The following is a 114,437-nucleotide window of genomic DNA, read 5'->3' as shown; positions in this document are numbered from 1 at the left end:
CACATCGTTATCCGTTCCTGCTTGTCGATCGGGTCCTCGAACTCGAACCGCACAAGCGCATCAAGGCGCTGAAGAACGTGTCCATCAACGAGCCGTACTTCACGGGTCACTTCCCGAAACGCCCTGTGATGCCGGGCGTGCTGGTCCTCGAAGCGCTGGCGCAGGCAGCGGCGTTGCTAACCTTCTCGGAAGAGTCGCACGATCCGGCCAGCACGCAGTATCTTTTCGTCGGTATCGACGATGCGCGCTTCAAGCGGGTGGTCGAGCCGGGTGACCAACTCATCCTGACGGTCTCGTTCCAGCGCCACATGCGTGGCATCTGGAAGTTCACGGCGCGCGCCGAAGTGGAGGACGCGGTTGCAGCACAAGCCACTCTTATGTGCACGGTCAGACATCCGGATTGACCTCGCCTGATTCATGCGTACTACGATAGTGAAATACTGATTCTGGTCTATGCCCGGGACTAACTCCGTCGCATCAGTTGTGACCACCATCATCGCCAATCCTGGCGGCCCGCCACCATCTAGATCTGGAAGAAAAGTCATGGAAAGTTCGACGAGGCAACAAATTCCCGCAACGCTGATCCCCGGCGACGGAATCGGGCCGGAAGTGGTTGACGCCACGGTTCACATTCTTGACGCCTTAGGGGCACCATTCGTTTGGGACGTGCAGCATGCCGGGGTCGCCGGGGTCACCCAGAGTGGCGACCCGCTACCGGTCGCGACACTCGATAGTGTTCGGAGGAACAGGCTTGCCCTCAAAGGCCCATTGACGACCCCGATCGGCGAGGGGTTCCGTTCTTCCAACGTTCGGCTTCGGGAAGAATTTCAGCTTTTTGCCAACGTCAGGCCCGTACGTACCATCGTGCCCGGTCGCTACGACAAGATCGACCTCGTGCTCGTACGCGAGAACCTGGGCGGGTTCTATGTTGCACACGAGTACTATGTGCCTGTCGGCAACGACCCGAAAGCGGTTGCGGTCGCGACAGGCGTTAACACACGCGATGCCTGCACGCGAATCACCAGATTCGCTTTTGAATACGCCTTGAAGCATGGACGAAGGAAGATCACCGTTGTCCATAAAGCCAACATCCTGAAGGCACTCACCGGTTTGTTCCTGGAGGCCGCGAGAGACGTGGCTCGGGAGTACGCAGGCCGTGTGGAAATGAATGACATGATCGTCGACGCGTGTGCCATGCAACTGGTGATGAACCCGTGGCAGTTCGATATGCTGCTGTGTACCAATCTGTTCGGGGATATTCTCTCGGACCAGTTAGCAGGTCTTGTCGGCGGACTTGGCATGGCTCCCGGTGCGAACTACGGCAATGACGCTGCGATATTTGAAGCCGTGCATGGATCGGCGCCGGACATTGCCGGTAAGGGCGTAGCCAATCCCATCTCCTTGCTCCTTGCGTCAGGCTTGATGCTTGACCATGTCGGCAAAGGTGATCTCGCCCAACGATTGCGAGCTGCAATCACTGAAACACTGAACACGGACCAGATCCGCACGCGCGACCTGAAAGGGACTGCGTCAACGAACGAGTTCGCCGATGCAGTGGTTCGTCGGATCGAGAGCGCCTAGTCTAGGGGAGACGTTGAATCGTCATTTTCCGCAAGACCGGAGGCTCACGCGGTCACCTGCGCTTCGGCTCGCACATATGTCGATGTGCCATCCTGGCGCGGGCGTCCGCGCTGCAGCCATGGCTCGATGAGGTGTGCATTTGGCGATCGTACATTCGACGGCGAGACGGGAATAGCCGCTGCCGCGCCGGTATTCGCCCGTCAATATCATTCTCGTTACTGACGGACGCACCGGCATTTGGCTGCGCGGCTAACGACGCAAAGCAGGGTCAACTCTGGCATAACGCGGAAAACATCTCGTCGACGAAAATGGGCAGGGTCGCGACGGATCGGTCTTCGCGTAGCGCGCGGTGGTCTGCGTGGACGCGTGAGGAACGGCGATCTAACCGGATAGCCCGCAGCACCCTTGACGACCGGGCCGAACTTCACGATCTTGTCGTTCGCATCTTTCCAGAGCACGAATGCCTCGCAGTACAACCAAGAGCAGCGACGTCGAGCGCGGTCAGGAGTCCGGCAGCGCGTCACGGCTCTGCGATTGCCGGCCAGTGCAGCTTCGCCTTCGGTGACAGCCAGTCCGGCATCTGGACGTCGGGCGACGGATGTGCCTCCATTTCGGGAATAGGGCGCTTTCCAGGATTGCCACGCACCAGTTTAAGCGCGGTTGGAACGGGCTTTCTGCCACGCATGTTGTCCTCCCTAAGTCCGGCACCATCCCATCAAAACGCGAATTTCGCGGCGATAAAAATTGTGCCCTGCGCGCGGTCGCCGGGGCAAACCAGCAGGGATTCCAGGCCCCTCCGGCGCGAAATTCGGCCCGGCGCGGCCCTGAATCGACCCGTGGCAAGGCGCCCGCGGGCCTGACGTCCCGTTGAATAATCCGCGCATGACGGGCCGTCCTAGGCCGTTTTGCACTGATGTCCCAACTAACCCGCGCGCCGGTTGCCGAAACCATCATCAACCCGCGCGGTGTTGCTGTCATGGCACGTCTTAGCCATCGCGACCCAATTACTTTGATTCCAGAAGAGCGCCATGTCGCCGCGATGCGCGATGCGATGATCAACGACAGCGGACGGCCGGATGCGCCCGCGCATCCGGCATTCGTCGCACTCGCATATCCGTATATGTCGGCGACGCGGTCCGACGCCCGGAATTAAGCATTTGGATGAGGTTGGGCAATGGCGCCCGGTCCCTCTCGAACAGAAATCGTTTTTAACGGGGGGTTTAAACAACGCTGCGGGCTCGGTGCGGGGTGGCTGGTCTTGGGTAGCGGCCCAGCGTCCGAGGCGGCCTAAGGGGCTTTCGGGTGTGACCGCATTTTGGAGGGGATGCATCGGTTTTGCCGACGCCACCACGCCACTTTCGCGACTAGGCGCTCTCCCGCTTCTTGGGACGAGAAGCTATTGCTTCGATACGATCCTGCAGGGTTGGCTTCGAAGGAAGTACCTGCGGAAAGAGCAAATACAAATAGCGGGTTTGCCCCAACGCCTTCAATGCTCGCAGGAACGTCTCCAGCGACGCATTGCCATGGGCCTCAAACCGCTTGTATGTCCGTAGCGGAATGCCGGCCTGTCTTGCAAATTCCGCTTGGGAGATCTTTCGCGCAAGTCTTTCGCGTCGAATTCGGGACGCGATGTAGTCGCACAACTCGTGCTCATCGAGGTACGGCAAGCCGCAGGATGCAGAACCGACGGTCGCGTCTTCGCAAATTGCGAACCTGTGCAAGAATGGGTTATCAGATCACGCCTTTTTCTCATGAGCTCCACCTCCAAACTAACGCCGACTGCCGCGAAGAGAATTCAGGCGGCCCAACTGCTGGCCGGCGGTGGTAGCCCCGAGTGGATAGCGTCAAGCAGGAAGTCCGGTTTACCGACAAACATCTTGACCGGACGAAATCATTGTCGCCCCCTAGCCCGACGAGCCACGATCGCTCCGCGTGTCGGTCCAACCCACAACATGATCCTCCGGCGTGAGGCCTGATGCCAGAACGCGGGATGCGAATATCGATCTCGTTCGTTCTGCGGGTCTTACTGCGACAAAACCTCACGTTGTCCTTTTCAAGGATACGCGTGCCTGACAGCAAGCCCGCGTCGTCCAGCGTTCCGGTACCGTCGCAACGCGTCGGAAGGGCCTCGGCGTTGATTACAAGAGGCGGCGCAGTGGTACCTGCGCCGGGGGGGCGGCTCAGGTGGTCGCAATGCCCACTGCGCCTCCATCCGGGAGGTCGGCGGGCAACTTTTCAACCCTCGCGGGGACGCGCCCCCGCCTGGGGCAACGCTTCTCGCGAATTTTCAAGGAGAAGCTATGGAAGGAGCGCAGCTGATTCGATCAGCTGGTATGCGCATTCGCGATGTTGTGCGGAATGCGCATCGGTGGCATGATGGCGGGGATGATTCCGATCGGAGAAGCCCCATGGTCGCCACGTACGCCAGCGTCCCGAAGAAAGCCACCAATGTCTCCCTGGCAGAAGGTCTTTTGACCGAAGCCAAGGAGCTTGGAATCAACATTTCGCAAGCCGCCGAAGCCGGCCTGGCTAAGGCCGTATCCGAGGCACGGGCTGCTCGTTGGCAGGAGGAGAACGCGGAAGCAATCGCGTACTACAACGACTACATCGAAAAGAACGGGCTGCCCCTCGAAGCCTACAGGATGTTTTGATGGAACGATTCACTGTCTATCCACATCCGGATAATCGTGGATACCTGCTGAACATTCAGGCCGACTCGATGGGACACCTCGGTTCCAAAGTGGTGATCCCGTTGCTACAAGCGTCCGAATATCGGCTTCCCGCGTCCAGGCTCAATCCACAGTTCGAAATCTTGGGGAAGCAGTACGTATTGCTAACACAGTCGATGGGCGCCATGCCCGTCAAACTGCTCAACCAAGCCGTCTGCAATCTTTCAGATCGAGCTCACGAAATAGTTGCTGCAATCGACGTTCTGTTCAACGGCGTCTAATGCCCGTAACCCACGCCCGCCGTGTGCACCCTATGGGGCACCGGCGGGTTTGTCTTTTGGTTCGCAGGTCCGCAGGTTTGCTGTCGAGCTCCGCGGATTTGACGGGGCAGGTCAGATGGTTCCGGATTGTGAATTTTCCTAGAACCTCAATGAATTCGGGGCTAGCAGCGATTCCGCTTGCTACCTGAAAACATCATCGGAATACAATCTCCAACCGTGACATGCAATAGCCTAGACTAAATCTGACAGTGGTTGGTTTTTGGTGCTGCTGCGCGCCACGGAAGCGACAAGCTGGAGAGCGTCGCGCTGACAGTAGGTCTATGCGTCGAGTCGGTCAAACGATATAAGGCCGTTCTCGACACGAGAGGCGTTGCGGCTCTCGACAAAATGAGCGTGGGTGGGGGAAAGTCCGCTTTGGACGAGGAGGCACGTGCGTGGATCGTCGACGCCGTTCGTGGGTCTCCGCGCCGTCATGGCTTCGAGGTTGATCGGTGGTCAAATCCGGTACTGCAGGCAGTTATCGAACGCCAGTTCGGCCAGCGGTTTTCCATCGTCTATGTCAGACAGCTGACAATCAATCTAGGCGTGCACGACCGGATGCGATCGTGCAAAACGCCCATCCGGCGGGCTCCGGGCATACTCGATGATCAGGCGCTTTCATGGATCGCTGCGGCACTTCGACACTCGCCCAGACTGCACGATTTCGACTCCGATCTCTGGACCAACCAACGTCACGGAACGATCATCGAGAGGAAGCTCGGCGTACGCTACTCGCGCAGTCACGTCTGGAAGATCGCAACGGACCTGGGGCTGTCGCACCTCCTGAGCAAGGCCCGCAAATGACGGCATCGCAAGGTTCAGGTGTCCCACCAGCCGGAGGCGTGGGCGAAGAAGCCCGCGCCGAACTGCTCTGCTATCTCGTCGTTGCCGAGCTGGTCGCTCGGGCGCGCACCGGCGAATGGCTGCGCACGGACCATCTGGTGGAATCAGGACGCATCTGGTGCAAGGCAAACGGAGCGCACCTTGATTGGCAGGAACGCATCCCGCTCGGACAGATGGCGCCCGGGCTCGCACCACAGGTCATGGAGACGTTTGGCCTCGTGATGGAGCGATCGCTGGTGCCGCTCTTTATCGACGGCTGGATGCTCGACTACGCGTCGCCGGTGGTTTGCGGCATCCACGAGGTATGCGCGGCCCGGCTGAGCCGCAGATACGCCGTTTTGCCTGTTCAAAACCCTTCGTAACTCTTTGATTTTATTGGGACGCTATAGGACGTTTTTGCACCTGAAAACAGGTGCAAAAAACTGGGCTATGTCATTGAATACGTGTGGATTTTTTGATTCGCCGGGGATGTACCATTTCGACACGCATCGCCAGCTCGTCATGTTGCGCGGTCAGCCGGTGCCGCTATCGGGCACGCAATACCGGTTGGCGTCGCTGTTCTTTTCCAATATTGGCCGCGTAATGTCGCGCGACCATATCTTCGCGATGGTGTGGGGCCGTGAGTTCCGCGAGTTCACCCGCACGATCGACAGCCACGTGTCGCGTCTGCGCCTGCTGCTCGAGATCGAGCCGCAAAACGACTTCCGGCTGCAACCCGTTTACAAGAGCGGCTATCGGCTGCTGCATCTGCGGCAAGGTGAAGCGGCCGCGGAAAAGCAGGCGGCCTGACAAACCGGCACATCATCGGCCGCGCCGCGGCCGGAAGCGGCTACGGATCAATTTGCCGCAACTCAAACCTGCGGCAGCGTCGGCCGGTTTTCAATCGCCCGGCGGATCAACGCTTCGACTGCCTTGCGTTCGTCTCCGGCCAACGGCAGACGCGGCGGCCGCACCGGCTCCGTACCGAGCCCGACGATCGTCTCGGCAAGCTTGATGTTCTGCACCAGCTTCGACGAGACGTCGAGCGCGAGCAGCGGCGCGAACCAGCGATAGATCGCGCGCGCTTCTTCAAGACGGCCCGCCTTCAGCAACTTGTAAATCACCACCGTCTCGCGCGGAAACGCGCACACGAGACCGGCCACCCAGCCATGCGCACCCATCAATATCGCTTCCATCGCGAGGTTGTCGACCCCGCACAGAATCGCGAAGCGGTCGCCGACCACGTTGATCAGATCGGTCACGCGCCGCACGTCACCGCATGATTCCTTGATTGCGACGATCTTCTTTTCGTCGGCGATTTCCGCGAACATGTCGGGCGTCATGTCGACGCCATAGGCCAGCGGATTGTTATAGATCATCAGCGGCAGCGCGCTCGCATCGGCGACGCTGCGAAAATGGTGCAGCGTTTCGCGCCGGTCGGACAGATAGCGCAGCCCGGGCAGCACCATGAATCCGGCCGCGCCATGCCGGCTGCCGGCTTCGGCCTGGCGGCATGCGTCGAGCGTGCTGTTCTCGGCGATCGTCAGCAAAACGGGCACACGGCCGCGCGAGGCCTCGACGGCGATGTCGAGCACTTGCAGCTTCTCGTCCAGCGAGAGCGTCGATGCTTCGCCGAGTGATCCGCACACGATGATGCCGTCCACACCCGCGTCGATCTGCGCCTCGATATTCTTGCCGGTCCATTCGCGGTCTATGCTGAAATCCGCGTGAAACTTGGTGGTAACTGCGGGCAATACGCCTTCCCAGATATGCGCCACGACTGCTCTCCTGAGTGTGTTGAGTCGAAGCGCAGTGTAAGCAGGTAAAATGCTGCCGTCTTGCGCGATTCACGCGTGGCGGATGACGATTTCAGCATAGTGGCTGTGCTTGTATGCCCGGCAAGGCCAAGCGGATCAGCTATTTCAGCATAGGACGCAAAATACGTCGAAAGCATGTTGACTGGGCCTCACATGCGTTCTTGACCTCGCTCGATAGAGGTTGTGCAGACGCGGCGCCCACCTGATTTCAATAGCCGACGCGTGCGCGGATGGACAGATAGGCTATGCTGAAATCGTCACAATCCACGATTATGCGCACCAAGACTCCGGCGCCCGGCATTCCTACCATGTGCATCATGAAAACCCTAGACATCATCGACTCGCACACCGGCGGTGAACCGACCCGCCTGGTGGTGTCGGGTGGCCCGGCACTCGGCGGCGGCACGCTGGCGCAGCGTCTCGACGTGTTTCGCACGCAATTCGACGACTGGCGCGCTGGCATCGTCACCGAACCACGCGGCTCGGACGTGGTGGTCGGCGCGCTGCTGTGCGAGCCGGACGACCCCGCGTGCGCGGCCGGCGTGATCTTTTTCAACAACGTGGGCTATCTTGGCATGTGCGGGCACGGCACGATCGGTCTCGTTGTCTCGCTCGCGCACATGGGGCGGATCGGGCCGGGGCTTCATCGGATCGAGACGCCGGTCGGCGTCGTCGAAGCGACGCTCAACGAGGACGGCAGTGTGGCCGTGCGCAACGTGCCGGCTTATCGCTACCGGCAAGGCGTGCAGGTGGACGTGCCGGGCTACGGCATGTTGACTGGCGACATCGGCTGGGGCGGCAACTGGTTCTTTCTCGTCGCCGACCATGGGCACTCGCTGGAGGCGGCGCGTATCGCCGAGCTGAGCGCGTTCAGCACCGCTATCCGCGATGCGCTGATCGCGCAGCGCATCACCGGTGCGGACGGCGCCTTGATCGACCACATCGAACTCTTCGGACCCGGCTCGCGAGACGGCATCGACAGCCGCAGCTTCGTTCTCTGTCCCGGCAACGCGTATGACCGCTCGCCGTGCGGTACCGGCACGAGCGCGAAGATCGCCTGCCTTGCCGCCGACGGCAAGCTTGCCGAAGGCGCGGTGTGGCGGCAGGAGAGCATCATCGGCAGCGTATTCGAGGCGAGCTATCGTCACGCCGGCGATGGCGTCTCGGTGATTCCGACCATCACCGGCCACGCGCACATCATGGCCGAAGGGCGTTTGTGTTTCGACGAGCGCGACCCGTTCGCATGGGGCATCCGCACGGCATGACAGCGGATGCGTTGATCGTCGGGGCCGGTATTGTCGGCGCGGCTTGCGCGGCGGAGCTGGCCGCGCTTGGCATGCGGGTCGAGGTAATCGACGCGCAGGGCATCGGCGGCGGCGCGACGGCGGCGGGCATGGGCCACATCGTCGTGATGAACGACTCGCCCGCGGAGTTCGCGCTGAGCCGCTATTCGCGCGACTTGTGGCTGGCGCTCGCGCCGCAACTGCGCACGCGCGATGCGTTCGCGCGCTGCGGTACTTTATGGATTGCCGCCGACGATGAGGAATGGCAAGCCGCCCGAATCATGCATGCAGCCTTCGAAGCGCAGGGCGTCTCCGCTCAACTGCTCGACGCGGCTGCGTTGCGGGCGTGCGAGCCGGTGCTGGCGGCATCGATGGCGGGCGGGTTGCGGATCGAGCACGACAGCATCGTGTATGCGCCCACGGTTGCCGAGTGGCTGCTGACGCAATCTTCAGGAGTCGAGAATATCCGTGTGCGGCTCGGAACGCAGGTCGCCGAGATCAGCGCGCGTGGCGTGACGCTGGCCAACGGAGAGCGCATCAGCGCCGCGCATGTGATCGCGGCCAATGGTCTGGGTGCTCAGCAACTGCTACCGTCGCTGCCGTTGCAACCGAAGAAAGGTCATTTGCTGATCACCGACCGTTATCCCGGACTCATTCGCCATCAACTGCTCGAACTGGGCTACATCAAGAGCGCGCATCACGCGGCCGGCACCTCGGTGGCATTCAATGCGCAGCCGCGGCCTACAGGCCAGTTGCTGATCGGCTCGTCGCGCCAGTTCGATACAACCGATCCCGCCGTCGACATGCCGGTGCTCGCCCAGATGCTGCAGCGCGCGGCGCACTATCTGCCGGTCCTGCCGACGCTCAATGGGATCCGCGCGTGGACCGGCTTTCGTGCGGCGTCGCCGGATGGTCTGCCGTTGATCGGTCCGGCGGGTGATTTTGTACCCGGCGTGTGGCTTGCGGTCGGACACGAGGGACTGGGCGTGACGACTTCGCTGGGCACTGCAAAGTTGCTTGCCGCGCTGATCACCGGGAACACCGCGCCGATTCCCACCGAGCCGTACTTGCCGGTCCGTTTTGCGCAGAAGGTGGTCCATGACTGACGCCGATGCAACACGCCTTCACTTGACGATCGACGGTAGAAGCGTCGAGGTCGACGCGGGCACGATCGTGGCCGCGGCGCTTGTCATGGCGGGCGCGGGCGGCACGCGGACGTCGGTCAGCGGCGAGCCGCGCGCCGCGCTGTGCGGGATGGGCGTGTGCCAGGAATGCCGTGTCACGATCGACGGCCGGGCGCATGCGTTGGCATGCCAGACGCTTTGCCGCGATGGGCAGGTGGTTTGCACTGCCGCGGCTGCGGCCAATGCTGTCAACGCGACTAGCGCGACCAACGCGACCAACGCGACCAACGCGACTAGCGCGGCCACCGCGACCAGCGGGACCAACGCCCCCACCACCACGGACAAACGATGAAGCAGCACTTCAATATCGTCGTGGTAGGCGCCGGTCCAGCCGGGTTGAACGCCGCGCAGGCAGCGGCACGCGAGGGCGCCTCAGTCGCGGTGCTCGACGACAATCCGCGCGCCGGCGGTCAAATCTGGCGGCAAGGTCCCGGCCATCCGCCGCAAGTGCCGCTACAAGGCCTGCTCGGCGCCTTGAAGACGCAAACCAATGTCACCCTTTTGCCGTCGGCCCGCGTGATCGCGCCTTTGCGTCCGCGAGGTTTGCTGCTCGAGTCGGCTGAGCATGGTGGTGTGTCGATCAGCTACGATCGATTGATTCTCGCGACCGGCGCGCGCGAGCGGCTACTGCCATTCGCCGGCTGGACCTTGCCCGGTGTGACCGGTGCAGGCGCACTGCAGGCACTCATCAAAGGCGGCATGCCGGTACGCGGCGAACGGATCGTGATTGCAGGCAGCGGTCCCTTGCTGATCGCGGCGCTTGCCACCGCACGTGCAGCGGGGGCGCGGGTGCTGGCGGTCGTGGAGCAGGCATCGGCGCTCCAGGTCGCCCGATTCGGAGTCTCATTGTTTAGCGAGCCGGCGAAGTTGCGGCAAGCCGTTGCTATGACGCGCGGCTTCGCGGGCGTGCGTTACTGGACCGGCAGCATCGTCCGACAAGCGCATGGCGATGGCCGTGTCGAGCGCGTGACGATCCGGCGCGGCCAGCAGGAGTCGGCGCTCGACTGCGACCGCATCGCCTGCGGCTATGGACTCGTGCCGAACATCACGCTTGCGCAAGCGCTCGGCTGTGCGATCAACGAAGCGGGCGAGATCGTCGTCGACGGTGAACAGCGGACTTCGGTTGACGGCGTGCTGGCGGCAGGCGAATGCACGGGCGTAGGCGGCGCGGAACTGGCGAGTGTCGAAGGCGAGATTGCAGGGCTAGCCGCGAGCGGCGGCTCAGCAAGCGGCGTCTCGGCAAACGCCACCACGCTGCAAGCGCAACGAGCCCGATGGCGGTGTTTCGCGAGGCGCGTCGAAATGGCCTTCGCCTTGCAGGCCGCCGCGCGCACGCCACCCGACGACGCCACGCTGCTCTGCCGTTGCGAAGACGTCAGCCTCGGCGAGGTGCGCGCCTATCCGGATTGGCGCGAGGCCAAGCTGCATACCCGCTGCGGGATGGGCGCATGCCAGGGCCGGATCTGCGGCGCCGCGGCTTCGCTGTATCTCGGCTGGCAAGCTGCAGCGCCGCGACCGCCGTTCAGTCCGGCGCAAATCGGCACGTTGATGGCAATCGGCGAGGAGCAGTCGCCCGCTGAATGACCCCGCCATCCATTCGTCCCCTGGATATTTTCAGTAGCGCGTGGCCCTATAATCGACAGCAAGTGCAAACCCGTGTAGTTGCGCGGGTGAACGCACCCAACGTACAACCGCACCGACCACGGAACCCGCACGATGAACACGCTGGCTCATCCGCTCGAACCGGACGACGCAACGCTGTCCGGCATGCTGTCGCATTTCACGCTGCTCGAGCCCGTGTTCGATGCGATGCCGGACGTCGTGTTTTTCGTCAAGGACGCGCATGCCCGCTATGCGCTGGTCAATCGCACGCTGGCTTCGCGCTGTGGCTTCAAGGAAAAGTCCGCGCTGCTCGGCAAGACCGCCGAGGACGTCTTCCCGCACCGTTTCGGTCGTATCTACACCGCCCAGGACAAAGCGATCATCAACGTCGGCAGCCAGATGATCGATCAGTTGGAGTTGCATCTGTATCCCGGCCGTCAGCCGGGTTGGTGCCTGACCTGCAAGCAGCCGTTGCGCGATGCGGCGGGTAAGGTAGTCGGCCTCGCCGGCATCTCCCGCGACCTGAAAGCGGACGAAAGCAGTCATCCCGCGTACAGCCGGCTGGCTGAAGTGGTGCAGTCCATTCAGGAAAACTATGTGCAGCCGCTGAATCTGAAGCAGCTTGCTGCAATGGCGGATATGTCGGTGGCGCAACTGGAGCGCTACTTTCACAAAGTGTTTCATTTGACGCCGCGCCAGGTGCTGCTGAAAACGCGGCTGGACGCCGCCACCGCATTGCTGGTTTCACACGACAAGGTCACCGACGTCGCCGCACTCTGCGGCTACACCGATCACAGCGCCTTTACGCGTCAATTCAAGGCGACCGTCGGCGTCACGCCGACCGAGTACCGGATGCTGCTGCACGGAACCTCGCGAAGCTGAGCCGCCGCACACATGGTTCGTCGCAAGCATCATTACTACGTCTACGTCGTCGCGTTGGACGACACCGTCTGGAACGAGGCACGCTTTCGCCGCGCGAATCCGGATTACCGGTTCGACAAGCCGTGCGTGTACGTGGGAATGACGGGATTGGACCCGGATCTGAGATTCGACCGGCACAAGGCCGGCATTCAGGCAAATCGCTATGTGCGCGATTACGGCCTGCGCCTCATGCCCGAATTGTATGAAGTTTACAATCCGATGCCTTACCGCGGCGCACAGGATATGGAAGTGGAATTGGCGATTGGACTACGCGAGGCGGGGTACGGCGTATGGCAGGCGTAAGTAAAATGTAAAGCGCGCCTTATTTCACGCCAAGTCCGCGCAACACTGCATTGCCTTCGGGCGTCAGACGGATATGCGAGTCGCCTGCGTCGCCGGAGACCGTTTCGATCAGGCCGGCTTCGTGAAGCTGCGGAATCTCGGGTTTCGCGGACGCGTCGATCGGCGCGTGCAGCAACAGCAGCAGCGTTGCCAGTTCGTGGTGGCTCAGCAAGCGACGCAGAATCGTGGGCCGCTTCGCCGGTGCGGGCGTGTCGTTCGTGTTGTGATCGGGCTGGTTCATGAAGCGCACCTTGTGCGGGATAGTGTCGGACGGATCATGCGGATGAAGTCTTAAACGATTCTTAAGACACCATTGTGATGTAACACCGTGACACTATGATTGCGCCGGCACAAGTTACCGACCGTTACACCTGGCCGATTGTTACCCGTGCTTACCTTACGGCGCGCAGGTTTTGCTCGCCGATTCAATCCACAGATTGTTCACGTGGCGTTTGCCCGCGTAGAAGCGATAAGTCGTCGCGCCGTTGTCGCTGCGCACCTTGACGATATTCGAATCGCCGAAATCGAGCATCTGGCCCTGAGGGATCTCGGTCGATTTGAACGCGGCGTTGTGACTGGTCGCCACTTGCGTCAGGCAGGCGACTACGTCGTTGACCGAGCGCTGCGTGGTGGTGTCCGTAACGGGCTCGCCGGCATCCGGATTCTTCTGGAAGTACGCGCAAGCGCTGAGAAGCAGGGGAACTGACAGGACTACGGCAAACTTCTTCATATCGCTCCTGGCGTTTCATTCGGCTGAGGGTACGCGGCACACCAGCACTGGGTAGAGTGCGCGCGGCGCGGGGCGCGGATCAACCGCCATTATATCGGTGCGGCGCGCCCGCTTGAGCCGATGCAGCATGGGCCGTGCCCGATCTGTCTGAATTAGCCGGCCGCAAACTGCAAACCATCGCCCACCGGCATTACCGGCCGCAAACTCCTACTTGCGGCGCTGAGCCTGCGCCGCGAGCCGCACGGCCGCATTGGCCGCGCCATAACCGTCGTAGCCGCCGCGCCGTTCGACAATCTCCAGGAAAAAGCGCTGATCCAGTTGTTCGGTGTAAGCGTGGAAGAACTCGCCTCCGCGTTCGTCGCGGTCGTACAGGATGTTGTGCGCGCGCAGCGCCTCGAGCGTCTCGTCCGGCAGCGCATAGCGGGCGGCGAGGTCGTCGTAGTAATTGCGCGGAATGCGCAACACCGGCAGACCGTCGGCGACGAATTCGGGAACCGCGCTGAAAATATCGCCGGTGCTGAACGCGACGTGATTCAGGCCGGAGCCGTGATAGGTGTGCAAGGCCTCGGCTACTGCCGTGTGGTGATCCACCGAGGCGTTCAGTACGATTCGCACCGAACCGTCATGACTGCGCAGCGCACGGCTGCGCACCAGCCCGTACGGGTCGGGCACCAGCACGCCAGGCTCGGCCTGAAAGCCGAGCGCGGTCCGCAGAAACAGAACCCACGTATCCAGCGAAGGCGCCGGCACAGACAGGCAGACATGGTCGATGCGCGTGAGTGGCCCCACTTCGGTCGGACCGTTGACGTCGGTGAGCACGAAATCGGCTTCGAACAGAGTGGGCTGGTCGGGTGTCTCGTCGACGAAATAGTTCAGGCTCCCGTCGGGCGCCTGCACGGCCGGCAGGACGCGTTCGTTCGGGCCGATCTGACCCGAGAACGGGGCGTAGCCGAACCCAGCGGCGCGCTCGAACGCCTGATTGGCGTCATCCACGCGAAACGCCGACGCGCACAGCGATAAACCATGCTGCTGGAAGAAAGCATTGGCGAATGAATCCGGTTCGGCATTCAGCACGATCGACGCCGCGCCGTGCTGAAACAGCGTCACATCTTTCGAACGATGCTGGCCGGCCTGACGGAAGCGCAGCTTGCCGAGCCAGTCGACGAGATGCGCGCGGGTAGTGTGGTCGACCGCGAACTCGAGAAACTGATAGCCGACGTGCGCGGGCGCAGCGGGCGATCGATAGAGTTCGCCGACCGGCTGCCGGGTGGATTCAAGCAGTGCCCGCGTCTGTTCCTCGAGGAACAGCAATGAGCGATGGCCGTCCGCCGCGGTGATGGCGGTCGGCGCGGCGCGAAAACCGTCGTTGAAAATTTCGAGCGAAAGCGGTCCTGTGTAGCCGGTTTTCACGACCTGCGCGGTGAAGCCTGCCAGATCGAAATCGCCCTGACCCGGGAAGCAGCGGTAGTGGCGACTCCATTCGAGCACGTCCATGGCGAGCTTCGGCGCATCGGCAATCTGCACGAAGGCGATGCGATCGCCCGGAATATCGGCGATCGCGTCCACCGTATCGTTCAGCGACAGCGTATGAAAGCTGTCGAGCACAAGCCCCAGATTCGGATGATTGACCGCGTTGACGAGTTTCCACGCGTGGCGGTAGGTCTTGACGTGCTTGCCCCACGCGAGCGCCTCATAGCCGGCAATCACGCCGGCCGCTTCGGCCGCGCGGGCCAGCGCACCGAGCTGGTCGGTCATCAGCGAATCGTCGCCGATGGTGTCGGGCGAGACGTTGCTGCACACCAGAATCCGGTCCGTACCCAGTTCGTGCATCACGTCGAACTTCCGCTTCGCCCGATCCAGATTGCGTTCGAGGCGCTCCGGGCTTACGCCGTCGAAATCGCGGAACGGCTGGAACAGCATGATCTTCAGCCCGAGATCCTCGGCGATACGCCGCACGTCGGCGGGTGAGCCGTCGAAATACAGCAGGTCGTTCTCGAAGATTTCGACGCCTTCGAAGCCCGCCGCCTGGATTGCGGTCAGCTTTTCGACGAGGGTCCCGCTGATCGACACGGTGGCAATCGAACGTTGCATGAACGGCTCCTGCAAAAACAATGAAACGGCTATTGGGGCAGCGCCAAGCGGCCACTGTACGGCGTCCGCATGCCTTGCGGTTCGCTATGCTGCAATGCGAAAAATGGTCTAGCTAGTTACCGTCAACCAGCAGGGCGCAGGCCAGAAGTGCCCATATTAGCGGAATTTCCCGACAGTCTATACAAACTAACTAGATGGTACAAATTCGTATAAACCCCGAATGACGATTACGGGCAATGCGCGCACACTGCGCTTACGTTGTAGAGCCGCGGCGCGTGCTGTGGCCCGCTTTATGCCTTACTTTTGCAGGAGTAGTCGTCATGAGTTTTGCCTCAGTGCTGGTCCTCAACGGACCGAATCTCAACCTGCTCGGCACGCGTGAGCCGGCCATCTATGGTTCGGAAACGCTCGACGACGTCGCGCAGCTCTGCCGCGACGCGGGCGAGCGGCTGGATCTGTCGGTCGATTTCTGCCAATCGAATGCGGAACACCAACTCATCGACTGGCTGCATGCGGCGCGCAGCAAGGTTGATGGCATCGTGATCAATCCGGCGGCTTACACGCATACCTCGGTGGCGATTGCCGACGCGCTCTCTGCGATCGAAAAGCCCGTCATCGAGGTGCATATTTCGAACGTGCATCGCCGCGAAGCGTTCCGGCATCACTCGTACGTGTCGGCGGTGGCCGAGGCGATCATCGTTGGTTGCGGCACGCAGGGCTATGTGCTCGCTCTGGAGCGGATGGCGGTCATCCTTAAGAATAGGGCGGCCAAATGAACGCACAAGCGAACACACAGGCAAACGCTCAGGCGAGCCCGCAATCGTTTCTCGTCGGTCTGATCGGTTCGGGCATCGGCGGATCGCTTAGCCCCGCGATGCATGAGGAAGAGGGCAGCAAACTGGGTCTGCACTATGTGTATCGGCGCATCGATCTGGAGGCGCTGAAGCTGGACATCACGGCGCTCGCCGATTTGCTCGCCGCCGCCGAACGCATGGGCTACAACGGACTGAACATTACCTATCCCTGCAAGCAGGCCGTCATTCCTCTGCTTGACGAACTCTCCGACGACGCGCGCGCACTCGGCGCGGTCAATACGGTTCTATTCAAGAACGGCAAACGTATCGGCCACAACACTGATTGGTCCGGTTTCGCGCGTGCGTTTCAACGCGGCTTGCCGGACGTATCGCTCGCGCGCGTCGTGCAACTGGGCGCGGGCGGCGCGGGCGCAGCGGTCGCGCATGCCGCGTTGACCATGGGTGCGCAAACGCTCACGCTATTCGACGTGGACGCCGAGCGCGCCGCATCGCTCGCTGCGGAATTGCAGAAGCGTTTCCCCGCCTCTACCGTCAGCGCCGGCAGCTCGCTCGCAGAATCGCTCGCCGCCGCTAACGGCCTGATTCACGCGACGCCCACCGGCATGGCGAAATTGCCGGGCTTGCCATTGCCGGTCGAATTGCTGCACCGCGATTTGTGGGTGGCGGACATCGTCTATTTCCCGATCCGCACCGCGCTGCTGCAGGCCGCCGAAGAACTCGGCTGCCGCACGCTGAGCGGCGGCGGGATGGCGGTATATCAGGCGGTCGACGCGATGCGCATCTTCACGGGTCTGGAACCTGACGCCGAGCGCGTGTACACGCATTTCCAGTCCTTGTTGCAACGCCAGGCCAGTAGTACATAAGCCATACATATCCGGTACGTAACCCGACCGAGGAGACAGAGACGCCATGCCACAACCCATTCATTCCACGCCCGCCGAGGTAACCCGCCAAACGGCTGCCACGGTAAGCACCGCGCGCCGCTCGAAAGCCCGCTATCAGATTCTCTCGCTGCTAGCGGTCGGCACAATGATCAACTATCTGGACCGCACGGTGCTCGGTATCGCGGCACCGCAGCTGACCAAGGAACTCGGCATCAACGCCGCGCTCATGGGCTTGCTGTTCTCCGTGTTCTCGTGGAGCTACGTGGCTTCGCAGATTCCGGGCGGCCTGTTTCTCGACCGTTTCGGCAGCAAGCTCACGTATTTCCTGTCGATGACGTTCTGGTCGCTGTGCACCCTCGCGCAAGGGCTCGTGCATGGTATCGGCGCGTTGTTCGTGTTCCGGCTCGGTCTCGGCGTCTCGGAAGCGCCATGCTTTCCGACCAATAGCCGCGTGGTGGCCACATGGTTTCCGCAGAGCGAACGCGCGATGGCGACCGGCACCTACACGGTCGGCGAATATATCGGCCTCGCGTTTTTCAGCCCGTTTCTGTTCATGTTGATGGGCGCGTTCGGCTGGCGTTCGCTGTTCTACGTGGTGGGCGGCGTGGGTCTCGTGTTCGGTGTGATCTGGTGGTTGTTCTATCGCGAGCCGCACGATCATCCGTCCGTCAATCAGGCAGAGCTCGACTATATCGAAGCAGGCGGCGGTCTGACGCACAGCAAGAAGGACGCCGATGTTTCCGGCGCACCGGCTGCATCGGAGAAGAGCGGCTTCGAATGGCGCACCATCGGACGCCTGCTCAAGCATCGTCAATTGGCCGGCATCTGCCTTGGCCAGTTCGCCGGTAACTCGACGCTCGTGTTCTTCCTCACCTGGTTCCCGACGTATCTCGCCACCGAACGCCATATGGCATGGCTGAAGATCGGCTTCTTCGCGATCATGCCGTTCATTGCCGCGTCGATCGGCGTGATGTTCGGCGGCATCTTCTCCGATTGGCTGCTGCGCCGCGGCAAGTCGCCGAACGTGGCGCGCAAGCTGCCGATCATCGCCGGTTTGCTGCTCGCGTCGACGATCATTCTCGCCAACTATGTCGAGAGCAACGTGGCGGTGATCGCGATTCTGTCGGTGGCGTTTTTCGCGCAGGGGATGGCGGCGCTGGGCTGGACGCTGGTGTCGGACATTGCGCCGGATGGCCTGCTTGGCGTGACCGGCGGCATCTTCAACTTTGCCGCCAATCTGGCCGGCATCGTCACGCCGCTGGTGGTGGGTTTCATCGTCGCGGCAACCGGCTCGTTTGTCGGGGCGCTGGTGTTCATCGGCGCGATCGCATTGATCGGCGCGCTGTCGTACATCTTTATTGTCGGCGATATTAAGCGGATCGTGCTGGTGGACTGAGCGGTACGTATCGTTCGAATGGCTTTCATTGAGCAAAAAAAGCGGGACCTGGCTAGCGCCAGGTCCCGCTTTTTCGTTTCAGGCTTGCCTCAGTCTTCCTTGCGCACGAAGCGCAGCACGGCGTCGACAATCATCGCGCGATGACGCGCGCGCAGGCGCGGGTGCGACGGATCGCGGCCGAACGCCGTACCGAAGGTATGGCGATTGCCGACGCGGTGAAAGCACAGCGAGCTGATCATCAGGTGCAGGTCGATCGCATCGACGTCGTTGCGAAACAGTCCAGCCGCGATGCCGCGCGAGAGCAGATCTTCGATGGTATGAATGACGGTGACGTTGCGGCCTTTGAAGCTCTTCACCTGCTCGACGTACTTCGCACCATGAATGTTCTCGATCGTCACGAGGCGGACAAAATCGCGCTGGCGGTCGTGATAGTCAAATGTAAACTCGACCAGCGCGCGCATGCCCTCGATCGGATCGAGTTCGCTGACGTGCAGATCCTGTTCGAGCGCGCGAATGTCGCCGTACACTTTTTCCAGCACGGCCTGGTACAACCCTTCCTTGCTGCCGAAGTAGTAGTACAGCATGCGCTTCGTGGTGTTCGTACGCTCCGCGATCGCGTCGACGCGTGCGCCGGTCAATCCCATCGCGGAGAACTCCTGCGTCGCGACGTCGAGAATGTTGCGCTTCGTCTGTTCGGGATCGTACTTGCGTCGGGTGTCGGACGCGATGCCGTTGGTATCAGGCTCGGCGGCCTTGCTTCCCTTTTTCATTGTGTATTCGAGCGGCGATGACGGCGCATTCTAGCATGCTGAAACCAGCCTCCGGAGCGGGTCTCGGGCATAAGCGGCGGCGTATTGAGCCGGGTGTCGGGTCGCGTACTGAATAGCGTCACGGCGTCGGCCGGGTCGAGGCGCGCCGGGCGGCGAGTGCGTCGCGCGTCTGCATGGCGGTGTAGGTGAGTTGCGCGGCCGCGAGACCGAGCGCGCCGTAGGTGCGGGTCAGGCCGAAAGCCGCGAACGCGTCGGGCACCGGCCGTTCGCCGGAGATGGCCGCCGCCAGCAATTCGCCCGAGACGGTGGTGGGCGCCATGCCGTGGCCGCCGAAACCGACCGCGTACCAGACGCCGTCCGTGCTGCGGCCGATTTGCGGCATCTTGTGCCGCGCGTAGCTCATCAGGCCGCCCCAGGCGTGCTCGATACGCACGTCGTGCAACTGCGGATAGACCTTCAACAGATCACGCCGCAAGAGCCGCGCGATGACGTCGGGAGCGCGGTCGCGTACCGAGATGCGGCCACCCCACAGGATGCGTGTGTCGGGCAGCGGACGGTAATAGTCGAAGGCGAAGCGGGTGTCGTAGACGGCGGCGCGGGTGTCCATCGCGTCTTTCAGGCGGGCGCCGAGCGGTTCGGTGGCCATCACGTAGGTAGCGATTGGCAGCACCGCGCGTTCGACCTGCGCATAGACGTTGCGCGCATAGCCGCCACCGGCCATCACCACGTGGCGTGCTTCGAGCGCGCCCTGCGGCGTATGCACCACGAAGCCGGCGCCGTCGCGCCGGGCGCCGCTGCGCTGCAAGCGCACAACGGGCGATTTCTCGTGAATCTGCACGCCCGCGTTGGCCGCGGCGCCCGCGACACCGAGCACATATTTCAGCGGATGGAAGTGGAACGCATTGCGCTCGAACAGGCCGCCGTGATAACGGCTCGTTTTCAATTGTGAAGCGAGCTCCGCGGGCGCCACGGGTTCCCACTCGACACCGAACGAATCGCGCATCAGACGCCGCTGCGTGTCGAGCCTTGCAGGTTCGTCGAACCAGTTGGCGAGGATCACGCCGGCATCGGTCACGTCGCAATCGATGCGGTAGCGCTGGATACGTTGCCTCATCAGATCGACGGCGTCGGTTGTCAGTGCATAGAGTTCGCGGGCACGGGCCGGCCCGAGGGTTTTGAGCAGATCCGCGCAATCGAGGCTGTAGCCGCCGAACACGAAGCCGCCGTTGCGGCCGGAGGCGCCGAAACCCACCTGCTCGGCTTCGAGCACGGCGACGTCGGTGATGCCCCGCTCGGCGAGTCCCAATGCCGTGGACAAGCCCGCGAGGCCGCCGCCCATGATGCAGACGTTGACGCTCCGTCGGCCGGTTAGCGGCGCGTAAGCGGATGAGTGCCCGGCAGCGCGGGTGATGGTGGCTTCGTAAAAGCTTTGCATAGGGCTAAGAGTAGATCAGGACAGCGGCAGCAGCTTGCCGCTGAACACCACCGGACCCGTCGGTGCATTGTGGTCGGGCGAGCCGCCCGGCGCTTCTATGGAGACCGCCAGCGCCGCGTAGCTCTCCGGCTTCTGCTGACCGGCCGTAACCTTGCCGTTGGCGCTGTCCGGCAGCATGCCGAGCGACACCGGATGGCCATTGGCCGGAATGCCCCACAACTCCATCGCCCGGCCGGCCGGCAGGTCGACTTTGCCGAGCGGATGCAGCGTCATGGTGGAGCGGGCTTCATCCCACGCGACCAGCATAACCGGATGCGCGTCCTTGTCGTTCAGCACCGCGACATGCGAGACGGCCGCTTCCGGCTGTTGCGCGACGGTCGGCGCCGTGGATGGCGTCACGCCGGACGGCAACAGCGAGCGCATGGCAACCACCGCGGCGATTACGGCGAACCCTGTTACGCCGATCGCCCAGCCGCGCCAGAACGCGAGGTTCTCGAAGATGCTGCCGGACGGACGAGCGGGTTTTTCGACCACGGTGCGCGGTCGTGCCGCCTCACGCGCAGCCTCACGAGCCGACGCCAGACCGAGCCGCCGCTCGATGGCATCCCAGACGGCGGCCGGCGGCATACGCGGCTCCGCGAGTTCGGCCAACGGCGAGATCCGCCGCTGCCATTCTTCGATGGCCTGACGAATCACCGCATCGTGATCCGCGTAGCGTTGGAAGCGTCGCCGGGCGCCGCCACGCAGCGTGCCGAGCGCGTACTCGGCGGCCAGCATATCGACCAGTTGAGGATAGCGATGGAGATTCATCACTCACCTCCCAGGCAGGTCTTCAGCTTGGCAAGGCCGCGCCGGATCCAGGATTTGATGGTGCCGAGCGGCACCGTCAGCGCTTCAGCGATCTCGCTATGGCTCTGATCACGCAGGTAGGCGAGAGCAACCGCCTGACGCTGCGCCGGTTCCAACTGCTGCATACAGCCGGCCAGCAGACGTGCCTGAAGGCTGACCGCGGTCAGTGCTTCGGGATCCGGATCGCCGGTTGCCACAAGATCGTCCAACGCATCGCTCCATTCGGTTTCCTGCTTGTTGACCCGCCGCAGGTGATCGAGTGCACGGTTCCGGACGATTGCCGACATCCACGTCATGGGGGCGGAAAGGGCCCGCCGATAATCGCCCGCAAAGCGCCAGATGTTGACGAAGCTGTCCTGCAATACTTCTTCGGCCCACTCGTGCCTGCTCAATATACGGAGCGCGAGACCGAACAGTTTCGGAGCGGCGAGATCATATAGCTCGCGTAGTGCCGAAGCATCCTCTTTGGCAATGCGTTCGAGCAACTCGGCGAGGGTTTCCGGCGTCAGTTCTCGAGGGTCGGCGGTCATGGAAAGTGGTGTGGTGAGCTTGCGGGCCTATGTTACTCAATTTCCTTCCGACCTTATATGTGGTTTTTTCCCCGTGTGCTGCATCCGCCGGGCGTATGGCCGCGTATGTGGATGCAGGACCCGGGGATTGCGTCCGAGGGTTGCGCTTGGGCGCTTATTGTTTTGCTTTGGACAGCTTTGGATCGACCTTAGACACCCCAGCGCAATACCAGCGGATCGAGCCGCCGTGCGACTTTCAGCAAGCCTGCGCGTGTGGCCGGATGCATCGGCGGCAGCGGATGGCGCACTGCGTCCGATCGAATCACACCGCCTTCTTTCATCAAGGCCTTGCACGATGCGAGGCCACCCTGGCGGTTTTCATAGTTGATGAGCGGCAGCCATTCCTGATAGTGGGCGGCGGCCGCTTCGGTGTCGCCCGCTGCATAGGCGTCGACGATCAGGCGGATGCCGTCCGCGTAGCCGCCGCCGGTCATCGAACCGGTTGCGCCCGCATCGAGATCGGCCATCAGCGTGATCGCTTCTTCGCCGTCCCATGGACCTACCACGGCGTCGCCGCCCAGTTCGATCAACTCGCGCAGCTTGTTCGCAGCCTGTGGCACTTCGATCTTGAAGTACGACACGTTCTGCAGTTCACGCGCCATGCGGGCAAGAAACGGCGCGGATAACGCCGTACCGCTGACCGGCGCGTCCTGGATCATGATCGGAATCCCGATTGCATCGGACACCGTGCGATAGAACTCATAGATGCCGCGCTCGCCGATGCGGATCGTCGCGCCGTGATACGGCGGCATGATCATCACCATCGCGGCGCCCGCAGCCTGCGCACTGCGGCTGCGTTCAGCGCACTGGTACGAGCTGAAATGCGTGGTCGTGACGATCACCGGCACGCGGCCGGCGACGTGTTCGAGCACCACGTGCATCAGCGTGTTGCGCTCGTCGTCGGACAGCGCGAACTGTTCGGAGAAGTTCGCCAGAATGCACAGGCCGTTGGAGCCTGCGTCGATCATGAAATCGATGCAGCGTTTCTGGCCTTCCAGGTCGAGACCGCCGGCCTCGTCGAAGATGGTCGGCGCGACGGGGAACACGCCGCGCATGGGAGCAGGGTTGTGGGTGTGGGTCATGGTGATGTGCGTTGTGCCGAGGTGAGGTGACGACGTGATGAGGCGTGGGTCTTTGAATGTCTCCGTCGCTGACTATACGGCGAGGTGCGTGGCGGGTATATTGAATTGTTTCCATCTTGTGATCGCTTTTGCGACTCACCCCGCGACTGCCCGGCAATTCATGAAAGACACCTTGAACGTCCTGCTGTCGAGACTGCGCATGAAGCAGTTGCAATTGCTGATCGCGCTCGACGACCATAAGTCGCTGCACAAAGCCGCCGGCGCGATGTCGATGACGCAATCGGCTGCCAGCAAGGCGTTGCAGGAGCTGGAGTCGATGCTTGAGGCGCCGCTTTTCGAGCGCTCGAAGAGCGGCATGATTCCGAACCAGCTCGGCCACTGCGTGATCCGCTACGCACGGCTCGTGGCGACGGACCTTACCGCGCTCTGCCAGGACGTCGCCGAGATACGCTCGGGGCGCGGCGGGCGGCTCGCGATTGGCGCGATCATGGGTGCGATTCCCGAGTGCGTCGTGCCGGCGCTGAACGATCTGCATGCCGGGCAGCCGGGGCTGTCGATCGAAGTGATGGAAGACACCAGCGCGCGCATGCTCCTGCAACTCGACGAAGGCCGGCTCGATCTGGTGATCGGCCGTGCGGCGGTTGCCGCCGATCCGTCGAAATATCACTACCGTCCGCTCGGGGACGAGCCGTTATCCGTCGTGGTGGGTTATGGCCATCCGCCGTTGCCGAGGAAAGAAGTGAAACTGCGTGACCTGGCCGGCCACCGCTGGGTGATGTATCCGTCGCATATGCCTTTGCATGCGTTGCTCGAACGGGAGATGGATCTGGCGGGGCTTGAGATGCCAGACAACCCGATCTCGACTGCCTCCACTTTCGTGACAGTCGCATTACTGCAAAGCAGTGTCGATCTGGTTTCGTTGTTACCGACCGCGATCGCGGAGTTGTTCGTGCGGCAGAAAATGTTGCGCTTCGTGCCGGTCAAACTGAAGTCGCCTTCACAAACCTTCGGTATTGTGACGCGCAAAGGCGGCGTGCTGTCGCCGCCGGCTGAGCAATTCATCGAGTTACTGCGTGGACGGACGGGCCAGATGGAAGGGCAAGCGGCGTCGGCACAAAAAAAGTCTGAATCGGCTTTCTTTTGACGCGCGAAAGACCTTCAATATCTCATGGCGGTTAGTGCTTTGCCATGCCCGGCGAGAAGGTGTTGCGGCGGCGACACTGTGGGGTAAATCCGAACCGATTGCATACTCGCGTTCCGCGCTACACTTGATTGAAGGTGCGCCAGAATCAAGAGAATGGTGCACGCTCGGGGAGAGCAGCCATGAATCGGCCACTGATTCGGTTACCGCTTCGCGCGACAGGCATGGCGCCTGTCAGGAAGTGGCTCAAATGGGGGCTGGCAGCGGCATTCCTGCTCGCGCTGGCTTTGGCGGCCCGCTTTGTCCAGATCGAGATCGAAACGTCTCGACTGCAGGCACGCTATCTCTCCGAACTCACGCGCGACGTGGGTTTTTCCGTCGAGAACGGTCAAAGTCATTCCATCCGGTTCCCTCAAGCAGACAAGGGCCCTTACGACAGCCGCCTCGGCTACGCGTTGCTGCCGTCGTTCCAGCAGCGCTTGCTCGAACGCGGGTTTGAAATCAGCGCACAGTCGCGCGATTCCGAGCGAATGCTGTCGCTGTTCGATAGCGGTCTATTTATTCCCTACGCCGAAAAAGATCAGGCGGGGCTGCAACTCTTCGACGGTACTGGCACGCCGCTCTTTGGTGCACAGTATCCGGGCCGCATTTATGACAGCTTCGATTCGATCCCGCCGCTGATCGTCAATTCGCTGCTGTTTATCGAAGACCGCTATCTGCTCGATCCGGATCAGCCGAACCGTAATCCGGCGATCGACTGGGGACGCTTTAGCCACGCGCTCGTCGACCAGGGCGCGCGCGTGTTCAACCGGCATCAGTCGACGCCTGGCGGCAGCACGCTCGCTACGCAGATCGAGAAGTTCCGCCACTCGACGGGTGGGCGCACGGCAACGCCGCCGGAGAAATTGCGGCAAATCGCTTCCGCCTCGGTACGAGCCTATCTGAATGGTCCGCAGACCATGCCCGCGCGCCAGCAGATCGTCGTCCATTATCTCAACTCGGTGCCGCTTGCCGCGCAACCGGGTATTGGTGAGATCAATGGCATCGGCGACGGTCTGGCCGCCTGGTACGGGCGCGATTTCAACGACGTCAACCGCATTCTCAAAGCGCCGTCGACAGAAGAGAATCTCGCGGAGCAGGGCGTGGCGTTTCGCCAGGTGCTCTCGCTAATGATCGCGCAGCGTGCGCCGTCGTATTTCCTGCACCACGGCTATGCCGAACTTGACCGTCTGACGGATAGTTATCTGCGCTTGCTGGCGACCGGTGGTGTCATTTCGATCCCGCTGCGCGATGCCGCGCTGTCCGCGCAAGTGGATCTGCGCCGCGCAGCGGAAAAAACGCAGAACGCCGATTCGTTCGTGTCACGCAAGGCCGTGACGTCGATGCGTTCGCACCTGTTGACGGCGCTCGGCATTCCGAGTTTCTATGAACTCGACCGGCTGGATCTTCAGGCAACGGGCACGCTCAACAACGCCGTGCAGCAGGCCGTGAGTGAACGTCTTGCCGCTGCCGCGACGCGCGACGGTGCAAAGGCCGCGGGGCTCGTCGGCTATGAAATGCTGCGCGCCTCCGACGACCCGTCGAGAATCGCCTATAGCTTCACGCTGTTCGAACGGCGTGACGGCGCGAACCTGGTGCGGGTGCAAACCGATAGCGTGAACCAGCCATTCGACATCAATTCCGGCGCGCGACTGAATCTCGGTTCGACCGCGAAAATGCGTACCTTGGTGACGTATTTGCAGATCGTCTCCGATCTGCATGCGCGTTATGCTCCGCTGAGCACAACGGAGCTGAAAGCGGTGAAGCACGATCCGAACGATCAGCTCACACGCTGGGCGCTGGACTATCTGACGCATACCTCGGACCGTTCGCTGCAAGCCATGCTCGACGCGGCCGTGGAACGCAAATACTCGGCAAGTCCGGGCGAAACGTTTTACACGGGCGGCGGCGCGCAGACCTTCAACAACTTCGAATCCGACGACAACAGCCGCATTCTCACCGTGCACCGCGCATTCCAGCATTCGGTCAATCTGGTGTTCGTGCGGCTGATGCGCGATATCGTCCACTACGAGATGGTGCAGACCACCGGGCCGTCGTCGCAATGGCTGGGTGATCCGGCGATTCGCAAGATGTATCTCACGCGTTTCGCCGATCAGGAAAGCCGCGTGTATATGAACCGTTTCTACACGAAGTACCACGGCAAGGCGCCTGAGCAGCAATTGGCCTTGCTGCTGCTCGGCGTGCGCAAATCGCCGCCTAAAGTGGCGACGGTGTTGCGCAGCGTCGCGCCGGACGAATCGAATGGGTGGTTCAACGCGAAGATGCGTGCGGCGCTGAAGAACACGCCGGCTGCCTCCATCCTGGACGATGAGGATCTCGCGAACCTGTATGACAAATATGGGATCGACCGCTTCAATCTGAACGATCGTGGCTACATTTCGAGCGTGCATCCGCTGGAACTGTGGACCCTCAACTATCTGCGCGCTCATCCCGAGGCAACGCTCGACCAGATACAGAACGCGAGCCGCGACGTGCGCCTGTCGACTTATTCGTGGCTCTTCAAGACCCGCTATCACGCCACCCAGGATCGCCGCATCAAGCGGATGGTCGAACTGCGCGCCTACGATGCGATCGGTAAATCGTGGCAGGCGCTCGGCTACCCGTTCGCGACGCTCACGCCGTCGTTTGCGGCAGCGATCGGTGCGTCCGGCGACCGGCCGGCTGCGCTCGCGCAACTGATAGGCGTGATTGCCAACAACGGCAACAAGGTGCCGACCGAAAGCCTCACGCAACTCGACTTCGCTAAAAACACGCCGTACGAAACGCATTTCCAGCGCGCGGCGGTTGCACCGCAGCAGCAGTTGTCGCCGGAGATCGCCGGGGTGGTCAGGGGACTGTTGCGTGATGTCGTATTGGGCGGTACGGCCAAGCGTCTCGCGCAGGGCATGACGTTCCCCGATGGTCAGACGCTCGAAATTTACGGCAAGACCGGCACCGGCGATCAGCGCTTCAATGTGTGGGCCAAAGGCGCGCGCCTGATCGAGTCGCGCAAGGTGAACCGCAGCGCAACCTTCGTGTTTGTGATGGGAGACCGCTTCTACGGCACGCTGACCGCGTACGTGCATGAGCCGTATGCGGCCCATTACGAGTTCACGAGTGCGCTCTCGGTGCAGTTGCTGAAGTCGTTGGCGCCGGTGCTGCAGCCGTTGCTGCAAAATCCGCCTGCTAAAACGGCTGCGATAGCGAAAGTCGCCGCGCAATGAGCAACGGCGCCTAATAGCCGGCGTCCGTCGCCGGCTTAAGGAAAAGCTCGTGCACGGGCGCGAAATGCGCGTATAGCGGCAGAATTGCGCCGCCCATCGCCCGCGCATCGGCGCCGATGGTGCCTTCCAGTAGTTGCGGACGCACCATGCCTTCCCATTCGAAGCGATCGAGTACGCGCTCGGTTCGGCGGATGATTTCGCGGACCAGTTGCCGGTCGAGTTCGCCGTCGATCACCACCGCTTCCAGGTCGAGCAAGGCAGCCGCACTGGTCAATGCGTTGGCGATCGCAGGACACGCGGTGTCGAGCCATTGTTCGGTTTGCCGCCACAGTTCAGGCGACAACGCGCGATGGTCGTGCGCGGCGGCGGGCGGCACGCCTGCATCGCTCAATAGCCTTTCCAGAACGAAACCCGATGCTGCGTGCAGCAGTTGCCGCGCGGGTTTGCGCGCGCTGCCGTCCCTCAGCGGTATCGAGCCGACTGCGCCCGCATTGTCGTGTGGTCCGGCATGCAAACGGCCGTCGATCACCAGGCCGCCACCGATAAACGTGCCGACGAACAGGTACAGAAAATTGTGAATCCCGCGGCCCTGGCCCATCACGAGTTCGGCCGCGCAGGCCGCGGTGGTGTCTTTGGCGAACTCGACAGGCAAGCCCGTCATCGTCGCGATGCGACTGCGCAAGTCGATCTCGTGCCACGCTTCCAGTGCGTCCTGCGGCGCGCCGAGAAAGTCGCGCCAGCCGCCGAGCCACAACGGCGCCGCCACGCCCACGCCAACCACTTTGTTCGCCTTCGCGCCGAGCGTCTGATTCACGCGCGCCAGTTTGCTTTCGAGCGCGGGGAACAGCGTGCGCGGATCGGGATAGGCATAGTCGAATACATCGCGGCACACCACGTGGCCCGCGAAATCCATCGCCAGCACGTCGAGACTGCGTCTGCCCACCTTGATGCCGATGGTGTACGCGCCGTCCGCACGCAGTGCGATCGGCACCGAAGGCTGACCGATGCGACCGCGCACGCGCGCCTGCTTTTCGAGCAGGCCGTCGTCGATCAGACGGTCGACGATCATCGAAACGGTCTGCATCGACAGACGCGTGAGACGGCCCACGTCGGCTTTCGGCAGTGGCCCATGCAAACGGATCGCCTGTAGAACGATCCGTTCGTTGAACTGCCGCATGCCGACCTGGTTCGAGCCGACCGTGCGTTTGAGAGGCGAACGTGTACCTGTGGTTTCCATCGTCGTGTGCCCCTCAGCGGGATGCATGCATCATGCAATCGCCTTGACGTCCGCTTGCTTCGCGCCCGTCATGATCGCCACGGCCTCCGACATGTGGATGTCTTTGGTGTTGACCACCGCGGCACGCCTGCCGAGCCGCTGGATATGAATACGATCCGCGACTTCGAACACGTGCGGCATGTTGTGGCTGATCAGGATCACCGGCAGGCCGCGATCGCGCACGCGCCGGATCAATTCGAGCACCATGTTGCCCTCCTTGACGCCAAGTGCGGCGGTGGGCTCGTCGAGAATCACCACATGCCGTGCGAACGCCGCGCTGCGCGCGACAGCCACGCCTTGACGCTGGCCGCCGGATAAGGTTTCGACCGCCTGGCGCATCGAGCGGATGCCGATCTGCAAATCCTTCATGTGCGCGGTGGCTTCGTCGAGCATGCGGCGCTTGTCGATCATCTTGAAGATCGAACCGCGCCAGCCCGGCTTGACGAGCTCGCGGGCGAGAAACAGGTTTTCGGCGATGCTCATGGCGGGCGCCACCGCGAGTTCCTGGTACACGGTTTCGATGCCTTGAGCGCGCGCATCCAGAGGGCTGCGGAATTTGACCGGCTTGCCGTCGAGCAGGATTTCTCCTTCATCGGGGATGGTGGCGCCGGAAAGCGCCTTGATCAACGACGATTTGCCCGCGCCGTTGTCGCCGATCACAGCGAGAATCTCGCCGGGCAGCACTTCGAAATCGCAGCCGTCGAGCGCGGTGACGTTGCCGTAGCGTTTGACAAGTCCGCGCGCCTGCAGAACGGGCATCACGGCAGAAGCGGAAGTAGGTGTCGACATGACAGGTTCCTTTGGGCGTTCAACCGCGACGATGGGAAAGTTTGTCCGCGGCGACCGCGAGAATCACCAGCATGCCGGTGATCAACACCTGGTAGACCGAAGAGACACCGATTAGCGTCAGGCCATTACGAAATACGCCGACGATCAGCGCGCCGAGCAGCGTTCCGCTAATCGAGCCACGTCCGCCGAACAGACTCGTGCCACCCAGCACCACCGCCGTAATACTGTCGAGGTTCTCGGTTTGCCCCGCCTGCGGATCGCCGACGCCGGTGCGCGATACCGACAACAGCGCGGCAATACCGTAGATCGCACCGGCCAGCGAATACACCGTGAGCAAGATCTTCTGCGACGAGAGGCCCATCAGGCGCGCGGCTTCGGGGTTATTGCCGAGCGCGTACAGATGCCGGCCGGGCACGGTGTCGCGCAAGACGAACCACGTCGCCCCATACATCAGCAACGTCAGCACTGTGCCGTAGGTGACATCGGCGGGGCCGAGTTTGAACGTGTTGCCGAGGAACATGATCGCGTCCGGCAGGTTCGAGACGCTTTCCGCGTTCGAATAGATCTGCGTGAGCGCGAATGCGATGTTCAGCGTACCGAGCGTGACGATGAAGGCAGGCAGTTTGATCCGCGTGATCAGCACGCCATTGAGCGCACCGAACAACGCGCTCGCGACGATGCCGCACAGAATCGCGAGAACGGGCGGCACGCCGAGCGTGACCGCGAATTTGGTCATGATGATCGAGCCGAACGCCATCACCATCCCGCACGACAGATCGATCCCGCCTGTCAGCACGATCAACGTCTGGCCGATGGCGATGACGGCGACCACCATCGTCTGCTGCAGGATCAGCGAGAGGTTCTGGAACGACAGGAACCGGTTGCTCTGCGAAATGAAGAAGCCGCAGGCCAGCAGCAGGGCGATCAGCGGTCCGATTTCAGCGAGCGACGGCAAACGGTCGGTGAAGGTGCGCGGGTGGCCGGCGGGCGCGGAAGGTGTCGACATGATAGGTGTCCTCGATGCATAAACGTGGCGGGCAGGCCACGGGGTAAATACGGCGGCCGGCGATCCGGAGACCGGCCATCTGGCGGGCCGGCGATCCGCAGGGTATCCCGCGGCCGGCGGCTCAGTGGCTGGCAGTCCGTGAGCGGCCCAGCGAAGTGGGCCGCCGTTCAGTGCGTATTACTTGTTGCCCCAGCAGTTGTCGAGACCGTACGTCGTATCTTTGCCGTCTACGCCGGTCATCGGCTTATCGGTGATCAGCGTCACGCCCGTGTCCTGATAGCCGGAGACTTTCTTGCCGGTCTTCGCGTACTCGACACCCGCCGTCACGCCGAGCGAGGCCATCTTCAGCGGATACTGTTGCGAGGTCGCGGCAATCGCACCGGCCTTCACATTGCGTACGCCTTCGCAGCCGCCGTCGATGGAAACGATCATCACGCTCTTGTCCTTGCCCGCTGCCTTGAGCGCGCGATACGCACCCGCTGCCGCCGGTTCGTTGATCGTGTAGACCACGTTGATATCCGGCGATTTCTGCAGGCAGTTTTCCATCGCCGTCTGGCCCTTCGACTGATCGCCGCGGGTGTCCTGACTGCAAACGATCGACGGATCACCTTCCTTCACGCCGAAGCCTTCCAGGAAGCCGTTATGACGCAGCACGCCGACCGAGACGCCGGGAGCGAGGTCGAGCGTGGCGATCTTCGCGGGCTTGCCGTTCATGGCGGCTTTCGCGTACTTGCCGATCAGCACGCCGGCTTTGAAGTTGTCGGTGGCGAAGAGGGCGTCCGTGGCATCTTGCGGATCGGTCGGCGTGTCGAGCGCGACCACCATCACGCCCGCAGCGCGCGCTTTCTTGATGCTCGGCACGATTGCCTTGGTGTCGCTCGGCGTGATCAGAATCGCTTTCGCGCCGGCCGTCATCATGTTTTCGATGGCGGTGACCTGGCTTGCGTTATCGCCGTCGAACTTGCCGGCGGCGGTGAGCAGCTTGGCACCGTCTTTCGATGCCGCTGCTTCGGCGCCCTGTTTCATCTTCACGAAGAACGGGTTGGTGTCGGTCTTGGTGATGAGGCCAACGACAGGCTGATCAGCCGCCTGGCTCGCGCTCACACACCACACGGCCGATGCCGCGACGCACATCGACACGATTTTCCTGGCGACAGGATGCCTGCGGGAATTCAGATTCATGGGACGCTCCTCCGGTTATTGGCAACGACGTTGTGAACTGCGGGCGATTGCACACGCGAACGCTGCGCGCTTGCTGCCTGTTTGCGATCTGGTTTCGAACCTGATGCGATTCCGAGGTTGTTCGAAATCGACCACTTAAATCACTTTGGTTGATTTAGTAGAGCAGGCGCGGGGACGCTAGTCAAGGAAACGATCGGAGAGGACGTCGACGCGCTGAAGCGGCCGACAGGGTGGTGGGCCTTACGTGACGGGGCTTCGCGGGGATGGTGCGATGCAAGGTCGAGCACCGGAACTTCGGGAAAGTCCTGGCTCGCTTGTAAGCGAATTGAAGTCTTAAGTGACCTTTCGCGACGGGATGGGCTGCCGTCGCGAAGGGTAATCAGTGGTGGCTGAGCGTAACGCCATGTACGCAATGTCCGTCCCTTTCAGCCGGATCACATTCTGATGACATCCATCACGGTCTTCTTGTTGTCCTTGAATTGGTAGATCGTGATCGCAGCGTCCCGCAGGTCGCCGTGCGGGTCAAACGCAATGTGTCCGATCACGCCGTCATAGCTGGTGGCAGGCATCGCTGCGAGAATTTTCGATCGGTCGGTCGAATTCGCCCGCTTCATGGCGTCATAGATAACGTAGACGGCGTCATACGTGAACGGAGCGTAGGCGTCGATGGGGGTTCTGAAGCGCGCCACGTATCGCTTGTCGAAGTCTTGACCCTTTGGCATTTTTGACAAGGCAAGTCCGGCTTCTGAACACGTCACGTTGCCAATTGCGCTGCCGGCAAGTTGCGTCATGTTATCCGTGCAGGCACCGTCACCCCCCAGCACCTTGGCGGTGATGCCTAGGTTAGCCGCCTGTTTTGCCAGCGGGCCGGCCGTTGCGTCCGAGCCGCCATACATGATTGCGTCGGGTTTCAGACCTTTGATTTTCGTCAGAATCGCTCGGAAGTCGACGGCTTTATCGGTTGTCGCTTCGTGGGTCACGATAACGGCGCCTCGTGCTGTTGCCGCTTTTTCAAATTCTTGCGCGAGACCCTGGCCGTATGCGGTTGAGTCGTCCACGATTGCAATTCGCTTCGCGTGCATTGAGTCGATTGCGTAGCGAGCCAGGGCCGGACCTTGCAGTGCGTCGGTCGCGACGACGCGGAAGGTCGTTTTGAAGCCCTGCAGCGTATAGGTGGGATTGGTCGAACCTTGCGAGATCTGCACCAGACTGGCTTCGCTGTAGATCTTCGATGCCGGGATCGAAACCCCAGAGTTGATATCGCCGACTACGGCTACCACACCATCGTCAACGAGCTTCTGGGCGACTTGAGTCCCTGTGCGTGGGTCGGCAGCGTCGTCCTGATCGTCGAGTTGCAGACGGACCGCCTTGCCGTCGATCACCGGATGCTGGCTGTTGATCTCGTCGATTGCTAGCCGCGCCGCATTTTCGCTGTCCTTGCCCATATGCGCGAGCTGCCCTGTCAAGGGCGCGGCATGACCAATCAGGATCACGGCCGGCTCCGCGGCGAAGCTCGCGCTGCCTGCGCTCAGCAGCAGCGCAGCGGCGCTCGTTTGCAGCGTCCGGTTCAATTTACTGTACGAGGGTGACATGGGCGGCTCCTTGGTTTTCGGTTCAATGAGTATTCGAACGCCAAATTCTTCCGTCCAACGACTTATTTTATTGACCGGCAATAGATAAATCTGATTGCCCTAGGGCTTTCCCGATAGGCCGGCCCTTGCGCGTTGCGCCGTCGCGGTCACAACAAAAAGTTGGTTCAGGTGGCCAGTTTTTGTTGTCACGGGCCTGATTTTGCGGCGCTAAACTCTGCCAATGCACTGAAGCTGTCCGTTAGCGCGGACGCAATACGTGGAGCGTGGTTGTGCGTCCGTCGACTGATCAAGGTGTCTGATGAATGTCCGTTTTCTAGAAACGTTTGTATGGCTTGCAAAGCTGCGCAATTTCCGGCTGACAGCGGAGCGCTTGCATGCGACACAGGCCGCAATTTCCAGTCGGATATCTGCGCTCGAGCAGGAATTCGGCGTGCGTCTATTCGATCGGGGACCGCGCGACGTCAAGCTGACCCAGGAAGGGACCAAAGCGCTGGCCTTCGCTGAGCAGATTCTGAAACTCACGAACGACATGCTCGCAAGCGTAAGCGACCGCTCGCATGTGAGCGGGTTGTTGCGGGTCGGCGTGATGGAGTCCGTCGTGCATACGTGGCTTCCCGAGTTACTGCGGCGCGTGCGGGACGAATATCCGAACCTGACGATTGAGCTGACCTGCGACACCTCGACGAATCTGTCCGTGCAACTGGTCAATGGCAACGTGGATATCGCTTTTTTGAGCACGGCGGTCGCAGGTGCCGACGCGGAAAATGTTTCGCTCGGCGCATTGCCGATGCGATGGGTGGCGAGTCCGTCGCTGAATCTGTCGGCTGAAGCACTATCGGAAGCTGAACTGGCGAGCTTTCCGATTGTGAGCTTTGCCCGTCATTCGTCGCCGCATGTTTTTGTAGCCGGCCTGTTTGCAGCGGCCGGCGAGCCTCGCGTGCAAATCAACTGCGTGTCTTCGGTCGCGGCGATTATCAGGCTCGTACTCGACGGTTTCGGTATTGCGGTTCTGCCGACAGCTTTCGTGACCCGCGAGCTGGAGTCCGGTCATCTGCAACTGCTGAAAGTGACGCATCGAGTCCCGGAACTCCCGCTTTTCGCATCCTTCCGGCGCAGTCCGGACAGTTTGCTATGCGAGTCGATCACGCATCTGGCGCAAAAGGTCATGCGAGAGTTCAGCCTGGAGAACGGACCAGATATCGCGCTCTTCCCAGACACCGACGAAGCGCTGCCGCCTCATTGAGTGGCACCCCGTGATGTTTTCTTCGACTTTCAAAGGCCCGTACCGAGATGCCGACTGCTACGCCTCTGACCATTCAACCGCTTACTGCGGGCGCTTTCGAACCCTATGGATGGATGTTAGGCAAGCCGTTTCCGGAGGATAGCGCTGCGCCTTCGTTCGCAAGCCCGTCTTCCGATTTCTGGCGTGAGCATCTGTTCGATGCCGGACTTTCCGGAGATCCTGAGATTCTGTGGGTCAGATACCGCGATTGCGAAGCTGAGGTGATGAAGCTCGAGGCGCATTGGCTGACTGAGCAGGCCGTGGTGCCGCTAACCGGACCTCTCGTTCAGATTGTCGCGACGAGTACGCCGGACGGGCACCCTAACCTTGATTCATTGGCAGCTTTCAAGGTGCCCGTCGGGGAGGGGATCTGCATGCGGCCGCGCTGCTGGCACGCCACGCGTGCATTGCAGAACGAAGTGACCTGCCTAATGCTTACGCGCCGCTCGACGACGTTCGACCTTGCCGTCCATCTGCTCACGGGCGCTCCTGCGGGTGAAAGCGCGATTCGGCAGATTCCGCCGTACCAGCTTGTCGGCGCGCCGGGCCTCATATAGGCGTCGACGCTTCAGTGAAGGTGCCGAGGCTCAGCAATCTGGTTTGGAACCCGGCGCGATTCCAGCGCGGTTCGTGCCTGAAGGGACTTACCGGAAGGAACTCACCCGCGCGGCGTGAGCCTTTGACGCTTCGTTTCGAGTTGCGTAACGATACGCTGCAAGGTTCGCTCGGCCAGTCCCGGCGTCTGTACGAACTTGCAGCCGATCACGAAGCGCAGGTCGCCCTTCGGCGTAGTCAATTGCCGTGGTGCGACGATTTCCAGATCAAGCCGCAGCGTGCCGAAGCTGCCGAGTTGCAGCGTGACGTTGCGCAATACGGTGCCGCTTTCCAGCGCGCCGAAACGCGCATCGGCGGTTTTCAACGCCACGCCGCCCAATGAAAGATCCTGGAGTTCGAGCCTGAACGAGCCGCCGTCCACATACGGTCCGCTAGCGATGTACGGATCCAGCACGGGCGTTTGCACACGGAAGAATTCACGACGTTGAACGTAGTGCAGGAGCGTAGGGAAGGCGGCCTCGAAAGCCGGGAGCCCTTCGAACATGATGGGGTTTGCGTTAAGCGTTATGAACTCTGTGCGAATGCCACCTGGCAAACTGCGAAAGATCAACTGGCGCGCAGACGGAAGCGCGGAATTGTCCAACTGCGTACTGCCGGCATCGAAGATAAAGCGGGCATTGCGCGAATCGACATCGAGTACCTGCGTAACGATCTGGCGGCCGTTGAATTCCACCGTCACGAAGTCCTGTCCGGCCATCAGCTTGCGCAGGCAGACCGCGATTTGCAAGGGATGGCGCTGCGCGAAGGTCGAGTCTGCGTCGGTGGTCTGTTCGGCGAGATCGGCGTCCAGCAGAAGATCGGCATTCATTTGAGTATCCATGCTTGTTATGGCCCTGGCGTGGCCGGTTGGGGGAGCGCAGGCGGCATGTGAGTCATGCCGGCGCTCGGCCTTTTCCTGCTTTATTGCAGGGACCGTGCCAACTGCATGGATGGACTGATCGAAACGGTATTTTTGCCGTGGAACCGCTTGATACGGGCGTTTGCGGACGGTGGCCTGAGAGGTGAGGGCGGCCGTAGTCAGGGTTCGCTACGTAACGTCCTCGATGTTGTTACGGCCACGTTACCTCGGGCGCGGCACCCCCGTCGACGCACGCACAACCAGTTTCGGCGCCGAGGAAATTCGCATCGGCACGCTTGCCGCTGGTTGACGACCTGCTTGCCCATACGACGATTCAATCAACTCGCGCAGCAGCGACACCGCCAGGTCGGCGACTTCGACAGTCGGCACGGCGACTGTCGTCAACGCGGGCCGCGATTCGCGCGCCAGTTGAATATCGGTAATACCGATCACGGACAGATCACCCGGCACGTTCAGGCCAAGATCGGCGGCGGCGTGCATCGCGCCGAGCGCCGGCAGATCGTTGGTCGCGAAGATCGCGGTGAGTTTCGGATCGGCTTCCAGCAGCGCACGCGCTGCGGCGTAGCCGCCTTGTATCGTATCGGGCGCATGCTTGACCCGTCCCTTCGGCGCGCCGGCCGCATGCAGCGCATCGACAAAACCTTCGTAACGCGCTGCGTGAATGCCCGAGGCCTTGCTGCCGACAATCGCGCCGATCCGCCGATGGCCGAGCGCCAGCAGATGCGCGCCGGCCAGTTCGCCTGCCAGACGAAAATCGACCGCTACACATGGCAGCCCCGGCGGTTCATTCGGCCGTTCCCACATGCACAGCACCACGGGCGTGCCGCGCGATTCGGTCGTATGAAGGTCTGCAAGGTCCAGGTTCGCATTGGTGACGAGCACGCCTTCGGAAAGCGTCCCCGCGATCTGGTCGAGATAGGCCCGCCCGGTCAGCGGATCTTCGTTCGTATTGCAGATGATCACGAAGTGGCCGCTGCTGCGCGCCGCGTGTTCGACCGCGAGCGCGAACTCCGGATAGAACGGATTGGCAATGCTCGACACCATCAACGCCAGCGTCGGTGCGCGGCCCTCGGCGAGCGCGCGGGCGGCCAGATGCGGACGGTAGCCGAGCGCGTCGACGGCGTCCAGCACCCGCTGCCGGGTGCTCGCGCCGACCCGGCCGCGATTGCGCAGCACGTTCGACACCGTGGCAGGGGTGACGCCGGCGTGACGCGCGACTTCGCTAAGGGTTGTCATAGCATTTTCAATATTTGGGATGGGTGTCCGACATTTGCATCGCAGCCCAAGGCGCGGCACCATTTGCCGCACAGACAAAACGATATCGGAGACAGGTACGGCCCCAGCGATCGGAAGCGATCGATTTTTTTCGGCCCTGCTGATTAAGCGCTTAATCTCCGACGTCGAGCCGATTAAATCACGGAGTCGATGCGATGGCGAGCATTTCGTTGAGAGGCGTGCAGAAGGCGTATGGCGACGGCGCGCTAGTGATCCGCGATGTCGATCTGGAGATCGGCGAGAACGAGTTCTGCGTGTTTCTCGGTCCGTCCGGCTGCGGCAAATCCACCTTGCTGCGGATGATTGCCGGCCTCGAAGACGTGACCGACGGTGACCTGTCGATTGCCGGCCGCCTCGTCAACGACGTCCCTTCGGCGCAGCGTGGTGTGGCGATGGTGTTCCAGAGCTACGCGCTGTTTCCGCATATGACCGTGTTTGAGAACATGGCCTTCGGCCTCAAGCTGGCCAAAACCCCCAAGGACGAAATCGACCGCAAGGTAAGGGAAGCCGCACGCATCCTGCAACTTGAGGCGCTGCTCGAGCGCCGGCCAAAAGCACTGTCCGGCGGACAGCGTCAACGTGTGGCGATTGGCCGGGCCATCGTGCGCGAACCGGGCGTGTTTCTGTTCGACGAGCCGCTCTCCAATCTCGACGCGACGCTGCGCGGCCAGACCCGCATCGAAATCGCGCGGCTGCATAAGCAGTTCGCCAAAGCCAGCGTGGTGTACGTCACGCACGACCAGATCGAAGCGATGACGCTCGCCGACAAGATCGTGCTGCTGCATGCGGGTAAGGACACTGAGCGCTACGGCAGCATCGCGCAGATCGGCGCGCCGCTCGAGTTGTACCACCGTCCGAAGAGCCGCTTCGTTGCCGGTTTCATCGGTTCGCCGCGCATGAACTTTTTGCCGGGGCGGGTGGCGTCGGTTGATCCGCAGGGCGTGATCGTCACGCTCGACGATACGTCCGAGAACGTGCGCGTGCCAGTCAGCGGTGATGGACTCCAGGCGGCGCAACCCGTCACGCTCGGCGTGCGCCCTGAACACCTCGAATTCATCGACGCGGCAGCTTCTGAAAATCCGCAGGACGCCGTTCTGATCCGCACCGTGTCTCTCGTCGAACAACTCGGCGAGCACAGCTACGTCCACCTCGATCAGCCGGGCGGCGCCACGTTGATCGCCAAGGCGCCCGGCGACACACGCCTCGCGCCGGGCGACCGCGCGAGCTTGCGTGTGCCCAACCGCGCCTGCCATTTGTTTACCGAAGACGGCTTTGCCGCCGCTTTGCTCGAATCCGTCGAACACTACGCATAGAGGACATTCGGATGCGCCTTGGAGTCTGTTATTACCCGGAACACTGGCCGGAGTCGATGTGGGAAGACGACGCTCGCCGGATGAAAGCGCTTGGCATCGAGCAGGTGCGAATCGCCGAATTTGCGTGGAGCCGGATGGAGCCAACGCCTGGCGAGTACGACTGGGGCTGGCTCGATCGCGCGGTCGATGTACTTGGTGCGGCCGGTCTGCAGGTCGTCATGTGCACGCCCACCGCGACGCCGCCCAAGTGGCTGATCGACCGTCATCCGGACATTTTGCCGATCGGCGCGGATGGCCGTCCGCGCGCCTTCGGCTCACGCCGACATTACGATTTTTCTTCACCTTCGTATTTCACGGCATCGCAGCGAATCTGCACGGCGGTCGCCGAGCGCTACGGCAAGCATCCGGCCGTTGCATACTGGCAGACCGATAACGAATTCGGCTGTCATCACACGGTGGTCAGCTATTCGCCGGCTGCAGTGGGGCGCTTTCGCGAGTGGCTCAAGGCGCGCTATCAAACGATCGATGCGCTGAACCGTGCGTGGGGAACGGTGTTCTGGAGCATGGAGTACCGCAGCTTCGACGAGATCGACGCGCCGGTGGCGACCGTCACCGAAGCGCATCCGTCGCATCGGCTCGATTACCGGCGCTTCGCCTCCGACGAAGTGGCGCGCTTTAACCGCATGCAGGTCGAGATCATCCGCGCGCATTCGCCGGGGCGGCCGGTTGCGCACAACTTCATGCAGCTCTTTACCGAGTTCGATCACTACAAGGTGGCGGCCGATCTCGATGTCGCCGCGTGGGACAGCTATCCGCTCGGCGCGCTCGAAGAGCAGTGGTTTGCGCCGGACGTGAAAGCGCGCTGGTTGCGCAGCGGGCATCCCGACTTCGCCTCGTTCAATCATGACGTGTACCGCGGTATGTCGAAGCTGCCGTTCTGGGTGATGGAGCAGCAGCCCGGTCCTGTGAACTGGGCACAGTGGAATCCGGCGCCGCTGCCCGGCATGGTGCGGCTATGGAGTTGGGAGGCGTTCGCGCACGGCGCGGGTTGCGTGTCGTATTTCCGTTGGCGCCAGGCGCCGTTTGCACAGGAGCAGATGCACGCTGGTTTGAATACACCTGATAACCGGCTCGATGTGGGCGGCAACGAAGCGGCGCAGGTTGCCGACGAGATTCGCGCGGTGCTCGCCGCGAACGCCGACGCCAACGCTGCGATCCGCTCGAAGGTTGCGCTCGTCTACGACTACGAAGCGAAGTGGCTCTTCGAGATTCATCCGCAGGGCGCGGACTTTCACTATCCGCGCTTCGCGTTCGAGTATTACTCGGCGCTGCGCTCGCTCGGATTGGACGTCGATATCGTGCCGGTCGATGCAGCCCTCGACGGCTATCGTTTGATCGTCGTGCCGCCGCTGCCGGTTGTGCCTGCGGATTTTGCCGCCCGGCTGGCGAGCTCGGGCGCGCAAGTCGTGCTGGGTCCCCGCACCGGTTCGAAGACGGCAGACGTGCAGATTCCGGCGAATCTGCCGCCGGGCGCGCTCGCTTCTGTATTGCCGCTGCGTGTGTGGCGAGTCGAATCGATGCGGCCGAATGTGACCGAAGCTGTGCTGCTCGTGGATAACCAGGAAGCGACCGCAGAGGACGGCGTTGCGCGCCACTGGCGCGATTTCATCGACAGCGACAGCGATACAGTGGATTCGCTCGACGTGCGTGCCCGTTTCGCTGACGGCCATCCTGCTTACGTGAAAAGCGGCGCGTTTCATTACCTCGCGAGCCTGTTCGACGATGCGCTTACCGTTCGCCTTCTGAAGCAGATCGCCGAAGAAGCGGGCGTCGAAACGATATCGCTCGGCGACACCGTCCGTTTCAGCCGCCGTGGCGCGCTGACCTACGTGTTGAACTACGGCGATCAGACGCACACGCTTGCCGATGTCGCCGACGACGCTTTCGTGATCGGCTCACGCGCCATCGAACCGCAGGGTGTGGCCGTCTATCGATCGGGCAACTGATCGATAGCGCTGAACGAAGGATTCCATGCAGTAACAACAACGACGCAAAATCAAGGCATAAAGGAGACAGCAACATGGCACTGAAACCTCGCAAGATTCTGCTGGCACTCGCGCTGGCTGCGGCCGCCGCAGGCGTGTCCGTCGTCAGCACGGCGCAGGCCGGCACGCTCGCGGTCAACATCGCGTTCAAGGGCGCGAGTCAACGGGCAGTCTGGCAGTCGATCATCGACGACTTCAAGAAAACGCATCCCGGTACCGACGTGAAAGTGTCGTTCGTCGATGAAGAAGCGTACAAAGTTCAGTTGCCCGGTTGGCTCTCCACCGTCGCGCCCGATATCGTCAACTGGCATGACGGCGAGCGCATGGCGTATTACGCGCAGCGCGGCCTCTTCGAAGATCTGAGCGGCGACTGGGCGAAGAACGGCTGGAACGACATGTATGCGTCGACGAAGGAAGCGTCGTCGTATAAGGGCAAGCAGTACGCCGCCCCAACTGTGTATTACTCGTGGGGTATGTTCTATCGCAAGGACCTGTTCCAGAAGGTCGGCATTGCCGGTGAACCGAAAACGTGGGACCAGTTTCTCGACGACTGCAAGAAGCTGAAAGCGGCGGGCATTACGCCGATTGCCGTGGCTGGCCGTGATTCATGGACGCTCGCCGGCTGGTTCGATTATCTCGACCTGCGCCTGAACGGCAACGCGTTCCATCAGAAACTGATGGCGGGCGACATCGCGTATACCGATCCGCGGGTGAAGAAGGTCTACACGACGTGGAAGCAACTGATCGACGCCGGCTATTTCATCGACAATTCGCTTTCCTACGATCTGGATGCGGTGCAGCCGTTCCTGTTCCAGGGCAAGGCCGCGATGATGCTGATGGGCACCTTCATCACCGGTGGTTTCCCGCCGAACGTCAAGCCGGAAATGGGCTACTTCCAGTTCCCGATCATCGACGCGAGCGTGCCGACCGCCGAAGATGGTCCAGTCGAATCGCTGCATATTCCGTCGAAGGCGAAGAACAAGGCGGATGCGCATGCCTTCCTGGCGTTCGTCCAGACGCCGGAAAATGGCGCGAAGCTGGCGACCGGTCTCGGCTCCTTGTCGGCGAACAGCAAATCGCCGGAACCTGAGGATCCGATTTCGAAGATTGGCTTCCAGATTCTCGCGAATACGAAGGGCGGCATTGCGCAGTTCTACGATCGCGACATGACGAAGGAAATGGCCGATGAAGGGATGAAGGGGATGCAGCAATTCATCTCCGATCCGTCGAAGCTCGACGACGTGCTCGCGCAACTCGAGCAGACGCGTAAGCGGATCTATAAGAAGTGAGCGGTGGTGGCCCGGGCTTGGGTTTTGGTCTGGGCCGCTACTCGTTGCATCAGATTGGCAACTATGTTGCATGAGACCAGGGTACGTGCTTTGCACCAATTCTGGTCGACAGCTTTGCATGGGACCAGAGTAACGCGCTAAAGCGCGAACTCTGGTCGACAGGAGAATGATCGTGTCGCATTCCGTCACCCGTCACACTGTCGGCGGTCCTGCCGAACCGGGCGGTTCTGGCTTGCCCGGTTCGGGCGTACCGGCATCGGGCGGTGCATTGCGCGGCGGGCCGCCTGGCGCGGCGCGCCGGCGCCGTCCTTCGCCGACCGCGCGCCGCCAGCGGCGAGCCGCTTTCCTGTTTCTCGCGCCGGCCTGCGTGATGGTGGCGATCTACGTCGTGTGGCCGATCATCTCGACCGTGCGCCTGAGTTTTTTCAACTGGGATGGGATGACCGACCCATCTTTCGTCGGCCTCGCAAACTATATCGAGTTGTTCCATACGCCGACGTTCTACACGGCGCTGAAGAATAATCTCATCTGGCTGCTGCTGTTCCTGCTTGCGCCGCCGATGGGGCTCGCCGTCGCGCTCTATCTGAACCAGGCCGTGGCCGGCATCCGCATTGTCAAATCGCTGTTCTTTGCGCCGTTCGTGTTGTCGGGCGTGGTGGTCGGCTTGATCTTTTCGTGGTTCTACGACCCGACCTTCGGCTTGCTCGCGGTGATTCTCGGGCACGGCGTGCCGGTACTCGGCGACCCGCGTTACGCGACCCTCGGGATCGTGTTCGCCGCGCTATGGCCGCAAACCGCGTATTGCATGATTCTTTATCTAACCGGTCTGACGTCGCTGAACGCCGAGCAGATCGAGGCGGCGCGCATGGAGGGCGCGCGCGGCTGGTCGATGCTGTGGCACGTGATCCTGCCGCAATTGCGGCCGACCACGTTCATGGCGATCGTCGTCACGGTGATCGGCGCGTTGCGCAGCTTCGATCTGATTTCGGTGATGACGAGCGGCGGACCGTTCGAAAGTTCGACCGTGCTCGCGTACTACATGTACGACCAGGCAATCAAGTACTACCGCATCGGCTATTCCGCGGCGGTGGCGGTCGTGCTGTTCGCCATCATGCTGGTGTACATCGTTTATCACCTGCGCCGCATGCTGCGCACCGAGCAATAAGGAGCCGATCATGTTTCCGATCCCAATCGACAAATGGAAGCCGGTGACGCGCCGCGCGTACAAACTGACGTTGCCGCTCGCGCTGCTGATCTGGCTGCTGCCGATGATGGCGGTGCTCGTGACCTCGGTGCGTTCGACGGAAGAACTGAGCGAGGGCAACTATTGGGGCTGGCCGAAGCACTTCGCGATGTTCGATAACTATCGCGAGGCGTTGACGACCTCGCCGATGCTGCATTACTTCTGGAACAGCGTGCTGATTACGGTGCCCGCTGTGGTGGGTTCGATTGCACTTGCGGCGATGGCGGGATTCGCGCTGGCTATTTATCGGTTTCGCGGAAATTCGACGTTGTTTGCGACGTTTGTCGCGGGCAATTTCGTGCCGGTGCAGGTGTTGATGATCCCGGTGCGGGATCTGTCGTTGCAACTTGGTTTGTTCAATACCGTGAGCGCGCTGATTCTGTTCCATGTGTCGTTTCAGACCGGATTTTGCGCGCTGTTTCTGCGGAATTTCATCAAGCAGTTGCCGTTTGAGCTGGTCGAGGCGGCGCGGATCGAAGGCGCCAATGAGTGGACCGTGTTCTTCAAAATCGTATTGCCGTTGATCCGCCCCGCGCTGGCGGCGCTGGCGATTCTTGTGTTCACGTTCGTGTGGAATGACTACTTCTGGGCGCTGTGTCTGACGCAAGGTGACGACGCGGCGCCGATTACCGTAGGCGTTGCGGCGTTGAAAGGGCAGTGGACGACGGCGTGGAATCTGGTTTCGGCGGGGTCGATTCTTGCCGCGTTGCCTTCGGTCGCGATGTTCTTTGCGATGCAGAAGCATTTTGTGGCGGGATTGACGTTTGGGGCGACGAAGGGGTGAGGGCGCGTTAGAAAAAACGCGCCCATCAGGATCCGGGTTAGAACGTATGCCGGATCGCCGCGCGGACAACAATCTGACTCGATGACGACGACAGGTCCTGTGCACCGGGCACGTATGCCTGATCCAGCGCCGATCCGGTCGCGTCGCCGGTGATCTTCTGAAACGCGCCCTGGAGGTAGATATCGGTGCGCTTTGACAGGTTGTAGTCCGCCATCAAGCCGACTGTATGAATCTTCGGTCGCACACTACCTTTCGTTGCATCGTAGTTCTCCAGCGTGTAGACGTATTGTGCTCCCACGAAGAACGCCGGCGTGAACTGATATTTTCCGTTCAGTTCGAAATTCTGATACTTCAAGCTGGTCAACGTGCCGCCTGCCAGTGCCCCGCTAGTCGGTTCGATGCTTTCCTGTGTGCTGAGGTAGGCGACATTCGTGGCTGGATTGCTGATGTTCGTGTTGGTATAGACGAAACCAAGCGTCGCCGGGCCCAATGTGTAGTTGATCCCTGCGCCAAAGACGCGCAAACGCTCCGATTGAAAGTTCGCGTCTGCGGCGACGGTCGAACTCGAACCGGCAATCGCGCCACCGGATGTCGATCCAGGATTGTCTGCATTCAAATAAGCGGCGGCGATCAACAGCCCGCCGTAGGTGTACTGCGCGCCAACACTCAATTGCCGGTTGTTGGCGAAGCCAGTACCGCTGCTGAAACTATACGTGCCGCCAAACTGGAGGCCGGCAACATCCGGGCTCGCATACTTGACCGTGTTGTTCACGCGGAACGTGTTATCTGTGTTGTCGTTGTCGAACGGGTGGGATAGCAGATAGCCTCCCCAATTGCCGTTGGCTGTCGTCAGCGCAAGATAGTCGACCACCGAATCGTATTGGCGGCCAAGGGTAACTGCCCCGTACCGTTCGCTCTCGATACCGACATATGCCTGGCGTCCAAACCCCAGGCCACCTTGCGCGAGCTTGCCGTTGTTGACGTTGAAGCCGCTTTCGATCTGAAAAAGCGTTTTGAACCCGCCACCCAGATCTTCGGCACCTTTCAGTCCCCAGCGACTACCTTGTGCGTAGCCGCTTGCCATTTCGTACACGTGGCTTGCGCCAACGTTATTCGTGAAGTCGAGCCCCTCATCGATGACGCCATACAGCGTTACACTACTCTGCGCAAATGCCGACGTTGCAAATGCGGACGTTATCGCAATACAAATAATTGTTTTGTTCAATTCGTCATCCTTAACGTATATTTTTTTTCTGCTCGATTGTCGTTGGCCAAATCAACGATTTGCCGGAATGGCAAATAGAGCGGCAAAGCGCCGTCAACCACTTCTTGGTTTCAGATACGCCAAAAGGCGTCGCTCCAGTTGACGAAACATCCAGACCAGGGCGAAAGCGATCATTGCGTACAAAAGTGCTGCAATTCCAAATGCCTCGAACGACGCGTACGTTGCCGAATTGACATCACGAGTCACTTTCAGAATGTCTGGAATCGTCGCGGTGAACGCGAGTGTGGTGGAATGCAGCATCAGAATCGCTTCGTTGCCGTACATGGGTAACGCGCGCCGCAGCGCCGAAGGCAGAATGATTCGCCGGTAGACGGTAAATCTGGACATGCCGACTGCGATCGCTGCTTCGATTTCTCCATAGGCCGTCGCCTTGATCGATCCCGCAAAGATTTCCGTTGCGTAGGCGCACTCGTTCAGCGCGAATGCCAGCAGTGTGCAGTTCATCGCATCACGAAAGAATGCGTCGAGCAGCGCATGCGAATGCACGACATGCAAGCTGTACAGTCCCGTATAGCAGATCAGCAACTGGACGTAGAGTGGTGTTCCCCGAAACACGTAGGTGAACAGCCAGACCGGTGTCGACAGGAACCGGTTGCGCGATGCGCGGGCCACCGCGAGCGGCAACGCCGACATAAATCCCAGTCCGAGCGATGCCACCAGAAGCCACAACGTGACCGCGAGCCCGGTGAACTGAAAGCCATCGGTGTACAGGTAGTTTTGCCAGTACTGCCGGACAATATCGATCATGTCGCCACGCGCCTCACACCCGCGGAATACCGTACTTCGAGCCGCCACAACACCACATTGGATAGCGTTGTTATTGCCAGATAGATCGCACCGGCCACGATCGTGAACAGAAAGAAGTTCTGTGTCGACTTGCCGGCATCCTGCGAGGCCTTGACGACATCTGACAGTCCGATGATCGACACCAGTGCGGTCGCCTTGACGATAACCTGCCAGTTGTTGCCGATACCCGGCAACGCAAGTCGCATCATTTGCGGAAACATGATCCGAGTGAACACCTGCCAGTTGGACATGCCGAACGCCATGCCCGCTTCCAGTTGTCCCCTCGGCACGCCCATGAATGCGCCGCGGAATGTCTCGGTGAAATACGCACCGTAGATGAACCCGATTGTGACGACACCGGCCGAGAACGGATCGATATCCCTCTGGTTGAAACCAAACGCGTCCGTGATGTGGTTCAACACGATCTGGATGCTATAGAAAAGCAGCAGCATCAGCACGAGATCCGGCACCGCCCTGATCAAGGTCGTGTATGCGACACCGAGCCGCACGACGTAACGGCGGCTGGACAGCCTGGCCGCCGCACCGCAGAGTCCCAGCGCGAACGAAACAAGTAGCGACAGCAGCGCAAGCTTGATCGTTTCGCAGGTGCCGGCCACGAGAGCCGGCCCGAAGCCTCCGAGTATCATTTTGTCTCCTGTAGTGGCTGGCTCAGACCGGCTCACTTTGCGCCGTAGATATCGAAGTCGAAGTACTTCCGGTTGATTCGTGCGTAGGTCCCGTTTGCCAGCACGGCAGCTAGTGCCTGATTGAATGCGTCACGCAGCGCGACGTCCTCCTTGCGAAGGCCAAGACCGTCGCCTAGACCGAAATACTTTGGATCGTCCAACGCCGGGCCGGCAAACTTATAGTCCTTGCCCTCCGGTTTCTTGAGAAAACCGTCGTTCGCTTCGATCGATGCCTGAAATGCCGCATCGAGCCGTCCCGAGATCAGGTCCGTGTAAACCTGATCCTGGTTCTGGTAGGCGACGATCTGCACGCCAGCCGGTTGCCACTCCGCTTTGGCGTAATCCTCCTGGCTCGAACCCTGTTCGACGCCGACACGCTTCCCCTTTAGCGAGGCGGCGGTCGGCAGTAGATCGGAGGTGCGCTTGACGACCAGCCGTGCCGGCGCGTTGGAGATCTTGTTCGTGAACGCGATCTGCTGCATGCGCTTGGGTGTGATGGTCATCGAAGAGGAGATCGCATCGAACTTTCTCGCCAGCAATCCGGGGATCATTCCGTCGAAGCTGGTTTCGACCCATACGCAGCGGGCGTGAAGTTCGGCACAGAGCGCATTTGCGATATCCACGCCAAAGCCGGTCAGCTTTCCGTCCGGCGTCTTGAACTCCAGTGGCGGGTAGGTTGGGTCCACCGCCAGCCTGATTTCCTTGCCGGACCAATCGGCGGCACTGGCGCTGCCTGACAGCGCCATCAAAGCAAATGAGATCGCTGCAAGTGTCTTCTTCACGTGTGTTTCTCCTCAACGTCGTTGTTGTACTGCTTATGTTCCATGCGAACAGGTTTTGCCAGAAAGCGTTCGGTCAGCTTGACCCAATAGGTGGCGCCCACTGCCAGGCAGCCGTCGTTGAAGTCATAGCCGGAGTGATGTAGCGCGCAACTGCGTTCGCCGTCTCCATTGCCGATCACGAGGTAGCTGCCGGGGCATTTTTCAAGCATGCATGCGAAGTCTTCGCTGGCTGTGAAGGGTTCGAGGTCGTCGATGATGGACTGGGTGCCGAACCAGTCCGCCGCCACCTGGCGCGCGAAGTCCGTTTCCCTGGCGTGATTGATCAGCACTGGATGACAACGGAAGTAGTCGATTTCCGCATGCGCGCCGAAGCTTGCCGCCTGCCCGTGCACGAGTTCGTGAATCCGGCGTTCGAGCAGGTCGCGCACGTCCGGCGCAAGCGCCCGGACGGTCAGCAGCATCTGCGCCGATGACGGGATCACATTCGACGCGACGCCCGCATGAATCGAACCGACGCTGATGATGGCCAGATCGCGCGGGCTTACGTTACGGGACACGATACTTTGCAGCGCCGTCACGATCGAAGCGCATACGACGATCGGATCGATAGCCTTGTCGGGCACGGCGCCGTGTCCTCCACGACCCACCACGCGCACGGTGACGGTGTCGGCAGAAGCCATGAATGCGCCGCTGAAGAAGCCCAGATGCCCTGCCGCATAGCCGGGGACGTTGTGGAGCGCGAATACGGCGTCGCACGGAAAGCGTTCGAAGAGGCCGTCTTCCATCATTTTTTGCGCGCCGCCGAGACCTTCTTCTGCAGGCTGGAAAATCAGGTTGAGCGTGCCTGAGAAGGCGCGTGTTTCGGCGAGGTACTTTGCTGCAGCCAACAACGTGGCTGTATGCCCATCGTGGCCACATGCGTGCATGACGCCGTCGTTCCGGCTGGCATAGGGCAAGCCCGTCGTCTCGCTGATCGGAAGTGCGTCCATATCGGCGCGCAGTCCGAGGGACGGCCCGTGTCCGATCTTTAACGTGCCCACTACGCCGGTTTTACCTACGGCACGCGTGACCTGATAGCCCCACTTGCTTAGGCATTCGGCGACCAGCTCGCTGGTTGCGACCTCCTGCAGACCGAGTTCCGGATTGGCATGAATACGGTGACGCAAGCCGATCATTTCCTCTTGAATGGCTGCGATGCCGGGCAAAACGAAGTCTTGAACCATCGATGAAGTCCTTTGAAGAGCGGGCAGCCCCGGCTGTCACAGCCTAGCTGTTCGGGCTTCGGGCGTTGCAACTGTCTGCACTGGTCGGAATGCTATTTAGCTAAATTTCGGGGGTGAAGCCGCAGTTTTGTTATGCTGACAACCATTTGTTGTCGGGGTGGTTTCGTGAAGATTCATCAATTGCAGGCGTTAGTCGCCAGTGCCGAAGCGGGCAGCATCAGGGCGGCGGCGCGGTCGTTGGGGATTTCTCAGGCCGCTGTCACGCGTTCGCTGCGCGAACTCGAAGCCACTGAGCAATTGCCGCTGCTGATACGCGCGCCTGAAGGAATCAGCTTTACCGAATATGGCAAGGCGCTGCTGACGCACGCGCGACTGGTCCTTAATCAGTTGGAGCACGCGCAGAACGACCTGGCAAGATTGCGCGGCCGGGCGGAGGGACGGCTGAGTGTTGGCGTGACGCCGTGGATCACGTTGACGTTTCTGGCCGAGACGGTATTGCTGTTTCGCAAGCGAATGCCCGATATTCAGCTGGAACTGTTCGAAAGCCTGATGGCTGTTGCGCAACCGCTTCTGCGCGCCGGCGATATGGACTTCGTAATCGGGCAGTTGCATCCGTCTACTGCCAGCCAGGAGTTTTCCTGCGAACCGGTGTTGAATTACGAGACGGCCGTGATGGTTCGCCGAGGACATCCGCGTCAGCACTGCCGTTCGATTCACGATTTACTCGATCAGGACTGGGCACTGAATTTCGCGCCTGACGGCCAGGACGCGCTAATCGACTACCTGTTCACGCGCCACGGTGCGCAGATCGAAGCGAACCGCATTGTGCGGGCTCATTCGTTAGGAACACTTCAGATGCTGGTTGAACGTGCCGATATGTGCACGTGGTGTCCAACCGTTCTTCAGACAACGCCATTGTTTCAAGGCCAACTGATGGCTCTAGCGCTGAAAGAACAATTCGATACGCGACAACTGAGCATTGTCACGCGCCGCAATAGCACGCTCGGCGGCGCGGCTCGTTGCTTTATCGACTGTCTCCTGCAAGTGATCCGCAAGCACGCACGGTCGGCGAAGAAAGAAGACCTTGTGTTGTTTGAGACGTTGACCCTGCTCGTTTGAGCATCAAGGAACTGCACTCGTGATGCGATCATTACCAGCCTTGGCGAACAACTTTCAGCGCCCTAATTTACGTTGAAATGCACACGGATATCCTGCCGGCTTTCGACTGGATGTCCAGCCTGCATCGCCGGAAAGAACCGCCATCTACGGAGCGTTTCGAGCAGGATCTGATTGAGGCGCGGGTTGGCGGTCGGCTTGACGAGTTCGACATCGACTGAGCCGTCAACGTGAATGGCGAAGCGAGCCGTGGCGACGGTTTGATATGCCTGGTCACGTAAATCGTCGGGGAGTTCCGGCAACGGTTGAGCAATGGCGTGCGCGGTTGCTTCGGCGGACGATGTGGCCGATGGCGTGGCGTTTGCTTTTTCCTCGGCAGAAGGGCCCGCAGCACGCGCTGGCGGTTCGTTCGCCACTTTCGGCTCTTCCGCCGCGGGCGTCGACTGAGCCGGCGCAACGCTGTGCACCGAGCGCACGTCCGGCTTCGATGGCGCAGGCGTCGTCGTGCGTGCTTGTGCTGACACGTGAGAGTGCGGATCTGCAGCTTGTCTTGGCTTCGCCGGTGCGATCGGAGCGGGCATAGCATGAGTAGCCGGAGCCGCAGAAGGATTCGCAACCGGAACATTCGGAGGATCGAGTTCCACCACCCGCATCTCGAGTGGCTTATCAGGCGCATGCACAGACGGGGTTGTACCCAACCATTGCCCCAACTGAAACAGGAACCCGATCCATACGACCAGCGCGACCAGCACCGCTAGCGCAATCCGTATCCGCGGAGAATCGTCCACAGTGTCCGCAAGGCGCATCCTGCTACTCACGACGCACGGCGATCAAAAACCGCTCAGCACCCGCGCGGCGCGCGGCCAGCATCGCCTGAACGACCACGCCGTGGCCTGCCGCGTCGTCAGCGGCGATCACAACATTGCCGTCCGCTTGCAGCAGGCGTTTTACCGCCGGCTCGACCTGATCGAGATGGACGGACTGATGATTCACGAATACCTCATTGCTGCTGTCCACTGAAATAGTCAGGGGTTCATGGGCCGCCATCTTTTGCGCGCTGCCGGCAGGGAGGTTGACCTTGAGCGCGTCGAGCCGCTGCATCGCGAGCGATGCGAGCATGAAGGTCGCCAGAAGAAAGAACATCACATCGATCATCGGAATGATTTCGATGCGACCGCGCTTGGCCGCACGCGAGCGCTTGAATTTCACGGCTGCGCTCCCGCGGACGTGGCTGCAACGGCAAGACGGATTTCGCTGAGTCGCGCATTCGCGAACGACTCGAGTTCATCCATGAGTCGTTCGAGCCGACGGGAAAAATAGTTGAACGCAAAGAGCGCGAACAAGGCGACGACGAGGCCAATCGCGGTTGCCACCAGAGACTGGGCCACGCCACCGGTCACGCCACCCGGATCGACGAGACCATCGCCGCCGAACAACTGGAACGAATGCATCATGCCGACGATGGTGCCCAACAGACCCAGCAAAGGCGCCGCCGTCACGATGGTCTCCAACACCCAGAAACCTTTGCTCATGTCGCGTTCGATTTGCGCGGCAACCGATTGCGCCTTGGCCTCGCGTAGCCACAGCGGTACGGAAGGATCGGGCGCCCACGGCGCGCTCATGCGTCTGAATGCGTTCTGACTGGAGACATCCTTCAATCTGCCGGGCCAATCGAGGGCCGAGCCGTCCGCCGCAATGTCGTGTGTGCCACGCAGCGTGCCCGACAACCGGCCGAAACGCAGAAACACATAGGCCCGGTCGAGGGCAATGGCGGCTGCCAGAATGGCGAGTATCGTCAGCGGATAGATGACCCATCCGCCTATGCGCACTGCCGCTAGAACGCTTGTCCAATCTTGCATGCTTTACCTCTTCGTAGCTGGACAGAATCAGAAATGCTTGGTGACGCCGGCATAGACGGCGAAATGCGGACCGTACTGCGGTGCGCCGACGCCGATACCCGACCCGTCGCGCAACTCATAGACGCGGTTGAACGCGTTGATCACGACGAGGCGTGCATCGAATTTGCCGATGAGAGGCTGATTGAAGTGCTGTATCACCCCAAGATTGACTTGCGCATAGAGCGGCAGCCGATCCGTGTTCGCAAAGCCGCTGCGCAAACCGCTTCCTACGAGTCCGTCGAATGTGAAAGTCGTTCTGCCGAGATCGTAGGTCCCACCGAACGATGCAGTGATGCGTTGGTCGTGATCCAGATAGACCCAGTGATTGTTGATATAGGCGAGTTCTGCCGGGTCGAAATTGAACTGCGCTGAATCGATCTGCGTGCCTTGCGCGCGGCTCCACGCGAGATTCATGTACGCGGATACGTTGTCCTGTTTGTAGTTGGCCGTGAACTCGACCCCATACACGCGCCCCTCCCTGTAGTTGAACGGCGTGAAGATGAGCGCGGAGCCGAACTGTCCTTCATCGAGCAGGTTCGCCGACTTCTTGTAGTAAGCGTCGAGCCCGACCGTCACGTTCGATCCAAGACGCTGGGTCACACCGAGATCGAAATAATGGCTGCGTTCCGGTTGCACCTGATCGTTCTGGTTCGATGGACTCTGGTTGGTCGTGCCATTGAAACGGCTGATGGTCGAGCCGGACACCAGCTCGAACGCAGGCGGCGTGAAATAGCGCGCGTAACCGGCATGGAGGGTCGTGGCCGGCGTCAGCGTATAGACAAGTCCGATGCGGGGGCTAAGCTGGCTTGCGCTGACATATTCGTCCATCTTGTCGTAGCGCAGACCATAGTTCAGCGTGAGCTTGTCCGTGATTTTCCACTCGTCCTGTACGTAGGCGCTGTACAGATAACCGGTCTTGCTGCTGGAGTCCTGAATATTGAAGGGCTGATCGGAAAGCTGGTTGCCGTTGCTGTCCGTCGCGAATACGTTGACGCTGTCGTTGAACACGGCGTGTTCTTGCTGAAAGAAGAGGCCCGCCCGGACCGTATGCCTGTCGTTCAGCCGCCAGGTCGTGTCCACCTGTGCGCCATTGGCCGAGTTGCTGTGAAAATCTTGCGACGCCACGCCGTTAAAGAGCAGATCGCCGACCGGATCGGGATTGAATTGCGTCCGCGTGTAGCGGGTAAACAAGGCAACCTGATAGTCGAGTGCGCCTCCATTGGTGCCCTGGAGGGCCACCATGGCGAAGTTGTTCAACTCCGATTGCGTTTCGTTCAGTTGGCTCGAATCGAACGTGTTGCTGCCGTTGAGTGTGAAGTTGGTCGGCAAGCCGGGGGTGTTGGGAATCTCGAACTGGTTGCTTGTCGTGCCGAACATCACGCTCACGCGGGTGAGCGGGTTGATGATGTACGACATGTAGCCGAACGCATCGCCCTGACGGGTGTGATCGTGAATCGCGTTGGCACTGGCAGTGGGATTCTCGATCCCGAGGTTGTTCATGCCGAGCGAGCCGCTGAAATAGTAGCTGAACGGCCCCTGATTGCCGAATACATCCGCGCTGGTCTTGATCGTCTGATGGCTGCCGCCGAACACGTCGATGGAGCCACCGTTGCCGGCATCGCCCGTCTTCGTGCGGATGTCCACCACGCCTGCCGTGCGGTAGCCGTATTGGGCCGGTAACGCGCCGGTGAGCAGGTTCACCTGGTCGATGATGCGGGTGTCGAGTGCCTGGCCGAAACCGCTGATCGGCTCGGGAATGATGATGCCGTTGATGCGGTATTGCAGGTTCGCATGATCACCGCGCACGTGCAGTTGCCCGTACGAGTCGCTCGCCACGCCAGGCGCTTGTAGCAACACCTGGTTCAGCGGCGTGTCTTGCCCTGCGGGCAGCGCATTGATATCGGCCTGGCTGAAGCGGTACACGCTGCTGCCGGTTTCTGGCAACAATCCGTTGCGGGCCCGATCGAGACGCTTTGCATTTACCTGAACGTCGAGTGTGTCGCTTTGAGCGAGTTTGACGCTTACTGCGCTTTCTGTACCCGCAGCCGTGGTCGCCATGCTGCTGCCGCTCGCAAATCCCGGTGCCGTAACGACGATCGCATAGGTCCCCGGTGTCACATGGCCGATCGCGAAACGGCCGTCTGCATCCGTCTTTGCCTCATTGACTGCGGCGCCGCTTGCGTTCTGAACGCTCACGGTGGCGTTCCGGACGGGCTTGCCCGCTGCGTCGGTGACGGCGCCCGTCACCGAACCTTCGTCGGACGCGGCGTGGGCATGAGCGGCGATAGCGAACAGCAGCAGGGCTGCATGGGAGACACGCGTGCGGTTTTTCATCTTGATTTATTCAGGGTGGGCGCTGGGTGGATGTGTTTTCTGTCTTGTTGACGTTCTTCCTGCGTGCGATACGGATGACGAGGCGTGCGCTGACTGGTTCCGATCAAGCGGGCACCTTGCCGTCATCCGTGGTGAGGAATGTTATATCATTACATTGCAAAACAAAAATGACAACCCGAGGGAGGGCACGGCGAGCGATTGGGGAAATCGAGGAGGGGCGTTTTACGCGTGAGCGGCGGCCCGGATTCGGACCGCCGCAATCGTTCGGCGCGAGGGGAGGGATGCTCGCGCGCGGCGATTTCGACAAATGGTTTGCCCGTCGCCGCCGATGACCCGCGTGTCACGAAGTCATCGGCGAGCGTTCAGGCGTTCACATCAATTGGCCTGCAGACTCAGTGCCCAAAGCCGTTGCTCTTGATATAAGCAGACAGTTTGGCGATATCGAGGCTTCCCCAGCCGGTCGGATAGTCCCAACCGGTGGCCGCCTTGTAACCATAGCCGCCGTAGCCGTTGTTACCCGATCTCACGTCGTGCACCAGCGAAGGCGTCGAGCTAATGGCGCTGTAAAAGCTGGCTGCGGGGAAGCCCAGGCTATTCGAATTCGCGGTCTGCAAGCGCGCCCACAGCCCGACGAAGATCGGCGAAGCGAGGCTCGTCCCGCCGATCTGCTGCAACTGACCGTAGTTGTAAATCAGTGCGCCCGTGCTCTGCGCAGCGTCGAAGGAGATGTCGGGCAGCAGACGCCGGCCCGGCGTGCCGCTCACCACCGACTGCCACGACGGCTTCGCCTCGTACACGCTGTAGCCGCCGCCGGTCGCCCAGAGCTTGCCGTTGCTGTCGAGCCCTTCGTTCCAGACAGTTTCGCTCGAGTAGGCGCCTGCCGAAGTCGTGTAAAGCGTCGTGCCGCCGACGGCGATCACGTTAGGCGACGAGGCCGGCCACGATACCGAATAGGTGCTGCCGTCAGGGTAGCCGCGGTTGTTGCACTCGTACACGCCCTCATCCCCGGACGAGACCGAGAAGGTCTGCCCCTGTGCCGCCGCTGTCGCGAAGATGCGGTCTTCGGCCTGCAGCGTGCCGTCCGCGTTGGCATCGACTTCGCACCAGCCGAGCGATACGTTGATCACCTTCGCGACGTTATCGGACACTGCCTGATTGAACGCTTGCGTGAGGCCGGTGTTGCCGGACGCGCTTTGATCGGCCATATAGAACAGCAGTTGCTGCACCGCGCCGCCTGCGGAACCGACAATCGACTGGCTGTCGAGGTCCCATTCACCCTGGCCTTCCTGATCGTCTCTGTAGTCGCCATTCGACGACCCGGTCTGGATCATCTGCGTGTTGACGGCCGCCAGGCCATTCGCGCTGGTGAACTGCTGGAGATCCTGGAGCGTCTGCGAGACGCCGCCGATCGTGATGATGCCGACTGTCGTGTTCGCCGCGGTGGGTGCGCTGCTGGCGTCGTAGATCGTTGAGAACTCGGTCGGATTGTGGCCCTTGGCCGTACCGGTGGCCAGCGTCTTCGCGGCGGAACGCTCGCCGACCTTCAGCATCGAATGGGCACGCGCGACGTTCTGCAAGCCGAGCACCGAACCGACTATTTCGCCGAGATCCTGCGGCACTTGTGCCGGCGCCGTGTTCGCGTAGCCGGCCTTGCCGTTCAGTTGGTAGCGAACCAGCGGGGTGTTGAAGGCCGCTTTGACGGCGCCGGCGCTGCCATCGGCGGAAATCAGCAGGCGGTTCGGCGCGACGTGAATATTGACGAAGCCGTTCTTTCGCAAATGCGTGACGACGGCCTGCACTTGCGCTTCGGTCGGCGCGTACTGAGAGAGAAATTGCTGATGCTTGAGGAATTTGCCGAACTGCGCGTTGCCCGGCTGGTTGACTGCCTGCGCGAGTTGCTTCAGTTGCGCCTCATCGCGAAGCTTGAGACTGACCACGATATGTGCGGTCTCGCCGGCGGCGAGTTCGAGCAAAGGCGTGGCACTGCGCGCCTCGACCTGGGAGGGCGTGACAAACGCCTTCGTGTCGGTGGGCGCCCACAGCGTGGACGCAGGTGATGCGCCGAATGCGGCGAACGAAGCAATAGCGAGAGGCAAAGCAACGACCGCGCAACGGTTTAGACATAGGACCGTCTGTTTTGCGGTTGACGACTTCATGTGACCTCCTGAGATAACAGTGCAACGAGACGCCGAATCTTCCGGTGGCTGTTTCCGGTCGAGTCAAATAAATAGGAATTTCGTCTGGAAGCGCTGTTCTGAATGGTTAATAGGGGCACTCAGTTAAATCGATGAGCGCCGCCAAATTACCGTTCATTACAGATTATCGGTACCTATCAGAATAGATGGTTGAGAGGGAGAAGAAGTCACGAATGAACGAGGGTGTTTACTTGAAAATATTATTTTTATCAGTAAGTTATGTAGTCGTTGATTGTTCGACAACACCTAAGTGCATGGCGCGTTGCAATGGAGGCGGGACTCTAATTGATTTAATGACGCCATCGCTTCGTCATTAATTACAAAATCATTTCTTTATGCTAATTCGATAGTGATGTGCCAGGATTTGAAGAATTTGCAATTAAAAGGCATGTCTGTTCGATTGGAATTAATTGGGCTGTATCGTCAAAGGGGGAATCAAAAAATAATGCGACCTGTGACCGAGTTGTTAGAGCGGACGGACGCCTTATAACGCCACCGTCCGCTCGCCCCCGGCATAGGCATTCGACAGCCAGCCAGCCATTCGTTGAAGCCCGAACCACTTCCAAAAGTGCACGGTCAACGGTCAGCTGCCGAAGTACGGCGTGCAGAAGCTTACGGGGCCGACACACGCCGGCATCGCCGCGCCTGCTGAACGAGCGGGCGTGTTGGACGAGCGTTGGCCAGCCGCCGTCGAACCCGACATCGCCGGACCCTCGCCACTCGTGTTCATCTTCAGGCGCGCGGCCTGCTGCGCGAAGATCGGGTTGATCTCGGGGTATGACGTGTCGGTCACGAGGCGCGAGCCGTTAGCTTCTGCCTGAACCAGTTCCTGGCGCACTTCCGCGCGGGTCTTTTCCTGCGCCGATGCCTGAGTGACTGCGCCGGCCGATGCAAGGAGGATCATCGAAAGGGTCATTGCAAGATTGAGTTTAATTTTGGATGCCTAATTGAGGTTGATTGAATCTAACGATCTATGTGATTGAGAACTACGTCTTTACTTGTCCACCTATGTGGTCCACGTGCTGCCGAAGCTGCGCGGAAGCGTTTCTGCTTTCGCTCGTAGACCGTCTGTTTGCTGCCGTCCACGTAAGGGCAAACACACCGCTTGGCTGCTTATTCCAAATTTTTTCTGCAGCCCCGGGGGAATGGTACAAAACTTACATTTTCCTGAAGGCTCCGACAAAACCTTGTACGCCACCGTACCGACTTCCCCCTCCTACGCGTGCACCGTCATCGCAAGCCCCCTGCATTTCTCCGTCACCGCCGATCGAAACAGTTTCGCGTGACAAGGCTTCCCTGACCGATTTGTGCTCCATCCCCATTTCGCCCGGAGCGGCCAACCGCGTGATCGAGCCGATCATGCGGAATGCCATGTCACGCCCGGCGCAGCAGGGGCGCCGCCACGAGCGCAACACATCTATCAAGCACGCACGAAAGCGTGCAAGGGACACAAAATGTCAACCAGCGATTCGATTCTGGAGGAGCCGCAAGCCTTCCTTCCTCACGCCAGCGTGACGGCTTACGCCGCGATCTCCGGCATGGATGCCTACCGCGCGTTGGTCGCTGAAGCTGAGCGCGATTACGCAGGGTTCTGGGCGCGTCTCGCGCGCGAGACGCTCGAGTGGAAAAAGCCGTTTTCTACGGTTCTCGATGAATCGCGCGCGCCGTTCTATGAATGGTTCAACGACGGCACCCTCAATGCGTCCTACAACTGCCTCGACCGCCACGTCGAAGCCGGTAACGGTGAGCATGTTGCGGTGATCTTCGAAGCAGACGACGGCACCGTCACGCACGTCACCTACCGGCAGTTGCTCGAACGGGTGAGTCGCTTTGCCAACGCTTTGCGAACGCGCGGCGTGACGAAAGGCGATCGCGTGGTGATCTACATGCCGATGTCGATCGAAGGCATCGTGGCGATGCAGGCGTGCGCGCGCATCGGCGCGACGCATTCCGTCGTGTTTGGCGGTTTTTCGTCGAAGTCGCTCAATGAGAGGATCGTCAACGTGGGTGCGATCGCGCTGGTCACCTGTGATGAACAGATGCGCGGCGGCAAAGCGCTGCCGTTAAAGAGCATCGCGGACGAGGCCCTTGCGATGGGCGGCTGCGAAGCGGTGAAAAGCGTTATCGTCTATCGGCGCACGGGCGGCAAGGTTGCGTGGCACGAAGGGCGCGACCTGTGGATGCACGAGCTCACAGAAGCCGCAGCAGACACGTGCGAGCCCGAATGGGTTGGCGCCGAACATCCGCTCTTCATTCTGTATACGTCCGGTTCGACGGGGGTGCCCAAGGGTGTGCAGCACAGCACGGGAGGCTTCCTGATGTGGGCCGCGCAGACCATGAAGTGGACCTTCGACGCGAAGCGCAGCGACGTATTCTGGTGTACCGCCGACATCGGCTGGATCACTGGCCACAGCTATATCGCGTACGGCCCGACTGCGATCGGCGCGACCCAGGTCGTGTTCGAAGGCGTGCCCACCTATCCGAACGCCGGCCGCTTCTGGGAGATGATCGCGAAACACCGCGTGACGGTGTTCTACACCGCGCCGACCGCGATCCGTTCGCTCATCAAGCTTGCCGAATCCGATCCCAAAGTTCATCCGGACCGTTACGACCTGTCGACTTTGCGCCTGCTCGGCACAGTCGGCGAACCGATCAACCCGGCCGCGTGGACGTGGTTCTACGAACACGTCGGCCATAGCCATTGCCCTGTCATCGACACCTGGTGGCAAACGGAAACGGGTGGCCACATGATTGCGCCGATGCCGGGCGCCACGCCACTGGTGCCGGGTTCGTGCACGCTTCCGCTGCCTGGCATCATGGCCGCGGTCGTCGACGAAACCGGGCAGGACGTGCCGAACGGGCAGGGCGGCATTCTCGTCGTCAAACGGCCATGGCCGTCGATGCTGCGCGGCGTCTGGGGCGATCCGGAGCGCTATAAGACGAGTTACTTCCCCGAAGATCTCGGCGGCAAGCTGTACCTCGCCGGCGACGGCGCGGTGCGTGACGAGGACACCGGCTACTTCACGATTACCGGCCGTATCGACGATGTGCTCAACGTGTCGGGCCACCGGCTCGGCACGATGGAGATCGAGTCGGCGCTCGTCGCGAACCCGCTGGTGGCGGAAGCCGCGGTCGTCGGCCGTGCCGACGAGACGACTGGCGAAGTCGTCGTCGCGTTCGTGGTGTTGAAGGGCGAGCGGCCAACCGGCGACCAGGCGATCAGAATCGCGACCGAATTGCGCAACTGGGTCGGCAAGGAGATCGGGCCGATCGCGAAGCCCAAGGAAATCCGCTTCGGCGAGAATCTACCGAAAACGCGCTCGGGCAAGATCATGCGCCGCTTGCTGCGCTCGCTGGCGGCCGGCGAAGAAATTACTCAGGACGTATCCACGCTGGAAAATCCGGCGATTCTCGATCAGCTCGGGTGATGGTTCGCGAAGGCCGCGAGATTGCCGGAACGCTTTTTATCTTCAGGAGCAGGCCATGGCCAGCGTACCGATTCGAACCACACTTGCGAACCCCGCGCCACTGGGTCTCGCCGGTTTTGCATTGACAACGTGGCTGCTCAGCATGATCAACGCCGGCTGGTTTTCGGGCGAGTCGATGGGTCTCGTGCTCGCCTGCGCGCTCGCTTACGGCGGGACCGCGCAGGCCATTGCCGGGATGATGGAGTTGCCGCGCGGCAATACCTTCGGCGCGACGGCCTTTCTAAGTTATGGCGCGTTCTGGTGGTCGTTTGCACTGTTCGTGCTCTTTTTACACGACAAGGTGCCGCCCGCGTTCGTCGGCTGGTATCTGTTTCTTTGGGGCGTCTTCACGTTTTATATGTGGCTGGCCACCTTTCGCTCGCCTCGCGCGCTGCAGTTCATCTTTCTGGCGCTCTGGATCACCTTCGGCCTGCTGGCTGGAGGAGAGTGGACGGGTTCAGGCCTGGTGCGGATGGCGGGCGGCTATATGGGGCTCATCACCGCGGCGCTGGCGTTCTATCTGTCCGCAGCGGACGTGATCAACGAGGTGCACGGGCGGGTGGTTTTGCCGGTCGGCGATCCCCGGGTGCTTAGCCGGCATGCTGTGGCGCTCTGATAGACCAGTTGGGCGGCGCGCGCAAACCGCGAGCGTCGAACACTCACCACGTTGCGTTAAGCAGGCACAAGGCAAAACGTTATGAACCTGTCGGGAAAAGTGGACGGCGACGGCTGGACGGTCACGGCTTGTGCACGCGAAAGCGGCACTGAATTTGGCTGTCTGATCGGCACGAGCGTTGCCGCGCCGGATGGTGTGGTCGTGCGTGAATTCACGCACGACAGAACCTTCAGCACGCAGCAGGAGGCCGTGCTGGATGGCCTGAAGCAAGGCATGTCGTGGGTGGACCTCACTACCTCGAATACGATTTGCGCTGCCTGACCGCACCACATTTCCCACCATCGACGCGACGTCGAGCGCCCCGGCTCTAGAGCGACGGCATCTCATACATCACAGCGGCCACGTCAGCATGCCCCGGTTTGGCCGACTCCACGTGCGTGGTTTGCGCCTGGCGGCTCGGCACCAGCAATACCGGACAGCACGCACTGCGCACCACGCGTTCGGCGACGCTGCCGAGAAACAGACGCTTGAAGCCGCGACGGCCGTGCGTGCCGAGCACCAGCAGGTCCGCATTGAATTCGTTGGCCGTGATGCGGATGCGCTCCGAAATATCCTCGCCGATCGGCGCGACGTCGACCATCCGTGGTGTGCCGGCCACGTTCTCGTGTTTCATTCGGGCGAGTGCGTCCGCTAACAGTCGCTGGCCTTCTTCCACGAACGCGTCACGCAGAATCGTCGGATCGTAGCCGGAGGCGTCGTACGCCATCAGCGGATTGTCGACGACATAGAGCGGCTGCAATTGCGCGCCGCTCTCGCTTGCGAGTTGCAAAGCGGTGTCGAATGCGTGCTCGGATGTGTCGCTGCCGTCTATCGCAACCAGAATGCGTTTATACATATCAGCCTCGAAGAGTTTGTTCAAAGAGTTGCCGCGTCACTTAAACGGCTCTCAGATCGGGCAGCAGACGGTCGAATTCCCGCCTCACCACGCCGTAGCATTCGCACACGCGCTCCTCCAGGCCCGACCGGTCGATCACCTCGATATGACCATAGCTGTAGCGGATCAAGCCCGCGTCCTGCAGCTTCATGGCCGCTTCGGTGACACCCGATCGGCGTACACCGAGCATATTGGCAATCAACTCCTGGGTCATCGTGAGTTCATTTGACGGCAAGCGGTCGATACTCAACAGCAGCCAGCGGCACAGTTGCTGATCGATCGTATGATGCCGGTTGCACACGGCCGTTTGCGCCATCTGCGTGATGAGTGCCTGCGTGTAACGCAGCAGCAAGCGTTGCACTGGGCCGGCACGATGAAATTCTTCTTTCAGAATGCGCGCGTCGAGCCGGTATGCCTTTCCGGCGCTTTGCACGACCGCGCGGCTGGGCGTCGTTTCGCCGCCCATGAAGAGCGTGATGCCGATCAATCCCTCATTACCGACAATCGCGATCTCGGCCGAGGAGCCGTCTTCCATCACATAGAGCAGAGAGACGATCGCGATAGTGGGGAAGTAGACATGGTCGAGCCGGTCACCCGACTCGTAGACGACCTCCCCGAGCGGCATATCGAGCGCGATGAGATGCGGTGCGATCCGTTCCCACTCGGCTTTCGGCAGCACAGAAAGCAGATGGTTATCTTTCGGTTGATGTGTGGTCAACATGAACCACCCCACAGTGTCCTGCCGAAAAACGACTTCGTATTCGCAGAACTGATCTGAAAAGTTTTCAGGCCCTCCTGGCGGGGCGGTTGCGAAATCGACTGGAAAGCGGTTTGGAAATCGCTGGTGCATACAGGGCCAGCAACCATTCTGGCACGCTTCGTGATGCGCGTCTGTACGGTGGCGTTCACGCCTTGAACGCATGGCTCATGCAACCCAGCTGAAAGCCATCGCGATGACCGTAGCCGCCATCACACCGGTCGCAATCCAGCCAAGGACGCGCAGCGTCAGCGGTAACGTGAAGCGCGACATGATGCCGGTACGCATCGACAGATGCATCATGACGATCATGACCGGCACGGCGACCACCCCATTGAGCACGGCACTCCAGAAGAGCGCCTTGACCGGGTCGATCGAGGTGAAATTCAAACCGACGCCGATGGCTGTCGCCGCGGCGATCACGCCATAGAACGCCTTCGCCTGCAGCGGCAGGCGGGCCAGGCCGACCCGCCATGCGAACAGTTCGCCCACCGCGTACGCACCCGAGCCGGCCAGTACCGGCAACGTCAACAAACCGGTGCCGATAATGCCGGCCGCGAAAATGACGAACGTGAACGGTCCCGCCACCGCTCGCAGCGCTTCCGCCGCCTGGGCGGAAGTCTGGATATCGTTGAGCCCGTGAGCATGCAACGTCGCCGCTGTGGTCACGACGATGAAGAACGCGATGGTATTCGACAGCGCCATGCCGAGATAGGTGTCGATACGAATCCGCGTGAACTCGGCGGGGGCTTCCCACGGTGCGTGAGTGAGCGGATGGGCGCCGGGCCGTTCCAGTTCGTCTTCGACTTCCTGTTCGGCCTGCCAGAAAAACAGATAAGGGCTGATCGTCGTACCCATGACCGCAACAATGGCGACGATGTAATCCGGCTTGGCCGAGAGCGGCGGCCAGATCACCGCCAAGCCCACCTGGGTCCACGGCACGTTGACGACGAATGCGCAGATCACGTAGCTGAAGAGCGACAGGCACAGCCATTTGAGTATCGACACATAGCGCGAGTAACGTGTAAAAACTTCGAGCGCTACCGAGAGCAGGCCGAAACCGCAGACATAGAGCAGCGCGGGACCCGAGATCAACAGCTTGAGCGCCGCGCCCATTGCGCCGAGGTCTGCGCCCAGATTGATGATGTTCGCAATCAGCAGCAGACTGACGACGCTGGTGGAAAGCCAGCGCGGATAGTGCCGCCGCAAATTGCCGGCGATGCCGCAGCCGGTAACGCGTCCGATGCGCGCGCTGATTTCCTGGATCGCGGCCATCAGCGGGTAGCTGAACAGCAGGGTCCACGCGAGGCCATAGCCGAATTGCGCGCCGACCTGCGAATAGGTGGCGATGCCGCTCGGGTCGTCGTCGGAGGCGCCGGTGATAAGGCCGGGCCCCATCACCTGAAGCAGTTTCGGGCGAGTCGGCTGCTTGACCGGATCGCGGGTTAGCGTGTCCATGGCCGGGAGCTCCTGGTGGCGGGCGCGGCCGCCTCCGTCTGTCGGATGGTTGCGGGGCCGCCGGTTCGGTCGCTAACACGCCTTCATGCGCATCGCGGCCGGAGTGACACGGGCAGCCAGCGCGCTGCTTTTGCTGATATGCGGCGTGTCGAGTCGAGGGTGCGCCGATTCGCCAATGCAGTCGGTACGGTGTCGTACCACGCTGCCCAGCTACCCGCTCTGTATGTGCCCGGTGACGCCACCTGAACACAACGCGAACCCCAGCGCCCGGCCTAACGAAAAATCTCGGCAATGAGGTTGGCCACCGTGCGGATGCGCTCGCTATCGCGTAGGGCGGGATGCAGCACCATCCACACATCCTGGTCGAGCGCCTTGATATGTTTCTCGATGCAGACGAGATCGCTCGTGGTGTCGCCGGCGAGCTGGGCGAGCACGCCGAGGCCGGAGCCGCCCAGCACGCCGTCGAATACGCCCATGCCGTAGCTGCTCCGAAGCGAAGGCGCAGGCGCGCCGGGCAGGGTTTTCAGCCATTGCGTTGCCGGGTGATCGGGCTGCCGGTCGTCATAGCCGACGAACGACAGCTTGTCCCACTCCTTCCTCGTAATTGCTGCCTTGTGACGCAGATAATAGTCGCGCGAACCGAACAGCCCGAAGCGGATCCGGCCGATGCGCCGGACATACAGATCGCCCTCATCAGGGCATTCGGACCACAGCGCGATATCCGCTTCGCGGCGGGCAAGGCTATACGGCCGCCGTGAGGTCAGCACCTCGATGGCGAGGCCGGGCAGCCGGTCCTGGAACGAACCGAGCAGTTTAAGCAAAATGTAAGACGGCCATTCGACGGCGTTGATCCGCACCGTGCCGTGAGCCGCTGCGCCGCCGGTCACGTCCGCGGCACGCTCGATCTGGTGGGCCAGGTCCTCCATCTGCTCGGCCCAGGCCAGCACGCGCGCGCCGAATGCCGTCACCGTACAGCCCGACGGAACCCGGTCGATAAGCGGCTCGCCCAGCCGCCGTTCAAGCTCGGTCAGACGGCGCGACAGGGTGGGCGGACTCAGATCGCATGCCGTCGCGGCGGCTCGCATCGTGCCGCCGCGCGCGATCGCCACCAGAATCCGCAGGTCGTCCCAGTCTACGTGTTCCATTTTTGAAACGCTCGATTTTGAAATTGGGCATAGCATAACGTGGATCGCGAGGATAGCATTGGACCTGGCCATACTCGTCCCAGCATCTGGCAAAGAAACCCGAGGGCTTCATTGGCTTTGGCGGCAAGTGTGGCGAACCTGCCCATCACACGACTCAACGGCTATCAGTCACTACGTAGACCGAACGAGCGATACGGAGACATCAATGATTCGTCATTTCCAACCGGCGCGGCGTCGCGCCATCGTAGCCAGCGCAGCCTTCCTCGCAGTGTCGATTCTGCCGGGCGCAGCGTTTGCTCAGGCCGCCCACAAGCCGAAAGTCGCGCTGGTGATGAAGTCGTTGGCGAACGAGTTTTTCCTGACCATGGAAACGGGCGCGAAAGACTATCAGAAGCAGAACCCCACGAAATTCGATCTCGTCACGAACGGCATCAAGGACGAAACGGATACGGGTAACCAGATTCGTATCGTCGAACAGATGATCGTGTCGAAGGTCGACGCACTCGTGATCGCACCGGCCGATTCCAAGGCGCTGGTGCCGGTTCTGAAGAAAGCGGTCGATGCCGGCATCATCGTGGTCAATATCGACAATAAGCTGGACCCGGACGTGCTCAAGTCGAAAGACCTGAACATCCCGTTCGTCGGCCCGGATAACGCCAAGGGCGCACAGAAGGTGGGCGACTACCTGGCCAAGCGCCTGAAGTCGGGCGACAACGTCGCCATTATCGAAGGCGTCTCGACCACCACCAACGCGCAGCAACGCACGGCCGGCTTCAAGCAGGCCATGGCGACGGGCGGCATGAAGGTCGTCTCGCTGCAATCGGGTGAGTGGGAAATCGACAAGGGCAACGCCGTCGCGAGCCAGATTCTCAATGCGAACCCGGACGTCAAGGCGCTGCTGTGCGGTAACGACAACATGGCGATCGGCGCGGTATCGGCCGTGCGCGCGGCAGGCAAAGCCGGCAAGGTGCAGGTGGTGGGCTACGACGACATCAACGCGATCAAGCCGATGCTCGCCGACGGCCGTGTTCTTGCCACTGCCAATCAGTACGCCGCCAGGCAGGCCGTGTTCGGTATCGATACGGCTCTGAAGGCAATCGCTGAACACAAGAAGCAGTCGGAATTGTCGGGCGTCGTCGAAACGCCTGTCGATCTGGTCACCAAGTAAGATTGGCGTAACACGTGGCCCGCGTCGTTTGCGGGCCACCCCGCCTGATCTTTGTCTGGCTTTATCAATCTGATGTCCACTCCCAACCTATCTTTGGCCGTTGCCCCGCCCGTGCTGACTGTTCACGGCATCGGCAAGACCTACGCCGGGCCGGTGCTCGCTGATATCTCGCTGGATCTGTACGCGGGCGAGGTGCTGGCGCTGACCGGCGAAAACGGCGCGGGCAAGAGCACCTTGTCCAAGATCGTCGGCGGTCTCGTTACGCCGACCACCGGTTCGATGACGCTTGGCGGCGCAGCTTACACGCCGGGCAGCCGCAAGGACGCCGAGGCGCTCGGCGTGCGCATGGTCATGCAGGAGTTGAACCTGCTGCCGACCCTCTCGGTGGCGGAGAACCTGTTCCTGAATCGTTTGCCGCAGCGCGGCATGTTCGGCTGGATCGATCGCGCCAAATTGCGCGAGGACGCGCGGCATGCCATGGCGCAAGTCGGGCTCGACGCGATCCACCCTGACACGCTGGTGGGTACGCTGGGCATCGGGCATCAGCAAATGGTCGAGATCGCGCGCAATCTGATCGGCGATTGCCGCGTGCTGATCCTCGACGAACCCACGGCGATGCTGACCGCCCGCGAGGTGGACCTGCTGTTCGAGCAGGTCGAACGGCTCAAGGCGCGCGGCGTTGCGCTGGTGTACATCTCGCACAGACTGGAAGAATTGAAGCGTATCGCGCGGCGCGCTGCCGTGCTGCGCGACGGGCGGCTCGTGCATGTCGACGAGATGGCGAACCTCACGGCCGACCGTCTGGTCACGCTGATGGTTGGCCGCGACATCGGCGAGCGGATCGACCTCGGCGAGCGGCGCATTGGCGACGTGGCGCTCAAGGTCACGGGCATGACCCGCGAGCCGGTTGTGCGCGACGTGTCGTTTGAAGTCAAAGCAGGTGAGATTTTCGGCATCAGCGGTCTGATCGGCGCGGGCCGCACGGAATTGATGCGGCTCGTCTACGGGGCCGATCGCGCGGATGCCGGTACGGTGTCGATCGCGTATGGCGGTGGCCCGCTGCAGCCCGTGACGGTATCTTCGCCGTCAGACGCCGTGAAGAACGGCATCGCGTTGATTACGGAGGATCGCAAAGGCGAGGGCCTCCTGCTGACGCAGCCCATTGCCTCCAATATCTCGCTCGGCCATCTGCGCGCGGTGTCGAAGAACGGCGTGGTGGACGCCCGTCGCGAAGCGGCGCTTGCGCGCAAACAGATCGACGCGATGAGCATCCGCAGCTCAGGGCCGTCGCAGCCGGTGTCGGAACTCTCCGGCGGCAACCAGCAGAAGGTGGTGATCGGCCGCTGGCTCGCGCGCGATTGCACGGTGTTGCTGTTCGATGAGCCCACACGGGGCATCGACGTCGGAGCGAAGTTCGATATCTACGCCCTGATGGGGGCGCTCGCGCGGGAAGGCCGCGCGTTGGTGGTGGTGTCGAGCGATCTGCGCGAGTTGATGTCGATTTGCGACCGGATCGGGGTGATGTCGGCGGGACGGATGACGGGCATGTTCGAGCGCGGAAGCTGGACCCAGGACGCGCTGCTCGCAGCGGCGTTCGCGGGCTACACGAAACGCGACGAGCTGTTGCACGATCCGATCGAACCCGACGCAAAAGCGCCCGACCCAGCGGCGCCCGATCAAAAATCTGTGGAGTATTGAAGCATGACTGCACCAACCAGCCTGCCTACCGTGCAGAACGAACCGCCCAAGGACGCGAAGCCGATCGGCACGCGCCTTGGATTCTCGAACTACCTTGGCCTGCTCGGCGCGCTGCTCGGGATGATCGTCCTGTTCTCGCTGCTGAGCTCGCACTTCCTGAGCTACGACACGTTCAGCACGATTGCGAACCAGATTCCCGATCTGGTCGTGATGTCGGTCGGCATGACCTTTGTGCTCATCATCGCCGGGATCGACCTGTCGGTCGGCTCCGTGCTGGCACTCGGCGCGGCGCTCACGAGCGTGGCGGCCTTGCAGTGGCACTGGCCGGCGCTGCCTGCCGCTTTGCTCGGCATGGCGGGGGCGGCCTTGACGGGCTGCGTGACCGGCGCGATTACCGTGGCCTGGCGGATTCCGTCGTTCATCGTGTCGCTCGGCGTGCTCGAGGCGGCCCGCGGTCTCGCGTACCAGTTGACCAACTCCCGCACGGCCTACATCGGCGATGCGTTCGATTTCCTGTCCAACCCGATTGCGTTCGGCATTTCTCCCGCGTTCCTGATTGCCATCGTCGTGATGGTCGTCGCGCAGTTGGTGCTGACCCGCACGGTCTTCGGGCGTTATCTGGTCGGCATCGGCACGAACGAGGAAGCGGTGCGCCTCGCGGGCGTCAACCCACGGCCGTACAAGATTGCCGTATTCGCGATGATGGGCTTGCTGGCCGGCCTCGCGTCCCTGTTTCAGATTTCGCGGCTCGAGGCCGCCGACCCGAATGCCGGCGCGGGCATCGAATTGCAGGTGATCGCGGCCGTCGTGATCGGCGGAACGAGCCTGATGGGCGGACGTGGCTCGGTGATCAGCACCTTCTTTGGCGTGTTGATCATCTCGGTGCTGGCCGCCGGTCTTGCCCAGATCGGCGCGACCGAGCCGACCAAACGCATCATCACGGGGGCCGTGATTGTCGTGGCCGTCGTGCTGGATACGTATAGAAGCCGACGTCGCGCCGCATAAATATTGACCATTTGTGACCGTCAGCGACCCTTCGTGGATGGTCAGCAGGAGAGTGAACGTGTCGAAAGAAGTGAAGCCGGGCCGCGTGCTCGTGGTGGGCAGCATCAATACCGACCTCGTCGCCCGTGCACCGCATTTGCCGCGGCCCGGCGAGACGATCAGCGGACAGGAGTTCTCGCAGGTTGCCGGCGGCAAGGGCGGCAACCAGGCCGTGGCGGCCGCCCGCATCGGCGCACGCGTCGCGATGGTTGGCCGCGTGGGGAAGGATGCGAACGGCGCACAGCGGGTCAAGGATCTGGAAGCTGAAGGGATCGATTGCGCGGGTGTCGAGGTCGACGCCGTGCAGCCCACCGGCGTCGCCATGGTGACGGTGTCGGACGACGGCCAGAACACGATCGTGGTGGTTGCGGGCAGTAACGGTGAAGTCACGCCTGAAGGCGTCGCGCGCCACGAAGCGGCGATCAAGGCCAGCGACGTCGTGGTCTGTCAACTGGAAACGCCCTGGGATTCCGTCCACGCGACACTCGCGCTCGCCCGGCGCCTCGGCAAGATCACCGTACTGAATCCGGCGCCGGCAACTGGCCCGCTGCCCACGGAATGGCTGCCGCTCGTCGACTACCTCGTGCCGAACGAGGTCGAGGCCGCGATACTCGCCGGCTTGCCGGTCGAATCGCAAAGCGGCGCGAGAAGGGCGGCGCTGGAGTTGCAACGCGGCGGCGCCCGCAACGTGATCGTCACGCTCGGCGCACAAGGTGCTTACCTGTTGCCGGAAGGCGGCGAAGGCATGCATTTTCCCGCGCCGCAAGTGAGGGCTGTCGATACGACCGCGGCCGGCGACACCTTTATCGGCGTCTTTGCCGCGCAACTCGCTGCCCGGCAGCCGCTGGAAGGCGCAATCAGCCTCGCGCAACGCGCGGCTTCGATTTCGGTCACGCGCGCTGGTGCACAGCCGTCGATCCCGACTCGCGCGGAAGTCGAAAGCGCAGCCTGAAACGGATGCCTGTTGTGACATGAGGCAGTCCGACCTGCAACTCTGGGTAGCTTTACGTTGAATGACCGGCACCATCTCCGGATGGTGTTCCCCTGGTTTGATCGCGATCTCTACTGGAATAAATGGACGAAACATGAAATCACAATATGTAGGCATCCTGATGATGACGCTGCTGCTCGCCGCATGCGGAGGCAGCGTGACGACCACCGACCCGCTCGCCAACGCGCCGAAGGTCATCATCGATTCGGACTTCAACACGATGGGCGACGACGGCCAGCTGTTCGCCATGACCACGCAGTTGATGGGGCAAGGCAAGGTCAACCTGCTCGGGCTGACCGTTGTGACCGGCAACGACTGGTTGCTCCAGGAAGAAGCGGATGCGCTGAAGGCGGTGGAGCGCATGGGTGTGCAGAATGTGGTGGGTGTCTACGGCGGCGCCGACTATCCATTGCAATACGATGTGGCGAGCATTCGTGCGCAGCAGGCCGCCAATCCGAAAGGCTATTTCGGCGCATGGATGCGGCCGGAACCGACCCAGCAGTCCCAGCTTGTGGCGCCGCCGGACGGCTTCGCGGCGTCGACGAAACTGCAGACGCAAAGCGCTGCGGACTTCATGATCCAGACCATCAAGCGCTATCCGAATCAGGTCACCATTCTCGAGGTCGGGCCGCCCACCAATCTCGCCACGGCCATCAAGAAGGCGCCGGAGATCGTGCCGCTGATCAAGCAGATCGTCTACATGGGCGGCGCGATGGCGGTACCGGGCAATGCGAACGCGGTGGGGGAACTCAACTGGTGGTTTGATCCGCTTGCCGTGCGTACGGTTCTTCAAACGACGATCCCTCAGGCCGTCATTCCGCTCGACGTTACGAATACGGTGCCGCTCACGCAGAGCATCTTCGATCAGATCGTCAACAACCCGAACAAGCAGACCGCGGTGACCAAGGCGTATGGGATCGTCAACGCCGGTTCGTTCGGCGACAACACCCATCTGTTCGACACGCTGACGATCGCTTATTTCACGGACCCGACCTACGCCACGCAGACGAAGAGCGCCTACCTCGATATCGACACGACTAGCGGCGAGGATCAGGGACATGTGACGGTCTACTCCGATCAACCCGCAGCGGGCGCGTCACCGAACAAGATCACGTACGTCACGCAGTTCGACAACAATCGTTTCTTCAGCCTCTACGTCGATTTGCTCACGCGTCCTGTGCCGATTACCTTGCCTTGACGAGGAAGGCCATGCGCGGCGGATTATTCGCAACGCAGGGCCAAGGTCCCGCTCAGACCCGGCCCGGATCGAGCAGGTTCGAGCTGAAATCGCAGCACTGCGCGGCGAGCCGTGCGATTTCGGCATTCAGCGAGTGCGGTTGCTCCGCGCGATGCATCGCGACGTACGAGACAGGCGGCAGCGCCGGTCGCGTCTGGATCATGCCGAGCGCGCCGCGTGTGACCATGTGGTTCAGGCACGCCTTCGGCAGATAGCTGATGCCGAGGCCCGAGAGCGTCAGTCCGATCTGCGCGATCAGACTGTTGCTCGCGAGAATACGTTGCATGCTGACTCCGTGCTCCTGCAGGAAGCGGCTATAGATAAAGCCTGTTCCCGACAGACCGCCCTGCAGGATCAGCGGGTACTGCGCAATCTCGGTTAGCGGAATGGCGGCCTGCTTCGGCGCCAGTGCCGGCGCACACATCCACGTGTTCTCCACTTCGCCAACCTGCGTCATCACGAAGGATTCGGTGCTGTGGATTTGCGGCACGACGATGATATCGATCGTGTCGTCGGCGAGCCGGTCGCGCAGCGTCGCGTTCAAATCCACCTCGGCTTCAACCACGACCTTCGGATACGTCGCCTGGATCGCGCCGATCAGCCGGGGCAGCCACGTCAGGGCGGTCAACTCCGTCACGCCGATGCGGACCTGCCGAACCAGCGCCTCCTTTGAGCTGATCCGCTCGACGATCTGGTCGCGCCGTTCGAGCAGTTCTTTCGCGTAGGCGAAGAACTCGGCGCCTTTCTCGGTCAGCCGCGCGCTGCGGTGCGCGCGGTCGAATACCGTCAGTTCGAAGGCGCGTTCGAGTTCCTGAATCCGCTTCGAAACGGCCGACTGCGTGGTGTTGAGGCGGCTCGAAGCGGCCTCGAACGAACCCAGTTGCACGATCCAGTAGAGCGCTTCCATCTGCTTGAACGTCAGCATCGCGCCGCCCTTTACATGAAATAAAGCGATAGTTTCTCATACAAAAAAATCGCTTTTTTTACTTATTTCGGCTGCTTAAGGTTCCTCCATCGCCCCGTCCCCAATCTGGAGAGAGCATGGATACCGTCGTCGAAAGCCCGCCTGTCAATCATATCGAGCGCAAACCGCGTGTCGGACTCGCATGGCAGATCCTGATCGGTCTCGTCATCGGTGTCGCCACGGGACTCGTGTTGAACCACTTTCCGGAAATGCGGGACGCGACCATTTCGGGGCTGTTGCAGCCCGCCGGCGACATCTTCATCAAGCTGATCAAGATGATCGTGGTGCCGATCGTCTTCACGAGCATGGTGGTCGGGATCGCCGGTGTCGGCGATGGCAAATCGTTCGGGCGCATCGGCCTGAAGACACTTGTGTATTTCGAGGTGATCACGACGATCGCGATCCTGCTCGGGCTCATTCTCGGCAACGTGCTGCAGCCGGGCGTCGGCACCGACATGTCGCAGCTCGGCCATGCCGACATTTCCCGTTATCAGCAGGCAACGCAGCAGGTGCAGGGTCATCATGGCCTGATGACGCTCGTGCTTGGCGTAATTCCGGACAATATCCTCGCTTCGATGGCCAAAGGCGACCTGCTGCCGGTGATCTTCTTCTCGGTATTATTCGGCCTCGGTCTGCAATCGGTCCCGGAAGAATTCCGTAAGCCGGTAATCGCCATGCTCAAGGGCGTCGCGGAAGCCATGTTCAAGGTGACGAACATGGTGATGCATTACGCGCCGATCGGCGTGTGCGCGCTGATCGCGGTGACCGTGGCGAGTTTCGGCTTCGGTTCATTGTTGCCGTTGCTCAAGCTGGTGGCCGTCACGTATCTCGCGATCGTGCTGTTTGTGCTTGTCGTGCTCGGCATCACCGCCCGGCTGTTCGGCTTTCGTATCTTCACGTTGCTGCGGGTTATCAAGGACGAACTGATCATCGCGTTCTCGACCTGCAGCTCGGCAACCGTGCTGCCGCAGTTGATGAAGAAGATGGAGGACTACGGTGTGCCGAAGAGCATCACGACCTTCGTCGTGCCGACCGGCTACACGTTCAATCTGGACGGTGCATCGATCTATCTCGGCATCGGCACGCTGTTCGTCGCGCAGTTGTATGGCATTCATCTGGGCTGGCAGGAACAGATGGTTCTAGTGTTGACGATGGTCGTGACGTCCAAGGGCGCAGCCGGCGTGCCGGGCTTCATGTTCGTGATTCTTCTCGCGACGCTTGCGAGCGCGGGGCTGCCGCTCGAAGGACTCGCGTTCATCGCCGGCGTGGACCGCGTGATGGATATGGGACGTACCGCGCTGAACGTGGTGGGCAACGCGCTTGCGCCGCTCGTCATCGCCAAATGGGAGCGCCAGTACGACGCGGAGAAGGGCAAAGCGTATCTCGCGTCGCTTGACGCATGAGCGCGCACGGTTCGTAGCACGAAAATCATTGAGCAGAAAGATCAGGAGCATCCAGATGAGCAGTAATCAAGGCGAGTTCTTTTCCGAGTCGTTGATGCAGGAGATCAAGGCGCGTTTCCACCATGTCGACCACGACATCGACGGGAGCGAGCGACTCTTCTTCGACAACGCGGGTGGCTCGTTCCGCCTCAAGTCGGCCGTCGACGCGTTCGCGCGAATCGATGCGCTGCCCGATTGCCCGGAGCGCATTCACGCGCGCGCCCGCCATCTTCAGGACGTTCAGGCGCGCGGCGAGGCGGACATCCGCACGATCCTCAACGCGAAGGACGGCAGCATCTACCCATCGTTGACCGCGTCGGGTGCGATGTTCGACATGGTGCGCGCGATCATGGAGAACGTGCCGGGCACCAACGCCGTCACGACGATCCTCGAACATCCTTCTTCTTTCGATGCGATGACGTACTACGCGCAACGCACGGGCAAGTCGTTGCGTGTCGCGCCCAGCAATCCGGAGACGGGCGGGGTAGACGTGGATGCGATTCTGTCGTTGATCGACGCGGACACGGCGCTGCTCAGCGTGATGTACGCGTCGAATATTTCCGGCGCCAAGTTCGACATTGCGGCACTCGTCGAGCGGGCGCGCGAAAAGAAGCCCGGACTCTTCATCGTCGTGGATGCGGTCCAGCACGCGCCGCACGGTGTCATCGACCTGCAGAAGACGCCGGTCGACGGCATCAATTTCGCGCCCTACAAGTTTTTTGGTTGCCGCGGCTCCGGCATTTCGTGGCTGTCGCCGCGTGCGGCCGCTCTGCCGCATCATCGCCTCGATGCAAAGCAGGAAGGCGTTTGGGAACTCGGCAGTCCGGCGCCCGCGCAGTTCGCGGTCGTGACCGAGATCGTCGAGTACGTGACGTGGATCGGTGGCCAGTTCAGCGATGCCGATACGCGCCGCGAGCTTTTCGTGGAGGGGATGAAGCGCATCGAGTTGCATGAGCGCGCGCTACTGGCGGCGCTGCTCGACGGCCAGGGTAGGCGGCGCGGTTTGCGACGACTCGATGGCGTGGAGGTGTTCTGGGATCATGCCGATCTCACGAAGCGCGACCTGATCCTGGGTATCGGCTTCGCGAATCTGAACCCGACCGATGCAGTGCGCGAGTACGAGAAGCGCGGCGTGATCGTCTACGAGCGGATCGCCTCGAGTCTGTACTCTGGCCGTATGCTGAAGTCGTTCAATCTGGCGGGCGCGGTGCGAATTTCGCCGCTGCACTGTCATGCACCCAGCGACGTCGAACGCTTTCTTTCTATTACAGAAGCGCTGACGACACTGTAAGGCGCGGGGCCGGGCCGCGTGCATCGCACCGGGGACGAACCCCGCCACGAAGACCTATCCCTTACGTAGTCTCACGACCTGCCAAACGTTTGCGCTATTTGCACGATTATGTCTGACGATTGAGAGGGTTAAAGATTTGCGTTTTGCATGTCGTTATCCAGTCAAATAAGTCAGGACCATCGCACCTACCCGTGCCTCATGAAGACGCGGGATGTGCGAGGCAATAGCTCTACGGGGGATTGAATTTTGAATCAGCAACGATCGCCATGGTCGCGCGCAGCGGCTCCGGGCGAAGTCATCTATTCCGAAGGCTTCGCAGGCGACGCCGTCATCTACGTGATCGCAGACGGCAAAGTCGAAATCTCCACTCAGTGCGACGAAAAGAAGGTCATTCTCGCCACGCTCGGCAAGGGCGAGTTTTTTGGCGAGGCCTCGTTGTTGCCGGCCGAACCACGCGCGCACACTGCGAAAGCCATCAGCTTCTGTCAATTGACGGTCATCGCGGCAAACGTAGTGGAAGAGGAACTCGAGCGCGTATCGCCGCTGCTGCGCCATATCGTGCGCACCATGATTCGACGCGTGAAGAAGAAGGACGATGTCCTCGCCACCAACACGCATGCCGATTTTCTGCCAGGGGTTCTTTCGTACGCGCATGTTCTGTCGCTGATGGCGGGTATTGAGAGCGCAGACCGGGTGGATGGACGCGCGCGTCGCGGTCAGGGGGAGGAGTGTTCGGTGCCGCTGCCCGAAGTCATCAAGAAGTGTCATGCGATTGCCGGTCATTCCCGTCCGCATGTGATGGCCATGCTCAGGCGCATGGAAAAACTCAACCTCGTCACGCTCGAACCAGGCCGCTCCGATCGCGTGAGCACCCTGTCGGCGCGCTATTCGGCGCAGGACGGCGCAGCCGGCCGGCAGCTCGTGACCTTCGATCCTGTACGGATCACGGAACGGGCCCAGCAGGTGGCGGACCACGATCTCGACGTGTCGATCAACAGCGAATTGGAACTGATCGAACTGGCCGACCTTGAAGCCCTGATCGGCGTCGACAAGAATCTGATTCTCAACAAGCTCTCGCATGCGGAAATCGCCGAAGACATCTTCGCGTTCCGCAAGACCAAGGTGTTGAATTACGTCGAGGAAAAGGGCATCACGTATTTTTCCAAGCGTGCTCCCCGTGGTGCAAGCGAGTTGAAGTCGCTGGCCGATCTGGAGTTTGTCGACCAGCGAACCTTGTTCGAAGCCATCAGCGCTTTCGACACCTATGACCTCGCGAAACTGCTTTCCGCCGTGACCGGCGAGCCGATTTCCGATCGCCTGTTCTCGGTGATGACCGAGGCGCGCAAGAAGGAGGTGTCGTGGGTCATGCGTCGTGAGATCAAGATCGATCCGCTCGAGATCGCGGAAATCGAGGAACGCTTCATCGAGACCGTGCGCGCGATCAAATCGCCGGCTGCCGCGCCGCTTTCCAACGTGGATGCCTGACGCCTGATGGTCGGACCACGGACGCTTTCAGGTCCGGTCCGATCATTGGAGCAGCCGTTCGAGAGGATGTATGGATCTTTTGACGCTATTTGGCGCCCTGTTCGGCGTGACGGCTATCGTGGCCGGATTTTCGCTCGAGGGTGGTCACTTCACCTCGCTGTTTCAGTTGGAGGCGTTCGTCATCGTATTGGGCGGCACCTTCGGCGCGGTGATGATCCAGAACACGTGGGCGAGGTTTTATGACGGCATGAAGCAACTGCGGCTCGCGTTCGTGAAAGCGCGGCAGGTCGACCGGCAAAGCTTGTCGGTCCTGCTCGAGTGGGGCGATCAGGCGAAGCTGAACGGCATGCTCGTGTTCGAGTCGATCGAGGCGGCCGGGATTAACCCGTTTGCCAAACGAGGCCTGGAGCTTCTGGCCAACGGGGTGTCGACGGCGGTGCTCGAAGACGCCTTGCAACGGGAACTGGATGCCTATGAGCGCAACCACATGGCGGCCGCCCGGATATGGCAGCAGGCTGGCGGTTATGCGCCGACGTTCGGCATTCTGGGGGCGGTGCTCGGTTTGATTCAGGTCACGGGCCATATGCTCGAGCCGGCACAACTCGGGCAAGGTATTGCGGTCGCATTTGTTGCGACGCTGTACGGTCTCGCGTTGGCGAATCTGGTTTTTCTGCCCCTGTACGGAAAGATCAGGGCACAGGTGGATAGCGAATTGCGGTTCAGACGTTTGTACCTCGATGGCTTGCTCGCGATTTCGCGCAAGGAGTCGCCCCATACGATCGAAACCCGGCTCGCGGGCGACGTCCGCGAACGATCGGCTGAGTTGCTGGGATAACCTGGGGTTGCCCTGGGATAACTCGGGATAACTCGCTCGGGATAGCCGGCCTCGACCGGTTGGCGATAGCGCGCGAGGCGCTCATTCAAACGCAATTCGGAAGCAGACGTTTCGAGCATGACGATCTCCTCGGGTAACAAGCGCCTTGCGGCGGACAAGACGGGCTACCACCGCGACGATGACGACGGCGATGGCGAGGCGCAGTCCGGGCGCTGGTTGATTTCCTACGCGGACCTCATCACCACGCTGATGGTGCTGTTCCTCGCGCTTTACGCGCTGCAGTTGGCGAAAAACCGGGAGCTCGAAGTCAGGATGCTCGAGCACCGCGAGGTGAAAACGGAGGCGGCCACCGGCAGTACCCACGGGCAGGTCGACGTGCCCGGCGCGCCGGAAGCCGCGAGACGGCAGCTTCTTTCGTTGCTGGCGCCGCTTCAGGACAATCGGCAGATCACGATTTCGAATGCCTCCCAAGGCGTGGAAATCGCCATCAACGCGAAAATTCTCTTCAACTCGGGCGACGCGCGCTTGTTGCCGGAGTCGTTCGATGTTCTGGATCAGATCGCGGGGGTGCTGCGCGATCGCTCGAAGAACAACATCCTCGTCGAGGGGCACACGGACAATGTGCCGATATCGACAGCGAAATATGAATCCAACTGGGAGCTGTCGTCGGCACGGGCCGGCGCCGTGGTTCGATTCTTCGCCGACAAGGGCATCGAACCTCACAGAATGGCCGCCATCGGCAGGGCGGACAACTTCCCCCTGATCATCGGCGACGATGCCGCAGCGCGCGCAGCGAATCGGCGCGTCACCATCCTCGTGGAATATTGAGTGGCAAACGGCGCTTGCACGCCGAAGAGCAGGCTGCGAAGATCGCATTAAAGCGGCTCTTTTCGCTGATGCTTTTCATTTTCCCGACGCTTCTGGCCGTGCCGGTCGGCCCGTCAGCGATCCAGGTCGCGCGGCCATTGCTCCCGACCATGACCGCCATGTCGGGTGGTTAAGCGATCGGGCGAACGGCATTTACCGGGGAATTCCATGTTTGCGTCGGGCCCGTTTCCTGAACTGCTGAACCACGGGCGGCACTGGCTGGGCGGCTTCGCGCTCGCCCTGGTGATGATGGGCGTGGGCGCGGCGCTGGAGCGGCGCTGGCCGGCCGAGTTGCTGCAGTCGCGCGCCGGGATGCGCTTTAACGTCGTCTACGCGGCGCTGTATATGGCATTCGCGGAAGCCATGCGGCCGCTCATGGCGATGGTCAGCGTCGCGCTCGTCAATGCGCTCGGTGGCGGCTGGGTCGTGCTGGCTTCGCGGGGGTGGGGCGCGTTGGCTTCCATCGTGGTCGTGCTGTCGACGTTCGATCTGCTGGAATATGCGTTTCACCGCTTGCAGCATGCATGGCCCGTGCTGTGGAAGCTGCACTCGCTGCACCACAGTGCTGCCGAGTTCAATATCACGGTGACGTTCCGGCATCACTGGTTCGAGGTGCTCCTCAAGGGCTGCCTGCTCTATCCGGTGGTCGGCGTGCTGTTCAAGGTCGAGCCGTGGATCGTTGGCGTCACGACGGTCATTTTCATGTTCGGCAATTACTTCGCGCACATGAACCTGCGCGTCGACCTGGGCCGCTTCACGACGTGGGTCAACAATCCGCAATACCACCGCCTGCATCACTCGAACCGCACCGAGCATTTCGACCACAACTTCACGCAACTGCTGCCGCTGTGGGACCACCTGTTCGGCACGCTCTGGGTGCCCTCGAAGCACGAATGGCCGGCCACCGGTCTGCACGACGGCGTGCAACCGCGTTCGCTGCTGGGTGCGCTGAGCTGGCCGCTGCGCTCGCAAGCCGGGCGTGTTCTAACCAACGCTCGCGCCACGCACCGCTTTGCCACCCGTCAAACAGACGATCATGGTGGCCACGACGAGCACGCATAGCGCCACGCGCAAGCCGAGCAAACCCGCACCGAGTCCGATCAACGGCGGACCGACCAGGAAGCCGGCATAACCCGCCGTGGCCGCCATCGAAACACCGACAGCCGGCGTAACAGTCGAGCGGCCCGCCGCGCTGAAAATCACCGGGACGATATTCGCGAGGCCGACGCCGACCATGGCAAAGCCCACGCAAGCCGTGAGCACGGTCGGCAGGCTCAGCACCAGCGCGAGTCCGGCCGCCGCAAGCAGACCGCCGAAGCCGATCACCTTGCTCGAACCGAAGCGCCGCACGGACACGTCGCCGACGATGCGGCAAGCCGCCATCGAGAACGCAAATGCGGAGTAGCCGACCGCCGCGACGCTGGCCGCTTCGCTCAAGGTAGCGCGCAAATACACCGCGCTCCAGTCGGCCACCGCGCCTTCCACCATCATGCAAAGGAACGCGAGCAGGGCAAGTTTCATCACTTTGGCGTTGGGCAACGCGAAGCCGCTGGAGGACGCGGCCACGCGCGGACCGAGATCGCGCAACGCGAGCACCGCGGCGGCGGCCATGAGGACGGCGATGAACACGTCCGGCAGCACGAGACCGCCGATCACGCCGACGCCGCCTTTCTGGAGCATGGCGCCCGTCGCCGCGCCGAGCAGGCCGCCCGCACTCCACGCCGCATGAAACGAGGACATGATGGGCGACTTCCATTGCGTTTCGATCGTGCTGGCGTGGCCGTTCATCGAGACGTCGAGCGCGCCGTTCGCCGCACCGAGCGCGAGGAGCACGATGCACAGCGTCGCCAGGTTCGGCGCGAAGGCGGGGAGCGGCAGCGCCACGACAAACGCCGCGCCGAGCAGCGCGGTGGCCCGGCCGCTGCCGAAGCACGGCGCCAACTGTCCGGCCAGCGGCATCGCGATGATGGCCCCCAGCGCAAAGGCGAATAACGCGATCCCCAATGAAGTGTCGCTGAGTGACAGGCTTTCCTTGATGCGCGGCACTTCGACTGCCCAGGCGCCGATCCCGAATCCGTTGGCGAGAAACACGCCGAGGGTGGCCACCCGCTCCTTGAGCGGTTTCATGAGCGGTGTGCTGACCGGATTAGCGAGTACTTTCATGAGCGCGCCACCATCACGTTGTCGCACACCGCGGCGAGTTGGGTGCGCCGCTCGGCCGTCACATCCGCTTCGACGAACAGGTAGTCCACGGCGCGCGCCTGCGCAACGGAAAACGGCGCAGCGGTCATCAGCTTTTCCGACGTCATGGCGATGGCGACCTGGCTGCTTGCCTGCACCATCGCCCGTTTGAGTTCGGCCTCTTCAGAGTCGAATGCGGCGACTCCTTCGTCTGGATCGAACGCGCACGCACCCAGAAAGCAAAGGTCGGCCTTGATCTGCTGGATCTGCAGCAAGGCGGTGGCGCCGGTCGCGCCGGCTGCATGCTGAGCGATGCGCCCGCCGATGAGAATGATGTCGAAGCCCGGCCGGTTCAGGAGGCGCGCGCAAGCCTCAGGCGAGTTCGTCACGACGGTTAGATCCGCGTTGTCCGGAAGCGCTGCGGCAATCGCGACGTTGGTCGATCCGGTGTCCAGCAAAATGATTTGTTTGGGCCGGACGATGGACGCAGCGGCGACGGCGAGACAGGCCTTGCGATCCAAGGCTTCGTGCATACGGACCGAGGCGTCTACGCCGGCAGGCGAGATCAGCAGGGCGCCGCCGTACACGCGCTTGCAATGACCCTGATCGGCCAGCTCGCGCAAGTGACGGCGGACCGTATGTTCGGATGTTTGGAGTTCGGCAGCGAGTTCGGATGCCAATACGCGGCCCTGCGCCCGCAGCCGTTCCAGAATCAGCCGCTCCCGTTCCTCGGGCAGAAGCCCGTCCATTGCGTCCTGTCGCGTTCGTTGCATGACTTCACCTTGCTCGATTGCCAAACGATCATAATCGAGCATAATTTAACGTAAACGAGCAGAGCGAGCAACGGTGCAATCGAAATTCTTCTGAATGGACGGTTCGGCAGGTCGTTAAGGCGCTGGCTGGGCGGTCTGCGTACCGGGCTGGAGGCCTGTAATCGCCGAGGCCTCGATCCACGCGCGCCATTGCGACGTGAAATTGAATTCGGCATCGATTGCAAATGCCGAGTCGAGCGCTTCATTGAGCGTCGCTCCGCGTTGCAACGCATCGAAGGCCGCATGTGCGGCGGCGCTTTGAACGAGTATCTGCGGCCGCCATTGCGGTCGCACAACCAGTGCGTAGGTCGGTGACTCGAGATCTGCCGGAAAGGAGCCACCCGGCTGGTGCGCAGTCCAGATCTCGGCGATCGCATAGCGCGACGAGATGAGCGCGCAGGCGGGATGCACGGCCAGTTTCGCTTCGAGCAAATCTTTGGGACGGATGGCGGCCCATTCCGCTTGCGTAAGCACGTTGGCGTCCGCGGCAAAGTAGGCCAGATGCAGCGACCATTCGAGACGCGCGAGGTTGGCGAAATAACGGAAACGGGGGGCCTGTTCGTAGGTTTCGATGAAAGCCGGTAGCGCTGCGCCGAAGCGATTGAGGTCGCCGCTCTGTGACGGATGTGCTTGCGCGTAGGCCACTGACAGTGCATCGAAGTAGTCTTCGCCGACTAGCGCCAACAAGACGGGATAGGCGCTCGCGAGTGCAGTCCGCCGATTAGCGCGAATGCTGCTCCGATAGAGGTCGACGCGCTGGCGCAGATTGTCCGCGAGTTCGGCGCCATTGCCGTTGCCGTTGCAGCGTGGTGTTTGTTCAGCGACGCATGCAGGGCTGTCGGCGCGACCTTGCGCGTGATCGACTCCGCGTCCCGTGTATTGCAGTTGCGAAAGCACAGGTCGCTGTTCGCCCTCCAGCGATTCGGCAAACATGCGCTGCAGTGATTCAAGCGGCGTGCGCATCGCCGGCGTCGTGTTGAGTCGAAGGGGTGAGGGCCGATCGCCTGGCGTGAACGGTGTTCTGAATATCACAGGCGCGGCCAGCTTCGTCGAGCAAGGCGCTTAACGCCGGTACATCGGTATCCCGCTCGATCAGCGCCGGTATCGTGCCGAATCGCTGTAGTGCGTATTCATAGAGTGCCCAGACTTCGTTGGTGACAGGCGAGCCGTGATCGTCGACGACGGCGATGTCCGTCACGCGATGACCTGCAAGATGAATCTCGCCAATCGTGCCGATCGCCAGCGCGTTCATGGCCGCGACGGCGTCCTCTCCATGATTGCATTGGTTCACATACAGGTTGTTCACGTCGAGCAATACGCCGCAACCTGTGCGTGACGCGAGTTCGGCAAGGAATGACGTCTCGCTGTACTGATCGTCGCGGAATCGAACGTAGGTGGAGACGTTTTCCAGTAGAACCGGCCGGCCGAGCGCGTCCTGCAATTCGCTGACACGCGAAGCGAGCAGCGCGAGCGCCGCCTCAGTCAAGGGCATCGGCAGAAGATCGTTTAGATGGCCGGCCGATGTCGCGCCCCAGCAAAGATGTTCGGAGACAACTGTCGGCTCGATCCGCTCGATCAGATGTTTGAGCTTCGCAACGTGTACTGCGTCGAGTGGCTTCGCCGAGCCAAGGCCGAGACCGACCCCGTGCAAACTGACGGGCAGGTCGCGTCGCACGGTGTCGAGCACGTGCAGGTCGAAGCCGCCGTCGCCGAAATAGTTTTCACTGTGTACCTCGACCCAGTCGACCGCCGGCGTAGCACTGAGGAAGTCGCGGTAATGGGCATGGCGCAACCCGATACCGATGCCGGGCGGCGCGCAGGCAGAAGGGACGAGGGGATGCATCATAGGCATTGACTGGCACAGGATCGACACATTGGCATCAGGAATGCTGTTCGTCGATCTTGCCGCCCATCTTCTTGCAGGTTCCTTTCGGCACGGTCTTGAAGTCGCCTTTGTCGTTGTCGACCTTGGCCTCACCGGCGCAGCCGTGCACACCGGTCTTGCTCGCGCAGTCATTCTGACCGGCCTTGGCGATGCCAAAGCACTGAACCTTCTCGTCCGCATGCGCTGCGCCGATGCCGGTGGCCGCGAGTCCTGCGAGGGCCGCGGCGATCAATGCCGGCCGGCTAAGTTTCGAGTTCAATTTGCTTCTCCTGAGTAAGCGGCGGTGGATCGCACGCCGCACCATTTCAACCGTCGCTCCGGCATGGGCTGTTTCGGGGGCGATGCGGTGCGCCTGATTTGCAGCGCCGGGGCCATGTGTAAGGCGATTTTAAGCTTGCCGCACTGATTATCCGGCATGTTACGGGCTCATCGTACTCGCGCTTTTTACGGCACAGGCGGCGGTGACTTTCTCGCCGTCGCTGAACGAGAACGTCAGCGGGATCGTCGTGCCGATCTTGAGCGGCTGTTTCGGATGCTCCAGCATCACGTGATAGTTGCCCGGTGCAAAGGCGAGCGAGCCGTGCGCGGGCACCGCTACCTGTTCGACCATCGCCATCGAAGACGTGCTGCCCTGACTTTGCGTCTGATGCAGCATGGCCATGCCGAAAGCTTCAGTGCTGATACCGACGAGATTGACCAGTTGATCACCCGTATTACTGGCCTTGAAATAGCCACCCGATGGCAGGTCACCCGGCAGCGCTCGGATCCAGCAGTCCGATACGCTTGCGGTTGCAACTGTGCCGGCAAAGGCCTGAATGGATGATCCGCACAGCAACGCGGCGAGTAAAAGTTTGCGTGATGTCTTCATGATGTGTTCCTTGTTTTTAACGGCGGAAATGAAGCGTTAAGCAGATTGCCGCATGGCGCGGCCAAAAATCGTGCGATCGGCGAGCCACACCGCGAGCAGCGTGGCGCCCATCAATGGGAAGACGATGCCGAGCAGAACGAGGCCGGTTTTCCAGCTACGCATCGGTGGCGCGGCGCGTTCGCGCGACGGTGCGCCGAGTGAGCGCTGCGGCCGACGTTTCCACCACATCACGCAACCGGTCACGGCCATTCCCGCGAGCCCAAGCGAAATCGCGGCACAGAGAATCTGATTGGCGACGCCGAAATAGCGGCCCATATGCAACGATGTGCCGTACGAGACGGCCTTCGACACCGCGCCGTAATCGCCGTAACGGATGTCTTTCAGCACCGTGCCGCTGTATTGGTCGATGTACAGCGTGCGCTCGTCTTTCGGATCGGAGGGAAAGTACGAGACGGTGTAGACGCCTGTAGCGGATGCAGGCAGCACGATGTCGTAACCGCCCGGGACGCCGAGCGATGCGACGAGAGCAACGATGCGTCCGAGCGGCAGCGCTTGCGCCGCGTGTGCATCGGCGGATTGCGGCACCGGCGTGTTGCCGACGGCCCATGGCGTGAGCGGCAACGGCAGATCGTCCATCACCATGCCCGGCATCGAGTCCATGTTCGCTTCGTGCGCGCCGTGTTCATTGCTTGATGCGTGGGCTCCGTTCGCTCCGTGAGCCGTGTGCGTTTCAGCGCGTGTATCGGCAACACCCGCATGCTCACCGGCGCTCATCCCCGGCATCGCGGAGCGCAACGGCAAGCCGCCCCACGAACCCGGCGGCGCGCCAAGATTGGCGGCGCTCGCGAGCGCCTTGAACTGCTTACCCCACGAGCCTGTCCACGGCAGACCGCTCAGCACGAAGATGAGCGCACCGAGCGCGAGCCAGATACCCATCACGGCATGAAGATTCTTCCAAAGCGCGCGTCCTTGCAGCGAGAAACGCGGCACCAGCGCCGCGCGCGCAGTAGTCTTCTCGCGTGGCCACCAGAGTGCGATGCCGGTGCCGATCATCACCAGCGTCCAGCACGCGGCCAACTCCATCAGCAACTCGCCTGGTTTGCCGAGCAGCAGCTTACGGTGAAGCATGCGGTCCACCTGCATGAAGCGACGCTCGACGCTCAGCGTGCCCAATACTTCGCCGCTGTATGGGTTCAGATAGACGCTCTGTTTTTCGCCATCGGCTAGGCGAAAGATGAACTCCGTGCTGCGGTCCGACGCGCTCGCGATAGGCGCCGTCACCGCGCGCGCATCGGCCGGCATCGCCGCGCGGGCTTTGGCAAGCAATGCGTCTTCAGTCAGCCTGGGTGTGGATTGCGGTTCGACGATCAGGCGGTGCGGGTAAAGCAGCGGCTCGATTTGTGGCTGGAAGCAATATAGCGTGCCGGTGATCGCAAGCACCACCAGAAACGGCATCACAAAGAGACCCGCGTAAAAGTGCCAGCGCCAGAGCGTCCGGTAGCCGGCGTTCGCGGCGCCAGTTGCCGAGGTCGCGCGTTGAGCGGTGGTGGTGGACATTCAATCCTCCTGAAGCAAAAAATGGGTCGATCGGTTTGCGCAGCGATGCATGCGCTGGTTTGCAACTCGCGAGCGCGTCGAGTACAAGACGAGCACGTCGAGTACCGGGCGAGCGCAAACCGCGCATGCCAATCGCGTGTTCACATACGCAACTTCGCTTCGACGTAGAACGTGCGGCCCGGATACGGGTGATAGACGAAATAGCGCGCGTCAAACAGGTTGTCGACGCCGATGCCGACTTCACTCAATTTGGTCGGCTTGAACGTGAACTTCGCGTCCGCCACCGTGTACGAACTGGTGCCGCCGAATACATCGGGATTCGTGTCGGTATTGGTGAGCGTGTTGTATTCGCGGCCGGAGTAGCGCGCGGCGAGCGTGAGCGCCGCACGTTCGTCGATGTGATACGTCGCGGCGAGATTCGCGCGCCACAGCGGAATCCGATAGAAGTACTTGCCGACGGTCGCCGGGTTCTGCGCATTCGCGATGATCTTCGACTGCGTGTACGCCACGCTCGCCAGCAGATCGAGACCGCGCACGAATACATCCTGTCCTGAGTAGCTGGTTTCGACGCCACGCGAGCGCACCTTGCCGATGTTCTGGAAATTCGTCACGTTCGGAATCACCGTCGTATCGGTCTGACTGAAGATCGTGTTCTTCACGTCGTCCTGAAACAGCGAGAAACGGAACACGCCATTCCAGTGAGCCCATTCAGCGGTCAACTCCTTCGAGAGATCGTCTTCGGGCTTCAGATTCGGATTGTTGTTGATGACCGACGAGCCGTTGATTTGCCCCTGGAACATCTCGCCCACCGTCGGAAACCGATGGGCGCGGCCAATCGATGCGCGCAAGCTCAGATCGTCGGTGACATCGAACGACAACGAGGCTTTCGGCGAAAAATGATGCTGGTTCGCGTCGCTGTACGGAAAGGCTTTGCCGGGCAGCGCCTGCGAGCCGCCATAGGCTTGCCAGTCTTCGTACCGTACGCCGTAGACCAGCTTCCAGCGCGGCAGAAAGTGCCATGCATCCTGTGCGTACAGTGCTTGGGTCTGCGTCTTGCCCTTGAATGCATTGGCAAACGACGTCGCCGCGCCGTCGCGCCAGTTCAGCGTGTTGTAGCTCTCGTTGTCGAGGAAGTAGTTGTCGTAGTGATAGCCGAAGCTCAGCGCGTGACTCGTCAAGCCTGCTTGCGGCGTGACGGGTGTGTAGGTGGTGCGCAGATCGAGCGTTTTCCAGCCGGTACCGTCGCCAAAGATCACCGTGCCGGGGCCGTTGCCCGATGCACCCGAATTCGCGGTGCGCGCCACGCTATTGCCGACGTCGTAGTACGAAGCGATCGCTTCGCCGTTCCAGCCGGTGGCGTTGCGGGTTTTCAGCGTGAGCCCGTATAGCCAGTTCTCGCTGTGGCCGAGACTCGGGGCGAGAGCGGCAGCCGGAATCGTGTACTCGTAGCCGCCGATCGCGACCCTGCCGCTGTATACCGGGTTGCCGTTCGCGTCGCGCAGGAAACTCGACGTCGTGCTGTTATAGGTCTGGTGCCAGTAGCCGAGCGTGAAGGCGGCCTGCAGTGTCGGCGTGAAGTCGTACTGCATCTTCAGCTTGAACTGGTCCTGCACCGTGTGTTCGATTCCTTCGCCGTTCACGCCGAGCACCGCGGTCGGCGTGTTGGTCTGGTTGTTGTAGAAGTAAGCGCCGGTCACCGGCGTGTCGCCGGCCTTCGCGGGCGTACTCGACTTCGCCAGCGTGGCGAATTGCAGCGGCTGGCTCGTGTTCTCAAGGTGATTCACGCCCAACCGATACGAGAACTTCCCGATCCGGTCGCCGATCGACGCGCTCGCCTCGCTGCCGTTGAAATTCTGATTCACACCGAACAGGCTGAAGTGCTGGGTGAAGACTTTGACGTCCGCGTCGGCTTCGAACTTCTTCGGCATGCGGGTGCTGATGAGTACCGTGGCGCCTAGCGAATTGCCCGGATAGAGCGCGGAAAACGGCCCGTAGATCACGTCGACCTGCTGGATCTCGTCGGGAAACACCATCGACCAGCGCGGCGGAAACGAATAACTGTTGCCGAGCAGATTGCTGAGCAGCAGGCCGTCCGCGTAGACGAGGCCGCGTGCGCTCTGCGTATTGCTGGTGCCGCGTACGGCGATGATCGAGTTCAGATCGCCGATAAAGCGCTTGCGCACGGCAAGGTTCGGCATGTACTTCAACACGTCTTCGGTGTTGACGACGTTCCAGTTGTCGAACTGTTCGCGCGTCACGGTCTCGACCGAAGCCGGCAGGTTAGGGTCCACGGCGCGCGGGGCGGCGACGGCATTGGCGGTGACGCTAACAGCAGGCAGCGTGGCGTCGGCGGGCGCGCTATCCGCGTGAGCCGGGGAGGCGATAAATGCCGGCGCGAACGCCGGAACTAACGCAGAAAAATACGCCGGAAAATACGACAGCGGCCGCCGGCCGGATGGAATGCGCCGGGCGCCGCGGCGGGCGCAAAAGGGCAGCCTTCGCAGAGCGAAGTTGAGCATGAACGTTTCCTTGATGCATTGAACAGGCGATCGCGCGCCCCCTCAACGGGTGCGACAAGATGCGCGATCAGGAACAACAGCGATCAGGAAACGGCGGGCGGGCCTCTTGGGCGTCCGGACGGAAACGCGCCGAGCGGCGTGAAGCGGGTGGAGAGGGCGGGCGGCACAGTGCCGGCAAGCGCGAGCGCGGGCGGCGGTTCGACGGCTGCGACGCTCGGCATGGCGACGTGATGCTGGAGCAGGTGGCAGTAGCCGCATGCGCCGAAGGCGTCGTCATGGCTGAGATGGACAGGCGCCGGGTTGGCCTGCGTAGATTGGCTCACCAGGCTCTGATTGGCCGGCTGTAGCGCCGAACAGAGCGCCGCGAAGGGCTCGTTCGCGCGGTTCGATACCAGCATCTGACTCACGACCGGCGCGAACACGACAAGCCACATGGCGATCAGGCCAAGCCATGCGGTCATGCGGTTATGGGAGCGTGGAGTCATGGTGGTGAACGTAACGACGCGGGCGATTCTAGCACTGCCACACGGTCTTTTCTCGTGTGATTCCGTTTATAGCATTGGATTAGAAGGGCGAATCCCGCTCATTTCGGGGCGTTACAGCCTGACCGTTTCCCTTAAGCTGCGTGGTAAATGTTCCGCTCTCCCTGTCAGCGCTTCGCCCCCCTGCGTGGACGCGCAGAAACGCGAAACGCCGGACAGGGTGCACAAAACACGATTGACCCGGCCCGACCGCCACCGCAACCAGTAACCACGACTCATGACCGCCACGCAGACGCGCGCCTCCTCGATAGCCGACATCAATCAGCAGGCGGCATTGCTCTGCAAAAACGGGCAATTCGCCGATGCCTGGTCGTTGGTGAAGCCGATCCTCGAACCGCACGACGAGGTGGCGGAAGACGCGCGGGCCGACGCGTTGAATATTGCCGGCGCCTGCTGGTACGGCATGGGCAACCTGTCCGACGCGGAAACCTACTGGCGCCAGTGTCTGCGCGCAAAACCCGACTATGCCGAGGTGTACAGCAGTCTCGGCATGCTGCTCAAATCGCACGGCCGCCTGTCGGCAGCCAAGGCGGTCTATCGGCAACTGGTCGCGTTGCGTCCCGGCCAGGCCGACGCGCACAACAATCTCGGCACCGTGCTCTACGGGATGGGCTACAGGGACGAGGCGGAGGCGTCGTATCGTCAGGCGGTCGCGATCCGCCCCGACTACGCGGAGGCGCACTACAACCGGGCTATCGTATTGCACGAACTGCGCCGCCTGCATGAGGCGGAAGTGGCCTATCGCGAGGCGCTGGTCGGGCTGCCGGAACACGCCGAGGCGCACAACAACCTGGGCAACGTGCTGATGGAACTCGACCGCGTTGCCGAGGCGGACGCCGCGTACCGGCAGGCGCTGACCATCAAGCCCCAGTATCCCGAAGCGCTCAATAACCTCGGTGGTGTGCTGAAGGCGACGTACCGCCTACCCGAGGCCGAGCTGGCTTGCCGGCTCGCGCTGGCGATTCGCCCGGATTACGCGGAGGCGCACCTCAACCTCGGTGCGGTGCTGGCGGATCTCAAGCGTCTGCCGGAGGCTGAAGCGGCGTACCGGGAGGCAATCGCGCATCGCCCGGACTATGCCGAGGCGCACTACAACCTCGGCCTCGCGCTATCCAGCCTGGAGCGTCTGCCCGAGGCCGAAATGGCTTATCGCGAGGCGATTCGCTGCCGGCCCGACATCGTTCACGCGCACAACAACCTGGGCTGCGTGCTTCGTCAGCTCGACCGTTTGCCGGAGGCGGTCGAGGCCTTCGCACAAGCGCTCGCGCTCCGTCCCGATCTGGCCGAGGCTCACTACAACGTCGGGACCGCGCTGGCGCAACTCAAGCGGCTGCCGGAAGCCGAAGCCGCTTACCTGCGGGCGCTCGCTCTACGCCCCGATTACGGCGACGCCCGGTTCGGTCTGGCTGTGCTGGTGCTCGGCATGGGCCGCTTTGAAGAGGGTTGGCGGTTATATGAGTGCCGCTATGAACAGCCGGGTTTCGTGCATCACAAGACGCGCGCCATGTTGAGCTGTCCGCAGTGGCAAGGCGACACGCTCGCCGGCAAGTCCTTGCTGGTCTGGCAGGAAGACGGACTCGGCGACATGGTTCAATTCAGCCGCTATTTCGCTTTGCTCAAGGCGCAAGGGGCCGGGCATATCGCCTTTGCGTGTGCGCCTGCCTTGCACCGGCTGATGGCTACGGTGGACGGCGTCGATGCCGTGCTCGATCACGATACGGCGTTGGCCGGCGTAGCCGCATCGACATACGACTGCTGGACGAGCCTGTTGAGCGCGCCGCTCCACTTGCGTACGACGGTGGACATGATTCCGCGCGCGGTTCGTCTTGCGGCTGAGCCGTCGCTGGTCGAAAAGTGGCGGCCGATACTCGAGACCCTGCCGCCCGGCCGCAAGGTTGGGCTGGTCTGGAAAGGCAATGCGAAACACCATAACGATGCAAACCGGTCGATTCCAACGTTGGCCACGCTCGCGCCGCTCTGGAGCGTGCCGGGTCTGAGCTTCGTCAGCCTGCAAAAAGGCCAGGGCGAGGATGAGGCGCAAAACCCGCCGGCCGGTCAACCGCTGCTCGAACTCGGCTCGGCGGTGAACGATTTCGCGGACAGCGCCGCGATCATCGAGCAACTCGATCTGGTGATCTGCGTGGACACGTCCACGGCGCATCTGGCTGCGTCGCTGGGCAAACCGTGCTGGGTGATGCTGCCGGAGAAAGACATCGACTGGCGCTGGATGCACGAGCGCAACGATTCGCCGTGGTATCCGCACACGCTGCGGCTGTTCCGCCGGGCAGCGGGCGAAGGCTGGTCCGTGACGGTCGAGAGGGTGCGGCGGGCGTGTGCGGAGCGGTTTTCCGCTGAGAAGGCTGGCGAACTCTGCAGCACCAGAAAATGATCTTGTAACCCTCGTGGCTTGCAACGAAGCCGAGTTTTTCATAGAAACGGTGTGCGTCCGGGTGGATGTGGGTCAAGAAATCTTCCTGCCCCATTCTGACGGAAAAATGCCGGGCCAGCGCGGTTCCGATACATTCCGATAAACAGATTAGATAGCATTGCACGCTCCTTTAGGTGCTTCCTCGCCACCTTCGAATCCTACAATAGTGCCCATCACATAGTGAACACTGGCGGGTTGAAAATGGCAGACAAGGCGATGTTGGTGGTGAGCGCGCATAGCGCCGATTTCGTGTGGCGAGCAGGTGGCGCAATCGCTCTCCACAAAAAAAACGGATACCGTACGAAGGTCGTGTGTCTTTCTTTCGGCGAGCGCGGAGAGTCGGCCAAACTCTGGCGCAAGGGCGAAATGACGATCGGGAAGGTCAAGGCGGCGCGCAGGGAGGAGGCCGAGCGGGCCGCGGACATCCTCGGTGCGGAAGTCGATTTTTTCGACCTCGGCGATTACCCATTGCGCGTGTCGGACGAGGCCCTGATGCGCCTCGTCGATGTGTATCGCGAGCTGCAGCCGGCGTTCGTGTTGAGTCATTCGCAGAAAGACCCATACAACTTCGATCATCCGCTCGCCATGCACGTGGCGCAGGAAGCGCGGATCATCGCCCAGGCCGAAGGTCACAATCCCGGGCAGAAGGTGGTCGGTGCGCCGCCCGTCTACGCGTTCGAACCGCATCAGACGGAACAATGCGAATGGATGCCCAATACGTTCCTCGATATCACCGAGGTCTGGGACACCAAACGCCGCGCGATCGAGTGCATGGCCGGCCAGGAGCACCTGTGGGAGTACTACACGCGGGTCGCCTTGCAACGCGGCGTGCAGGCCAAGCGCAATATCGGCATCACGGCCACGCGCAATATTCAGTACGCGGAAGGCTATCAGCGCATCACGCCGGCCGTGACGGGAGATCTGGCATGAAGCGGGGCGTCGTGGTGACGACTATCCGCCGCGCCGATCCGCGCGACGTGGCCGTGCTGCAGCATGCGGGCGCCGCCACCGTTCACGAGGCGCAGAGCCGTCTCGGCCTGCTTGCGTCCTACATGCGGCCGATCTACTCGGGGCCGGCTATCGCGGGGTCGGCGGTGACGGTGCTGGTGCCGCCGTCGGACAACTGGATGCTGCATGTTGCCGTCGAGCAATGCCGGGAGGGTGACGTTCTCGTCGTGGCGCCGACTTCTCCCTGCGAGGACGGCTACTTCGGCGACCTGCTGGCGACCTCGCTCGCGGCGCGCGGCGTGCGCGGACTGATCATCGACGCGGGATGTCGCGATGTCGCCTCGCTCAGGGAAATGAAATTCCCAGTCTGGTCGAAGGCCGTGTCCGCGCAAGGCACGGTCAAGGAAAAGCTCGGTTCGGTGAATATTCCGGTGGTATGCGCGCAGCAGATCGTGAATCCCGGCGATGTCATCGTTGCGGATGATGACGGCGTGGTCGTCGTACCGCTCGATACCGTGGCGAGTGTCGCGCAAGCGTCGCAAGCGCGCATGGCGAAGGAGGAAAAGACACGTGCTGCGCTGGCCGGCGGCGCGCTCGGTCTCGACTACTACGCGATGCGCGAGAAGCTCGCGCAAAAAGGCCTGCGCTACGTCGCCTCGGCCGAAGATCTTTGACGGAGAGGCGAGGTCATGCCCAGTCGCGCACAAACGCGTATTCCGTGCATGATGATGCGCGGCGGCACGTCGAAAGGCGCCTATTTCATGGCGTCGGATTTGCCGGCCGATCCCGCTGAGCGAGACCGTGTTCTGCTTGCCGTGATGGGTTCGCCTGATCCGCGTCAGATCGACGGTATTGGCGGCGCCGATCCGTTGACGAGCAAGGTGGCGATCATCTCGTCCTCCACACGCGACGATGCCGACGTCGACTATCTGTTTGCACAAGTCGTCGTGAACGAGGCGCGGGTCGATCTCGGACAGAACTGCGGCAACATTCTCGCGGGCGTCGGCCCGTTTGCGATCGAACGCGGTCTCGTGGATGCGCGCGATGGCAGCACACGGGTCGCGATTCACATGGTCAACACCGGGCAGATCGCGGTAGCGACGGTCAGCACGCCGGGACGCCAGGTCACCTACGAAGGCGATGCCCGCATTGACGGCGTGCCAGGCCTCGCAGCGCCCATTCCGCTCGAGTTCCGGGACACGGCTGGTTCCACCTGCGGCACGCTGCTGCCTACGGGGCATCTCAAGGATACGGTCGACGGTATCGACGTGACGTGCATCGACAACGGCATGCCCCTCGTGCTCATGCGAGCGCGCGATCTCGGGCGAACCGGCTACGAAACGCGCGAGCAACTCGACGCGGATGAAGAACTGAAAGCGCGCATCGAAAAGATCCGGCTTGCGGTGGGACCGATGATGAATCTCGGCGATGTGGGCGCGCGCACGGTCCCGAAGATGTGTCTGGTGGCGGCGCCTCGCCAGGGCGGCACGATCAGTACGCGCAGCTTTATTCCGCATCGCTGCCACGCGTCGATCGGTGTACTCGGTGCGGTGAGCGTGGCCACGGCCGCGGTGCTGCCGGGTACGGTCTGCGAGGGCCTAGCCGATGTGGACGCTGACGGCATGCGAAAACGCGTGTCGGTGGAGCACCCGACAGGCGAGTTTACGGTGGAACTCGTTCTCGGCGGAAGCCCCGGCCAGCCTGAAGTGCTGAGCGCGGCGCTGTTGCGCACAGCGAGGTGGCTATTCGACGGAGCAGTCGGCATTCCTTCGGCAGTCTGGCCGGCACGGACCTGAGCGGACTTCAGGCGAATCGCCTCCGTTGGTTTCTGCGCGGTTAGCGGTATTGCGGGTTGTGGAGTTCAACCCGATAAATAAGTCAGAGGCCTTCGCGCTGATTGAAATTCCGGCTATTTTTAAAATTGATGCGCGCTGTAATAAATATTTCGCAATGTCGCGGTATGGATGGTCGCCGCGATAAAGTGCCGGTCTATAAATACAATATTCAAATATAAACAGGCTCCATGAAATCACGGTGAATCGATAATGTTAATTAAACCTTCGATTCAAACATCGGCGGGTTGACGGGATCAACCTATCGGCCATGCCAGGCCGGTATCCACGGGGGTGGGGCGGTGTTGTCGGGAGCAAGGCGCGACCACGCGATGCGGAAGTATTCAGCAGACAAAACAGCCGCTTTGATAAAACGCATCCCGCATATTGCATTTGAAAATTGAGCGGTTATGATGGCGTCTCCCCGATGCGATTTCTCGAACGATCGCTTTGCGGAGACGGCAGGAATATTTGCCGGGCATTCACGCTGGAGGGGTAATTAATGCTTCCCGTGCAGATAGACTAAATCGAGGAGACGATATGCTGAGTCCCCATGAATTCGCTACCTTAATGCTCATCAAGAACGCGCCGGATCAGATCGAACTGGACCGCGCCGAGCTCGACGCCCTACTCGAGCGGCAACTCATATCACTGGAAAACCTCGCGTCAGGACGTTCGCGTCCCCGGATCACAAGCGAAGGCGATTCCATTCTCAAGGCGGTTGCCCGGATGCGCTAGGCATCTGCGACACCCGTTTCGATTTATTCACCATCGCGATCCGCCGCATCACACCCGTCTGATCGGGGCTTCGCGCGCCGGACCGAACTTTGAGGAATTCAATCATGGCTCTATTGAGTCCCGAGCAGGTTGCTGCACAGAAGGCCAATGTCGACGCGTTCTTCGGGGTGGCCGGAAAGATCTTTGAAGGCGTCGAAAAACTGGTCGCGCTGAACCTGCAGGCCGTCAGGGCCACGCTGGCCGAGACGCAGGAAAACATGGCGAAGGCGTCCGGCACGACGGAGCCGCCGCAATGGTTCTCGCTGCAAGCCGGTTTCACCGGACCCTTCGCGGAAAAATCGCTGTCATACGGCAAGCAAGTGTTCGAGATCGCATCGACCACTCAGGCTGAAGTTACGCAACTCGCACAGACGCACTACGAGCGGTACAACGATCGCGTGCAGGCACTCGTAGAAGAAGCGGCGAAGCATGCTCCCACCGGCTCCGAAGCAGCGATCGCCGCGTGGAAATCCGCGATTGCCGCCACCACGACCCTGTATGAAACGCTGCAGAAAACGGGGCAGCAGGCCGTGCATGCCGTCGAGAGTAATTTTGATGCAGTCACAGCCACGGCATCGAAGGCCGTGCGCAGCAACTCAGAGCAGGCTCCCGTAGTCGCGGGCGCGAAGCGATAGAACTGACGCGGGCAGCAATGCCCGTGTTGAGGTCTCTGGCCCATATGAAGGATTGCTTATGGATGCTGGGATCACGAATTCCAGTGTCCAATTCGTGGACTGAAAGTGGTGTGGTCACCTGTTCGCTAGTTCTGCAATGGAGGTCGCGATGAGTGAAGCAGTGGGAATCGTTATGGGTTCGTTCGTGCTGGCGATGGCACCTGTGTTCGTCGCCGCTCATTATTACCGGGAGCAGATGCGTCGCAAGCGGCTTAGACATCTGGATCACCGCCACTACTGGCCGCACTGGAGCAAAGCCCGGCATTGAGCTTTCGCGCTCGCCCGGCTGTTGTTGCCGTACCTGGGGGCTGCTGCGTTCCAAGGCGCAGCAGGCACCTCTGGATTCTGCCGGATCGCTCGATCCGCGGAATTCTCCAAGCCAAGGCTCCACCGCCTTGGCTTTTTTTTTGGTGCTCGTCTCTCATGGAAATCCCGTACGGATCCTCGGTCTCCGTGTAAGCAGCGAGAAGGATTCGGCCCCCTAGAATCGCCTCATCGATGCAGACGGGCGGCATTCCGCCGCACCGGACAATAACGGAGACTATCGATGACCCCTAGCTTTCGCACGCTGCGCCATATCGCCGTTGCTTCCGGCCTGCTGTTCAGTCTTGCGTCGCAGCAAGCGATAGCCGCCGGCGGCGAGAAGATCACGATCATGGTCGGCGGTATCACGAAGTTGATCTATTTGCCGGCGCGCCTGACCGAACAGCTCGGCTATTTCAAAGATGAAGGGCTCGATGTCGAGCTTCTGTCGCAGCCAGCCGGCGTTGACGCTGAAAACGAACTGCTGGCCGGCGCCGTTCAGGCCGTCGTCGGTTTCTATGACCATACGATCGATCTGCAAACCAAGGGCAAGGACGTCAAGGCGATCGTCGTGTTCGGGCAAGTGCCGGGCGAGGTCGAAATGGTATCGACCAAAGCGGCCGAAACGGTCAAATCGATGGCGGACGTGAAGGGCAAGACGCTGGGTGTGACTGGCCTGGGTTCTTCAACAAGCTTCCTTACGCAATACCTCGCCGGACAGCACGGCATCCAGTCCACGGAATACACGATGCTGCCGGTGGGCGCTGACGCCAGCTTCATCGCGGCGATCAAACAAGGTCGCATCGACGCCGGCATGACGACCGAGCCGACCGTCTCGGCCTTGCAGAAATCCGGCGACGCGAAGGTGCTTGTCGACATGCGTTCGGTCGAAGGCACGAAGGCGGCGTTGGGCGGCACCTACCCGGCGTCGAGCCTCTATGTCCAGGCGGCATGGGTCGATTCCCACAAGGCGGAAGCAGCAAAGCTTGCGCACGCGTTCGTTCGCACGATGCAATTCATCAGCACGCATAGCGCGGAAGAAATTGCAGCCAAAATGCCTGACGACTATCAGAAAGACAAACAGCTTTACGTGAGCGCGTTGAAAGCGTCGCTGCCCATGTTTACGAAGGACGGCAAGATGCCGGCCGACGGTCCCGAGACCGTGCTGAAGGTGCTGTCGGCGTTCAACCCGTCGGTCAAAGGCAAGCATATCGAGCTGGCGAAAACCTACACCAACGAGTTCACCGGTTCGAAATAAGCCGGCGCTTGCCGGTCGCTGCTGCCTGTTTGTTGCAGCGCAATTTCGTTGCGCCGCCGGCGCCGCCTTCGCGGTGCCGGCGACTTGCACGGCTTTACCCGATGAATCACGTTGTTTCAAAAGACGCGCCGGTGATCGAGTTCGACGCCGGTGGCGTGCCGCTTTATTTCTCCGAACGGCCTGCCACGCTGAAGCGGGTCGGCACCATCCCGTGCAGCATCGATACCGCGTAGCGAACGCCGAATTAGCGACGTATATCAGTGAATTCACTTAGTTGTGCAGGTGATACGGGAAAGCTGCGTGAAGGATTGAGAAAACTAGGATTGCGCTCATCGGCAGTCGGGGCCGTTGTCCGGATATTCGGGCGGCAGTCACCGCAGTCGACGAGAACGAAAATTTCAACGTTGTAATCAGAGGAGACGATCGTGAAGAAAAAGTATCTGGCTTTGGCCGTTACGGCAGGCGCTTTCGCCGCAACCGGTGCGCACGCACAGTCGAGCGTCCAGCTTTACGGCCTGATGGACCTGAGCTTTCCCACCTATCGGACGCACGCGGATGCGAACGGCAATCATGTCATTGGTATGGGCAACGACGGCGAACCGTGGTTCAGCGGCAGCCGCTGGGGCCTGAAGGGCGCGGAAGACATCGGAGGTGGAACGAAGGTCATTTTCCGCCTTGAGAGCGAATTCGTTGTCGCCAACGGCCAGATGGAAGATCCGGGCCAGATCTTCGACCGTGACGCATGGGTGGGTATCGAGAACGACACGTTCGGCAAGATCACGGCAGGTTTCCAGAACACGATCGCGCGCGACGCATCGACGATCTATGGCGACCCGTACGGCTCGGCGCGCCTGACGACGGAAGAGGGCGGCTGGACCAATTCGAATAACTTCAAGCAGATGATTTTCTACGCGGCCAGCGCGACCGGCACACGTTATAACAATGGCGTGGCATGGAAGAAACTGTTCAGCAATGGCATTTTCGCCAGCGCAGGCTACGCATTCGGCAACTCCACGAGTTTCGGCTCCAACTCCAACTACCAGGCAGCGCTCGGGTACAACGGTGGTGTGTTCGACGTGTCTGGCTTCTATAGCCATGTCAATCGCGTTGGCTTTACAAACCAGACGTTCTCGGTGGGCGGCAACTACACGTTCGGTATTCTGCGCGCCAATGCGGGTTACTTCCGTTACCTGGGCAATCAGGGCGCGCTCGGTCAGCGTCAGGACAATGCGTGGACGGCGTCGCTCAAGCTGTCGCCCAAGGGTCCGTTCGACTACGAACTCGGTTATCAGCAAATGCGCGTGCACAACGCCGCTTACAACGTCGACGGCGATATTCCGAACGCGAACATCGGCGCTTTCGATCCGACGTCAGGCCTCCACAACGGTTTCAAGGAAACGCTGTACTGGTCGGCGTTCTATCACCTGTCCAAGCGTACTGAAGTGTATCTGGCCGGCGACTACATGAAGCTGCATGGCGGCTACACCGTCGGATCCACCTTCGGCGCGACCAACCAGCTCGAACTGACCACGGGCGTGCGCACTCGCTTCTGATCCGGGAATCAGATTCGCGCTGATTCATTCATCGATGTGCTCCTACTAGCGGCGGCGGACTTATCCACCCGCCGCTTTTTTTTGGCTCACCGGGTCGAGGAAGACAGCCATGTTCAGAAATACCAGTATCCGGACCGCTCTGACCATCACGATTGCCGGCTACACGGCCGCGTTGATGCTTGTGATCGCAACGTCGATTGCGGGCCTGGAAACGGCCAACACGGCGCTCGACAGGATGTACAGCGAAGAGACGGCTGCGCTGCGACACCTTGGCGCCAGCAGCGAAGCGCTTCTGCAGGTGCGAGTCGATCTCGGTGCGTACGAGACGCTCGTCGCGCAGGGAAAGCCAACCGATGCGGTGCTCGCGCGAGTGCATGCCGAGCAGACGAGTAGTGATCGCGAGCTGGCGGCCTATGCTGCGCAACCGCCGTCGAATGAGGTGGAGAGGAAGCTGACCGACGCGCTGCGTGCGAAGCGCGAGCTATTGATGAAACAGGCGCTTGGCCCCGAAATCGCGGCGCTCGACCAGAACGATTTCATGTCGTTCCGGACGACGCAACGGCAGGCGCCTGACACACTGTTTAGCGACTACCGGAACGCCGCGCGCGCGCTGGAGGATTTTCAGGCAGAGCAGCAAAGAGCGCGCTTTGCATCGGCACAGCAGCGTTTTCATATGCTGCTCTGGCTGTTCGGCGCAATCGGGTCCGCTGCAATGATCCTCGGTCTCGTCGCGCGATCCGCGTTGACGAATTCGATTGTGCGGCCTATCGATGCCGCTATTCGCCATTTCGAGCGGATTGCTGCTGGTGATCTGGCCAGTGAGATCGCAACGCTGCGCGTCAACGAAATGGGACGATTGATGACCGCACTCGGCCGGATGCAGGCGGGGCTCGTTGCGGCCGTGAGCCAGGTGCGGCAGGGAACGGCGGCGATTACGCACGGCGTGGGCGAGATCGCGAGTGGCAATGCGGACCTGTCGACGCGTACGGAGCAGCAGGCGGCGACGCTGGAGAAGACCGCATCGAGCATGGAAGAGTTGACGGCGACGGTCCGGCAAAATGCCGATAACGCGCGGCAGGCCAGTGCGCTCGCGGAAAATGCGTCGGAGATAGCGGCCCGCGGCGGCCAGGTTGTTGGCCAGGTTGTCGACCTGATCGCGGATATGTCGTCGAGTTCAAAGCGGATCGTCGATATCATCGGCGCGATCGAGGGGATCGCGTTCCAGACCAACATACTCGCTTTGAATGCGGCCGTCGAAGCTGCACGTGCCGGCGAGGAGGGACGCGGATTCGCGGTGGTCGCGGGAGAGGTGCGCGCGCTCGCGCAACGTTCGGCCGCCGCCGCGAAGGAGATCAGGGAACTGATCGGCGATTCAGTTGCGAAGGTGAGGAACGGCGCCGAACTGGCAACGCGCGCCGGCGAAACCATGGCCGAAATCGTCACGGCGGCCCGGAACGTGACGGGTATCGTCAGCGAGATCAGTGCTGCCTCCGAAGGGCAATCGCACGGTATTGATCAGATCAATACCGCGATGACGCAGATGGACAACGCGACGCAACAGAACGCCGCGCTAGTCGAGCAAGCCGCCGCTGCTGCGGCATCGCTGGAAGATCAGGCTCGTGCGCTCGTCGATGCGGTGGCCGTGTTCAGGCTGCGCGAAACAGACAAGCTGTCCGCCCCACGAACCCAGCGGACAGAACTGGAATCAGATAGCACGGTTTTCGCATGACACCCCTCGCCGCAGGCCGGCTCTATGATGGTCGAACCGGCCTGTGTGCAACCTGCCACCCCGACCGGAGGTCCAAGAAGTAGCGTATGCGGTAGATGCGAGGAGGTGTGCGATGAACGGTCGAGCAGTAGTCCGGTGCATTTGCGCCGCTTTACTCACGTGCAGCTTTCTCGCAGGTCTCGCCGGATGCGATGCGCTACGCGGTCCACCGGCGGCGGAATGGCCAGGACCTCACGCCCCCTATCCTTTCCCGAACGATGTTCCGCATCGTACCGAATGAGCTGCACGAACGCCGTCATGCCGTTCGACGTCAACCGACGGCCCCGCACGTGACGTTCGGCGCAGTGTACGGTGACGGATACTCAGACGTGGGGCCGCTGAGCAGGCGCAGTCGCTGAGTCGCCAATACGTCGGCTTCCGTCGTTTCGCGTCGGGTGAGCGTGGTACCGGTGTCGCGCACGGCGCTCAAGGGCTCGTTCACAGCACAGCTCAGCGTTTTGCCGTCGGAAAGACGCACCGTCGTCGAATAGGCGTAATCCGGCTGCGCGGCCTGGCTATCGGCAGTCCAGAACGCGGCGACCGCGAATAGTGCTAACAAAAAAGGTTGGCTTTTCATATTGCTTCCGTTGTCTTGATCGTCACTATTCGACCAAGGCGGCAGCAGCATATTCTGGCTATCTTTGTAATTCTGAATTCCAGTTTCCAGTGACTATGGCGCGTTAAGGCTTGTTGTGAAAGCCGCTGTACGCAGCGACTAATTCGCGGCGATGCTGATCGTGCGCGTGACATCGACAACCGAAAGCCGGATCGCGTCGATCAACGCACGCGCCGCAGGTGAAGGCGTGCCGGCTGCCCGCATGGTCAGTCCTATGTCGCGCCGGGTGTTGTACAACTGCACGTCGAGCATCGCCAGTTGACCAGACTGAACTTCGTAGTGCAGTTGCTGGCCCGATAACGCCGCGACCATGTCCGTGCCGAGCAGCAGCCCACGAATCACAGCAAGGTCTGCTGTCTCGACCGTGGGCATCGGCGGCTTCACTTTCATTCGCTTGAATTGCGCTTCGAACAGTGCGCGAGCCGGCGCATTGCTGCGTGGCACGATCCACTGCGCGTCGCGCAAATCCATGATGCTCAGATCGCGCGCGCGAGTGAGCGCGTGATCGCGGCGCACCAGAACGACCATATCTTCCGACATCAGGCGCTCGTTCTTCAGACCGCTGCTGGCGTCGTTATCGCGCAGCGCGCCGAGAATGAAGTCGATATCGCCCGCGCGCAGGCCGGCGACCAGCGCCTCATAGGCGCTTTCGTCAGTGACGACTCTCACGCCCGGATGCTGCGCGGTCATCCGCGCAATCGCCTTGGGCAGGAGCAACGTGCGCCCGAGCGGTAATGCGCCCACTGTCACTGCGCCTTGAATCTTGCCGTGCAGGGCGGCGATATCGTCGGGCACATGCCGCAATTCGTTCAATGCGCGGCGCACGTGAAGCAGAAACGTTTCGCCCTCCGTGGTGAGCAGGATGCCGCGCGGGCTGCGATGGAACAGACTCAAACCGGCGCCGCTTTCCAGCACCCGGATCGCTGTGCTCACGGCCGGCTGACTGATGCCGAAGGTCTTCGCCGCGCTCGGCATGTGCCGATGACGCGCCAATGCGATGAATAGCTGAAGCCGCCGGGTGTTGAGCAGATAGGCCGGCAGCGCGCCTTCTGCTGTTGGCCGCCGGCGTGCCTGCCTCGCCGAGCACCACTGCGCGAGTTCTTCCAGTTCGGCGAAGATCCGCTCGCAACGCTGCAGCACGGCGCGGCCAACGGGCGTCGGCAGCATGCCGGAGGGGCCGCGATCGAAGAGGGCCTCGCCGAGTGCCGACTCCAGTTCCTGCACAGAACGCGTCACAGCCGACTGGGCGCGAAATAGCGCCGCTGCCGCACGCGTGGCGCTACCCATCTCGGCAACGAGTCGAAATGCTCGCAATTGCGCGAGGTTGAGGAGTTCTTTGCTGCTCACGGATGGTGGCGTTCTGGCTGGCGGATGTTCAACGTGTCCGCGATCGTGTGCTGGGTGATCTCGTTCATGGGTGTCTACTCATTCGAGGCCATCAAGTATAGCGACGCATCAAGTCTCGTACCACGCTTGCCAGACGGCTTGCGACTTCGTTTCCTGGGCATCTGTTTTGTTTATCGCATGTGGATAGTCAGGAGGCTGGGCCGGGGCTCGGCACGCTCGTCAGCGATGCCCCAAACCCCCTATCCGGTGGGGCTTTCAGCGCTTATCCGTGCGCCGGTCACTGGCATTCAGGGCGCTTGCGAGCAATTTAACCAGTGCGAATGTGGTTTACCCGCACTTTCGGCAAGCCTGCATGATCCTTATGGTTGCACCTCAAGATGGTTGCAATGGCTGCCACCCCGGTAGCGGCGACCCATCCGATTGGCGCTGGTTGGCGCGCGGCACGAAGCAACGGAAGACAACGGGATATGGCAAGGATCATTGGTGGAATCGGCACGTCGCATGTGCCCACTATCGGCATGGCGTACGACAAGGGCAAGCAGAACGATCCCGCGTGGGCGCCGCTCTTCAAAGGCTACGAACCGGTGGCCGATTGGCTCGCCGAGCGCAAGCCGGACGTGATGGTGATGTTCTACAACGACCACGCGAACAGCTTCTTCTTCGATTGCTATCCGACCTTCGCGCTAGGTGTATCGGCCAATCACGAGTTCGCGGACGAGGGCGCAGGCAAGCGCCCACTGCCGGACATAACCGGTCATCCCGATCTGGCGATCCACATTGCGGAGCAGCTCGTCAACGACGAGTTCGATCTCACGATTTTCCAGGATCGTGCACTCGATCACGGATGCAATTCCCCGCTTTCGCTGATGTTGCCGCACGACGGCGGCTGGCCGATGTCGCTCGTGCCGATGGAAGTCAACGTGCTCCAATATCCGCTGCCCACCGCGAACCGCTGCTACCGTCTCGGTCAGGCGCTGCGCCGCGCGATCGAGTCGTTCGAGCAGGATCTGGATGTCGTGGTGGTCGGCACCGGCGGGTTGTCGCACCAGGTCCACGGCGAGCGAAGCGGCTTCAACAATACTGATTGGGACATCGAGTTCCTCGATCTGATCGTGCATGAGCCGCAGCGTCTCGCCGCGATGAAGCATGTCGACTATGTGCGCCTTGGAGGCGCGGAGAGCGTCGAGACGATCATGTGGCTCGCGATGCGCGGCGCGCTCGGGCCGAAGGTCCGTGAACTGCATCGCAGCTATTACCTTGCGACGAGCACCGCGATGGCCGTGACCCTCTACGAAGAAGAGGTGATGCAATGAACCCGCAACTGATCGGTATCGAGGAATTGACGGGAACGTATCCGTTCGATATCCGCCAGAGTATGAAAGCGATGCGCCTGAACCGCTTCTTCTGGCAGATGCGCGAAGCGCCGGCTCGCACGCTCTGGCTGGAGAACCGGACCGCTGCATACGACGTGGCCAGCCTGACGGCGGAGGAGCGCGCGCTCGTCGACAACACGGACTGGATCGGGCTGATTCAATATGGCGTGTGTTTCTTCGTCCTCGAGAAATTTGCGCGCGTTGTGAAGATCACGAATCTCGGCATGTACGCCAGCATGCGAGGCGAAACACTCGAGGCGTTTCTGAAAACGCGCAGGGTGCCGGAAGCCGTCTAAGGCGACTCGACCCTGCGCCGCATCTTTTTTTAGCGGCTTTTCATTTCAATACCAAGAAGACCTCGGCTTCGACAGAACGCCGGGGCGGGAAACTGTTTTCTCCGGAGACACGCATGAAATCTGCAGACTCAGTCGACATCAAGGCGTTTATCGACGCACGCAAGATGTCGGCGTACCAATGGCTGGTCCTCGTTCTATGTTTTCTGATCGTCATGATGGACGGGCTGGATACGGCCGTGATGGGCTTTGTCGCGCCCGTCATCATGCATGACTGGAATGTCAGCCGGGCTGCCTTCGGTCCCGTGATGAGCGCCGCGATGGTAGGCCTTGCGATCGGCGCGCTGGCGGCAGGGCCGATTGCCGATCGCATCGGGCGCAAGAAAGTGTTGATTGCCTCCGTGCTCTGCTTCGGCTTCTTCAGCCTGACCTGCGCCTTCGCCGACTCACCCGTGGAACTCGTCGCGCTGCGCTTTCTGACGGGCCTGGGTCTCGGCGCCGCGATGCCGAACTCGACCACGTTGCTTTCCGAATACGTACCGTCGCGCAGTCGCTCGCTGCTGCTCACGATCATGTTCACTGGCTTCAACTTCGGTTCGGGGGCCGGCGGATTCGTGGCGGCTTCGCTGATTCCGCACTTCGGCTGGCGCGCGGTGTTCATGTTCGGCGGTATCTTGCCGATCCTCAGTGTTCCCTTGCTGTTGTGGCTGCTGCCTGAGTCCGCGCGTTTGATGCTGGTGCGCAAAATGTCGACCGAACGGATCGCGGCAACGCTCGGCCGCGTCTGCGGACATGTCTTTGGTCAAGACGTGCGCTTCACCGCACCCGAGCCGGTGGTCGCTGCGAAGGCGCCGGTGCGGATGCTGTTCGCGGACGGCTACGCGTTCAGCACGCTGATGCTGTGGCTCACGTACTTCATGGGCCTGCTGATCATCTACCTGCTCACTGGCTGGCTGCCCACGTTGATCAAGGACGCCGGCTTGCCGGTCGAGCGTGCCGCCGCGATCACCGGCATGTTCCAGTTGGGCGGCACCGTGGGCGCCGTTGCGGTCGGCTTCGCGATGGACCGCATGGATCGCAACGCGGTGATCGGTGCTGCGTATCTGCTCGGCGGCGTGTTCATCTTCGCGCTGGGCATGGGCACGCTCAAATCGAACCTGCTGCCGGTTCTCGTTACCTGTGCCGGCTTTTTCATGAGCGGCGCACAGACCGGTCTCAATGCACTTGCCCCGAGCTGTTATCCGACTCGCGCCCGCGCAACCGGCGTGAGCTGGATGCTTGGGTTCGGCCGGCTCGGCGGCATTCTGGGCTCGCTCGTGGGTGGCGCGTTGCTGTCGCTGGGATTCAGTTTCGAAACCGTATTCGCGGTGCTCGCTGTGCCTGCGCTGATCGCTGCTGCGGCGATCGTCATGAACCGTCTCGCGCTGCGCTTCATGACCAGTCCCGTGGCCGACGCCTGAACGCGTCTGCAGCGGTTTCACACAACAGCGTGTTGATTGCTGTGCGCACGGCATCCCTTACCAGAAGTTATTGAAGGAGAGCAGACATGAGTGGCGATTTGAGCGTGAGCGGAAGTGGAAGTGGGCTCAACAAGGGTGAGAGGGCGAATGTGACGGAATGGCCAAACCGCATGGCGATGGTTCGCGCGGGCGTGATCGGCGGATTGATCGGCGCCGTGATCATCTGGATTTACGAAGCGCTTATCTGGGTAGGGGCGCAGCACTTGATGCCGTTGGCGGGCATTCCACGCAACGCGACGGGGCTGGTGTTCGGCAAACAGGTGCAGGAGTCGCTCGGTGTGTGGGCTTATATCGTCGGCACGGGCATTCACTTCGTGTTCGCATCGGCGTGGGGCGTTCTCTTCGCGGCAATCTGGCCTTACTTTCGCCGGCGCGGATACGAAGCCACTTTCGTGGCGCTGTTTTACGCGGTTTTTGCGTGGATCGCGATGCATGTGGCGATCATGATCGCCTCCGATAGCCATCCGAACTACTACGACCCGGCTGTGATCATCGGCGGCTTCATGTCCCATATCTTCTTCACGGTCCCCTTAGCCTTGACGGTAAAGCGACTGCTGCAACCGCAAGGGCAATAGAACAAAGCGTTTGGCGAAGCTCGAGCGTCAATGCCGATTAAAACAATTTCAACAACACGTATGATTTGGAGATCTGGAGAATGAGTAAAAGTATCAGACGAGTAGACGTTGTGCTGTTTGGAGCAGCGATTGCGGCTTGCGTGCCGGCTTTCGCGCAAAACAGCGTCACGTTATACGGTATCGTCGACAACGGCTTTTCTTATACGAACAATCTGACGTCGCTCGGCTCCACTAGCGGAGGAAAATCGGCCGTCAAGATGACGCAGGGTGTATTTGCGGGCAGCCGCTTCGGCCTCAAGGGCGCGGAAGACCTGGGTGGCAACACAAAAGCGATCTTCCAGCTCGAATCCGGCTTCAATTCGGCAAGCGGTGCCCAGCAATACACCAACGCGATGTTCGGCCGCCAGGCGTGGGTCGGCCTGACCAACCCGGCATACGGTACCTTCACGGCGGGCCGCCAATACGCTTCGTACTACCAGTTGCTCTCACCGTATAGCCCGACCACGTGGATCACCGGCTACTACGGCGCGCATCCTGGCGATATCGACGGCCTCGACACGATCTACCGCGCAAACAACACGCTGGAGTACACGTCGCCGAAGCTCTATGGCCTGACGGTGAGCGGCTCGTATTCGCTGGGCGGCGTGGCGGGCAGCACGAACCAGGGCTCGACCTGGGCGACCGCGGTGCAGTATGCGATGGGGCCGGTCGGCCTCGCAGTCGGCTTCTCGCGAATCAACAATTCGACCGCGGGCGGCGGCTCATGGGGCGCGGATTCGACCACCACGAACGGCGGCTCGCAGATCGGCGTATCCGCGTTGACGAACGGCTATCAGACTGCGCAGGCGCAACAGCGTTTCGCGGTGGGTGGCGGCTATAAGTTCAATGGCGCGTGGGATATCACGGCGACCTATTCGAACGTCCAGTACATTCCGGGCAGTGGCTCGAAGTTCCACGATACGGCGATCTTCAATACGGCTGGTACGGTTTTGCACTGGAAACCGGCCGTTGCGTGGGATTTTGGCGCGGGGTACAGCTATACCCGTGCTACACGCGCGAACGGCATTCAGGACAATGCGCAATACCACCAGTTCAATCTCTCCGAGTACTACGCATTGTCCAAGCGCACGGGTTTCTATGCGTTGGAGGCCTATCAGAAGGCGAAGGGCAAGACGCTGGGCACCAACGGCGCCGGGCAGATCATCGACGCCACGGCGACACTCGGCGATGGGTATAACAGTACGCCGTCTTCCTCAGGCAGTCAGTTGGCGGTGGGTGTGGGCATTATTCACCGGTTCTGATTGGTAGTTTTTGCGGTGAGAAAGGCCGGGGGCAGTTCAGACCCGGCCTTTTGCTTTTCGTGAACGCTTGCATGGCCGCGCGCCAGTTACCGAAACCTATTACATCCGAGGTAATTGGCGGGCCGCACACTCACGCCTAATCTTCGGTCATCGCGCAACTCATCCCGAGCGGCGCTTACGATCGAGGACATACCATGTCGACGTTTCACATTCACACGATTGAATCCGCGCCCGAACAATCCAGGCCGGTGCTTCGGCAGCTTGAGCAAAACTTCGGCCTTATCCCCAACATCGCGGGCGCCATGGCTGAATCGCCGGTGCTGATCGGCGGCTTCATCGGTATCTTCCAGAAAGTTCATGCGGGTACTTTCACGGAGGCGCAGATACAGACCCTGTTGCTGACTAACGCAGTGACCAACGCGTGTACGTGGGCGGTTGCGTTTCACACGGCGCTCGCGCTGAAAGAGGGCCTCTCACCCGCCGACGTCGAAGCGATTCGCGATGGCCGCACACCTGCCGATCGCAAGCACGCCGCGCTGTCGACCTTGACGAAAACAGCGATCGAAAAGCGCGGACACCTGGACGATAAGGACGTAGACCCGTTTCTCGAGGCCGGCTTCCGTCAGGACCAGGTGCTCGAGGTCCTCACGGTGCTGGCTGCTTCCACTATCACGAACTACGCCGGCAACATCACAAAGCCTCCGCTCGAAGCGCCGTTCCAGGAATATGTCTGGACCGCGTAGGTCGCGTCTGGAAGGGCCGGTCAGCAACTGGGAGTATGCTGACCGGCGCGGTTCGAACGACCGATTGGCGCCGGACGTCCACGATGCTCCGGCGCCATCGATCACCGAACCTGATCTGTATCGACTAGTGGACCACAGACCGATGAATCCTGCGAATCCTGAAAGGAAGACGCCGCCGAATGAACTCGGCGCATTGTTGCGTCACTGGAGAGACATGCGCGGCATCAGCCAGTTGGACTTGTCGTTCAACGCGGGTGTCTCGCAGCGTCACATCAGCTTTATCGAAAGCGGACGCAGCGTGCCGAGCCGGCAGATGCTGTTGGATATCGCACAGACGCTCGACATTCCTCTGCGCGAACGCAACACGTTGCTATTGGCAGCGGGCTATGCGCCGATGTATGCCGATGGCGCCTGGAACGCACAGGAAATGCAGAGCGTCACGAAAGCACTTGGGCGAATGTTGCGTCAGCACGAGCCGTTTCCCGCGCTCGTCATGGATCGCTACTGGAACGTGCTGATGACCAACGAATCCGCGCCGCGCTTTTTCAATTGCTTCATCGATATGGCTGCGCGCAAGGGGCCGCGCAACATGCTGCATCTGATTTTCGATCCGGATGGAATGCGTCCGTTCGTTGCCGATTGGCAAGCTGTGTCGAATAGCCTGATTCAGCGTGTTTATCGGGAATCGGTCGGTCGCGTGGTCGACGAACAGACGCACGAGTTGCTTGCCGCGCTGCGTGCCTATCCGGATGTGCAGCCTGATTTGAAGGCTTCGCAGCGCACCGTGGAAACCGGGACCGCTGCTGCGGCCATGCCGGTGATCCCAATCGGTTTCGTCAAGGGCGGCAAAGTGCTGAATTACTTTTCAATGGTCGCAACCGTGGGCACGCCGCAAGCCGTCGCGGCGCAGGAGCTGCGTATCGAATGCATGTTCCCCGCAGACGACGAGACCGAAGCGCGTCATCTTGAGATGATCGACGCGGTCCAGCAACAGTATTGAGCGGCAGAGGCAAGCTAATCGCTACTGCCGCTTCGCCTCATGACCAACGGAGCAGATTGCGTGAAGGGGAGAAGCGGCTTGCGCGATCCTTGTCGTCACTCGCCCTGATTGCGGGCGAGTTGCAAGGGCGCGATGTTAGTGGCTTAGTGCCGCGGCAGGTGGCATTTCGGGCGCATGCACCGTGACGGTCTTGCGGACCTTGGCGACATCCGCCGCGCTGACTGTCGAACCGGTGTTGCCCCAACTGTTGCGCACGAAGTTCGTCACGTCGGCGACTTCCTGATCGTTCAGGCGCCAGCCGAAGGCGGGCATCGTGAACGAGGACGGCGCGGTCTTCGTGCCTTCGAGCGTGTTGCCGGCCAGCAGCACGTGAATCAGTGAGGTCGCGTCCTTGCCCTGCACGACCGGATTGCCGCCAAGTGCCGGGAACACGCGCGTGTAGCCGCGGCCGTCACTGCGGTGGCAGGCGGTGCAGTTGTCGCGGTACACGGCGGCGCCGGATGCGCTGGCGTCGCCGGTACGCAGGGCGCGAGCCGCCGTATCGTTGTACACGTACGGCTTTTCGTTCGGATCGGTCGACGGCAGCGTCTTCAGGTAGCGTGCGATCGCCGTGAGATCGGCGTCGTTCATGTGCTGCATGCTGTGCTGCACGACGTCCGTCATGCCGCCGAATGCCGCGCTGTGCTGCGTGCGTCCGGTCTTCAGGAATTGCACGATATCGGCCTCGTTCCACGAGCCGATGCCGGTGCGTGGATTAGCGCGCAGGCTCGACGGGACCCAGCCGTCGATCGCCGCGCCGCCCGCGAGAAACTCGGAGCCGTCGAGATCGCTCAGCGCGCGTTCCTGCATCGTCACTGCACGCGGTGTGTGACAGGCGCCGCAGTGGCCGAGGCCCTGCACGAGGTACGCACCGCGTGCAACCACCGGATCGGCATAGTGTTTCGAATTGAACGCCACGGGATCAGGCGCGAACAGGTAACGCCAGATGCCGAGCGGCCAGCGCATCGACAGCGGCCAGACGATATCGACCGCACGGTTCGTCTGGTGCACCGGCGCGACGCCTTGCGTGAAGTACGCATACAGCGCGTGCATGTCGTCATCGCTCAAACGTGCATACGAGGGGTACGGCATCGCCGGATACAGCGTGTCGCCGTTCGGCCGCACGCCTGCACGGACCGCGCGATCGAATTGCGCGAAGGTCCATGAGCCGATGCCGGTGTTGCGATCGGGCGTGATGTTGGTCGAGTAGATCGCACCGATCGGCGTGTCGAACTTCAGGCCGCCCGCGAAGGGTTTGCCCGATTGCGCTGTGTGACAAGCAATGCAGTCACCCGCACGCGCGAGGTATTCGCCGTGCGCGCTCAACGTCGCGTCGGATTGAGGTGGGAGCGTTGCGGCTTGCGCGGCGAGCGGAACGGACAACGTAGCCGCCACGCAGAATGATGCAGCGCCCACACGTCTGAATGCTTGACCCAGGCGTTTCGTATCGATCTTCTTCTTCATACGCTCACCAGCGGCCCGGGGTTCTTCAGATACTGCGTGCGAATCGCACGCGCCGACCAATAGGCGAGCGCCGCGACGAGGCCGGTCGGGTTGTAGCCGATGCCTTGCGGAAACGCCGACGCGCCCATCACGAACACGTTGTGCACATCCCAGCTTTGCAGGTAGCGGTTCAACACGCTCGTCTTCGGATCGGTGCCCATGATCGCGCCACCGACGAGGTGAGTCGTCTGATAGCGGCGCGAATCGAAGTGCGCGCCGAATTCGCGCGTATAGACGCCGATGGACTTCGGCCCCATCTGCTGCGCGATCTTGTGCATCTGCCCGGTCACGTATTGCGCCATCTTGATGTCGTTGTCCTTCCAGTCGAAGGTCATACGCAACAGCGGCTGGCCGTAGGAGTCGCGATAGGTCGGATCGAGGTCGAGGAACACGTCGCGGTACGACATGTTGGAGCCGTGCGCGTCCATCGAAATGGTGTGTGCGTAGTGGTCCTTTACCGACTTCTTCCAGTCCACGCCCCAGTTGGGCGTGCCGGCCGGTGTCGCGATGCCGCTGATCGGTTTGGTGCCCGCCTGATTCACCCACAACGGCGAGCCGCCGACAAAGCCGAGCGGACCGTGATCGAAGTTATCTGCATTGAAGTCGTCGACGGCGACGCCGTTGCCGCCCGCGCCGATGAACGGATTGGTGAAGGTGTCCTTGTCGAAGAACGCGGTGATCGTCGAGAGGTTCTGATACGCGAAATTACGGCCGACGACGCCTTCGCCCGAGATCGGGTCATACGGCTTGCCGATACCTGACAGCAGAAGCAGGTGGACGTTGTGATACTGGAACGCCGCGACGATCACGAGATCCGCAGGCTGAAACACTTCGTTGCCCGCCGGATCGACGTACGTGACACCCTTGGCGCGCTTTTTCGTATCGTCGAGTTCGACGCGCAGCACGTGGCAACGCGAGCGCAGTTCGAAGTTTGGCGACTGCTTCAGCGCCGGCAGGATGTTCAGATTGGGCGACGCCTTCGAGTACATGTAGCACGCGTAGCCGCTGCAGAATCCGCAGAAGTTGCACGGTCCCATCTGCACGCCGTACGGGTTCGTGTACGGACCCGACGTATTCGCCGAAGGCAGGCGGTACGGGTGCAGTCCGATCTCGCGCGCGGCCTTGCCGAAGCGTTCGGCCGAGTAGGTGTTCAACTGCGCGGGGAGCGGGAAGTTGTCGCTGCGCGGCGCGTCGAACACGTTACCGTCGCCGACCACCTTGCCGTTGACCTTATAAGCCTGGCCCGAGGTGCCGAACACTTTCTCGGCGAAGTCGAAATGCGGTTCGAGTTCGTCGTAGCTGACGCCGTAGTCCTGGATCGTCATCCCGTCCGGAATGAAGCGCTTGCCGTAGCGTTCTTCATAGTGACTCTTCAGACGCAGTTCTTCCGGCGTGATGCGGAAATGCACGCCCGACCAGTGCAGCCCGGCGCCGCCGACGCCTTCGCCCGGCAGAAACGCGGCAAGCTGCCGGTAGGGCAGTGCCGTATCGCCGACGTTATGACGGATCGATACGGTGGTCTTGGAGAGGTCGAGGAACAGCTTCTTGCGGACATTGTAGGTCAGCTCGTCGATCGTGTTCGGATATGCGCCGTCCGGATAGGTGTCGCGATACTCGCCGCGTTCGAGCGCGACCACTTTGAGGCCGGCCTCGGTGAGTTCCTTCGCGAGGATCGCACCGGTCCAACCGAAGCCGACGATGACCGCGTCGACGTGCGGTTTGGTTTGTGTGGTCATCAGGTGCGCTTTCCTTCAATCGACACGGGGCCATACGGATAGGCCTGACCGTTCTGGTTGACGAAGTCCATGAAATCGGCGCGCGCGCCGGGGAAGCCGATCATCTTCCAGCCGCCCATGTCGCGATTGCCGCTGTGGATCGGGTCGCAGAAATAGCCTTCGCGGGTGTTTTGCAGCAACTGGCCGAAGAAGACGCCGGCCGGGACGTCCGCGAGATCGATCTTTTCTGTCTCCAGCGCGGTGAGCACGGTGTCGCGTGTGGGTGCGTCGAGGGCGTCGAACGGATGCGCGTAGGTCTTCGTGCAGTAGGCGTTGACCGCCGCGATGCCGAGCCGGTACAGATCGCGTGGCACGAGTTTCAACTGATAGCCGAGTTCCGGCGCGCCTTGCGTGAATGGGCCCTGCATGTACCAGAGCGCGCCGTGCGCATACGGCGTGTCCATCTGCCGGTCGATGAACTCGGGCACGCCGGCTTCGACCGCGCCCGGGCCTTCGCTGTCCGATGGAATCAGGCGATCGACCGCCGCGTGGATGAACGCCCATTCCTTCGCGTCGAAGAAATGCGGCTTGTAGTCGGCGCCGGTGGCCGGGCCCGCGGAGGCGGCGCCGCTCGCGCCCTGAGCAGTCGTGGCGGATTGCTTGACTTCACAGCCGGCGAGGGTCCCGGCGGGAACCAGCGCAACAGCCGTGCGTAAGAAGCCGCGGCGGGAGGTAAGAGGAGAGTGAGCCATATTGTTCTTTATCGCGAGATGGGAGCGCGCCGTGGTGCGCACGGGCGGTCGTCGGATTTCGGCGCCATAGTAAATGGAACCGGTTCCAAAGTGTCTCTACTTTTTTACAATAAGCTGTTTCATGAAGTGATTAAATGTCCCTTTGAAGGAAATATGTCTTTCAAATCATAGGTGTTTTTTAGCCTGTGTGGCCTCTGGGCGGCCCGGGCGGAGCGATGTGAAACTGACGCGAAAAAGCGACGTTTTTGCGCAGGCATGGCTATGAGCGGCCGTTCGAGTGGACGTGGTTTACCCGTGCTTACGGCACGCTGACGATGGCGAGCGGTCGCCGGCCGGGCCTGAGACGGCCATACGGATCACGCGAATCCCGCTATATCTTCCAGCCCTATTGCGCCGGCTCCGGCGCGGGAATACTTTTCGCCTGCCGCAAACGCGCGAAAACAGATAAAGCCTACAAATTGAAAGAAATTCCGCGCTGAAGGGCTCTTTTCGACGCCTGTGCCACGCGCCGCCGGAGGCACACATCACGACGACCATCAAGGAGACAAGCTGTGCTTCCCGCAACCATGCCGATCAACGTTGGCAATACCGCTTTCATGCTGCTGTGCGCGAGCCTCGTCATGCTGATGACGCCGGGTCTAGCGTTTTTCTACGGCGGCCTCGTCGAACGCAAGAACGTGCTGGCGATCATGATGCAGAGCTTCATCTCGCTCGCGTGGACAACCGTGCTGTGGTTCGCGTTCGGCTACTCGATGTGCTTCGGCCCAAGCTGGCACGGCATCATTGGTGACCCGACCTACTATGCGTTCCTGCGCGGCATTACGCTGCAAACCATGTACACGGGCAATGACGCGGGCATTCCGCTGGTGGTCCACGTCGCCTATCAGATGATGTTTGCGATCATCACGCCGGCGCTGATCACAGGTGCGTTCACCAACCGCGTGACGTTCAAGGCGTACTTCCTGTTTCTGACCGGCTGGCTGGTGCTGGTGTATTTCCCGTTCGTGCACATGGTCTGGAGTCCGGATGGACTGTTCGCGAAGTGGGGTGTGCTCGATTACGCGGGCGGCATTGTGGTCCACAACACCGCCGGATTCGCCGCGCTAGCGTCGGTGTTGTATGTGGGACGCCGTCAGACCCTCACGCACAAGCCGCACAACGTGCCGTTGATCGCGCTCGGCACGGGTCTGCTTTGGTTCGGCTGGTACGGCTTTAACGCCGGCTCCGAGTTGCGCGTCGACGCCATCACGGCTTCGTCTTTCCTGAACACCGACGTCGCCGCTTCGTTCGCTGCCATCACGTGGCTGCTGATCGAATGGGCCAACGCACGGCAGCCGAAATTCATCGGCTTGCTGACCGGCTCGGTCGCCGGCCTCGCGACCATCACGCCCGCGGCCGGCTATGTGTCGTTGAGTACCGCCGCGATAATCGGAATTTCTGCTGGCGCGATCTGCTATTACGCCGTTGCACTGAAAAACCGGCTCGGCCTCGACGACGCGCTCGACGTGTGGGGCGTGCATGGCGTGGGAGGCCTCGTCGGTACCGTTCTGCTCGGCGTGTTCGCGTCGAAGGCGTGGAATCCGAATGGAGCGGATGGCCTGCTGTTGGGTGGCGGCGGTTTCTTCGTCAAGCAATGCGTGGCGGTATGCGTGTCCGGCGTCTGGGCGTTCGTGTTCACGTGGGGCATGTTGTGGTTGATCAACCGCGTGACACCCGTTAAGGTCGGTGAAGCCGCCGCGCAGCACGGGCTCGATACCGAGTTGCATGGCGAAGTGGCTTATCTGGACGCGTAAGCAGAAGCACAAGGTTGAGGTTGACCCGGTTCGACGGATAGATTTGCAGTTGAGTCTAATGCGGTGTGGCACCTCCCGATAAGGTTGAATCGCGGGTTGTCCACGGTCGGGCGGCGGGTCGCCTGTCACGACCACGACGCTG

General features: G+C 61.4%; 106 protein-coding genes and 3 pseudogenes (1 of these 109 running past the window's edge). 61 read left to right on the top strand and 48 right to left on the bottom strand.

Features of this window, described 5'->3' with window-relative positions:
• Together fabZ and FSO04_RS04425 are read left to right on the top strand one after the other, a co-directional pair.
• Positions 1-404, top strand: the 3' portion of a protein-coding gene (fabZ, locus tag FSO04_RS04430) for a 3-hydroxyacyl-ACP dehydratase FabZ (RefSeq protein WP_154558542.1). It extends 52 nt beyond the left edge of the window; the window shows 404 of its 456 coding nt (coding positions 53-456); the start codon falls outside the window, past its left edge; the stop codon is at positions 402-404.
• Positions 405-543: 139 nt separating this feature from the next.
• Positions 544-1,581, top strand: a complete 1,038-nt coding sequence (locus FSO04_RS04425; protein WP_154558541.1) for an isocitrate/isopropylmalate dehydrogenase family protein — start codon at positions 544-546, stop codon at positions 1,579-1,581.
• 520 nt (positions 1,582-2,101) lie between these two features.
• Here the strand turns inward: FSO04_RS04425 and FSO04_RS04420 are convergent.
• Positions 2,102-2,266, bottom strand: a complete 165-nt coding sequence (locus FSO04_RS04420; RefSeq protein ID WP_154558540.1) for a hypothetical protein — start codon at positions 2,264-2,266, stop codon at positions 2,102-2,104.
• A 228-nt stretch (positions 2,267-2,494) separates the two neighbouring features.
• On the opposite strand from FSO04_RS04420, the gene FSO04_RS47400 reads away from it, so the two are divergent.
• Positions 2,495-2,734: a hypothetical protein gene (locus FSO04_RS47400; protein WP_233464737.1), complete on the top strand. Its 240-nt coding sequence runs from the start codon at positions 2,495-2,497 to the stop codon at positions 2,732-2,734.
• 211 nt (positions 2,735-2,945) lie between these two features.
• Here FSO04_RS47400 and FSO04_RS48690 read toward each other — a convergent pair whose 3' ends face one another.
• Complete coding sequence (locus FSO04_RS48690) at positions 2,946-3,224, bottom strand: helix-turn-helix domain-containing protein (protein ID WP_414693387.1); 279 nt, start codon at positions 3,222-3,224, stop codon at positions 2,946-2,948.
• A gap of 765 nt (positions 3,225-3,989) precedes the next feature.
• Between FSO04_RS48690 and FSO04_RS04405 the strand changes: the two genes are divergently transcribed.
• The 5 genes and pseudogenes from FSO04_RS04405 to FSO04_RS04385 all read left to right on the top strand — a co-directional run.
• Positions 3,990-4,232: a type II toxin-antitoxin system CcdA family antitoxin gene (locus tag FSO04_RS04405; RefSeq protein WP_054043691.1), complete on the top strand. Its 243-nt coding sequence runs from the start codon at positions 3,990-3,992 to the stop codon at positions 4,230-4,232.
• The gene (locus tag FSO04_RS04400; RefSeq protein WP_154558537.1) at positions 4,232-4,531 is read left to right on the top strand and encodes a CcdB family protein; all 300 of its coding nucleotides are present in this window, start codon (positions 4,232-4,234) and stop codon (positions 4,529-4,531) included. The genes FSO04_RS04405 and FSO04_RS04400 overlap by 1 nt, the downstream gene beginning before the upstream one ends.
• A gap of 252 nt (positions 4,532-4,783) precedes the next feature.
• Positions 4,784-5,374, top strand: a complete 591-nt coding sequence (locus FSO04_RS04395; RefSeq protein ID WP_154558536.1) for a helix-turn-helix domain-containing protein — start codon at positions 4,784-4,786, stop codon at positions 5,372-5,374.
• A 38-nt stretch (positions 5,375-5,412) separates the two neighbouring features.
• On the top strand, positions 5,413-5,775 hold the full coding sequence (locus tag FSO04_RS04390; protein WP_154558535.1) for a hypothetical protein: 363 nt from the start codon (positions 5,413-5,415) through the stop codon (positions 5,773-5,775).
• A gap of 103 nt (positions 5,776-5,878) precedes the next feature.
• Positions 5,879-6,202 (top strand): annotated as a pseudogene (locus FSO04_RS04385) (winged helix-turn-helix domain-containing protein); the annotation flags it as partial.
• Between the two features lie 62 nt (positions 6,203-6,264).
• Here the strand turns inward: FSO04_RS04385 and FSO04_RS04380 are convergent.
• Positions 6,265-7,170: a dihydrodipicolinate synthase family protein gene (locus FSO04_RS04380; protein WP_168435563.1), complete on the bottom strand. Its 906-nt coding sequence runs from the start codon at positions 7,168-7,170 to the stop codon at positions 6,265-6,267.
• A gap of 347 nt (positions 7,171-7,517) precedes the next feature.
• Here FSO04_RS04380 and FSO04_RS04375 point away from each other — a divergent pair, with 347 nt between their 5' ends.
• The 6 genes and pseudogenes from FSO04_RS04375 to FSO04_RS04350 all read left to right on the top strand — a co-directional run bounded on the left by FSO04_RS04375 (position 7,518) and on the right by FSO04_RS04350 (position 12,502).
• Positions 7,518-8,474, top strand: coding sequence for a 4-hydroxyproline epimerase (locus tag FSO04_RS04375; RefSeq protein WP_154558588.1), 957 nt, complete (start codon positions 7,518-7,520; stop codon positions 8,472-8,474).
• A complete protein-coding gene (locus FSO04_RS04370) occupies positions 8,471-9,598 on the top strand; it encodes an NAD(P)/FAD-dependent oxidoreductase (RefSeq protein WP_154558587.1) in 1,128 nt (375 codons plus the stop codon). Before FSO04_RS04375 ends, FSO04_RS04370 begins: the two co-directional genes overlap by 4 nt.
• A pseudogene (locus FSO04_RS04365) lies at positions 9,591-9,860 on the top strand ((2Fe-2S)-binding protein); the annotation flags it as partial. The gene FSO04_RS04370 and the pseudogene FSO04_RS04365, both read left to right, overlap by 8 nt.
• Before the next feature lie 104 nt (positions 9,861-9,964).
• Entirely contained in the window at positions 9,965-11,260 is a 1,296-nt protein-coding gene (locus FSO04_RS04360) for an FAD-dependent oxidoreductase (RefSeq protein ID WP_154558533.1), read from the top strand.
• Positions 11,261-11,392: 132 nt separating this feature from the next.
• The gene (locus FSO04_RS04355) at positions 11,393-12,160 is read left to right on the top strand and encodes an AraC family transcriptional regulator (protein WP_154558532.1); all 768 of its coding nucleotides are present in this window, start codon (positions 11,393-11,395) and stop codon (positions 12,158-12,160) included.
• A 12-nt stretch (positions 12,161-12,172) separates the two neighbouring features.
• On the top strand, positions 12,173-12,502 hold the full coding sequence (locus FSO04_RS04350; protein WP_093645319.1) for a hypothetical protein: 330 nt from the start codon (positions 12,173-12,175) through the stop codon (positions 12,500-12,502).
• Between the two features lie 19 nt (positions 12,503-12,521).
• On the opposite strand, the gene FSO04_RS04345 is transcribed toward FSO04_RS04350, so the two are convergent.
• The 3 genes from FSO04_RS04345 to FSO04_RS04335 all read right to left on the bottom strand — a co-directional run bounded on the left by FSO04_RS04345 (position 12,522) and on the right by FSO04_RS04335 (position 15,362).
• Positions 12,522-12,782, bottom strand: coding sequence for a hypothetical protein (locus tag FSO04_RS04345; protein ID WP_154558531.1), 261 nt, complete (start codon positions 12,780-12,782; stop codon positions 12,522-12,524).
• A 156-nt stretch (positions 12,783-12,938) separates the two neighbouring features.
• Positions 12,939-13,271 (bottom strand): hypothetical protein, encoded by a 333-nt coding sequence (locus FSO04_RS04340; RefSeq protein ID WP_097396058.1) that lies wholly within the window; start codon positions 13,269-13,271, stop codon positions 12,939-12,941.
• Positions 13,272-13,478: 207 nt separating this feature from the next.
• Entirely contained in the window at positions 13,479-15,362 is a 1,884-nt protein-coding gene (locus tag FSO04_RS04335; RefSeq protein ID WP_154558530.1) for a bifunctional sugar phosphate isomerase/epimerase/4-hydroxyphenylpyruvate dioxygenase family protein, read from the bottom strand.
• Positions 15,363-15,682: 320 nt separating this feature from the next.
• On the opposite strand from FSO04_RS04335, the gene aroQ reads away from it, so the two are divergent.
• Genes aroQ through FSO04_RS04320 form a run of 3 tightly spaced genes read left to right on the top strand, consistent with a single transcriptional unit; the run spans position 15,683 to position 18,457 of the window.
• Positions 15,683-16,138, top strand: a complete 456-nt coding sequence (gene aroQ, locus FSO04_RS04330) for a type II 3-dehydroquinate dehydratase (protein ID WP_154558529.1) — start codon at positions 15,683-15,685, stop codon at positions 16,136-16,138.
• Positions 16,135-17,040 carry a shikimate dehydrogenase gene (locus tag FSO04_RS04325; protein ID WP_154558528.1) on the top strand — a complete coding sequence of 302 codons (906 nt, stop codon included), beginning with the start codon at positions 16,135-16,137 and terminating at the stop codon, positions 17,038-17,040. The genes aroQ and FSO04_RS04325 overlap by 4 nt, the downstream gene beginning before the upstream one ends.
• A 46-nt stretch (positions 17,041-17,086) precedes the next feature.
• Positions 17,087-18,457 carry an MFS transporter gene (locus FSO04_RS04320; RefSeq protein ID WP_154558527.1) on the top strand — a complete coding sequence of 457 codons (1,371 nt, stop codon included), beginning with the start codon at positions 17,087-17,089 and terminating at the stop codon, positions 18,455-18,457.
• An 89-nt stretch (positions 18,458-18,546) separates the two neighbouring features.
• On the opposite strand, the gene FSO04_RS04315 is transcribed toward FSO04_RS04320, so the two are convergent.
• From FSO04_RS04315 to FSO04_RS04295, 5 genes are all read right to left on the bottom strand, one after another.
• Positions 18,547-19,227 (bottom strand): TetR/AcrR family transcriptional regulator, encoded by a 681-nt coding sequence (locus tag FSO04_RS04315; protein WP_154558526.1) that lies wholly within the window; start codon positions 19,225-19,227, stop codon positions 18,547-18,549.
• 118 nt (positions 19,228-19,345) lie between these two features.
• On the bottom strand, positions 19,346-20,662 hold the full coding sequence (locus FSO04_RS04310; protein WP_154558525.1) for an NAD(P)/FAD-dependent oxidoreductase: 1,317 nt from the start codon (positions 20,660-20,662) through the stop codon (positions 19,346-19,348).
• 15 nt (positions 20,663-20,677) lie between these two features.
• Positions 20,678-21,472 carry an anti-sigma factor gene (locus tag FSO04_RS04305; protein WP_154558524.1) on the bottom strand — a complete coding sequence of 265 codons (795 nt, stop codon included), beginning with the start codon at positions 21,470-21,472 and terminating at the stop codon, positions 20,678-20,680.
• Positions 21,472-21,996, bottom strand: coding sequence for an RNA polymerase sigma factor (locus FSO04_RS04300; protein ID WP_372342418.1), 525 nt, complete (start codon positions 21,994-21,996; stop codon positions 21,472-21,474). Before FSO04_RS04300 ends, FSO04_RS04305 begins: the two co-directional genes overlap by 1 nt.
• Positions 21,997-22,229: 233 nt before the next feature.
• A complete protein-coding gene (locus FSO04_RS04295; protein WP_154558523.1) occupies positions 22,230-23,162 on the bottom strand; it encodes a dihydrodipicolinate synthase family protein in 933 nt (310 codons plus the stop codon).
• 160 nt (positions 23,163-23,322) lie between these two features.
• On the opposite strand from FSO04_RS04295, the gene FSO04_RS04290 reads away from it, so the two are divergent.
• Entirely contained in the window at positions 23,323-24,306 is a 984-nt protein-coding gene (locus FSO04_RS04290) for a LysR family transcriptional regulator (protein WP_154558522.1), read from the top strand.
• Between the two features lie 179 nt (positions 24,307-24,485).
• The gene (locus FSO04_RS04285; protein WP_154558521.1) at positions 24,486-27,566 is read left to right on the top strand and encodes a transglycosylase domain-containing protein; all 3,081 of its coding nucleotides are present in this window, start codon (positions 24,486-24,488) and stop codon (positions 27,564-27,566) included.
• A gap of 10 nt (positions 27,567-27,576) precedes the next feature.
• Here the strand turns inward: FSO04_RS04285 and FSO04_RS04280 are convergent, their stop codons facing one another.
• The 5 genes from FSO04_RS04280 to FSO04_RS04260 all read right to left on the bottom strand — a co-directional run bounded on the left by FSO04_RS04280 (position 27,577) and on the right by FSO04_RS04260 (position 33,411).
• Entirely contained in the window at positions 27,577-28,803 is a 1,227-nt protein-coding gene (locus FSO04_RS04280) for an ROK family transcriptional regulator (protein WP_154558520.1), read from the bottom strand.
• Between the two features lie 30 nt (positions 28,804-28,833).
• Positions 28,834-29,631: an ATP-binding cassette domain-containing protein gene (locus FSO04_RS04275; RefSeq protein WP_054039035.1), complete on the bottom strand. Its 798-nt coding sequence runs from the start codon at positions 29,629-29,631 to the stop codon at positions 28,834-28,836.
• Between the two features lie 19 nt (positions 29,632-29,650).
• A complete protein-coding gene (locus FSO04_RS04270) occupies positions 29,651-30,637 on the bottom strand; it encodes an ABC transporter permease (protein ID WP_154558519.1) in 987 nt (328 codons plus the stop codon).
• A gap of 177 nt (positions 30,638-30,814) precedes the next feature.
• The gene (locus FSO04_RS04265; protein ID WP_154558518.1) at positions 30,815-31,819 is read right to left on the bottom strand and encodes a sugar ABC transporter substrate-binding protein; all 1,005 of its coding nucleotides are present in this window, start codon (positions 31,817-31,819) and stop codon (positions 30,815-30,817) included.
• A 434-nt stretch (positions 31,820-32,253) separates the two neighbouring features.
• Positions 32,254-33,411 (bottom strand): branched-chain amino acid ABC transporter substrate-binding protein, encoded by a 1,158-nt coding sequence (locus FSO04_RS04260; protein WP_154558586.1) that lies wholly within the window; start codon positions 33,409-33,411, stop codon positions 32,254-32,256.
• Positions 33,412-33,709: 298 nt separating this feature from the next.
• Here FSO04_RS04260 and FSO04_RS04255 point away from each other — a divergent pair, with 298 nt between their 5' ends.
• The gene (locus FSO04_RS04255) at positions 33,710-34,654 is read left to right on the top strand and encodes a LysR family transcriptional regulator (RefSeq protein WP_154558517.1); all 945 of its coding nucleotides are present in this window, start codon (positions 33,710-33,712) and stop codon (positions 34,652-34,654) included.
• Positions 34,655-34,701: 47 nt separating this feature from the next.
• Entirely contained in the window at positions 34,702-35,250 is a 549-nt protein-coding gene (locus FSO04_RS04250) for an ureidoglycolate lyase (RefSeq protein ID WP_154558516.1), read from the top strand.
• Positions 35,251-35,351: 101 nt separating this feature from the next.
• Here the strand turns inward: FSO04_RS04250 and FSO04_RS04245 are convergent, their stop codons facing one another.
• Positions 35,352-36,116, bottom strand: a complete 765-nt coding sequence (locus tag FSO04_RS04245; protein WP_154558515.1) for a flagellar brake protein — start codon at positions 36,114-36,116, stop codon at positions 35,352-35,354.
• 252 nt (positions 36,117-36,368) lie between these two features.
• Positions 36,369-37,403: a LacI family DNA-binding transcriptional regulator gene (locus FSO04_RS04240; protein ID WP_154558514.1), complete on the bottom strand. Its 1,035-nt coding sequence runs from the start codon at positions 37,401-37,403 to the stop codon at positions 36,369-36,371.
• A 194-nt stretch (positions 37,404-37,597) separates the two neighbouring features.
• On the opposite strand from FSO04_RS04240, the gene FSO04_RS04235 reads away from it, so the two are divergent.
• From FSO04_RS04235 to FSO04_RS04215, 5 genes are all read left to right on the top strand, one after another.
• On the top strand, positions 37,598-38,755 hold the full coding sequence (locus FSO04_RS04235) for an ABC transporter ATP-binding protein (protein WP_154558513.1): 1,158 nt from the start codon (positions 37,598-37,600) through the stop codon (positions 38,753-38,755).
• A gap of 11 nt (positions 38,756-38,766) precedes the next feature.
• Positions 38,767-40,761, top strand: coding sequence for a beta-galactosidase (locus FSO04_RS04230; protein ID WP_154558512.1), 1,995 nt, complete (start codon positions 38,767-38,769; stop codon positions 40,759-40,761).
• A gap of 74 nt (positions 40,762-40,835) precedes the next feature.
• The gene (locus tag FSO04_RS04225) at positions 40,836-42,089 is read left to right on the top strand and encodes an ABC transporter substrate-binding protein (RefSeq protein ID WP_154558511.1); all 1,254 of its coding nucleotides are present in this window, start codon (positions 40,836-40,838) and stop codon (positions 42,087-42,089) included.
• A gap of 166 nt (positions 42,090-42,255) precedes the next feature.
• The gene (locus FSO04_RS04220) at positions 42,256-43,254 is read left to right on the top strand and encodes a carbohydrate ABC transporter permease (protein WP_154558510.1); all 999 of its coding nucleotides are present in this window, start codon (positions 42,256-42,258) and stop codon (positions 43,252-43,254) included.
• Positions 43,255-43,264: 10 nt separating this feature from the next.
• The gene (locus FSO04_RS04215) at positions 43,265-44,116 is read left to right on the top strand and encodes a carbohydrate ABC transporter permease (protein ID WP_154558509.1); all 852 of its coding nucleotides are present in this window, start codon (positions 43,265-43,267) and stop codon (positions 44,114-44,116) included.
• Positions 44,117-44,153: 37 nt separating this feature from the next.
• Here FSO04_RS04215 and FSO04_RS04210 read toward each other — a convergent pair whose 3' ends face one another.
• The 5 genes from FSO04_RS04210 to FSO04_RS04190 all read right to left on the bottom strand — a co-directional run bounded on the left by FSO04_RS04210 (position 44,154) and on the right by FSO04_RS04190 (position 48,878).
• Positions 44,154-45,341 (bottom strand): porin, encoded by a 1,188-nt coding sequence (locus tag FSO04_RS04210; protein ID WP_154558508.1) that lies wholly within the window; start codon positions 45,339-45,341, stop codon positions 44,154-44,156.
• Positions 45,342-45,434: 93 nt separating this feature from the next.
• Positions 45,435-46,148, bottom strand: coding sequence for an ABC transporter permease (locus FSO04_RS04205; protein WP_154558507.1), 714 nt, complete (start codon positions 46,146-46,148; stop codon positions 45,435-45,437).
• A complete protein-coding gene (locus FSO04_RS04200) occupies positions 46,145-46,834 on the bottom strand; it encodes an ABC transporter permease (RefSeq protein ID WP_154558506.1) in 690 nt (229 codons plus the stop codon). Before FSO04_RS04200 ends, FSO04_RS04205 begins: the two co-directional genes overlap by 4 nt.
• Positions 46,835-46,866: 32 nt before the next feature.
• Positions 46,867-47,655, bottom strand: coding sequence for an ABC transporter substrate-binding protein (locus FSO04_RS04195; protein WP_168435562.1), 789 nt, complete (start codon positions 47,653-47,655; stop codon positions 46,867-46,869).
• The gene (locus tag FSO04_RS04190) at positions 47,652-48,878 is read right to left on the bottom strand and encodes a M20 aminoacylase family protein (protein WP_154558505.1); all 1,227 of its coding nucleotides are present in this window, start codon (positions 48,876-48,878) and stop codon (positions 47,652-47,654) included. The genes FSO04_RS04195 and FSO04_RS04190 overlap by 4 nt, the downstream gene beginning before the upstream one ends.
• A 165-nt stretch (positions 48,879-49,043) precedes the next feature.
• On the opposite strand from FSO04_RS04190, the gene FSO04_RS04185 reads away from it, so the two are divergent.
• Positions 49,044-49,997: a LysR substrate-binding domain-containing protein gene (locus FSO04_RS04185; protein WP_168435561.1), complete on the top strand. Its 954-nt coding sequence runs from the start codon at positions 49,044-49,046 to the stop codon at positions 49,995-49,997.
• Between the two features lie 62 nt (positions 49,998-50,059).
• Here FSO04_RS04185 and FSO04_RS47395 read toward each other — a convergent pair whose 3' ends face one another.
• From FSO04_RS47395 to FSO04_RS04155, 6 genes are all read right to left on the bottom strand, one after another.
• Positions 50,060-50,518 (bottom strand): TonB family protein, encoded by a 459-nt coding sequence (locus tag FSO04_RS47395; RefSeq protein WP_233464736.1) that lies wholly within the window; start codon positions 50,516-50,518, stop codon positions 50,060-50,062.
• A 286-nt stretch (positions 50,519-50,804) separates the two neighbouring features.
• A complete protein-coding gene (locus FSO04_RS04175) occupies positions 50,805-51,203 on the bottom strand; it encodes an ExbD/TolR family protein (protein ID WP_054039016.1) in 399 nt (132 codons plus the stop codon).
• The gene (locus FSO04_RS04170; RefSeq protein WP_154558502.1) at positions 51,200-51,853 is read right to left on the bottom strand and encodes a MotA/TolQ/ExbB proton channel family protein; all 654 of its coding nucleotides are present in this window, start codon (positions 51,851-51,853) and stop codon (positions 51,200-51,202) included. The genes FSO04_RS04175 and FSO04_RS04170 overlap by 4 nt, the downstream gene beginning before the upstream one ends.
• 27 nt (positions 51,854-51,880) lie before the next feature.
• Positions 51,881-54,226, bottom strand: coding sequence for a TonB-dependent receptor (locus FSO04_RS04165; RefSeq protein ID WP_154558501.1), 2,346 nt, complete (start codon positions 54,224-54,226; stop codon positions 51,881-51,883).
• Positions 54,227-54,618: 392 nt separating this feature from the next.
• Positions 54,619-56,382, bottom strand: coding sequence for a S53 family peptidase (locus tag FSO04_RS04160; protein ID WP_154558500.1), 1,764 nt, complete (start codon positions 56,380-56,382; stop codon positions 54,619-54,621).
• Positions 56,383-57,004: 622 nt separating this feature from the next.
• The gene (locus tag FSO04_RS04155; RefSeq protein WP_233464735.1) at positions 57,005-57,325 is read right to left on the bottom strand and encodes a DUF4148 domain-containing protein; all 321 of its coding nucleotides are present in this window, start codon (positions 57,323-57,325) and stop codon (positions 57,005-57,007) included.
• 550 nt (positions 57,326-57,875) lie between these two features.
• On the opposite strand from FSO04_RS04155, the gene acs reads away from it, so the two are divergent.
• The 3 genes from acs (at position 57,876) to FSO04_RS04140 (ending at position 60,825) form a co-directional block, all read left to right on the top strand.
• Entirely contained in the window at positions 57,876-59,849 is a 1,974-nt protein-coding gene (gene acs, locus FSO04_RS04150; RefSeq protein WP_154558498.1) for an acetate--CoA ligase, read from the top strand.
• 55 nt (positions 59,850-59,904) lie between these two features.
• Positions 59,905-60,504, top strand: a complete 600-nt coding sequence (locus FSO04_RS04145) for an acetate uptake transporter (RefSeq protein WP_154558497.1) — start codon at positions 59,905-59,907, stop codon at positions 60,502-60,504.
• A gap of 81 nt (positions 60,505-60,585) precedes the next feature.
• On the top strand, positions 60,586-60,825 hold the full coding sequence (locus tag FSO04_RS04140; RefSeq protein ID WP_154558496.1) for a UDP-glucose 4-epimerase: 240 nt from the start codon (positions 60,586-60,588) through the stop codon (positions 60,823-60,825).
• Between the two features lie 46 nt (positions 60,826-60,871).
• On the opposite strand, the gene FSO04_RS04135 is transcribed toward FSO04_RS04140, so the two are convergent.
• The 4 genes from FSO04_RS04135 to FSO04_RS04120 form a co-directional block, all read right to left on the bottom strand.
• Positions 60,872-61,399 carry a universal stress protein gene (locus FSO04_RS04135; protein ID WP_154558495.1) on the bottom strand — a complete coding sequence of 176 codons (528 nt, stop codon included), beginning with the start codon at positions 61,397-61,399 and terminating at the stop codon, positions 60,872-60,874.
• A gap of 40 nt (positions 61,400-61,439) precedes the next feature.
• Positions 61,440-62,159, bottom strand: a complete 720-nt coding sequence (locus FSO04_RS04130) for a Crp/Fnr family transcriptional regulator (protein WP_154558494.1) — start codon at positions 62,157-62,159, stop codon at positions 61,440-61,442.
• Positions 62,160-62,363: 204 nt separating this feature from the next.
• Positions 62,364-63,653, bottom strand: a complete 1,290-nt coding sequence (locus FSO04_RS04125) for an NRAMP family divalent metal transporter (RefSeq protein ID WP_154558493.1) — start codon at positions 63,651-63,653, stop codon at positions 62,364-62,366.
• Positions 63,654-63,925: 272 nt separating this feature from the next.
• Complete coding sequence (locus FSO04_RS04120; protein WP_054038995.1) at positions 63,926-64,798, bottom strand: LysR family transcriptional regulator; 873 nt, start codon at positions 64,796-64,798, stop codon at positions 63,926-63,928.
• A 205-nt stretch (positions 64,799-65,003) separates the two neighbouring features.
• Between FSO04_RS04120 and FSO04_RS04115 the strand changes: the two genes are divergently transcribed.
• From FSO04_RS04115 to FSO04_RS04095, 5 genes are all read left to right on the top strand, one after another.
• Positions 65,004-65,966 (top strand): sugar ABC transporter substrate-binding protein, encoded by a 963-nt coding sequence (locus tag FSO04_RS04115; protein ID WP_154558492.1) that lies wholly within the window; start codon positions 65,004-65,006, stop codon positions 65,964-65,966.
• Between the two features lie 72 nt (positions 65,967-66,038).
• Entirely contained in the window at positions 66,039-67,664 is a 1,626-nt protein-coding gene (locus tag FSO04_RS04110) for a sugar ABC transporter ATP-binding protein (RefSeq protein WP_154558491.1), read from the top strand.
• Between the two features lie 3 nt (positions 67,665-67,667).
• Positions 67,668-68,669: an ABC transporter permease gene (locus FSO04_RS04105; RefSeq protein ID WP_097396088.1), complete on the top strand. Its 1,002-nt coding sequence runs from the start codon at positions 67,668-67,670 to the stop codon at positions 68,667-68,669.
• A 37-nt stretch (positions 68,670-68,706) separates the two neighbouring features.
• Positions 68,707-69,660 carry a ribokinase gene (rbsK, locus tag FSO04_RS04100; protein WP_154558583.1) on the top strand — a complete coding sequence of 318 codons (954 nt, stop codon included), beginning with the start codon at positions 68,707-68,709 and terminating at the stop codon, positions 69,658-69,660.
• A gap of 133 nt (positions 69,661-69,793) precedes the next feature.
• Complete coding sequence (locus FSO04_RS04095) at positions 69,794-70,897, top strand: nucleoside hydrolase (protein ID WP_154558490.1); 1,104 nt, start codon at positions 69,794-69,796, stop codon at positions 70,895-70,897.
• Between the two features lie 52 nt (positions 70,898-70,949).
• On the opposite strand, the gene FSO04_RS04090 is transcribed toward FSO04_RS04095, so the two are convergent.
• Complete coding sequence (locus FSO04_RS04090; protein ID WP_154558489.1) at positions 70,950-71,861, bottom strand: LysR family transcriptional regulator; 912 nt, start codon at positions 71,859-71,861, stop codon at positions 70,950-70,952.
• 116 nt (positions 71,862-71,977) lie between these two features.
• Between FSO04_RS04090 and gltP the strand changes: the two genes are divergently transcribed.
• From gltP to FSO04_RS04060, 7 genes and pseudogenes are all read left to right on the top strand, one after another.
• Positions 71,978-73,303, top strand: coding sequence for a glutamate/aspartate:proton symporter GltP (gene gltP / locus FSO04_RS04085; protein ID WP_154558488.1), 1,326 nt, complete (start codon positions 71,978-71,980; stop codon positions 73,301-73,303).
• A 55-nt stretch (positions 73,304-73,358) separates the two neighbouring features.
• Positions 73,359-74,633: an aminotransferase class V-fold PLP-dependent enzyme gene (locus FSO04_RS04080; protein ID WP_154558487.1), complete on the top strand. Its 1,275-nt coding sequence runs from the start codon at positions 73,359-73,361 to the stop codon at positions 74,631-74,633.
• 246 nt (positions 74,634-74,879) lie between these two features.
• Positions 74,880-76,118, top strand: coding sequence for a Crp/Fnr family transcriptional regulator (locus FSO04_RS04075; RefSeq protein ID WP_154558486.1), 1,239 nt, complete (start codon positions 74,880-74,882; stop codon positions 76,116-76,118).
• A gap of 70 nt (positions 76,119-76,188) precedes the next feature.
• Positions 76,189-76,953, top strand: a complete 765-nt coding sequence (locus FSO04_RS04070) for a flagellar motor protein (protein WP_154558485.1) — start codon at positions 76,189-76,191, stop codon at positions 76,951-76,953.
• A gap of 117 nt (positions 76,954-77,070) precedes the next feature.
• The gene (locus FSO04_RS04065) at positions 77,071-77,781 is read left to right on the top strand and encodes an OmpA family protein (protein ID WP_154558484.1); all 711 of its coding nucleotides are present in this window, start codon (positions 77,071-77,073) and stop codon (positions 77,779-77,781) included.
• Positions 77,775-77,954, top strand: a pseudogene (locus tag FSO04_RS48685) (type II secretion system F family protein); the annotation flags it as partial. The gene FSO04_RS04065 and the pseudogene FSO04_RS48685, both read left to right, overlap by 7 nt.
• 34 nt (positions 77,955-77,988) lie before the next feature.
• On the top strand, positions 77,989-78,882 hold the full coding sequence (locus FSO04_RS04060; RefSeq protein ID WP_154558483.1) for a sterol desaturase family protein: 894 nt from the start codon (positions 77,989-77,991) through the stop codon (positions 78,880-78,882).
• On the opposite strand, the gene FSO04_RS04055 is transcribed toward FSO04_RS04060, so the two are convergent.
• From FSO04_RS04055 to FSO04_RS04015, 9 genes are all read right to left on the bottom strand, one after another.
• Positions 78,805-79,983 carry an MFS transporter gene (locus tag FSO04_RS04055; RefSeq protein WP_154558482.1) on the bottom strand — a complete coding sequence of 393 codons (1,179 nt, stop codon included), beginning with the start codon at positions 79,981-79,983 and terminating at the stop codon, positions 78,805-78,807. The two genes, FSO04_RS04060 and FSO04_RS04055, sit on opposite strands and share 78 nt — an antisense overlap.
• Positions 79,980-80,774: a DeoR/GlpR family DNA-binding transcription regulator gene (locus tag FSO04_RS04050; RefSeq protein WP_154558481.1), complete on the bottom strand. Its 795-nt coding sequence runs from the start codon at positions 80,772-80,774 to the stop codon at positions 79,980-79,982. Before FSO04_RS04050 ends, FSO04_RS04055 begins: the two co-directional genes overlap by 4 nt.
• Before the next feature lie 114 nt (positions 80,775-80,888).
• A complete protein-coding gene (locus FSO04_RS04045; RefSeq protein WP_166618146.1) occupies positions 80,889-81,776 on the bottom strand; it encodes an HvfC/BufC N-terminal domain-containing protein in 888 nt (295 codons plus the stop codon).
• Entirely contained in the window at positions 81,760-82,659 is a 900-nt protein-coding gene (gene bufB / locus FSO04_RS04040; protein ID WP_199203007.1) for an MNIO family bufferin maturase, read from the bottom strand. Before bufB ends, FSO04_RS04045 begins: the two co-directional genes overlap by 17 nt.
• Before the next feature lie 34 nt (positions 82,660-82,693).
• On the bottom strand, positions 82,694-82,957 hold the full coding sequence (locus FSO04_RS04035) for a BufA1 family periplasmic bufferin-type metallophore (RefSeq protein ID WP_233464734.1): 264 nt from the start codon (positions 82,955-82,957) through the stop codon (positions 82,694-82,696).
• A gap of 159 nt (positions 82,958-83,116) precedes the next feature.
• Positions 83,117-83,566, bottom strand: a complete 450-nt coding sequence (locus tag FSO04_RS04030) for a copper chaperone PCu(A)C (protein ID WP_154558479.1) — start codon at positions 83,564-83,566, stop codon at positions 83,117-83,119.
• A 36-nt stretch (positions 83,567-83,602) separates the two neighbouring features.
• Entirely contained in the window at positions 83,603-85,123 is a 1,521-nt protein-coding gene (locus FSO04_RS04025) for a PepSY-associated TM helix domain-containing protein (protein ID WP_154558478.1), read from the bottom strand.
• A 140-nt stretch (positions 85,124-85,263) separates the two neighbouring features.
• Positions 85,264-87,642, bottom strand: a complete 2,379-nt coding sequence (locus FSO04_RS04020) for a TonB-dependent receptor (RefSeq protein ID WP_154558477.1) — start codon at positions 87,640-87,642, stop codon at positions 85,264-85,266.
• Between the two features lie 83 nt (positions 87,643-87,725).
• Positions 87,726-88,127 (bottom strand): DUF2946 domain-containing protein, encoded by a 402-nt coding sequence (locus FSO04_RS04015; protein WP_154558476.1) that lies wholly within the window; start codon positions 88,125-88,127, stop codon positions 87,726-87,728.
• 274 nt (positions 88,128-88,401) lie between these two features.
• On the opposite strand from FSO04_RS04015, the gene FSO04_RS04010 reads away from it, so the two are divergent.
• The 11 genes from FSO04_RS04010 to FSO04_RS03970 all read left to right on the top strand — a co-directional run bounded on the left by FSO04_RS04010 (position 88,402) and on the right by FSO04_RS03970 (position 99,686).
• On the top strand, positions 88,402-90,573 hold the full coding sequence (locus FSO04_RS04010; protein ID WP_154558475.1) for a tetratricopeptide repeat protein: 2,172 nt from the start codon (positions 88,402-88,404) through the stop codon (positions 90,571-90,573).
• Between the two features lie 240 nt (positions 90,574-90,813).
• Positions 90,814-91,542 (top strand): PIG-L deacetylase family protein, encoded by a 729-nt coding sequence (locus FSO04_RS04005; RefSeq protein WP_154558474.1) that lies wholly within the window; start codon positions 90,814-90,816, stop codon positions 91,540-91,542.
• Positions 91,539-92,234, top strand: coding sequence for a 4-carboxy-4-hydroxy-2-oxoadipate aldolase/oxaloacetate decarboxylase (locus FSO04_RS04000; protein ID WP_154558473.1), 696 nt, complete (start codon positions 91,539-91,541; stop codon positions 92,232-92,234). Before FSO04_RS04005 ends, FSO04_RS04000 begins: the two co-directional genes overlap by 4 nt.
• A gap of 15 nt (positions 92,235-92,249) precedes the next feature.
• Entirely contained in the window at positions 92,250-93,356 is a 1,107-nt protein-coding gene (locus FSO04_RS03995; protein WP_154558472.1) for a 4-oxalomesaconate tautomerase, read from the top strand.
• 576 nt (positions 93,357-93,932) lie between these two features.
• The gene (locus FSO04_RS03990) at positions 93,933-94,130 is read left to right on the top strand and encodes a hypothetical protein (RefSeq protein ID WP_154558471.1); all 198 of its coding nucleotides are present in this window, start codon (positions 93,933-93,935) and stop codon (positions 94,128-94,130) included.
• Between the two features lie 104 nt (positions 94,131-94,234).
• Positions 94,235-94,804 carry a phasin family protein gene (locus FSO04_RS03985; RefSeq protein ID WP_154558470.1) on the top strand — a complete coding sequence of 190 codons (570 nt, stop codon included), beginning with the start codon at positions 94,235-94,237 and terminating at the stop codon, positions 94,802-94,804.
• 148 nt (positions 94,805-94,952) lie between these two features.
• Positions 94,953-95,111 carry a hypothetical protein gene (locus tag FSO04_RS46255; RefSeq protein WP_166618145.1) on the top strand — a complete coding sequence of 53 codons (159 nt, stop codon included), beginning with the start codon at positions 94,953-94,955 and terminating at the stop codon, positions 95,109-95,111.
• A 279-nt stretch (positions 95,112-95,390) separates the two neighbouring features.
• On the top strand, positions 95,391-96,404 hold the full coding sequence (locus FSO04_RS03980; protein WP_154558469.1) for an ABC transporter substrate-binding protein: 1,014 nt from the start codon (positions 95,391-95,393) through the stop codon (positions 96,402-96,404).
• A 101-nt stretch (positions 96,405-96,505) separates the two neighbouring features.
• Positions 96,506-96,637: a hypothetical protein gene (locus tag FSO04_RS48235; RefSeq protein WP_266239662.1), complete on the top strand. Its 132-nt coding sequence runs from the start codon at positions 96,506-96,508 to the stop codon at positions 96,635-96,637.
• A 192-nt stretch (positions 96,638-96,829) separates the two neighbouring features.
• A complete protein-coding gene (locus FSO04_RS03975; RefSeq protein WP_168435560.1) occupies positions 96,830-97,957 on the top strand; it encodes a porin in 1,128 nt (375 codons plus the stop codon).
• Positions 97,958-98,066: 109 nt separating this feature from the next.
• Positions 98,067-99,686, top strand: coding sequence for a methyl-accepting chemotaxis protein (locus FSO04_RS03970; protein WP_154558468.1), 1,620 nt, complete (start codon positions 98,067-98,069; stop codon positions 99,684-99,686).
• A gap of 310 nt (positions 99,687-99,996) precedes the next feature.
• Here FSO04_RS03970 and FSO04_RS03965 read toward each other — a convergent pair whose 3' ends face one another.
• Both FSO04_RS03965 and FSO04_RS03960 read right to left on the bottom strand, forming a co-directional pair.
• Entirely contained in the window at positions 99,997-100,302 is a 306-nt protein-coding gene (locus tag FSO04_RS03965) for a hypothetical protein (protein ID WP_199203009.1), read from the bottom strand.
• 138 nt (positions 100,303-100,440) lie between these two features.
• Entirely contained in the window at positions 100,441-101,688 is a 1,248-nt protein-coding gene (locus FSO04_RS03960) for a LysR substrate-binding domain-containing protein (protein ID WP_168435559.1), read from the bottom strand.
• 467 nt (positions 101,689-102,155) lie between these two features.
• Here FSO04_RS03960 and FSO04_RS03955 point away from each other — a divergent pair, with 467 nt between their 5' ends.
• The 7 genes from FSO04_RS03955 (at position 102,156) to FSO04_RS03925 (ending at position 108,493) form a co-directional block, all read left to right on the top strand.
• Positions 102,156-103,001, top strand: coding sequence for a gallate dioxygenase (locus FSO04_RS03955; protein WP_154558466.1), 846 nt, complete (start codon positions 102,156-102,158; stop codon positions 102,999-103,001).
• Complete coding sequence (locus FSO04_RS03950; protein ID WP_154558465.1) at positions 102,998-103,357, top strand: protocatechuate 3,4-dioxygenase; 360 nt, start codon at positions 102,998-103,000, stop codon at positions 103,355-103,357. Before FSO04_RS03955 ends, FSO04_RS03950 begins: the two co-directional genes overlap by 4 nt.
• 113 nt (positions 103,358-103,470) lie before the next feature.
• Positions 103,471-104,814, top strand: coding sequence for an MFS transporter (locus FSO04_RS03945; RefSeq protein ID WP_154558464.1), 1,344 nt, complete (start codon positions 103,471-103,473; stop codon positions 104,812-104,814).
• 86 nt (positions 104,815-104,900) lie between these two features.
• Positions 104,901-105,449 carry a hypothetical protein gene (locus tag FSO04_RS03940; protein ID WP_154558463.1) on the top strand — a complete coding sequence of 183 codons (549 nt, stop codon included), beginning with the start codon at positions 104,901-104,903 and terminating at the stop codon, positions 105,447-105,449.
• Between the two features lie 80 nt (positions 105,450-105,529).
• Entirely contained in the window at positions 105,530-106,750 is a 1,221-nt protein-coding gene (locus FSO04_RS03935) for a porin (RefSeq protein ID WP_154558462.1), read from the top strand.
• A gap of 194 nt (positions 106,751-106,944) precedes the next feature.
• Complete coding sequence (locus FSO04_RS03930) at positions 106,945-107,493, top strand: carboxymuconolactone decarboxylase family protein (protein WP_154558461.1); 549 nt, start codon at positions 106,945-106,947, stop codon at positions 107,491-107,493.
• A gap of 142 nt (positions 107,494-107,635) precedes the next feature.
• Complete coding sequence (locus tag FSO04_RS03925) at positions 107,636-108,493, top strand: helix-turn-helix domain-containing protein (protein ID WP_154558460.1); 858 nt, start codon at positions 107,636-107,638, stop codon at positions 108,491-108,493.
• Between the two features lie 135 nt (positions 108,494-108,628).
• On the opposite strand, the gene FSO04_RS03920 is transcribed toward FSO04_RS03925, so the two are convergent.
• The 3 genes from FSO04_RS03920 to FSO04_RS03910 are packed head-to-tail and all read right to left on the bottom strand — an operon-like array spanning position 108,629 to position 112,502.
• The gene (locus FSO04_RS03920; protein WP_154558459.1) at positions 108,629-109,996 is read right to left on the bottom strand and encodes a c-type cytochrome; all 1,368 of its coding nucleotides are present in this window, start codon (positions 109,994-109,996) and stop codon (positions 108,629-108,631) included.
• Complete coding sequence (locus FSO04_RS03915) at positions 109,993-111,771, bottom strand: GMC family oxidoreductase (RefSeq protein ID WP_154558458.1); 1,779 nt, start codon at positions 111,769-111,771, stop codon at positions 109,993-109,995. Before FSO04_RS03915 ends, FSO04_RS03920 begins: the two co-directional genes overlap by 4 nt.
• Positions 111,771-112,502, bottom strand: a complete 732-nt coding sequence (locus FSO04_RS03910; protein WP_154558457.1) for a gluconate 2-dehydrogenase subunit 3 family protein — start codon at positions 112,500-112,502, stop codon at positions 111,771-111,773. Before FSO04_RS03910 ends, FSO04_RS03915 begins: the two co-directional genes overlap by 1 nt.
• A 551-nt stretch (positions 112,503-113,053) precedes the next feature.
• Between FSO04_RS03910 and FSO04_RS03905 the strand changes: the two genes are divergently transcribed.
• Positions 113,054-114,295: an ammonium transporter gene (locus tag FSO04_RS03905; RefSeq protein WP_199203006.1), complete on the top strand. Its 1,242-nt coding sequence runs from the start codon at positions 113,054-113,056 to the stop codon at positions 114,293-114,295.
• Positions 114,296-114,437: the final 142 nt, after the last annotated feature.

The organism is Paraburkholderia madseniana, assembly GCF_009690905.1.
Classification (GTDB): Bacteria; Pseudomonadota; Gammaproteobacteria; order Burkholderiales; family Burkholderiaceae; genus Paraburkholderia; species Paraburkholderia madseniana.
Note: the sequence above shows the minus strand (reverse complement) of the source record. Positions and strands in the feature narration are given on the sequence as shown.

What these genes read in the sequence shown, in the direction of transcription:
- FSO04_RS04280 (WP_154558520.1), bottom strand. Translation starts at nt 28,803, where the DNA reads ATGGAAACCACAGGTACACGTTCGCCTCTCAAACGCACGGTCGGCTCG.
- FSO04_RS04285 (WP_154558521.1), top strand. Translation starts at nt 24,486, where the DNA reads ATGAATCGGCCACTGATTCGGTTACCGCTTCGCGCGACAGGCATGGCG.
- FSO04_RS04345 (WP_154558531.1), bottom strand. Translation starts at nt 12,782, where the DNA reads ATGAACCAGCCCGATCACAACACGAACGACACGCCCGCACCGGCGAAG.
- FSO04_RS04130 (WP_154558494.1), bottom strand. Translation starts at nt 62,159, where the DNA reads ATGTTGACCACACATCAACCGAAAGATAACCATCTGCTTTCTGTGCTG.
- FSO04_RS03935 (WP_154558462.1), top strand. Translation starts at nt 105,530, where the DNA reads ATGAGTAAAAGTATCAGACGAGTAGACGTTGTGCTGTTTGGAGCAGCG.
- FSO04_RS04065 (WP_154558484.1), top strand. Translation starts at nt 77,071, where the DNA reads ATGACGATCTCCTCGGGTAACAAGCGCCTTGCGGCGGACAAGACGGGC.
- FSO04_RS03965 (WP_199203009.1), bottom strand. Translation starts at nt 100,302, where the DNA reads ATGAAAAGCCAACCTTTTTTGTTAGCACTATTCGCGGTCGCCGCGTTC.
- FSO04_RS03945 (WP_154558464.1), top strand. Translation starts at nt 103,471, where the DNA reads ATGAAATCTGCAGACTCAGTCGACATCAAGGCGTTTATCGACGCACGC.
- FSO04_RS04060 (WP_154558483.1), top strand. Translation starts at nt 77,989, where the DNA reads ATGTTTGCGTCGGGCCCGTTTCCTGAACTGCTGAACCACGGGCGGCAC.
- FSO04_RS03990 (WP_154558471.1), top strand. Translation starts at nt 93,933, where the DNA reads ATGCTGAGTCCCCATGAATTCGCTACCTTAATGCTCATCAAGAACGCG.
- FSO04_RS04320 (WP_154558527.1), top strand. Translation starts at nt 17,087, where the DNA reads ATGCCACAACCCATTCATTCCACGCCCGCCGAGGTAACCCGCCAAACG.
- rbsK (WP_154558583.1), top strand. Translation starts at nt 68,707, where the DNA reads ATGGTCAGCAGGAGAGTGAACGTGTCGAAAGAAGTGAAGCCGGGCCGC.
- FSO04_RS04220 (WP_154558510.1), top strand. Translation starts at nt 42,256, where the DNA reads ATGATCGTGTCGCATTCCGTCACCCGTCACACTGTCGGCGGTCCTGCC.
- FSO04_RS04125 (WP_154558493.1), bottom strand. Translation starts at nt 63,653, where the DNA reads ATGGACACGCTAACCCGCGATCCGGTCAAGCAGCCGACTCGCCCGAAA.
- FSO04_RS04120 (WP_054038995.1), bottom strand. Translation starts at nt 64,798, where the DNA reads ATGGAACACGTAGACTGGGACGACCTGCGGATTCTGGTGGCGATCGCG.
- FSO04_RS04230 (WP_154558512.1), top strand. Translation starts at nt 38,767, where the DNA reads ATGCGCCTTGGAGTCTGTTATTACCCGGAACACTGGCCGGAGTCGATG.
- FSO04_RS04370 (WP_154558587.1), top strand. Translation starts at nt 8,471, where the DNA reads ATGACAGCGGATGCGTTGATCGTCGGGGCCGGTATTGTCGGCGCGGCT.
- FSO04_RS03985 (WP_154558470.1), top strand. Translation starts at nt 94,235, where the DNA reads ATGGCTCTATTGAGTCCCGAGCAGGTTGCTGCACAGAAGGCCAATGTC.
- aroQ (WP_154558529.1), top strand. Translation starts at nt 15,683, where the DNA reads ATGAGTTTTGCCTCAGTGCTGGTCCTCAACGGACCGAATCTCAACCTG.
- FSO04_RS04000 (WP_154558473.1), top strand. Translation starts at nt 91,539, where the DNA reads ATGAAGCGGGGCGTCGTGGTGACGACTATCCGCCGCGCCGATCCGCGC.
- FSO04_RS04010 (WP_154558475.1), top strand. Translation starts at nt 88,402, where the DNA reads ATGACCGCCACGCAGACGCGCGCCTCCTCGATAGCCGACATCAATCAG.
- FSO04_RS04260 (WP_154558586.1), bottom strand. Translation starts at nt 33,411, where the DNA reads ATGTCACCCTCGTACAGTAAATTGAACCGGACGCTGCAAACGAGCGCC.
- FSO04_RS04250 (WP_154558516.1), top strand. Translation starts at nt 34,702, where the DNA reads ATGCCGACTGCTACGCCTCTGACCATTCAACCGCTTACTGCGGGCGCT.
- FSO04_RS04340 (WP_097396058.1), bottom strand. Translation starts at nt 13,271, where the DNA reads ATGAAGAAGTTTGCCGTAGTCCTGTCAGTTCCCCTGCTTCTCAGCGCT.
- FSO04_RS03970 (WP_154558468.1), top strand. Translation starts at nt 98,067, where the DNA reads ATGTTCAGAAATACCAGTATCCGGACCGCTCTGACCATCACGATTGCC.
- FSO04_RS04110 (WP_154558491.1), top strand. Translation starts at nt 66,039, where the DNA reads ATGTCCACTCCCAACCTATCTTTGGCCGTTGCCCCGCCCGTGCTGACT.
- FSO04_RS04015 (WP_154558476.1), bottom strand. Translation starts at nt 88,127, where the DNA reads ATGACTCCACGCTCCCATAACCGCATGACCGCATGGCTTGGCCTGATC.
- FSO04_RS04305 (WP_154558524.1), bottom strand. Translation starts at nt 21,472, where the DNA reads ATGAATCTCCATCGCTATCCTCAACTGGTCGATATGCTGGCCGCCGAG.
- FSO04_RS04080 (WP_154558487.1), top strand. Translation starts at nt 73,359, where the DNA reads ATGAGCAGTAATCAAGGCGAGTTCTTTTCCGAGTCGTTGATGCAGGAG.
- FSO04_RS04295 (WP_154558523.1), bottom strand. Translation starts at nt 23,162, where the DNA reads ATGACCCACACCCACAACCCTGCTCCCATGCGCGGCGTGTTCCCCGTC.
- bufB (WP_199203007.1), bottom strand. Translation starts at nt 82,659, where the DNA reads ATGATGCATCCCCTCGTCCCTTCTGCCTGCGCGCCGCCCGGCATCGGT.
- FSO04_RS03995 (WP_154558472.1), top strand. Translation starts at nt 92,250, where the DNA reads ATGCCCAGTCGCGCACAAACGCGTATTCCGTGCATGATGATGCGCGGC.
- FSO04_RS04400 (WP_154558537.1), top strand. Translation starts at nt 4,232, where the DNA reads ATGGAACGATTCACTGTCTATCCACATCCGGATAATCGTGGATACCTG.
- FSO04_RS04160 (WP_154558500.1), bottom strand. Translation starts at nt 56,382, where the DNA reads ATGAAGTCGTCAACCGCAAAACAGACGGTCCTATGTCTAAACCGTTGC.
- FSO04_RS04190 (WP_154558505.1), bottom strand. Translation starts at nt 48,878, where the DNA reads ATGGTTCAAGACTTCGTTTTGCCCGGCATCGCAGCCATTCAAGAGGAA.
- FSO04_RS04030 (WP_154558479.1), bottom strand. Translation starts at nt 83,566, where the DNA reads ATGAAGACATCACGCAAACTTTTACTCGCCGCGTTGCTGTGCGGATCA.
- FSO04_RS03955 (WP_154558466.1), top strand. Translation starts at nt 102,156, where the DNA reads ATGGCAAGGATCATTGGTGGAATCGGCACGTCGCATGTGCCCACTATC.
- FSO04_RS04055 (WP_154558482.1), bottom strand. Translation starts at nt 79,983, where the DNA reads ATGAAAGTACTCGCTAATCCGGTCAGCACACCGCTCATGAAACCGCTC.
- FSO04_RS04375 (WP_154558588.1), top strand. Translation starts at nt 7,518, where the DNA reads ATGTGCATCATGAAAACCCTAGACATCATCGACTCGCACACCGGCGGT.
- FSO04_RS04235 (WP_154558513.1), top strand. Translation starts at nt 37,598, where the DNA reads ATGGCGAGCATTTCGTTGAGAGGCGTGCAGAAGGCGTATGGCGACGGC.
- FSO04_RS03950 (WP_154558465.1), top strand. Translation starts at nt 102,998, where the DNA reads ATGAACCCGCAACTGATCGGTATCGAGGAATTGACGGGAACGTATCCG.
- FSO04_RS03920 (WP_154558459.1), bottom strand. Translation starts at nt 109,996, where the DNA reads ATGAAGAAGAAGATCGATACGAAACGCCTGGGTCAAGCATTCAGACGT.
- FSO04_RS04275 (WP_054039035.1), bottom strand. Translation starts at nt 29,631, where the DNA reads ATGTCGACACCTACTTCCGCTTCTGCCGTGATGCCCGTTCTGCAGGCG.
- FSO04_RS04165 (WP_154558501.1), bottom strand. Translation starts at nt 54,226, where the DNA reads ATGAAAAACCGCACGCGTGTCTCCCATGCAGCCCTGCTGCTGTTCGCT.
- FSO04_RS04205 (WP_154558507.1), bottom strand. Translation starts at nt 46,148, where the DNA reads ATGATCGATATTGTCCGGCAGTACTGGCAAAACTACCTGTACACCGAT.
- FSO04_RS04155 (WP_233464735.1), bottom strand. Translation starts at nt 57,325, where the DNA reads ATGATCCTCCTTGCATCGGCCGGCGCAGTCACTCAGGCATCGGCGCAG.
- FSO04_RS04360 (WP_154558533.1), top strand. Translation starts at nt 9,965, where the DNA reads ATGAAGCAGCACTTCAATATCGTCGTGGTAGGCGCCGGTCCAGCCGGG.
- FSO04_RS04240 (WP_154558514.1), bottom strand. Translation starts at nt 37,403, where the DNA reads ATGACAACCCTTAGCGAAGTCGCGCGTCACGCCGGCGTCACCCCTGCC.
- FSO04_RS03980 (WP_154558469.1), top strand. Translation starts at nt 95,391, where the DNA reads ATGACCCCTAGCTTTCGCACGCTGCGCCATATCGCCGTTGCTTCCGGC.
- FSO04_RS47400 (WP_233464737.1), top strand. Translation starts at nt 2,495, where the DNA reads ATGTCCCAACTAACCCGCGCGCCGGTTGCCGAAACCATCATCAACCCG.
- FSO04_RS04050 (WP_154558481.1), bottom strand. Translation starts at nt 80,774, where the DNA reads ATGCAACGAACGCGACAGGACGCAATGGACGGGCTTCTGCCCGAGGAA.
- FSO04_RS04105 (WP_097396088.1), top strand. Translation starts at nt 67,668, where the DNA reads ATGACTGCACCAACCAGCCTGCCTACCGTGCAGAACGAACCGCCCAAG.
- FSO04_RS04070 (WP_154558485.1), top strand. Translation starts at nt 76,189, where the DNA reads ATGGATCTTTTGACGCTATTTGGCGCCCTGTTCGGCGTGACGGCTATC.
- FSO04_RS04310 (WP_154558525.1), bottom strand. Translation starts at nt 20,662, where the DNA reads ATGCAAAGCTTTTACGAAGCCACCATCACCCGCGCTGCCGGGCACTCA.
- FSO04_RS04270 (WP_154558519.1), bottom strand. Translation starts at nt 30,637, where the DNA reads ATGTCGACACCTTCCGCGCCCGCCGGCCACCCGCGCACCTTCACCGAC.
- FSO04_RS04090 (WP_154558489.1), bottom strand. Translation starts at nt 71,861, where the DNA reads ATGCTGACGTTCAAGCAGATGGAAGCGCTCTACTGGATCGTGCAACTG.
- FSO04_RS04005 (WP_154558474.1), top strand. Translation starts at nt 90,814, where the DNA reads ATGGCAGACAAGGCGATGTTGGTGGTGAGCGCGCATAGCGCCGATTTC.
- FSO04_RS03925 (WP_154558460.1), top strand. Translation starts at nt 107,636, where the DNA reads ATGAATCCTGCGAATCCTGAAAGGAAGACGCCGCCGAATGAACTCGGC.
- FSO04_RS04225 (WP_154558511.1), top strand. Translation starts at nt 40,836, where the DNA reads ATGGCACTGAAACCTCGCAAGATTCTGCTGGCACTCGCGCTGGCTGCG.
- FSO04_RS04215 (WP_154558509.1), top strand. Translation starts at nt 43,265, where the DNA reads ATGTTTCCGATCCCAATCGACAAATGGAAGCCGGTGACGCGCCGCGCG.
- FSO04_RS03910 (WP_154558457.1), bottom strand. Translation starts at nt 112,502, where the DNA reads ATGGCTCACTCTCCTCTTACCTCCCGCCGCGGCTTCTTACGCACGGCT.
- FSO04_RS04025 (WP_154558478.1), bottom strand. Translation starts at nt 85,123, where the DNA reads ATGTCCACCACCACCGCTCAACGCGCGACCTCGGCAACTGGCGCCGCG.
- FSO04_RS04335 (WP_154558530.1), bottom strand. Translation starts at nt 15,362, where the DNA reads ATGCAACGTTCGATTGCCACCGTGTCGATCAGCGGGACCCTCGTCGAA.
- FSO04_RS46255 (WP_166618145.1), top strand. Translation starts at nt 94,953, where the DNA reads ATGAGTGAAGCAGTGGGAATCGTTATGGGTTCGTTCGTGCTGGCGATG.
- acs (WP_154558498.1), top strand. Translation starts at nt 57,876, where the DNA reads ATGTCAACCAGCGATTCGATTCTGGAGGAGCCGCAAGCCTTCCTTCCT.
- FSO04_RS04425 (WP_154558541.1), top strand. Translation starts at nt 544, where the DNA reads ATGGAAAGTTCGACGAGGCAACAAATTCCCGCAACGCTGATCCCCGGC.
- FSO04_RS04420 (WP_154558540.1), bottom strand. Translation starts at nt 2,266, where the DNA reads ATGCGTGGCAGAAAGCCCGTTCCAACCGCGCTTAAACTGGTGCGTGGC.
- FSO04_RS04350 (WP_093645319.1), top strand. Translation starts at nt 12,173, where the DNA reads ATGGTTCGTCGCAAGCATCATTACTACGTCTACGTCGTCGCGTTGGAC.
- FSO04_RS04405 (WP_054043691.1), top strand. Translation starts at nt 3,990, where the DNA reads ATGGTCGCCACGTACGCCAGCGTCCCGAAGAAAGCCACCAATGTCTCC.
- FSO04_RS04045 (WP_166618146.1), bottom strand. Translation starts at nt 81,776, where the DNA reads ATGCGCACGCCGCTTGAATCACTGCAGCGCATGTTTGCCGAATCGCTG.
- FSO04_RS03915 (WP_154558458.1), bottom strand. Translation starts at nt 111,771, where the DNA reads ATGACCACACAAACCAAACCGCACGTCGACGCGGTCATCGTCGGCTTC.
- FSO04_RS04145 (WP_154558497.1), top strand. Translation starts at nt 59,905, where the DNA reads ATGGCCAGCGTACCGATTCGAACCACACTTGCGAACCCCGCGCCACTG.
- FSO04_RS04115 (WP_154558492.1), top strand. Translation starts at nt 65,004, where the DNA reads ATGATTCGTCATTTCCAACCGGCGCGGCGTCGCGCCATCGTAGCCAGC.
- FSO04_RS04200 (WP_154558506.1), bottom strand. Translation starts at nt 46,834, where the DNA reads ATGATACTCGGAGGCTTCGGGCCGGCTCTCGTGGCCGGCACCTGCGAA.
- FSO04_RS03940 (WP_154558463.1), top strand. Translation starts at nt 104,901, where the DNA reads ATGAGTGGCGATTTGAGCGTGAGCGGAAGTGGAAGTGGGCTCAACAAG.
- FSO04_RS04355 (WP_154558532.1), top strand. Translation starts at nt 11,393, where the DNA reads ATGAACACGCTGGCTCATCCGCTCGAACCGGACGACGCAACGCTGTCC.
- FSO04_RS04325 (WP_154558528.1), top strand. Translation starts at nt 16,135, where the DNA reads ATGAACGCACAAGCGAACACACAGGCAAACGCTCAGGCGAGCCCGCAA.
- FSO04_RS04290 (WP_154558522.1), top strand. Translation starts at nt 23,323, where the DNA reads ATGAAAGACACCTTGAACGTCCTGCTGTCGAGACTGCGCATGAAGCAG.
- FSO04_RS04170 (WP_154558502.1), bottom strand. Translation starts at nt 51,853, where the DNA reads ATGCAAGATTGGACAAGCGTTCTAGCGGCAGTGCGCATAGGCGGATGG.
- FSO04_RS04265 (WP_154558518.1), bottom strand. Translation starts at nt 31,819, where the DNA reads ATGAATCTGAATTCCCGCAGGCATCCTGTCGCCAGGAAAATCGTGTCG.
- FSO04_RS04245 (WP_154558515.1), bottom strand. Translation starts at nt 36,116, where the DNA reads ATGAATGCCGATCTTCTGCTGGACGCCGATCTCGCCGAACAGACCACC.
- FSO04_RS03930 (WP_154558461.1), top strand. Translation starts at nt 106,945, where the DNA reads ATGTCGACGTTTCACATTCACACGATTGAATCCGCGCCCGAACAATCC.
- gltP (WP_154558488.1), top strand. Translation starts at nt 71,978, where the DNA reads ATGGATACCGTCGTCGAAAGCCCGCCTGTCAATCATATCGAGCGCAAA.
- FSO04_RS04315 (WP_154558526.1), bottom strand. Translation starts at nt 19,227, where the DNA reads ATGAAAAAGGGAAGCAAGGCCGCCGAGCCTGATACCAACGGCATCGCG.
- FSO04_RS04095 (WP_154558490.1), top strand. Translation starts at nt 69,794, where the DNA reads ATGAAATCACAATATGTAGGCATCCTGATGATGACGCTGCTGCTCGCC.
- FSO04_RS04255 (WP_154558517.1), top strand. Translation starts at nt 33,710, where the DNA reads ATGAATGTCCGTTTTCTAGAAACGTTTGTATGGCTTGCAAAGCTGCGC.
- FSO04_RS04140 (WP_154558496.1), top strand. Translation starts at nt 60,586, where the DNA reads ATGAACCTGTCGGGAAAAGTGGACGGCGACGGCTGGACGGTCACGGCT.
- FSO04_RS04020 (WP_154558477.1), bottom strand. Translation starts at nt 87,642, where the DNA reads ATGCTCAACTTCGCTCTGCGAAGGCTGCCCTTTTGCGCCCGCCGCGGC.
- FSO04_RS04135 (WP_154558495.1), bottom strand. Translation starts at nt 61,399, where the DNA reads ATGTATAAACGCATTCTGGTTGCGATAGACGGCAGCGACACATCCGAG.
- FSO04_RS48235 (WP_266239662.1), top strand. Translation starts at nt 96,506, where the DNA reads ATGAATCACGTTGTTTCAAAAGACGCGCCGGTGATCGAGTTCGACGCC.